Below are 112,537 nucleotides of genomic sequence, written 5' to 3' on the forward strand. Positions count from 1 at the left end.
CACCGCTCGTTTTTCGGACCGTGAATCACGCCGTCCCAAGGAAATCAATGGGTCCTCACCCTAATCTAGCCAAATTCGACGTTTTCAGTGCGGGTCATTGTTTCCAACGCTGGTGGGAATGCATTTGTCGTACAACCTTATCTTGTAGTGGATATTTTGAATTCTGATTTAGATGGTTCCGGAATATTGCTCGAGCCGCGAGTCTTTGCAGCAGATGAGAATCCATTTCGTTTGACGGAAGGCGGCTTCAGCATTGACATTGATCCAAGCACTCAGGGCGGTGCAGAAGTGATGGTTGATGCTTTCCTTCCAGATGGTCAAGCTTCCGCCTACACTATTGTTGCGCTGGGTTCTTCTGAAGTGATTGATTTAGTAAGGTTGCGCGTTCTCGCCTCCGACGCAGAAAAGTCTATGGGCTTGATGGAAGGAGAAACGTTGCCGGTAGTGTTAACGGCAATGAGTGTTGAAGGAAAGAGAATAACCAGTGCGAAATTTGTCTTAGAACCACGCTTCGAAATAGTTTGATCCAGCAGTTGATTGCCGAGTATGTAGATTGACTGAATTATTTGCCGGATCGTGACTCCTGGAAGTCCTCGACGCCCCAGAGATTGCGGTTCTGGCAGACGGCGCGCAGGTAGAAGCTGGCGATACCAAGCGTCTTTGGTCCCACCTCGGAATTCCAGCAAAACCCCCCCAGAAATAGAGGTCGGGCGGGCCGTCGGGCAGCAGCCCCGCCTCGATCAGGTTGAAGTCGTCGACGAGGAACAGGAACACGTCGCGGTCCGAGGCGTAGAGCGTCGTCGTCTCCTTCGTGACGTCCACGCGCGGGTTGTAGATGCCGGTCAACCAATCGAGCACACCCGGCACTTTCCAGCGCGTGTCGCTGGTGCCGTTGCCCGCGATGCGCTGCACGGCGGAGACCAGTTCGTGGTCGTAGATGCGGCCGTAGTCGGGGCCCGTTACGGCACGCAGCTCCGCGCGGCCATCCGCGACCTCCATGGTTTTGATCTGCTCGGCTCGATGGTTGGTAAGCCCGTATTGGAGGTTGATCCCGGCCAGCGGCGCGGGCAGTTGCCGCAAGTATGCTGCGGGCGCGCCCACGAGGCTCGAGAGCTGGCCGAAGGACCAATGCGTCGGCGCAACTGGCTCATCCGCGCCAGGCAGCACAAGGCCCAGCTTCTCCGGGTCGTCGCGATGCGCCTCGACCCGGATCGCCGCACTCTCCACCGTGCGCGTCCGGCTCCGCTCCGCCCGACCCTTGACCGAGGCGAAAAGGTCGTCGAGCGACAGATATCGCTCGTCATCCGGCCGCGAGAACCACTCGGACGACACGCGGTCCACGTTCGTGCCGCGCGACACATCCACCTTGTAGCCGCCGCTGATGTCGCGCCCGGCATCAATGATTTCGGTATTCATGGTTTTTCTCCTGCGACGGGCGGTCGAAAGCCTCTCTCTCGACCTCCAAACCCGTCACGGGCCGGAACGGCACCTCTCTGACTCTCGGATGACTCGGCTGCGAGATCCCCCAGCGGGGAGGGGCCGCGCGATGCGGCCAGCCGGTGCAGGGCCTCCGGGCGGATATGGGTGTAGCGGTGCAGCATCTTCCAGTCCTTGTGGCCGGTAACCAGCGAGACTTGCTCGATGGCAAAGCCGGCCTCAAACAGGCGGCTAGTACCTTCGTGGCGCAGATCGTGAAAATGCAGGTCCTTCACACCGACATCCTTGCAGGCCCGCCGGAAGGCGGTTCCGACCGATCTTGAGTAGTAGGGAAATATGCGGCCCTTTGCGTGCCCCATTTCCTTGGCCTGGGCCTTGACCAGCGTCCAGGCGTCGAAGCCAGTGGCCGCGAAGAGCGGGATCCGCTGGTCGTTGCCGGTCTTGTTGCGTGGGTCCTTGCGGTCGCGGATCAGGAGCATGCGGCGATCAAGGTCGAGATCGGCCCATTCGACGCGGCATATCTCGTCGAGCCGCATGGCCGTGGCCACCGCGAACTTAACGACCCGTGTCACCGGCAGGGTCAGGCGTTCGTTGCCATCGAAGCAACGGAAGAGGCGGTTCAGTTCGTCCGTGGTGGGGCGACGATCCCGCTCTGTGCCCTTGCCGATCAGACCGAGACGCTTGAGCGCGACTAGCGCCAGATCAACGGGTTCTGGAGAGATGTCGAGGCCGTGCACAGCCGCCGCAAGTGTGATGATCATCTTGATCACGCCGATGTCGATCCCGAGGGTGACCGGGCCCGTACCTTGCTCCGCGCGCATCTTGCCGTAGTCGATCAACTTCTGCCGGTCGAGGTGGCCGATCTTTTCCTTCCCGAGATCGCGCTTGAGCGCCGTGAGCGTGGCGGCCTTGCTGCGACGCGGCGGTTTCCCTACCTCGCACATATCGGCTATATGAAGGTCGATGAGGTCGCCAAAGGTCCGGAGGCGGGAAACGGACGACTTGTTCGGCGCCAGCCCCTGATCGACCCGGGTCTCCGCCTGGTGGGCCCAACGATGGGCGTCATCGCGGCGGAGGAACGTCTTGCTCGCGTAGCGGCCCTTTCGTCTGATCTGGACCCGGTATGCACCGGAGGGGAGCTTGGTGATGGAGGCGATTTTCGTGTGCGCTGTGTGTGCAATGAGTCGTCGTAGAGGGGCAAGTTCGGGGATATTGGGGCGTATTCCAGCGTTGCAACATCTGCCGCTAACAGTTTGAAGATATACAAAAAATGAAAATAAATCAACACGCTAGATTGTCCACGGCCCCGATGATGGATTGGACAGATCGCCATTGCCGGTATCTGCACCGGCAGATGTCGCGGCATGCCTTGCTCTATACCGAGATGGTGACGGCACCCGCGATTATTCATGGTGATCGGGACAGGCTGCTGGGCTTTGACGAGGCTGAACATCCGGTCGCTTTGCAATTGGGCGGCTCGGACCCGGCTGAGCTGGCCGCGGCGGCGCGTATTGCAGCCGCTTTTGGCTTTGATGAAATCAACCTTAACTGCGGTTGCCCCTCCGACCGTGTCCAATCCGGTCGCTTTGGCGCTGTATTGATGGAAGAGCCACAACTGGTGGCCAAATGCGTTGCCGCGATGCGCGAAGCAGTTGATGTACCGGTCACGGTCAAATGCCGGATCGGTGTCGACGATCAGGAGCCCACTGAAGTCTTGCCTGAGTTTCTGGAGCGCGTTTCTGCCGCCGGAATAGAGCGCTTTGCGATCCATGCGCGCAAAGCGTGGTTGCAGGGGCTCAGTCCAAAAGAGAACCGCGATGTACCCCCGCTTGACTACGATCTGGTTCTGAAGATGAAAGCGAAATTTCCGCACTTGCACATATCAATCAATGGAGGAATTGAAAGCCTGGACCAGGCTGCGCACTTCCTTGAGCAAGGCTTGGATGGCGTCATGATCGGGCGTGCGGCTTACCATAATCCGAGCGACATTCTGTTGGACGCGGATGCGCGCATCTTTGGCGATGGGCATACACGCAGCGCGGAAGATATTGTGATGGCGATGCTACCTTACATCGAATCGCATGTCCGAGCTGGGGGCAAGCTGGGGCAGGTGACACGTCACATGTTGGGCCTTTTTCAGGGACGGCCCGGCGCGCGGGGCTGGCGGCGACATTTGTCGGAAAATGCGCATAGAGAAGGTGCCGGTCCGGAGATTGTGTTGGCTGCACTTGACCATGTCGTCGCGCGTGTTGCGTAAGTCGCGTCCGGGATGATCGCCTCAGAAGCGCGCTCGCTGGCGCTGGCCCGAGATGGCTATGTGATTGTACCAAACGATCCGTCGGTTCTTGCTTGGGCCAATGCGGCGAACATCATTGCGGCCAACATTGTTGCACAAGACCCTGAACGACGTTATGGCAATACATGGTTTGTTGGCGTCGATGCTTTGCCCAACGACCATGACGGAAGTATCGCTGGCGTGCCTTTGGACGGCGCTTGGCGCGACCTTGTTCCAGTATCGACGCGTTGGCATCGTGCGCAGCTTTCCATCATTTATCCGGGCTATCCGCGCAAGGATTCTGATGAAAGCGCGTCATCGCATCGGTTTCGGCGCGACCGGGATGCTGCTCATGTGGACGGATTGCTGCCCGAAGGCCGGCGCAGACGTCGCCATCTGCGCGAGCCACACGGGTTTGTCGCGGGGATCCCATTGGATGATGTTGACGCTAGCCCCCTGGTGGTTTGGCCGGGCAGCCATCTCATGATCGGGGCGACATTTGCTAAGGCGTTTGCAGGTCTTCCTGTGGACAGATGGGCCGATGAGGATGTCACGTCAATCTATCAGGCAGCTCGCCGCGGCATCTTCGAAAAGTGTCCTCGCATACCAATCCGCGCGCAGCCGGGTGAGGTGATCCTGCTGCATCGCCATTTGCTGCACGGGGTCGCGCCCTGGGATGAGAGCGCAGAAACCCGTCCGCGTAAGATTGCTTACTTCCGACCGCTTGTCGCATTTTCTGACTGGCTGTGACGCCGCGCATTGAAAGCGCTGAGCGATTTGTCGGCTTCATCAACAAAAAGGCTCGGCAGCACGCGCAGATCGGTAATCTGATCCACGCGTAGCGCATCGAAGTCTTTGCGCGTCTCACACCAGACAACGCAAGTCCAAAGTCGCCCCCAATAGTCCAGTTGCAATGGCCGCACGATCCGCTCTTCATCATCCAGAACTAGTGCAAGCTTTTGGCGCGTGCGGATCGCTTGGCGCATTTGTGGCAAATACTGAAAGCCGCGCGCAGCATCCGCAAATGGGTAAACGGCAAGGCTGTATCCCGGAGGTGCGCGGCTGCGATCTTCGGGCATGACCGCATCAAGCTTGTTTGACAAAGCTTCAGCCGCTGCGGACAACTCGGTATCTTGGCCCTGACCGACGGCGAGCAATCCAAGATGCAGCGCCTCAAGCTCGGTCATGGTCAGGTTTAACGGGGGCAGGGTGATCGCCGCCGTCACGCGGTAACCTATCCCGCGCTCACCTTCGATGGGTACGCCAGAGGCGGCCAGCGTCTCCATATCGCGATAAATGGTTCGCAGTGACACATTGGTCGCTGCCGCAAGGTCACCCGCACGGTGCAGGGTGCCGTCTCGCAGAATCTGAACGAGTTGCATCAATCTGTCGGCGCGGCGCATTTGTTTCCTCATTTGGACTGCCTCATTTTGCCAATATTCTGACAACTGACAACTTTTTGTCACAAATTTGAAAAAACCTTTGAAAAATAGGCATTCATGGGCATGAAAAGCTGCCCTAGACGCTTCCCTTGTTCGCGAACGCAGCCTATTTGTCCTGAGCAAGTTCATGACGTATCGGGCAGATGATGCCTGGCAGAGGAGACTATCATGCTCAACAATATCGGCCTTCCCGGCCTTCTTTTGATCGCAGTCGTCGTGCTTGTCCTGTTCGGGCGCGGCAAGATTTCCGGCCTCATGGGCGAGGTGGGCAAAGGCATCACCGCGTTCAAGAAGGGCGTGGATGACGGCAAGAAAGAGATCGAAGACAGCATGGCTGAGGCGCGCGATGTGACGCCCGAAGAAGACAAAGACAAAGTCTGATCAGGGCGGACGCGCGCGATGTTTGGCCTTGGCTGGAGCGAAATGTTGGTGATCGGCATCGTGGCCCTGATCGTGATCGGGCCAAAGGATCTGCCGGGCCTTTTTCGTTCCATCGGTCAGTTCACAGGCAAGGCGCGGATGATGGCGCGCGAGTTTTCCCGCGCGATGGAGCAGGCGGCCAATGAATCTGGGGTCAAGGATGTCTCCAACACGCTGAAGGCCGCAGCCAACCCGCAGCAATTCGGCGTCGACAAGATCAAGGAAGCGGCGGGTGTAACCAAGGGCCCCGCGACGCAGGCGCTATCGGCAGAACGCCAGGCACAAAAGGAAAAGCTGAGCGAGGCGATGGCTAAAGCCGCCATTGAGCGCAAGGCGCGCGAGGCGGAAGACGAGGCGATTGCCGCAGGCGCCCCACCGCCACCGCCGCCACCCAAAATACCAAAGGCTGAAGAATGAGCGCCGCAGACGAGATTGACGATAGCTCTGCCCCACTGATGGAACACCTGATCGAGCTGCGCCAGCGGCTGATTTATTCGGTGTCGGCCTTTCTGGTCGCGATGGTGTTCTGCTTTTCTTTTGGAGGCATCCTGCTGGATTTCCTGCTGGGCCCGATTGAACGCACGATGCGCGATCTGGGCGACCCCAACCCGGTCATGCAGTACACTGCGCCGCAGGAATACTTTTTCACGCTGATCCGCATCTCGGTCGTGGGCGGTCTGACGCTGGCGTTTCCTATCATCGCTTACCAGCTTTGGCGTTTTGTGGCGCCTGGCCTTTATCGCAATGAAAAGAACGCGTTTCTGCCCTTTATCATCGCGTCGCCGTTTCTCTTTATCTTGGGCGCATCTTTCGCCCACTACATCGTCGTGCCTTTGGCGATGGCGTTCTTCCTGGGCTTCGCCGATCTGCCCTCATATGTCTCTGCGCTGATGGCGGATCTTGCCCCTGATGATGTGGGGGCATCGCTTTTGCCGGGGGCGGCTGGTGGGGTCGCTCTGCCGGATACCGGCGTCGATATCGTCTTTAACGGGAAAGTGAACGAAACACTTGATATCACGCTCAAGATGATCGTTGCCTTTGGCTTGTGTTTCCAACTTCCTGTTTTGCTAACCTTGCTTGGTACTGCGGGCCTTGCCAGTTCGCGCGGTCTGCGGGGGACACGCAAATACGCGATTGTAGGCATTCTGATCGTTGCGGCCCTTGTGACCCCACCTGATGTCACCACGCAGCTGATCCTGTTTGTTGTCGTCTATGGCCTTTATGAAGTGTCGATCCACCTTGTCGCCGCAGTCGAACGCAAAAAGGATCGAGTGGCCCGCGCCGAAGGTGTGATTGGCGAGGATGAGAGCCTGTTTGACGTCGATGCAGATGATGAAGTCGCCGCAGATGTGGCTGACGAGGCGGACACCAGGACGTGAAAAAGAAGACCGCCGAACGGATCGCAGAGGCGCTGGAGCGGCTCAGCCCGCCTCCCGCGCCTGCGCCTGATTTTGGATCGGCCGAGGCCTTTGTCTGGCATCCAGATCCTGACCGCCTGCTGCCAGTGGCGCAGGTGAACCGCGTCGTCATTGATCTGCTCGTCGGGATTGACCGATCACGCGATACGCTGTTGGCCAATACCACCCAGTTTGCTGCAGGTTTGCCTGCCAACAACGCGCTGCTTTGGGGCGCGCGTGGTATGGGAAAATCAAGTCTTGTCAAAGCGATCCACGGCGCTTTGCAACCTGATTACCCGCAGTTAAAGATCGTTGAAGTCCAGCGCGAGGACCTGCCCAGCATCGGGCGCTGTCTGAACCTACTGCGCGGCGCGGCGGAGCGCTTTATCCTGTTTTGCGATGATCTGTCCTTTGGCCATGATGATGCGCATTACAAATCACTCAAGGCCGTACTGGATGGCGGGATTGAAGGGCGGCCCGACAATGTGGTGCTTTACGCGACGTCGAACCGTCGCCACCTGATGCCACGGGATATGATCGAGAACGAGCGCTCTACGGCGATTTCCCCGTCAGAGGCGGTTGAGGAAAAGGTCTCGTTGTCAGACCGTTTCGGGCTGTGGCTGGGTTTTCACCCCTGCGATCAGGACGAATATCTCGCGATGATCCGGGGCTATTGTGACGCCTACGGGATCAGCATGGATGAGGCTACTCTGCGGGCGGAGGCCATCGAATGGCAAGCCACGCGCGGCAGCCGTTCGGGGCGCGTTGCCTGGCAATACTTCACTGATCTTGCAGGCCGCAAAGGCATCAGAATTGCATCAGACGGGCCGCAGCCCGCCTGACGCCTGATCACTTAAGGCAGATACTCGGTCGGGTCGACGCTTTGCAGTCCGCGTCGTACCTCAAAATGTAGGAAGGGTGTGTCCGCCGCCCGCACCTCGCCGATTTTCTGACCGCTGCTGACCGTGTCGTTCTTTGACACCGTCAATGCGTCCATCTGCGTGTAAACCGTCAGCAGGCCATCATCGTGCTTGATGACGACAATGGAACCACCCGTCGTATCCGTCGTGACAGCCGCCACGGTGCCGCTGCCTGCGGCCTGTACGGAAGTCCCTGCAGGTACGCCGAAATCGATCCCCTCATTGCTGCCCGGCGCATAGCCTCGGATGATGCTGCCCTGAACGGGTGCCACGAAGCGCGCAGAAGACGCTGTGGCTGAGGTCGGCGTACCGAGATCTGGGGCAGGGGGCGCCTCTGGTGCGGCAACAGGGGCTGCCGCGACGGGCAGCGGCTCTGTCGCGCTCGGCGGCACCGGCGTCTCAGTCCCTTCGCCGGGTGCTGTGACCGGTGCGCTGACCGTCGTTGGCGCCGTGGCTGGTGCCGCGCCGTCCTGCGGTATCAACAGGAACTGCCCCTCGCGGATGGTGAACTGGCTGTCGAGCCCGTTCCACTCCGCTATGCGGGAGACCGATACGTTGTAAAGGCGCGAGATGGAAAAGGCCGTCTCGCCCCGCACGACCTGATGACGGATCGGCTCGGCCGCAGCTTGTACGGGCGCCGGTGCCGCAGCCGGGGTCGGTGCCAGCGGTGCCGTGGTCACCGTGCCAGCCGCATCCGCGCGGTCGAGCGCCGATGTCGCAACTGCCGCCACATCCAGTGTCTGGATCGGGCCATTGCTGTCAGCACCCGTTGCCAGAGACGGTTCAGCGACGCGGGTCGGCAGCGCGATGATCTCGTCGCGCCGCAAGATCACATCCGGCTCAATCCCGTTATACTCAGCCAGTTCATTGGCATCGAGGCCCAGACGGATCGCGATCCCCCGGATCGTGTCGTCGCGCCTTGCCACCACAACCTGATAGTTCGGATAGGAGATCACACCGCGATCATCGGGTCGGGGCCGGTTCGGCAATTCCTGCACCGCGCGGGTCGTATCAAAGCCACCCCCGCGATCCCGCAAGTCAAAATCGAAATCCTCGCAAGCCGCCAACACGCTGAGTGCGACACCTGCCATCAATATCCGTCTGCCCGAGAACTGCCCTCTGGTCATACCTACCGCTCCTTGTGCCAAGTCGCCCCTTGTTCGCCGGGGTCGTACTAGATTTTGTGTTAGTTTACTCTTGTCCGAGCCCTTCTAGCAAGGGGACAAAGCGCACAGACCGCAATTCGTCATAATCATAGCCGTTTTCAAGCCGCGTTACCCGGATCAGGCTTTGCACTGCATCGGATTGACCGACGGGCAGTACCATGATCCCGCCGACCCGCAATTGGGCCAAGAGCGGCCCCGGCGGGTCCTCCGCTGCGGCGGTGACGAGGATCTTGTCGAACGGTGCCTGTTCGGTAAAGCCATGGCTGCCATCGGCGGTGAAGGTGGTGATGTTGGTGATGTCATGCGCCTCAAACACGGCGCGAGCGGCATGGACAAGCCGACGGTAGCGATCGACCGTATAGACCCGGCGCGCGAGCTTGCTCAGGATCGCGGCCTGATAGCCAGAGCCGGTCCCGATTTCGAGCACCTTATCCCGCGGCTCCACCTTCAGCGCCTGCGTCATCAGCCCCACGACAGAGGGTTGGCTAATCGTCTGCCCGCAGGCGATGGGCAGCGGCATGTCTTCATAAGCGCGGTCTGCGAACGTGCCTTTGACGTAATCGGCGCGGTCGACCTGCTCCATCGCTGTCAGCACGCGCGTATCGGTCACACCTTTGCTGCGCAACTGATAGAGGAATTGCATTTTTGTCGCGGCGTCGAATGTCACTTCAGCGCCTCGTCGAGCCGCGCGATCATGTCGTAATCAGTGAGATCGGCGCGCATGGGCGTGATCGAGATATAGCCGTCCAGATTGGCCGCCGCATCGGTGCCGGGCGCAGTAGGCTCATGCTGCGGGCCGCCGCGCACCCACAGGAATTTGCGCCCCGTGGGCGATGTCTGCGCCTCGGCCCGAAACCGTGTGTTCAGGCGGAACCCTTGGGTCGTGGGGGCGAGGCCCTTGACCTCGGTCGCTGGCACGGGTGGGAAGTTTACGTTGTAAAACAGTTTGTAATCGGCGTCGTCCCACAGGCTGTCATGCATCAAGGCGATCACCGTGTCCGCCCCGTGATACGCCGCCGCCTCAAACGGATTGTCGAGATTGGCGTTATCGGGCCCATAAAACTGCGAAAGCGCAATGGAGCGCACGCCCTGCAGCGCCCCTTCGATACAGGCGCCAACGGTGCCGGAGTAAAGCGTGTTTTCCGCCGCATTGTTGCCCCGGTTCACGCCTGACAGGATCAGATCGGGCGGCGTCTCCTTCAATACGTGATAAAGCCCCGCAATCACGCAATCGGCCGGTGATCCTTCCGCCGCAAAGCGCCGTGGCTCCAGCTCGGCAATCATGGTCGGGTGCGTATAGCTGATGCAATGGCCGACGCCTGATTGCTCAAACGCGGGCGCCACGGTCCAAACTTCCCCATCAGGTCCGGCGACGTCGCGGGCAATGGCGGTCAGCACCTGCAGACCCGGTGCGTTGATCCCGTCATCATTGGTAATCAGAATGCGCATTTTCTGCCCCTTCGCCCCTTGGTTTCTTACCTATGCGAGCACTCGGGGCGCGGCAAGCACCCGCGTTCGGCCCAAGGGAGGTTGTGACGAAGCGTCGACTATGAGCAACGGTCCGGCGACGGTGTTAACCGAGGATGTCAGGCAGCAGCCGCGCCGCTTCGGCGGATGGATCGGTCAGCGCGTCGCGGTCTTCGCCGGGATAAAACCGGGCGCGGGTCGCTGTCGGCATGGGCGCGGGATCAAGGATTGTCACCTTTGGCCCGGTTTTGACCGTCTCTGCCTGCCAGGATCGCGCGAGCGCCATTTGCGCGGCTTTCGTCGCACCATAGGCGCCAAAGAACTGTTGCCCGCCGCGCGGGTCATCGAAAAAGACGGCGCGTCCTTCGGCTCCCAAAAGCGGGCTGACATAGGTGATCAGACGTGAGGTCGCCGCAGTATTCACCGCAATGGACTTTTCCATGTCTTTGGGTGCTAGATGGCCCACAGGGGCGAGCGGTGCCGCATGGATTGCTGTATGCACCCATAGATCAAGACTGCCCCACCGGTCAAAAATGCCGCGACAAAGCTGCTGCATGGCGGCATCAATGGTGATGTCCATGGGGGCAAGGGTCGCTTGGCCGCCTGCAGCTTGGATGGCATCGTCAAGCTCTTCGAGCGCTCCAACAGTCTTCGCGACCGCGATGATGTGGTGGGTAGGGGCCAGCGCTTTGGCGAGGGCCGCGCCCAACCCGCGCGAGGCGCCTGTGATCAGTGCAGTTTTTGTCATGTTGCGCGTCATGTGCCGAACGCGCCGCGCCGTCAAGCCTTAGCCGCCCGCAACCGTAACGGCCTGTGCCTGACCCGACCGATTTGTCAGCACCACCTGATCATTGGCAATCGCCGTAACCGTCACGCCAAAAACTTGTGTGCCGACCTGCACCCGTGCAATCCGACCGCGTCCGGAGCGCAGCAGGGCCGCTGGGCCGTCAAAGGCGCGCATGATCCCGATCACCGTCAGGTCCCGCAGATCGATCGCATCAGGGCGTGTGGCATTGGCGGCCACGCGGGCCGGGGTTTGTTCTGTCATTGGAAACACCGCTTCGAATTTGCTTTTATTGTCACGGGTGTTTGTCAGATCACTGTGGCAAGGAACAGGCCAATCCGTGGCCTTGACGCGAGGTTCGCGGTCACATTCCCGCGACAATTGGCGTGAGGTATCAGGGCGCGCAGATCAGCGTGCCGTCTTCCTTGTAGACCGGCGCAGTCAGCGGCTTTTCAAGCAGCGGCAGCACCGCCTCTGACGGGCGGCAAAGGGCGACGCCCTTGGGTGTGCAGACGATAGGGCGATTGACCAGGATCGGGTGTTCGATCATGGCGTCCAGCAGCGTGTCGTCACTGACAGACGGGTCGGTGAGGCCCAGCTCCTCGGCGGGCGACTTCGATGTTCGCAGTGCAGCGCGCGGCGTCAGGTCAGCCGCCGCAAAAAGCGCTTGCAGCTGTGGTCGGGTCCAGCCCGTTTTGAGATATTCGATAACGATGGGTTCCGTGCCGGACGCCCGGATCACTGCCAGCACGTTTCGCGACGTGCCGCAATCGGGGTTGTGGTGGATGACGGTGGTCATGTGAGCTTATGTCAATTTAGCCTGTTCTTTGCACGCAAATCATGGCCATAGCCCTGCAATAGATCAGCGAGTTCATCATAGGAAAGTCCGTTCTGCTGCAGCGGATACATCAGATCAGCTTCATCGGAAAAGTAAAGTTGCGGGCGTTGTCGCCCGTCTCGGGGTACCATCACCATCTTTACTGGCTGCCTTCGGTCGCGGGGCACTGCATTCATCAACCAACTGAACATATCGCCCAGTTCTGCCTGGTCTCCCGAGTCAAATCGATCAACATATTTCCCGAAATTGCCTACACTCAGGGACCCCCAAACGCCCAGGACCAGATCGTCGTCCAAGCCTCTTAGCGGAAACTCCAGAACGCATCGGACAAAGCGGTATTCACCCATTCTACAGAAATCTTCGGTCAGGATGTCTCCGTCCGTCGCATTTAGCATCGCATTCTGGTGGCCGGGCGCATCACTGGGGAAGGGATCAGGCCGATCATAAGCCAAGCTCAGAAGGGTCGCGCTGTCTTCTCCGCAGCACGGACACTTGGATTGCTGACCGGAAATAAGGCTCCAGCGTGGGTCGTCATCAATTGGTCCTGTCATTCAGCCGCCGTCTTCGCCTGAAACCCCTGTTCGATCATATCCGATGGGGCCACAGGATACTCGCCAGAGAAGCAGGCGTCGCAGTAGGCGGGGGCGCTGCTGTCGCGACCACCTGCCTCGCCCACTGCGCGGTAGAGGCCGTCAAGAGTGATGAATTTCAGGCTGTCCACACCCAGGTGGTCGCGCATCTCATCCTCGGACATTGTCGCAGCGAGCAGTTTCTCGCGCTGTGGCGTATCCACACCATAGAAGCAAGGCCAGGCGGTCGGGGGGGAGGCGATGCGGAAATGCACCTCTTTTGCGCCAGCGTCCAGAATCATCTCTTTGATCTTTTGGCTTGTCGTCCCGCGCACGACGCTGTCATCGACAAGGATCACCCGTTTGCCTTTGATCAGTGCGCGGTTGACGTTGAGCTTGAGTCTGACACCCATGTTCCGGATCTGCTCGGTCGGCTCAATAAAGGTGCGGCCCATATATTGGTTGCGGATAATGCCCATCGCGTAGGGGATACCGGATTGTAGCGCGTAACCAATGGCAGCAGGCGTTCCGCTATCGGGGACCGGGCAGACGAGGTCTGCATCCACCGGCGCCTCTTTCGCCAGTTCTCGTCCGATGTTTTCACGAGTCTCATAGACGGAGCGTCCGCCGAGGATCGAATCCGGGCGGCTGAAATAGACATGTTCAAAGATGCAGAACCGGGCGCGATTGGGGCGGAAGGGGAAGTGGCTTTCGACGCCCCTTTCCGCGGTAATCACCACCATTTCACCCGGCTCAATCTCACGCACGAAATCCGCGCCGATGATGTCAAACGCGCAGGTTTCCGAGGCGAGCGCCCAGCCATCACCGATCTTGCCCAGCACCAGGGGACGCACACCCAGCGGGTCACGACAGCCCAGCAGCTTGGTCCGTGTCATCGCCACAATCGAAAACGCGCCTTCGACTTTGCGCAACGCCTCTTCCATGCGGTCGGGGATGTTGCGGCCCATGGAGCGGGCCATCAGGTGGATAATGCACTCAGAGTCAGACGAGCTTTGAAAGATCGACCCCCGCTCAATCAACTCACGCCGCAACTGCATTGCATTCGTGATGTTGCCGTTATGCGCAATGGCAGCGCCGCCCATTGAAAACTCACCAAAAAAGGGTTGCACGTCGCGGATCGCCGTTTGTCCCTTCACACCGGCGGTGGAGTAGCGGACATGGCCAATGCCAATAGATCCCGGCAGAATCTGCATCGTATCAGCGCTTGTGAAGTTGTCCCGGACCAGACCCATGCGGCGGGCCTGGTTGAAACCGGTTTTCGCGTCATGGGTGACGATGCCACCTGCCTCTTGACCGCGGTGTTGCAGGGCATGCAGGCCAAGGGCCACAAAATTGGCGGCATCCGCGACCCCGACAACGCCGAAAACACCGCATTCCTCCCGCAATTTGTCATCGTCAAAGGGATGGGCGGGGGGCAGTTGGGTGGGCAAGAGGGCAGCTCCCGAATCCGTACAGAACACGTAGCACTCTCTTAGTGCTTCGGATCGTCTCTGTCACGAAACGATCACAATTGCGGAGACAGACTTTTCGTCACGAAAAGTCTGGTGCCAAATCCTCATCCGAGGATTTGGGGGCAATTTCTGTGACAGAAATTGCTTTACTGTGTCGGCGCGCCGCAATTGCCGACCAGCTGCTGATACTGCTCGGTGATCCAACCCAGCGCTTGTTCGGGGTCCTGTTCTTCGATCTGGCCGGTGATCTGGGCGAAAACCTGGGCCGAGCGGCTGTCATCAATCTCGGCAAAAGCCTGCGTCGCAAACACCGTCTCGTAGACGAAAAACGCCACAGCAATCAGGAGGATGCCCCGGAGAACACCAAAGAAGAACCCAAGCGCCTGATCGACGCCGCCAAGCGCCGAACGTTGCACGACACTTGAAAAGAGCGGCGTGAAGATTGACACGACAACCAGAGCGACCGCAAAGACCGCCGCGAAGGCCGCGATAATCGCAAGCTCACAACTGTCGCCGATGAAATCACCCACTACGGGGATTTGCCGCACCAGCGGTTCGACCTGATCGGCAAAGATAAATGCGACAATCGTAGCCCCGATCCAGCCGACAATCGCCATCGCTTCGCGCACGAAACCGCGGCTATAGGCCAGCACCCCCGACAGCAATATGATGATGGCGACGCCTGCGTCGACAAGTGTGAAGCCTTCCATAATGCGTCTCCTGCCCTCGGGCGCTTATCTCGCGCCGAATACCTCTTCGACAAACCCGGCAAGGTCAACCGCAACACGCAGCCCCAAGCCAGTCACCGCCGGCTGTTTGGCCTGTTGCGGCATGATCGCATTGGTAAAACCAAGTTTCTGGGCTTCTTTCAATCTATTTTCGGTCTGAACAACAGGACGCAACGCACCGGAAAGGCTGATTTCCCCGAAAACAACGGCATCGGCAGGCAGCGCGGCATCCTCGCGGGCAGAGACGAGTGCGGCCGCCACAGCAAGGTCTGCGGCCGGTTCAGAGATGCGCAAACCCCCTGCTACGTTGAGATATACGTCCAATCCGACAAATGGCACGCCGCAACGGGATTCGAGCACCGCGAGGATCATCGCAAGCCGCCCGCCATCCCATCCGACGACGGATCGGCGCGGTTGGCTGTGTGGCGAAGGTGCCACAAGTGCCTGGATCTCGCACAGCATGGTGCGGGTGCCTTCGAGGCCCGCGAACACGACTGAACCGGGGGCAGGGGTGCCGCGTTCGGAGAGGAACAGGGCGGAGGGGTTTTTGACTTCGGCCAGTCCTTTGCCGGTCATTTCGAACACGCCGATCTCATCTGCAGGGCCGAAACGGTTTTTGACAGAGCGGAGGATACGGAACTGGTGCCCGCGCTCTCCTTCGAAATAAAGCACCGTGTCGACCATGTGTTCGACAACGCGCGGACCGGCGATAGCGCCTTCCTTGGTCACGTGCCCCACCATGACCACGGCCATTCCGTTACGCTTGGCAAAAGTCGTCAATTCATGGGCAGAAGACCGCACCTGGCTGACGCTGCCCGGTGCGCTGTCCACGTTGTCCGCCCACATGGTCTGGATCGAGTCGATGATGGCCAAGTCAGGCTTTTCGGCCTCTAGCGTTGTCAGGATATCGCGTAAGTTCGTCTCGGAGGCGAGCATCACCGGGCTTTTTTCCAGCCCTAGACGTCGGGCACGCATTTGAACCTGTGCGTTTGACTCTTCGCCTGAAATATAAATGACTTTCAGTCCGTTACGGGCAAATCTTGCGGCCGCCTGCAAAAGTAGGGTGGATTTGCCGATCCCTGGATCGCCGCCCACCAGGAGGGCCGAGGCTTTGACCAAACCGCCGCCCAGCACCCGATCCAACTCGCCCACGCCCGCCTCCGTCCGGGGTGGCTCCTGTTCCTGTGTTTCCAGATCAGTCAATGCGATGGTCTTGCCGCGGGTCGCACCCAAGGTCTTGCCCTTGGGGCCAGAGGCGAGCGCCTTGTCCTCACTGATGGTGTTCCAGGCCCCGCAGCTATCACACCGACCGGACCACTTGCCGAAACTCGCGCCGCAGGCGCTGCAGGAATAGGAAAGGTCTTTGGCCATGTTCACCTTTTGGACCGGTTCGGCGCGCGCCGCAATGGTCAGGTTTTTTGTTTTGCCGTCAGCGTTGAGATCACGATGGACGCCAAAATGCAGGCCGTAAACAGGTACAGGCCCCATGCGGTCTCGACCTTGCCAAAGCCGATACCTTTGACAACGACGATGTAAAGCGCAATGAGAAAGACATCCGCCATGGCGAGCTTTCCAAGCCAGGAGAGCGCCGGTAAAGCCTTTCTTCTCAATAAGTTAAAGTGGATCAGCGCAATACCAATTGTCTTCAGATAGGGCGCAAAAAGCGCGAAAGCGGTGACCAGCAAAGCCAGTGCCACATCACTTTCCCAAAGCGCCTGCATGCCGGTTATAACGCTAATTTCATTCAGCCCGAAAAGCGGCAAGAGCCCTGCGCGCATGAGTGGGGCGAACCAGGCGATGGGGAAAAGTATTAACAGAGAGAGGTTCGCGATGCGCAGGACGTTTAACATAAGAAACCTTAAACAAGTCTGAGTGTTACGTGGCAATTCTTAACTGCCATTGCAAGTCTCACTTGCCAAAGGTCTTGCGATTGTAGCGACCGCCAAGCTGCGTGAGGACCTCGTAGCCGATGGTTTGGGCCTGACCGGCCAGGTCGTCGACCGTTTGCTGACGCCCGATCAGGGTCAGCTTTGTGGGGGCCTCGGTCAGGTCGGTGACATCGACGGTCAGAAGGTCCATGGAGACGCGTCCGATCACCTTGCAAGGCTGGTCGCCGTGATAAAGCGTCGCTTTGTCCGACAAGATGCGGAAGATGCCATCGGCATAACCACCCGAAACGGTGGCCACCCGGCTGGGGCGTTCCGCCTGCCAGCTATTACCGTAGCCCACAACCTCACCTTCGGCCAGGTCACGGATCTGGATGACGGGCAGATCAAGTTCGACCGTGGCGGCGGCCTTCTCGAACGGCAAGCCGCCGTAAAGACCGATGCCGGGACGCGTCAAATCAAAGTGGTAATCGGGGCCAAGAAGGATGCCGCCCGTTGCCGCCAATGACCGGGTCACATGGATGCCGTCGGTCATTTGTCGAAAGTTTTCAAGCTGATGCGGGTTCATCGGGTGGTCAGGTTCATCCGCGCAGGCCAGATGCGACATGACCAGTGTGGGGTTTTGCGATAAGGCTAGCTCGGCCACGGCAGCCCATTCCTGTGCCTCCATGCCGAGGCGATTCATGCCGGTATCAAGCTGGATGCCAAAAGGGTGGCCGGGCAGGGTTTCGAAATGGTGGGTCAACTGTTCGACTGAGTTGAGCATGGGTGTCAGTCGCAGATCGCGGATGAGGTCAGTATCGCCCTTCATATGCCCCGAAAAGACGCTGATATCCGGCTTTGCCCCGAGCTCTTCGCGGATGGCAATCGCCTCTTCCGCCACGGCCACGAAAAACTGGCGCACGCCGGCCTTGAATAGGGCCTTGGCGACATTCGCGGCCCCAAGTCCGTATCCGTCAGCCTTCACAACGGCCGCCGTTTTGCAGCCTGTCATGTCGTCCAATGCGCGCCAATTGGCGACAACTGCGTCAAGGTCGATGGTCAGGCGTCCGGTGCTCATGGCCACCTTTTGGCAGGGTGTCGCGGGGGCGGCAAGAGGTTAACGCGCCAGTGGAAACGGTTAAGAGAGGGGTGTTGCTTCGCCAGCGTATTTGCCCTGTGGCGCAGTATTTTGCCACGCGCAATTAGACCACGAACACTTAGAAATTGTTGGCAGTTTACGCATCCATGCCTCACAGGGAGACTAAGGATCGGCGAGACAAATCAGATTTCTAATGCAGCAGTGGCCGCCATATCCGTCAGGCCTGGCTGACCGCCGGGGCCGATAACCACATAATCGGCGCCATTGGCTGTCCAGGATACGAAATCGAAGCCATTGATCGTCTGCTCGCGGAATTCCAGTGTGTCCGGGTTTGGCCGGCTGCTTTGCTGCAAGCAGAGCGCCACAACAGTGCCGTCCTCAAGACGGTACATCAATTGCGCCACAGGCTTAGCGTTTGCGACGAGCAGGCGCCCGCCTTCGAAGGTTAGGCCATATGCGCTGAGATCCGGAATGCTGAACGGTGTGCCAATCGTGTTGCCCAGCCACGTTTCGATGTGATCGGACTCCTCGGCGCCAACCTCAACCAGATGGCGGCCCTGGCTGGCATAAACCTCGTGATAATCAGCGATATCCGCCAGCCACCCTGCAGTCTGGACAGGTGCCGGTTCGCCACGCAGCAAGAACCCGCTCGCCCCGCCGAGGACGAACACAACAAGGCTTGCCGCCAATGTGCCCCAGATCGGGCGGGCGGGGGCGACTTTAGGTTCAAGCGGCGTATTCTTGATCTGCTGGGCCAATGCAAACGGCACCGGCTCATCCAGCATCTTCTCAAACTCTTCTTGCGCGAACGCATCGGCCTGGATGAGGTCGTCAAGCTCAACGCGGGCCTGCGGGTCAGATTCGAGGCGCGCTTCCACCTCGGCCGTTTCAGCCGCGTCCAACTCGCCATCCAGATAGGCACTCAATTTGATCGAAAAGTCTGTCATTGCTGCAAACTCTCCTCAACTGATAAACGTGACACAAGTAATTTGCGCGCGCGATGGATGCGGCTCATCACCGTGCCTATCGGTATACTTAGGAGCTCTGACACTTCTTTGTAGCTGTAACCTTCTGCGCAGACGAGCATGAGCGGTTGTGCGAGGTCCTCATCAAGGTCAGCGACCTTCTTGCGGACCTGCTGTGCAGTCAGTGTTTCCTCTGCGGAGCCGGGCGTCTGCAATTCATGTGCCTCTTCGGCGTCGATCTGGCCCTCGCCCTGACGTACCTTGCGCTTGCGTACTTCGCTGATCCACAGATTGCGCACGACCCGGAACATCCACCGATCAAAGGGTTGTGATGGGTCGTATTGCTGCCATTTCTGCAGCGCGGTTGTGCAGGCCTCTTGCAAGAGGTCATCTGCGTCAGGCCCCGATCGTGTCAGCGACACCGCGAACCGGCGCAGCCGCGGGAGAAGACCGATCATTTCTGTCTTGAACTGGTCGGGGGTCATCGTATCGCAGGGCTGTGGGACAGGGACGGACGTCAAATTCGATCCACCATCGGCGATTTTGCCGCGGCTTTCAATGGGTTGATTTCGCACTTCGCGGTATCGTGCCGCGTCCTGTGTGCCCATGACCGATGCAATAGCCATGGTCGCCTAACCAATGCGCTCGCGAGGTGGTGCCGGGGTTGCACAGGCGACAGCCGCCGTATTCGCAGAGCCAAAGGCGTAGCGACAACAGGCGCTGGCGATGCTGGGGATAGAAATATGGATCATTGCAGGCTCCTGACGGGTTGTAGGCGCGCGCAATGCACAACGCCTGTATCCCTCTTACGCATAAGCCTGCTGGTTTATTCGCAGATTTTTTGAACTTTATGAGCGGGGCGCGCTCATCTTTCCAGAACGGCATCAATCTCAGCCATTTCGGCGGCGCCAAGCGGCCCTTTTTCGAGAGCGCCACAGAGATCGATCACCTGTTCAGGTGTGCGGAACCCGGGGATCGGTATTGCATTCGGCGTCCGCGCCCAGAGCCAGGCAAGCGCGCCTTGTGCTAGGCTGCGCCCATTCTGGGTCAGGATTTCGCGTGCTGTGTCGAGTTGTGCAAGATAATGATCAGTGATTTTCCCGTCCTTGAAGTAATCCTGCCAGCCGGGATTGCTGCCCCGGATCTCGTCTTTGCTGAATTGCGTCTTCGCGTCGTATTTGCCGCCCAGCACACCCATGGCAAGTGGGGACCGGATCAGCGACAGCAGGTTAAGTTCTTCGATAACCGGGACAATCTGATCGGCCGGGCGAAAGACGTTCATGGCGTGCTCGATAGTCGTGAAGCCGGGGTGATCGGCAAAGGCGCGAGCGCTTTCCGGCACATCGGTAGACCAGCCATAGGCTCCGATAACGCCCTGATCATAAAGTGTGGCGAGCATATCAAAAGTCGGCTCGGCATCGGCGATGGGCAATTCATTGTTGTGGTGCAGAACCAGATCAATCCGGTCGCGTTTCAGTCTTTTCCGCGATACATCAATGCTCTGCCGAATGAACTCCGGGTCATTGATTGGGCCGATCAATTCCTTGGTCTCGGTGTTGATCTCCAACCCGATCTTGGTGGCAACGGCGATATCGGGATGGTCCCCCAGTGCCTCACCCAATACGATTTCGGAATGCCCGCATCCATAGGCCTGTGCTGTGTCGAAATGCATAATGCCATGCTCCAGGGCTGTGGCGATGGCCGCTTTTGAGACCGCATCGTCAACCTCGCCCCAGCCCACGGCCAGTCCGTTGGAAAAGAACGGACCACCGATGGCCCAGCAGCCAAGGCCCAAGGTCGGTTTGGCAGAGACGTTTTTAAAGTCAGCCATGTGTCACCTCCAGTGATGTCCGGTAGATGTTGATCTTGTGATCGAGAAAATGCTTGCAGGCCTCAAGTTCGGCCTGCCTGTGGGCGAGGGTGATCGCATGTTTTTCAAGAAGTGCGAGACGTTTGGCGCGTTCTTCGGGCGCTTCGCGGTTGGAGGCATGCGCTGAGAGCGCAAACCGTTTGACGTCATCCAGCGGCATGCCCGTCGCGCGCAAACGTTCAAGCGTCGTCAACCAGTTCACATCATCGGCGTTGAACACGCGCCAACCGCGAGCATCGCGCCGGATCGGTGCCAGCATGCCGGACTTCTCATAAAAGCGGATCGTGTCTTGTGTCAGTCCCGACCGGGCAGAGGCTTCATTGATTCGCATGGGCTTTCCTCCAACGGCACCTTGCGTAGCCTATTGGAGTTACTCTAGGTCAAGCATTTAAGGCAGATGGCATGGAAGGCGAACGGACTTGCTTTATCAGAGGCGCACCTCGCTACCTTTGCGTCTAGGCAGCTTTCTCAGCGTCTTCGGGCGTTTGAATTCAAGCAATTGGAATTCGTTGACTGCCGGCAGCTTAAAGCTTTCATGTGTAAGAGGATGTGGCAACAGCCGCCAAGGCCAGGAGTGAACGGACTCCCTCTTTCACACCGCCGGACCGATTGCCGGCAGCGCCTACGCCTTGTCCGACCAACGCGAGCAAGGCTTCAGTTCGGGCGCATCCTGCTTTTGATGCCATTGCAGCGCAACTGGTCGGGCCGACGTGGGGTCACCTTGGCTTGCGGGATCACATGGGCATCATTCATGTCCCCGTCAGCGTCCGCCGCGACGACCGAAGCGATGAAAGCGACAACGTCAAATTCGCTTTGACGCGCCACGCGGCTAAGCGCCTTTTTCAAGGCACGGTTCGACAGGGTCTGCGTTAGCTGATCGACAAGATCGCGGCGCGTTTCGTCGTCCGTGGCGGGGACATATCCTGACTGCGTTGCCATTGCAGCATTGGAGAAACCGAACCCGGTTTCTTCAAGAAACAACCGCACAATCGGAGGAGAGGCCGTGACCGCGTCGGTGGTTTCCTGATCGCGGAACAGGGCAATAATTGCATCTGATCGACGCTGACCATCCAGGGTCAAACCTTTGGCGGAATGAGAGGCGGCATCAGCCGGATCGGCGTAATAAATATCAAACTCGTAACTCAACATGGCGCCACCATTAACCATAAGTCTTAAGATCAGATTATCGGCAGATGAACGAAATGTGAATAAAAAGTGGCAAAACCTGTACAAAAAGAGGCGAGAATGAGGCTATATTTAGGCCGTTTTTTGCCTAATCAGGCTATATCCTGTGGTTTCAGAACTGCTGATCATCCGCGCTCTGCCAGGGCTTCACCAGGTTGCCGAATCTCGTGAACCGGCCCTCGAAGCTGAGTTCGACGGTACCAATCGGCCCGTGGCGCTGTTTGCCGATGATGACCTCGGCTTTGCCGTGCAGGCGCTCCATCTCTTCCTGCCACTGGGCCATCTTTTCCATCTCGTGATCGCCCGGCTTTTCGCGCTCTTTGTAGTATTCTTCGCGGAAGACGAACATGACAACATCGGCATCCTGCTCAATCGAGCCGGATTCGCGCAGGTCGGAGAGCTGCGGGCGCTTATCATCACGCGCCTCGACCTGACGTGACAGCTGCGAGAGCGCGATGACGGGAATGTCGAGTTCCTTGGCGATGGCCTTGAGGCCCATTGTGATTTCACTGATCTCGTTGACGCGGTTTTCGGAGCGACCCGTGCCGCGCACAAGCTGCAGGTAATCGACCATCAAAACATCCAGCCCGTGGGTGCGTTTCAAACGACGTGCGCGTGCCGCAAGCTGCGCAATGGGCAGTGCAGGAGTGTCGTCGATGAAAAGCGGGCAGGCCTCAAGACTTTTTGCGGCTTCGACAAAGCGGCGGAACTCAGCCTCGGTCATGTCGCCGCGCCGGATCTGTTCCGATGGCACCTCGGATGCCTCTGACAGAATCCGTGCGGCAAGCTGCTCGGCGCTCATCTCAAGGCTGTAGAACCCGACGACACCACCATTCACCGCGCCCTCACTGCCATCGGGCAAAATGCCTTTCTGGTAGGCTTTGGCGATGTTGAACGCGATGTTTGTTGCCAGAGAGGTTTTGCCCATCGATGGACGCCCGGCCAGGATCAAAAGGTCGGATTTGTGCAGACCGCCCAGCTTTTTGTCCATATCAACTAGCCCGGTTGAGACACCGGCAAGCCCCCCGTCACGTTGATAGGCGGCATTTGCGACATTCACCGCGTCGGTGACGGCGCGCAGGAAAGACTGGAAGCCTTGATCAGAGGTGCCTTCCTCAGCCAAAGCATATAGCGCCTGCTCTGCCTCGACGATCTGCTCCTTTGGTTCGCTTTCGACATCCACTTTCGCAGCCTTGTCGGCGATGTTGCGTCCGACCTGGATAAGTTCGCGACGGACCGACAGATCATAAATCATCTGCGCATAATCGCGGGCGGCAAATGCCGAAATGGCCGCACCGGCCAGCCGCGCAAGGTAAGGCGGGCCACCAAGTTCAGCGAGACCGGCATCATCCTCGAGAAAGGTCTTAAGCGTCACAGGACTGGCGAGCGCATTCTTGGCAATCCGGCTGGCGGCGGTCTCAAAAATCCGGGCATGGACGGGGTCGTAAAAGTGCTGCGGCCCGACGATGGAGGCGACGCGGTCAAACACATCGTTGTTTGTCAGAATCGCACCGAGAAGCTGCTGTTCAGCCTCAATGGAATGCGGCATCAGATCCGTCGCGGCTTCTTCCACGCCGGTTGCGTTGAATGCTGTTACTTCGTTCATTTTTGTCTCACCCATCCTGGCGGTCCTGTTAACAGGTCGTTTGCGTGCCGCACCATCAGGATATGATTGGGGATGGCCTGCGGGATAAGTCTGTGGATTTTTCTGCTCTGACCCGACGCCTACCACAATTTGCGAGGGAAGGGGAAAGAATCACAAGATCGGCCCGCACACGCCGATTCTGAGGGACAGGTTGTTCACAGGGCGGTGGAAAAGTTTTTTGACCGATTGGTTAAGCAGGCTGCCAATCGGCGGGATTGTTCAGATAGGCCTCAACCGCTGACAGCGTCGTTGCATCGTAGGCGCCTTGGGCCTTGGCAGCGGCGATCACATCCCACCAGGTGCAAAGCGAAATCAGTTGCACCCCATGATCTGACAGCGTTTTCTCCACACCTTCGAAAATGCCGTAATAGAAGATCACCGCGGTCGCGCTGCAGGTCGCCCCTGTCTCGCGGATCGCATCCACGAAGGAGAGTTTTGAGCCGCCATCGGTCGTCAGATCCTCCACCAAGATCACACGCTCTCCCTCGCGCATCACACCTTCGATCCGTGCATTGCGCCCATACCCTTTGGGTTTCTTGCGCACATAGGTCATCGGCAGCGCCAGACGCTCGGCCACCATTGCCGCAAAAGGGATACCCGCCGTCTCTCCTCCAGCGACGTTGTCGAAGGCCTCAAACCCTGCTTCACGCATGATCGTGACGGCCATGAAATCCATCAGGGTCGCGCGGACGCGGGGAAAGCTGATGATCTTGCGGCAATCGACGTAAGTGGGCGCCTGCTTGCCCGAGGCCAGCGTGAACGGTTCATTGGCGTTAAAGTCAACTGCCCCAATTTCAATCAGCATGCTGGCCGTGAGGCGGGCAATTTCCTCTTTGGTGGGAAAGGAGGTCGGGATCATATCGGGCCTTTCTTATCCTTCGACGCGCCAATGCAGGTCAAAGCCAGGATCAAAAACGGTTACGGGCCCGTCTTCTGTCGGGATCTGGTCGGGGTAGCGAACAGGATCACCCTTGATCAGCGTGATTGTGTCTTCATTGGGTGGCAGCCTGTAGAAATTCGGGCCGTTCAGGGACGTGAAGGCTTCGAGCTTCTTCAGTTTTCCGGCTACGTCAAACACCTCCGCCAAGCAGGACATGGTGTTGGGGGCGGTAAAGATGCCAGCGCAGCCGCAGGCCTGTAGCTTGTTTGGGTCGGTATGCGGTGCGCTGTCGGTGCCCAGGAAGAAGCGCTTGTCGCCAGAGATCGCGGCCTGCACCAAAGCGACCCGATGCGCCTCGCGCTTCGCCACGGGCAAGCAGTAGAAATGTGGCTTGATGCCGCCTGCAAGGATATGATTGCGGTTGATGATCAGGTGATGGGTTGTGATGGTCGCCGCCATGTTTTTGTGGCTGTCGCGCACGTAATCGACGGCGTCTGACGTGGTCACATGCTCCATCACAACGCGCAGGTCGGGCACCTTTTTGCGCAAGGGTCTCAAGATCTTGTCGATGAAAACGGCCTCGCGGTCAAAGATATCGATATCCGAATCCGTCACCTCGCCATGGACACAAAGTGGCATGCCGATCTCGGCCATGGTCTCAAGCACCGGGCGCACCTTGTCGAAATCCCGCACGCCAGAGGCGGAATTGGTTGTGGCCCCGGCGGGGTAGAGCTTAACGGCCGTCGCAATCCCCGCCTCAAAAGCGGTGCGCACATCCGCAGGCTCTGTCTCTTCCGTCAGGTAGAGCGTCATGAGCGGGGTGAACTTGGCACCTTCGGGCAAAGCCGCAAGGATCCGTGCGCGGTACTCCATCGCATGGGTGCTTGTGACAACGGGCGGCACAAGGTTGGGCATGACGATGGCGCGGGCAAAGTGGCGGGTCGTTTCCGGCAGAACAGCGCGCAACATCGCGCCGTCTCGTAAGTGCAAGTGCCAGTCATCCGGGCGGCGGATCGTGAGTTCGGTAATGGTGCGATCGGGCATGTGGCCCGATTACACGCTTGAGCGGGCAGACGCCATAGCCCTTGTGAAGGCCCTTGCAGATGGCCTGCACTCCACCGATATTTAGAGGCATCACCATGCCACGACCGGAGAGATCATATGTTGGGCTTTCTCATCGCAATTGCTGCCGGGTTCTTTACACCTTTGATCGGCGGCCCTTTGGTGGACCCGATTGTTAAAGCGCTTGGCAATCACATCACAATCGAAGCTGACGAGCGCCCGCTTGTCGCGTTCATGATTGCCTTGCTGGCGGCTGGCGTCGCCTCCGCCATTTTGGTGAGCGGCACGCCATTCTGGATTATCGCAGGTGGTATTCTGGGCTATTTCGGCAGCCGGATCGTTGAGGCCGTCAAGAAAGTGATGGCCGAGCGCAACGCCGCAGAATAGGTCCCCGATCAGGCCATGCAAACCGCGCAATGCGGCAATGCAGCATTGTGCGTGTTAGCGCTAAAATTCCAGCTTATTTTAAAGGGTGGAAACAATCACTCCCCCAATGGAACAGTATCATGGCCTTTTTCTCTGACACACCTGCGGCACAGGACCGCCCCGCCTTCTTTGCTGCGTTCTCTGCAGCCGTCCTCGCGTTTTTCGCCCGGCTTTCGGAAGCGCAGAACCGCAGCGCAGCCGTTTATGAACTGCAGAAACGCTCGGACCGTGAGCTTGCTGATATCGGTATTGCCCGTGAAGACATCGTGCGGCACGTCTACCGCGACATCTACTATCTCTAAGGATTTTCTGGCCGCCTGTACGCCTCATCACTGGTGAGCAAGGCGGCGCGTGTTTCGGCAAAGAACTTATCCTGCCCGCGTTGCAGCATGTAGTCGCACAAGATCACCGCCAGTTTGCGGTGTTCATTCATCATCAGCCAGTTGACCAGGGTGCGGACATAAGTCTGGTCATAGCGCCGCGCGCGCAGAAGTTGCGTGAAGCGCTTGCCGTCAAGCGCGCCTTCCATGGCGAGTTTCAGCATCACGTCATGAATGCCCATCCGGTCAAAGGCGCGGTCGATTTCCTTTCCCAGAAGCGGGCAGGGCAGTGGCGTTACGTGAGGCTTATGGAACAACGCCGCATGGGCCGCGTCGAGCCGCTGCACCGGGTCGTAGACGATGAAGACGCTTTGCGCGCCATCAATCATCTCGGGGGCGTAACCATAGCGCCCTCTAAAACTTTGCTTGCGCGCTGCCTTAAAACGTGGGTCCCACCCGGTCAAACGTGCATCAAGTGTTGCTTGCGGACGTAACGCAATGACGGTCGCACCAGGCGCGGCGACGGAAAAGGCAGCTGCTGCATAACCCGCGCCGTTCGCGCCGTAAAAGATGATCCGCTCAAAATCTTCGAAAAACCCGTCATCTACCAAACGGTCGAAAAAGTCGCAAACGGCCTTGTCGCGGAACCAGCTTTCGCCCATCGACAAAAGGCAGAGATGCGACCAGCCGTCATGGCGCGCATAGGCAAAGCCGCGCGGCTCGGAATCGACGTTGTGCAGGCGCGCCTGATCAACGGTCTCGAATGTCACCAGAAGATCGTTACCGGCCTCAAGAAAGCCCGCGAAATGGCTGCTACCCAATTGTTCAAAGAAACCCAGATCGTCACACAACCCGTCCAACTCGGCCAGCCACGCATTGGTGTCCAGACCGACCATGTCGGTTTCAAAGGAAAGTTGTCTGTCGTCCATCGAGCCATTACCCAGCGCGACACTGTTCGCGATGGTTCAAAAAATAGCTGGCCAATACGGCAGAACTGAGAGGGGGACGCAACGTTACTGTTGCGCCTTTAGGCTAAAAGAAGGCCTGCAGCCCGGTTTGTGCGCGACCCAGAATTAATGCGTGAATGTCGTGGGTGCCTTCATAGGTGTTCACGGTTTCGAGGTTCACCATATGCCGCATGATGTGGAAATCATCGCTGATCCCGTTGCCGCCATGCATGTCCCGTGAAAGGCGTGCGATATCAAGGGCTTTCCCGCAGTTGTTGCGCTTCATCAGGCTGATCATTTCCGGTGCGGCTTTGCCCGCTTCCATCAGCCGCCCAAGTTGCAGCGCGCTTTGCGTACCGAGGACAATTTCGGTTTGCATGTCGGCAAGCTTCTTCTGGAAGAGTTGGGTCTGCGCCAGCGGTCTGCCAAACTGCTTGCGGTCGAGCCCGTATTGCCTTGCTGCGTGCCAGCACGCCTCCGCCGCACCCATCACGCCCCAGGCAATGCCGTAACGGGCACGGTTCAGGCAGCCGAAAGGCCCTTTGAGGCCCTGCACGCCGGGCAAAAGCGCCTCTTCGCCGACCTCTACATTGTCCATGACAATCTCACCAGTGACCGATGCACGCAAGGATAGCTTGCCGCCGATCTTTGGGGCGGTAAGGCCGGGTGTATCCTTGTCGAGCACGAAGCCCTTAATCTTGCCGCCATGCGCCTCCGACTTGGCCCAGACAACAAAGACGTCGGCGATGGGTGCATTGCTGATCCACATCTTCGACCCGGTCAGGACATAGCCACCATCCGTCTTTTTGGCTGTGGTCTTCATGCCCGCCGGATCGCTGCCCGCGTCAGGTTCGGTCAGCCCGAAACAGCCGATCAGATCACCTGCCGCCAGACCTGGCAGATACTTCGCCCGCTGCGCATCGCTGCCATAAGCATGGATCGGATACATCACGAGCGACGATTGCACTGACATCATCGAACGATAGCCACTATCGACCCGCTCAATCTCGCGCGCGACCAGCCCGTGGGTTACGTAACCCGCGCCAAGCCCACCATACTCCTCCGGGATTGTAACGCCCAAAAGACCCGCATCACCCATCTCCTTAAAGATGCCGGGGTCCACGGTTTCGTCGCGATAGCTCTGTGTCACTTTCGGCTGCAACGTGGCTTGCGCGAAGGTCTGTGCCGCGTCGCGCAGCATCCGCTCGTCTTCGGTCAACTGATCCTCCAGCCGCAGCGGATCGGACCATTCAAAAGGGCCGAGGTCGGGGCCAAAACCGGTTGCTGTGATTGGGGTTGCTTCGTTCATGGCTTGGATCCTCCGCTGTTACCCCAAGGGTATGACTTTGGTCACGCGGGGGCAATGGATGGGTTGACGCCGGATGGATGGGATGCAGCTATAGCCGACGGGAGGCAACGCGATGAAATCAATCGATGCGGTGCAATCGGCGCTGGCCGGACAGAGTTACGTTTGCGGGCGCGCGCTGGCAACAGTCGTCTTCCTGAGCCTGAAGCTGGGCCGCCCCCTGTTTCTGGAAGGCGAGGCCGGGACGGGTAAGACCGAGATTGCCAAAGCCATTGCCGCCGCCTTGGGGCGGCGCCTGATCCGGTTGCAATGCTACGAGGGGCTGGACGCCGCCTCTGCTGTTTACGAATGGAACTTTGCAGAGCAAATGATCGCCATCAGGGCAGCGGAGGCTGCCGGTGGAGCAGACCGCGATGCGCTGAAGACAGAGCTTTTCACCGAAGACTACTTGATCGAACGCCCATTGCTGCAAGCCATGCGTCCGCAAGTTGGCGGTGCGCCAGTTTTGTTGATTGACGAACTGGACCGGACAGATGCCCCGTTTGAGGCATTCCTCTTAGAGGCCTTGTCCGACTTCCAAGTGACAATCCCTGAACTCGGCACGGTCAAGGCGCCGGAGCCGCCTATTGTCATCATCACCTCGAACCGCACGCGCGAGGTGCATGACGCCTTGAAGCGTCGCTGTCTTTATCACTGGGTTGACTACCCCAATTTCGCCCGCGAGATTGAGATATTGCAAGCCCGCGCGCCGAAGGCAGCGTCGGCCCTATCGCGCGAGATCGTCGCTTTCGTTCAGAAGTTGCGCGGAGAGGATTTGTTCAAGAAACCGGGCGTGGCCGAAACGATTGACTGGGCCAAATGCCTGCTGGCGCTCGATGTGATTAACCTTTCGCCAGAAGTCATTGCCGACACGCTGGGTGCAATCCTAAAGTACCAGGACGACATCCAGAAACTGGAAGGGTCTGAGGCCAAGCGCATTCTGGACGAAGCAAAGGCGGACCTCGTGAACGCTTGATGCTTCTTTTGGCCAAAAATATCCCACAGGGGTCCGGGGATGTGAAATCCCCGGTCCGACGGCGCGGCCATGGCTGAACTGGCAGATCTGGAACTTCCTGAAAACCCGAAGCTGGCGCAGAATATCACTCATTTCGCTCGGGCCTTGCGTAAGGCAGGGCTGGCTTTGGGGCCGGGACGGGTGATTGATGCGATCCGGGCCGTGGAGGCCGCCGGGTTTACAGAGCGGGCTGATTTCTACTGGACCCTGCATGCGTGTTTTGTCTCCAAACCCGAAGAGCGCCAGGTCTTTGCACAGCTCTTCCGTCTCTATTGGCGCGATCCGCGTTACATGGAACAGATGATGTCCTTTCTGACCCCCATGGTGCGCGGGGTGCAGGAGGAACGTGCGGCGCAGGCGGCAGAGAAACGCGCAGCGGAGGCTTTGCTGGACGGGCATGATCGTGATCTGCCCGCGCCAGACGATGCAGGCGAGGAGGTGGAGATTGCGATTGACGCCTCACGCACAATCTCGACCGAGGAACGGTTGCGCACGCTGGACTTTGAACAGATGAGCGGGGCGGAGATGGCGGCTGCCAAGCGGATACTGGCAAAGCTGCGCCTACCGGTCCCACCAATACTCAGCCGTCGGACGCAGGTGCTACCGGGCCCTTTGCCCGATTGGCGCGGGACGATGCGGCAGGCGATGCGCCGGGGTGGCGAGGTGACGGATTTCGCAACGAAACGGCGGCGCATTCGTTACCCCAATCTTGTGGTGCTGTGTGATATTTCGGGGTCGATGTCGCAATACTCCCGTGCAGTTTTGCATTTTCTGCACAGCGTTGCGAACCGCGAAGGGCAGGGCTGGGCGCAGGTCCATGCTTTCACCTTTGGTACGCGGCTGACGAATATCACCCGGCATTTGCGGACGCGCGATGTGGATGCGGCCCTTGCCGCCGCCGGGGCGGAGGCGCAGGATTGGGAGGGGGGCACACGGATCGCCGCCTGCTTGCATGCCTTCAACCGCGACTGGTCGCGGCGGGTCATGGGGCAGGGGGCTGTGGTCCTGCTGATCACCGATGGTTTGGATCGCGACAAGGACGCCGATCTGGGGCGCGAGATGGAACGGCTGAACCTGACCGCCCGGCAGCTGATCTGGCTGAACCCGCTCTTACGCTGGGACGGGTTTGCCCCTAAGGCCAAGGGGATTACGCAGATGCTGCCCCATTGTTCGAGCTTCCGCGCCGGTCATAACATCGCATCACTGGAAGGGCTGGCACAGGCCTTGTCGCGGCCGGATGACGTGGGTCAGAAGGCGCGACTGATGCGGATGATGGGACAATGACGGATGCGCATGGTTCGGGTCGTCCGGTCCCGGGGCAAGTCTCTATGGAGGGGTCATCAACTAAGGAGATGATGATGACTTTGACCTACTTGCCCTACGACGATGATGAAGTGGCTCGCCTGCGCGCGGGTGAACCGGACGCCTATGGAAATCCCGCGGAGCGCGCGATTTCATCCGGTGTCGGAACACCCTGCCGGTCGTGTCTGCGGAACGTCCCTGAAGGGGCGGAGATGCTCGTTTGCGCCGCACGCCCGTTTTCGGACTTGCAGCCCTATGCCGAGACAGGGCCGGTCTTCTTTTGTGCCGATGAATGCATGCCCCATGCGGGCGATGCGGTGCCTGCGATCCTGGAAACCTCACCCGATTATCTTGTAAAGGCCTATGACCGCACCGACCGCATTATTTATGGCACCGGGCAGATCACACCAAAGGCGGAGATTGCCGAATACGCCGCCCGGCTTTTCGAAAAGGATGAGGTGGCGTATGTTGATGTGCGTTCGGCCCGGAACAACTGTTTTCTGACAAGGATCGTGCAGACCCCATGACTGATGTTACCGACCTGCCCAAACTGGCGCTGGACTGGCACAAGGCCGGGCGCGGCGTTGCCGTGGCGACCGTGGTGGAAACCTGGGGTTCAGCCCCGCGCGCGGTGGGCAGCCAGTTGGTGATTGACGCTGATGGCGCGATGGAAGGGTCGGTATCGGGCGGCTGCGTGGAAGGAGCAGTAATTGTCGAGGCGCTCGAAGCACTGGAAGACGGCAAGCCACGACTTCTTGACTACGGTGTCAGCGATGATGAGGCCTTTGCGGTGGGCCTTGCCTGCGGCGGACGTATCCGTGTTCTCGTGGAGCCTGTCGGATCGGCCATGCCGGTCCCCGTGCTGGAAGAGCTCGTGACACGGCGCGCGGCGGCGGAGCCGGTTGCCTATGTTACGGATCTGCAAGCGGGTGCGCCAAAGCTGCAATCGCACGCAGATTTCCCCGACCGGTTCCGGCTGGACCGTTCCGGCGTCGAGGAAGATGAGCGGACCTTTGTCGCGATCCACAACCCACCTTTGCGGATGATTATTGTCGGCGCTGTGCATATCGCGCAGGCGCTTGTACCGATGGCGCGGGCCTGCGGCTACGCGCCGGTGCTGATCGATCCGCGGGCGGCGTTCGGGTCAGAGGCGCGGTTTCCCGGTGAGATCATTCTGGATGATTGGCCGGATGAGGCGATGGCCGCTTTAAAACCCGATGCCCGCACAGCCGTTGTGACCCTGACGCATGATCCAAAGCTTGATGATCCGGCTATCATGGCGGCCCTGCGGTCGGACGTCTTTTACCTTGGCTGCCTCGGTTCGAAACGAACGCATGCCAAACGAGTCGATCGATTGCTTGAGGCAGGGTTCTCCGGAAGTGAGATCTCGCGCATTCACGCGCCCGTGGGCCTCGACCTGGGCGGACGTCAACCGGCAGAGATTGCCGTGAGTGTCATGGCCGAGGTGACCGCCAGTCTGAGGAAGGCGGAGTGAAGTTTGGCGAGTTGCCGACAAGGGATGCGGCGGGTGCCATTCTGGCCCATTCGATCGCTTTGCCCGGTGGTCGGCTGCGCAAGGGGCATGTGCTGAAGCCCGCCGATATCGCGGCCCTGGTTTCGGTTGGCCATGAGAGTGTGATCGCCGCCCGTCTTGAGGCCGCTGACCTGGGTGAAGATGTCGCCGCTGCCCGCCTAGCAAGCGCGCTGGCCGGTGAAGGTCTGCGGCTGACCAAGGCCGCAACCGGGCGGGTCAATCTGCTGGCAGAAGCGCCTGGAATTGCGCGGATTGATGCTGCGAAGGTCAATGCCTTCAACGCGGTCAACCCGATGATCACGGTTGCGACGTTACCCCCATCTCATCGCGTCGACGCGGGCACCATGGTTGCGACTGTCAAGATCATCTCTTACGGCGTGCCCGGCAGTGATGTGGAAAAGGCCGCGGCTGCAGGGCAGGATGCGCTGCAGGCAATTGCGCCAACCATCCGCACCGCCACGCTCATCGAGACGCGGACCGGGGAAGACCCCTCGGCCAAGGGTCGCGCGGCCTTGCGTGGCAGGCTGGATCGGCTGGATGTGACGCTGGATGGGCGCGTGATCGTGGACCATCGGGCCGTGCCATTGGCCGAAGCGATCAAAACGGCAAAGGGTCAGGTCGTCTTTGTCCTGACGGCCTCCGCCACGTCTGACCCCGATGATGTCGGCCCTGCTGCAGTGAGGGCGGCGGGCGGCGTTGTGACCCAATTCGGCATGCCGGTCGATCCGGGCAACCTTTTGTTTCTGGGCCAAATTGGTGGCAAGCCCGTGATCGGATTGCCTGGATGCGCGCGATCACCCGCTCTCAACGGGGCGGATTGGGTGATGGAGCGTGTGCTTTGCGGTATCGACCTGACACCGGACGATTTTGCACAGATGGGCGTCGGCGGTTTGCTCAAGGAAATCCCCACACGGCCGAAACCGCGCGGGGATATCGAGGACTAAAGGTTGTCGCAATCTAGGCCGCCACTGGCTCCAACGACGCCAATATGCTGGTCCAGCCAATCTTGTGATTGTCGCGGCTTTCTTCGCTGACAAAGCGATCATGCCGAAGCGTGATCAGCGTGCCGGTCGCCACAGGTTTGAAGGTCAGCGTCACAGTGCTGTCCTCTGCCGGTGAGGGGCCATACCAGGTAAAGACCAAGCGGTCATGTGGCGTGATCTCTTTGTATTCGCTGTGATGTGGGATTTCGGTGTCGCCCGATTTCATTGTGATGGCAAAGCTGCCGCCGACTTTCGGGTTCGTTTCCGCATGGGGGACCGTCATGTTCGGTCCTGGTGTCATAAAACGCTTCAACATCTTTGGGTCCAGCCATGCATCGAACACGGCCTTCTGTGGCGCATTGATTGTGTGTTCGACGGTCATTGTCAGGTCAGTCATCTTCGGCAGCTCCTTTGGTCATGATGGTGTCGAGCGCTTCCAGACGCAGCGCCCAGATTGAACGAAGCGAGGCAAACCACTCATCCACAGCACTCAGCGGGGTCATCTGGACCTCTATCAGGTGCTCGCGCCATTCCGTTCGACGCTTCACCAGCCCGGCGCTTTCCAGCACTTTGATATGCTTTGAAACCGAGTTCAGGCTCATGTCGAACCGCGCGTGGATATCCGTCACGCGCAGCGGGCCTTCCTGCGCAAGCAGAGTCAGGATGGCCCTGCGGGTCGGATCACTGGCGGCCTTGAGAATGGCATCGAGTGCAGTTGTTTCTTTTCGTTCACCCATATGGATGAATTAAAGCCAGCGAGAGTTTCAGTCAACCAAAAAGGTGAATGACGCTGCAGGTGCAGCGGAAGATGGGTGTTCTCATGAGGGGGAAGCCGTGCTTAACTTCATGCAAAGCAAAGATGAAATCGGGAGGATGTGATGGCATCGGTAGCAATGACCGTAAACGGGAAATCCGTGTCGGGTGAGGTTGAGGGCCGCACCTTGCTGGTCGATTTCCTGCGCAATGACTTGCGCCTGACGGGGACCCATGTGGGGTGTGATACGTCGCAATGTGGGGCCTGTGTCGTGCACGTGGACGGCAAAGCGGTAAAAGCCTGCGCGATTTTCGCGGTTGAGGCTGATGGATCAGAAGTCGCCACGATCGAGGGGCAGGCGAACGCGGACGGATCGCTGAATGTGATCCAGCAGGCGTTTCAGGATTATCACGGGCTGCAATGCGGCTTTTGCACGCCCGGCATGGTGATGTCGGCGGCGGCACTTCTCAAGGAGAACCCCAAGCCGACTGAGACGGAAATTCGCGAATATCTCGAAGGCAATATCTGCCGCTGCACGGGCTACCACAATATCGTCAAGGCGATCATGGCCGCGTCCGGTCAGGATGTCACAGCCATCGCAGCGGAATAATCAGTTACAATGTGGCGTCCGTGCGGGGAGGTACGCGGCGCTGACAGGGAGGAGCAAACATGCCCAAAGATAGCGGAATTGGCGCCAGCACGAAGCGCCGCGAAGATGTGCGGTTTTTGACCGGTGCGGGCAACTACACCGACGATATCAACATTCACGGCCAGGCTTACGTGCATTTCCTGCGCGCTGACGTGGCCCATGCAACGATCAACAGTGTCGATACAAGCGCCGCTGCGGCAATGCCCGGAGTGCTACACGTATTCACCGGGGCCGATTTCGAGGCCGTGGGCGGTCTGCCCTGCGGTTGGCAGGTGACCGACAAATATGGTCAACCGATGCAGGAACCCAAACACCCCGTACTGGCCCACGGCAAGATTCGCCATGTGGGTGAGCCAGTTTGCGCAGTCGTTGCTGAAACCTATGCCCAGGCGCGCGATGCGGCCGAGGCAATTGTGCTCGACCTGACCGAACTGCCCGCAGTGATGGACATGAAGGCGGCGGCCGCGGACGGCGCCACCAAGGTGCATGACGATCTGACCAGCAACCTTTGCTATGACTGGGGCTTTGTGGAAGAGAACAAGGCCGCCACGGATGAGGCATTTTCCAATGCGGCCCATGTCACGACGCTGGAGCTGGTCAACAACCGTCTGGTCGCCAACCCGATGGAGCCGCGCGTGGCGGTGGGCGATTACAGCCCGTCCGACGACATGCACACGCTGCACACGACCAGCCAGAACCCGCATGTGATCCGCCTTTTGATGGGCGCTTTCGTACTGGGCATTCCTGAGCACAAGCTGCGGGTTGTGGCCCCGGATGTAGGCGGCGGTTTTGGGACCAAGATTTTCCACTATGCCGAGGAAGCCTTCTGCACCTTCGCGGCCAAACAGCTGCGGCGTCCGGTGAAATGGACCTCGTCCCGGTCTGAGGCGTTCATGTCCGACGCTCATGGGCGCGATCACGTGACCAAGATCGAACTGGCGCTGGATACGGAGAATAACTTTACCGCCATCCGGACCGAAACCTTCGCAAATATGGGTGCGTATCTCTCAACCTTTGCGCCATCAGTGCCTACATGGCTGCATGGCACACTGATGGCGGGGAACTACAAGACGCCGCTGATTTATGTGAATGTGAAAGCCGTGTTCACCAACACGGTGCCGGTTGACGCCTATCGCGGCGCGGGGCGGCCCGAAGCCACATTCCAGTTGGAGAGGGTCATCGACAAGGCCGCCCGTGAGCTGGGGGTCGATCCGATTGCCCTGCGGCGACAGAACTTTGTCACACAGTTCCCTTATGCCACTCCGGTGGCGGTGGAATATGACACGGGCGATTATGTGGCCACGATGGATAAGCTCGAAGAGATCGCCGACATCGGCGGTTTCGCCGCACGCAGGGCCGCAAGCGAGGCCAAGGGCAAGCTGCGTGGCCTTGGCGTCAATTGCTATATTGAGGCTTGCGGTATCGCACCCTCGAACCTCGTGGGACAACTCGGTGCGCGGGCCGGGCTCTATGACGCGGCGACCGTGCGGGTGAACGCGACTGGCTCGATTTCCGTGATGGTTGGCGCGCATAGCCACGGGCAGGGACATGAGACATCCTTCCCGCAGGTGATTTCCGAGATGATCGGGATTCCCGAGGACCAGATTGATATCGTGCATGGAGATACCTCCAAGATCCCCTTTGGGATGGGGACCTACGGGTCCCGATCGCTTGCGGTCTGTGGCTCAGCCATGGTGCGGGCAGCAGAGAAGGTGATCAACAAGGCCAAGAAGATCGCGGCACATCTGCTTGAGGCCTCGGACGCCGATATCGAACTGAAAAATGGCCAGTTCACCGTCGCGGGCACTGACAAGTCGGTTGCCTGGGGCGATGTGACCTTGGCGGCTTACGTACCGCATAACTACCCGCTGGAGGATATTGAGCCGGGGCTGGAAGAGACGGCGTTTTACGACCCGGCGAACTTCACCTATCCGGCGGGTGCTTACGCCTGCGAAGTCGAAGTTGATCCCGACACAGGCAAGGTCACCATCGAACGCTTCAGCGCTGCCGATGATTTTGGCAATGTCATCAACCCGATGATCGTTTCTGGCCAAGTCCATGGCGGGATCGCGCAAGGCATCGGGCAGGCTTTGCTGGAGAATTGCGCCTATGACGATGATGGGCAGCTCATCAGCGCATCCTATATGGACTACGCCATGCCGCGCGCGGACGATCTGCCGTTCTACGCGGTTGATCATTCCTGCCAGACGCCCTGTACGCATAACCCGCTGGGCGTGAAAGGCTGCGGAGAGGCGGGGGCCATTGGATCGCCACCTTCTGTCGTGAACGCCGTCATTGATGCGCTACAATCGGGCGGTAAAAACGTCACCCATATCGATATGCCCCTGACGCCTGCGCGTGTCTGGGACGCGATGAACAACGCGTAAGGGAGAACGCTCATGTATGCTTTTGAAATTGAACGGCCTTCCACGATTGCGGATGCGGTCAATGCGCTGAAAGGTGAAGATGCACAGGCGCTGGGCGGAGGTCAAACACTGATCCCGACCCTGAAACAGCGGCTCGCCATGCCATCAACGCTGGTCAGCCTCTCCGGCATTGGCGAGATGCAGGGCGTCTGCATTGGCGATGATGGAGCCGTCTGCATTGGCGGCGCCACAACCCACGCCACGGTCGCAAAAGAGGCGGCAGCGCATTACCCGGCACTGGCTGATATGGCGAGCCATATTGGTGACCCGGCGGTGCGCAACCGTGGCACGATTGGCGGGTCGCTTGCGAACAACGACCCATCGGCCTGTTATCCTGCAGGGGTGCTGGGGTCTGGTGCGACGATCATCACCAATGCGCGCGAGATCGCGGCGGATGACTTCTTTGAGGGCCTGTTCAGCACCGCGCTTGACGAAGGTGAGGTCATTACCGAGGTTCGCTTCCCCGTGCCGGAAAAAGCGAACTACCAGAAATTCGTGCAACCAGCATCACGGTTCGCTTTGGTCGGCGTCTTTGTCGCCAAATACACCGATGGCGTGCGCGTCGCGGTAACCGGCGCATCAGAAGAAGGTGTGCATCGTTGGAGTGCCGCCGAAGCGGCATTGTCGGCAGATTTCTCGTCTGCCGCGCTGGAGGGCCTATCCATTTCCGCCGACGGTATGATCGCGGATTTGCACGGGTCTGCCGAATATCGCGCCCACTTGGTCAAGGTGATGACGGGCAGGGCTGTTGCAGCCTGCTAAGATGAAACGGCCCTCGCATACGTGAGGGCCGCTTTCTCGAAGTGTTCTGAGTTCAGCATTCCGCTGATAATGCCGCCTGATAGATATCAGGTTATTTGGGAAGCGGCCCGATCAGCATGACCATTTGCCGACCTTCCATCTTTGGAAAGTTCTCAACGCGGCCAGCGTCTTTGGTATCTTCCGCCACACGCTCCAAAAGCTGACGACCAAGTTCCTGGTGGGCCATCTCACGACCACGGAAGCGAAGCGTGATTTTTACTTTATCTCCATTGTCCAAAAACTTGAAAACATTACGCATTTTCACATCGTAATCATGGTTATCCGTGTTCGGGCGGAACTTGACCTCTTTGATTTCGATGGTCTTTTGTTTCTTGCGGGCCTCAGCCTCTTTCTTTTGCGTCTCGTATTTGAACTTGCCATAGTCCATGATCTTGCAGACGGGCGGTTTCGCATTGGGCGAGATTTCGACCAGGTCCAGCCCGGCATCATCTGCCATGGCCAATGCGCGATCCGGTGAAACAACACCGACATTTTCGCCATCCGCCCCGATCAGGCGGATTTCAGGGGCCCGGATACGGTCGTTGATCCGTGGGCCGGTATCGCGCTGGGGTGGCGCGTTATGGGGTCTGCGTCCTATGGTCTTTATCCTTGGTTTGTTCCGTTTAAGTGCTGCGTAAAGTAAACAGGGGGCGGGTGGGCTTCAACCCGCAAAGGAGTGGTTTTCCGCCGATTTTTCCCCCCTTTAGACCCTTTTCCTTTAGGGGGTGATCTGACATATCCGCCGCGAGGCCCCGGGTGGGGGTCTGATTGCAATCCATGGAAGGATGAAAGCAATGAGAGCTATCGCGATTTTGATCATTGTCGCTGTCTTGGGGTTCTTTGGTTATCAATACGCCGTTGAAGGGCGCGGGCCGAATGAGGCGATTGGCGTTCTGACCGGCGCCACAGCCGCCGCCGAGGCTGAAGCCGCCGCTGCTGCCGAGGCTGCCGCTGAAGCTGCCGCCGCTGCAGAAGCCGCCGCCGCCGCTGAGGCCGCTGCAGCAGAAGAGGCTGCCGCCGCTGCGGAAGCTGCCGCTGCTGCAGAGGCTGAAGCCGCCGCACAGGCTGCCGCCGAAGCGGAAGCCGCAGCACAGGAAGCGCTGGAGCAGGCCGCTGCCGAGGCCGAAGCTGCCGCGCAAGCCGCCCTTGATGAGGCTGCTGCCGCCGCAGAGGAAGCCGCGCAAACGGCGGTGGATAACGCCGCCGAAGCTGCAGACAGCGTCGTTGAGGGCGCGGGCGCCCTTGTCGAAGGTGCCGGTGCTGATCTCGTTGCGAATGCGGGCGAGCTCCTGACGGTGGACGGCTTTGACCTCGATCAGGTCATGGCGCTGCTTGATGGCGCCGATATCTCTGCTTTGCAGAAGACGACGTTAGGCAATGCGCTGACCGCCGCTCAGGACAATCCCGAACTCTTGGAGCCTGTCCTGACCAGCATCCGGGCCGCGCTGGGACTAGAGTAACAGAAAGCAACGGCCGCGCGAAACTCCGCGCGGCCATGCGATCTGTAGACTCTGGAAGCTAGTCCAGAAAAGCCTTTTCCACGACATAGTGTTGCGGGTTGGAGTTTGCGCCTTCGACTAACCCGTATTCTTCCAGCATGTCCTTCAGTTCGAGATTGAAGGCCAGATTGCCGCAAATCATCGCCCGGTCGGTTTCGGGCGAAAGAGCTGGCACACCAAGGTCGGTAAACGCCTCGCCAGACCGCATCAGGTCGGTGATCCTGCCCATCTTGGGGCTCTCTTCGCGGGTTGTGGTTGGGTAATACTTGATCTTCTTCCAGAAGCCGTCGCCGATGACTTCATTGAGCAGTTCGTCATCTTTCAAGGCTTCGATCAGGTCACGCCCATAGGTCAGCTCGCCCACTTCGCGGCAGGTATGTGTGATGATGATTTCGTCATAGTCTTCATAGGTTTGCGGCTCGCGCAGCAATGACGCGAAGGGCGCAAAACCGGTTCCGGTCGCAAAGAACCATATCCGCTTGCCGGGCAGCAGTGCGTCATGAACCAGCGTGCCGACGGGTTTGGGCCGCAAGATGATTTCATCGCCCGGTTTGATATGCTGCAGTTTGGACGTCAGCGGACCGTCCTGCACCTTGATGGAGTAGAACTCCAGTTCCTCGTCCCAGCTGGGCGACGCAATGGAATAGGCGCGCAGCAAGGGTTTCTGCTTGCCCGTCTTGGGATCCGGATCGCCCATCAGCCCGATCATGACAAACTCGCCCGACCGGAAGCGCAAGCTTGCAGGCCGAGTGCAGCGGAAGCTGAACAGCCGATCAGTATAGTGTTGCACATCCGTAATGGTCTGCGCATCGGGCAGGGTGGGGACGGCCTTTGCGGTGTCTAAGGTCACAGGTGTCTGCTCGGTCATATGTATCATGGCAGCCCTTATCGGGCCGCCCTCCGTCTTAGTCGTTGATCTGGATCAGGGAAAGGGGGCTTTGGTCCTAGCCGCGCAGGCGGGCCTGATAGTTGTGGTTCTGCCAGTCGGCGCGGAACAGCCATTGGTCTTCGGGCTGGCGGGCCGCAAGGGCATCGTCGATTTCGACCTCGTCAAAGCCGGAGCGCCGCGCCATGGCGTATTGGTCGGCCAGCACGTGGCCCTTCGCCCGGAGCCGCCCCTGATAGCCTGCTCGCCGCAACATTGCGGCTAGCGTGAAACCGCGCCCGTCCGCAGAGGACGGGAAGTCGATGCGGATCATTGGGGCATTGGTCAGGCTCCCAAGTGTCTCGGGCGCCGTGTCTGAGGGCAGGTCGATCCCGTAATCGCAATCATTGGCCGCAGCCTCGCTATGCGCGATGAAGCTGCCGGTCCAATCATCGGTGCTGAACCCGTTATCCGTGACGATCACACTCATGCTGCTTTTCCTGGTCTGACGGCTTTACCGTTGTCAAAATGAATGCCGCATTCGGTCTTGTCGCTGTCGCGCCAGCGGCCTGCGCGGGGATCTTCGTGTGCGCTCACGCGGGTTGTGCAAGGCATGCAGCCGATAGAAGGGTAACCTTGCGCGACCAGCGGATGCCGGGGCAGGGCATGTGCGTTCATGTAATCCTGCACGTCCTTTGTGGTCCAATTGGCGAGCGGGTTGATCTTGATCTTGGCGCCGTCCTTTTCAAAGAGCGGTAGCGTGCTGCGCTGCCCGCCCTGATAGCGCTTGCGCCCGGTGATCCAGCCGCCGAAATCCTGTAGCGCCCGGTTCAGGGGCCGTGTCTTGCGCAGGTCGCAGCAAGCATCGGTGTCGGCCTGATGCAGGATGCCGTCGACATCTTCGACCAACACCTCGTTCCGGTCCGGCCCGATGATGCGCACATCTGTGAGCCCCAGATGCTCCGCGACCTCGCGCTGGTAGGTCAGTGTTTCCGGGAACAGCATTTCGGTGTCGAGGAAGATGATCGGCGTGGCCTTGTCGATCTCGGCGATCATATGCAGTAGCACGACGCTTTCCGCCCCGAAGGAGGAGACGAGGGCCACGGGCCCGATCTGCACATCATCCAGTGCGTGCTTCAGCACGATTTGCGCATCCGATTTCCGGTGCAGGATGTTGCGGCGTTCGGCGAGTTCCTTAAGCGGCATTGGCTTTGTCCTCGGCGGGGTAAAGGATGGCTTTGAACGGCTCCATCCCCAGACGGCGATAGGCCTGGAGGAAGGTTTCGTCTTCGTTTTCACGCAAGTCGAGATAGCCGGTGACGAGTCGCTCGATGGCGGGCACGATCTCGTCCGCGCTGAAACCGGGGCCGGCCCGTTCGCCGATTGTTGTCGTCTCGGTTCCGTCGCCGCCCAGCGTGATCTGGTAGTTCTCGACGCCAGCCCGGTCGAGGCCCAGAATGCCGATATGGCCCACATGATGGTGCCCGCAGGCATTGATGCAGCCGGAGATTTTGATTTTCAACTCGCCAATCTCGTGTTCGATTTTCAGCTCATCGAAGCGTGTTGCGATTTCTTGCGCGATGGGGATCGAGCGGGCCGTGGCCAGCGCGCAGTAATCCATGCCCGGGCAGGCGATGATGTCGGAGGCGAGCCCGATATTCGCCGTGGCCAGATCGGCCTCTCGCAAAGCCTGATAGACGGCGGGTAGGTCGGATTTGTGCACATGTGGCAGGATCACGTTCTGTTCGTGGCTGATGCGAAGTTCATCGTGGCCGTAGCGCTCGGCGAGGTCCGCCATGACCCGCATCTGGTCCGAGGTCGCGTCACCGGGGGTCTGGCCGTGCTTCTTGATGCTGATAGAGACGATGGCGTAACCGTCGGACCTGTGTTCGGCGAGGTTCGTGTCAGTCCACGACCGGAAGGCCGGATTGGCGAGGCGCGCGGCCTCGTAACCATCCGTGGATTTGGTGACAAAGGCGGGCGGGGCGAAGGCCGCCTCGATCTCTTTCAGAAGCGCCTGATCGTGGCCCGAGAAGCCTTCCCGGATCGCTGCGAAGCGTTCCTCGACCAGTTCCTGGATTTTCTCCAGCCCGTTCTCATGCACGGTGATTTTGATCCGCGCCTTGTACTTGTTATCGCGGCGACCCAGCAGGTTGTAGACGCTGACGATGGCCTCGACATAGGGCAAAAGGTCCGCCTTGGGCAGGAAGTCCCGCAGGACCTTTCCGACCATCGGCGTCCGGCCAAGACCACCGCCGACGATAACCTCAAAGCCGGGTTCGCCTTCATCATTGCGGACCATGCGGAGACCGATGTCATGCGCTTTGGTGACGGCGCGATCATGCGTTGCTCCGGTCACGGCGATTTTGAACTTGCGCGGCAGGAACTGGAATTCCGGATGGTCGGTGGACCACTGGCGTAGGAGTTCTGCGATAGGGCGCGGGTCCTCGATTTCATCGGCGGCCGCACCAGCGAAATGGTCGGCGGTCACGTTGCGGATCGTGTTGCCGGAGGTCTGGATGGCGTGCATGCCCACATCGGCCAGCGCCTCCAGCATGTCCGGGACATCCTGCAGTTTCGGCCAGTTATACTGGATGTTCTGGCGGGTGGTGAAATGACCATAACCCTTGTCCCAGCGATCGGCGATGTATGCGAGCTGGCGCATCTGAGAGGGGTTCAGCGTACCGTAAGGGACGGCAACGCGCAGCATGTAGGCGTGTAGCTGCAGATAGAGGCCGTTCATCAGGCGCAGCGGTTTGAACTCGTCCTCGGTCAGCGAGCCGTCGATGCGGCGGTCCACTTGGGCACGGAACTGGGCCACGCGGGAGCGGACGAAAGCCTCATCGAAATCGTTATATATGTACATGTCGTTTCCTTCTGGCGGGCAAATTCTCGCAGAGAATTTGGAGGCAAAGTTTCTGTGAAACTTTGCTACCCGGCCTGCTTTCCGTGGTTGTAGTTCGAGGGACCGCGCGTGCGGAACGCTTCGCGGAAATGAGTGGGTTCGGGGCCGTCTAGCCCTTCTTTTGCGTCGGCCAGATAGGCTCCTGCGATCAGGTCGGCCTGCGCCTGGGCTTCGAGCAGGCGCAGGTCGCCATGGGCTTCGTCGGTAATCAGTTCGGCCTTGTGGATGTCGCGGGTCCATGTGTTGTCTTCGGTCAGCCAGACCGCGTCGCCCTCCAGTAATGCGTTGGCGGTGACGACTTTGGGTGTGAAGCTCCGTGCCATTATGCAAACTCCCTGAGGTTTTGTGATTGCGCGGCGGCATCGCGCGGTGCAAGGCCGTAAAACGTGATGGCGGGGCCGGTCAGATTGGCATTGGTCATGGTTGGTTCCATCTCGGCCAATGTCGTGGCGATGATGCGTTGATTGGCTCGGCTGACGTTTTCGATGATCGTCACCGGGGTCACCGGGTCCGCACCGTGCATCAGCAAACGCCCCTGAATGAAGCGCGCGGATTTCTTGCCCATGTAAATCGCCGCGACCTCGCCCGGTTGTGCGAGCGCGCGCCAGTCATGGTCGGCGTATCCCTTGGTGTCGTGCCCGGTGATCAGGCGGATCGCAGAGTTGCGACCGCGCTTTGTCAGGCTTTGCCCGATATTCGCGACGGCGGCAGAGGCGGCAGTGATACCGGGGATGATCCTGTAAGAGATTTCGGCGCTTTCAAGGGCTTCGATTTCCTCATCAAGCCGACCGAAGACTGTCGGATCGCCTGCTTTCAATCGCACAACATGGTGGCCATCCTGCGCATGTTCGACGATCAGCGTGTCGATGTCCTCCTGCTTCATCGAAGGGCCGAAACCGGTCTTGCCCGCATCGATGATAATCGCCTCGCGCCGGGCGAGTTCGAGGATTTCGCTGGTGACAAGCCGGTCATGGATCACGACATCGGCCTTGTCGAGCGCGTTGCGGGCCTTGAGTGTCAGAAGTTCCGGGTCTCCGGGGCCTGCGCCGACCAGATCGACATGGCCCGCTTTGGTTTCTTTCATGATGTGGTCATCGAGAAGCGTCTCGAGCGCTGGAAGCACACCGTCTTCACCTGCTTCGGCAATAGCCTGTGGACCCTTGCCAAAGTAAAAGGCCGACCAAAAATCGCGGCGTTTGCGGCCCATGGGCAGGACCTCTACTGCGTGGCGGAAGCTCTTGCCGATGCGGGCGAGGATGCCGAGAGAGGTGGGAAGCCGCTCTTCAAGGTCGGCCTTGATAGCCCGGGCGAGGACGGGGGCGGAGCCTTCGGTGCCGATGGCGACCGTCACCGGGTCGCGGTCAACGATGGCGGGGGTGATGAATTGGCTATCGGCGAGATTGTCGACGATGTTCACCAGCGCGCCTTGGGCATTGGCAATGGCCGAGACACGGGCATCTTCGGCATCATCTTCGTTGGCTGCGTAGAACAACGCAGCGCAGAGTGCGTCGCCCGGTTCCATAGCGCGTTCGATGATCGCCAGCTTGCCCTGATCTGCCCATTTTCGGATGTCGGGCGCGATTTCAGCGGCGATCACCGTTAGATGCGCCTCGGTCTTCATCAGCAAACGCAGCTTTGCCATAGCTGCATCGCCACCGCCTGAAACAACAATGCGGCGGCCCTCGACGGCGAGGAAGATGGGAAAGTGCTTCATGACGAACCTCGAATTTCTTGGGTTCAATATAGAACAACGTTCTGCTATTTGCCTCCCTCGGGTGTCAGTTAAGGACATATGTTCCAGGTTGTGCTGAATTCAGACCACCTGTCCTTGGATTTGGGAGAATTGAGAATGACCGTGCGGATTGATGCCACAGACCGGAAAATTTTGGCGGCGCTGCAGGCGGATGCAGCGCAATCGCTGGACGAAATCGCCAAGGAAATCGGGTCGTCCAAGACCCCTGTCTGGAACAGGATTCGCAAGATGCGCGAGGCCGGGATTATCGGGCAGCAGACAGTGCTTTTGGATGCCGAGGCGCTTGGGTTTGAGGCCTGTTTCTTTGTCCTGATCCGCACGTCAGAGCACGATGCAGACTGGCAGGGCCGGTTCCTCAAGGCGTTAAAATCAAGGCCAGAAGTGCAAGAGGCGCACAGGCTGGCGGGGGATATCGATTACATCCTGAAAGTACGGGTGCAGAACGCGCGGGCCTACGACACATTCTATCAGGCGCTGATTTCAGAGGTAAAAGTGCACAACGTCACGGCGCTTTTGTCGATGGAAGAGATCAAATCGACAGTAGCACTGCCGCTCTGAGGCCTAGTTCTTGGCGCGGGGCAGGGTGAGACCGGCTTGTGCCGCATAGACCTTCGCAATCGCGGCGTCATCCTCGGCGCCCAGACCCATCGCTATGGCTTTTTCATATTGTGCGAGGGCCGTGTCAGTTATGGGTGCGTCAAACCCCGCCGATTGAGCGATATCGCGGACAATGCCTAGATCCTTGGGCCAGATTGTCACTGACGAATGCGGCGTGTAGTCGCCATCCACGATATGCGGCGCGCGGTTTTCCAGCATCCATGATGTCCCGGCGCATTTGCTGATCACTCGCAGAAAATCGGCGGGCGCGATGCCCTGGGTCATGCCAAATGTCATCGCTTCGGCCATTGCCGCGATGTGTATGCCGGCGAGCATTTGATTGACCGCTTTCATGGCAGAACCAGCTCCAGCATCATCGCCTAGCTCAAATACCGTATCTGCCATTGCATCCAGGATTGGCCGAGCCGCTTCAAATGCCTCGCCCGTGCCGGAGGCCATGACGGAAAGCTGTCCCGCGGCCGCCTTTGCCGCCCCGCCCGAAATCGGTGCGTCCAGATAGTGGATCTGATTGGCCTTGCATCTTGCGGCCATGTCGCGTGCAAAATCGGGCGGTACTGTCGCGCATCCAAGCACGACAGCCCCGGGTTTCATCAGCAGAGCAATCCCGGTGGCGCCAAACAGCACGTCTTCGGTCTGATCTGCGTTCAATACCACGATGACGGCTGCATCAAGACTGCCCGGCTCCAGATCTGAGGTCACGCCACCCGCGCTTTGAAATCGGTCCACTGCCGATACATCAAGGTCAACGCCCCAAACATGATGCTGTGCACGCAGGATTGATTGCGCGATGCCGTATCCCATCGCACCCAAGCCGAAAACGGCAACATTCGCCATAGCGTTCCCCTCGATCAAACGTGCTGAAGGGATGGAGGATGTGGGCTGCGACAACAACCCTTGATGATGAGGTCAGGAATTCCTTACCAACGTGAACGACGTTCATTTTTTTGTTGATGTAAATTCGCCGCTCTGTTAAGAATTGAACAATGTTCATAGTTGGAGTGAAGCAATGAAACCCCTGAAAGTGATAGCGCTTCCCGCAATCCTAGGCCTTGTGACGGCTTGTGCGGCGCCAAGCGTGCAGCATGCTGCGCAATCGGCTGATCATAGTGCACAGGCGACCAGCCATGGTGTCAGCGCGGCGGCTACAAGTGCTGCGACGGTAACTGCAGTGCCCGTTGTGGCGGCCGGTTCCGTTCTGAGTGTCACCGGTGCCGCCCTAGAAGAGGTTGGGGAAGGCGCTGTGGTGGCTGGGGTAGAGGTTCTGGATGCGACCTTGGGCCATGCACCCACACATACCTGTCCGACTGGCACAGTTGCGCCGCAACGTGCCTGCCCGACGCCTGATGGCCCGCCAAGACTGCGTTAGGGGATCAGGAACAATGAGAAAACTCTTAGCAATCTTGAGTATCGTTGCAGGCTGCGCACTGCCCGCCTCAGCAAATGCGGGCAGTAGCAGTGCCGCAAATCCGGTCTTACCGGCCAACGAGGTAGCCGCATTCTCGAACCGTGTGCAGCAGGACCTGGCCGCACGCGGGGCCAATGTTGCAATCGTGGCGCGCATTGGCCGAGACCCGTCGTTACTGCCCGAAGGGATCCGATATACCCATGTGGCCTTCTGGGTTTACTCCGAGGTCACGCAGTCAAATGGCCAGAAGGGGCGGGGGTATCGCGTCTATAACCTCTACCAGCGCAACGGAGATCTGGCGCGCAGTGACCTGATCCAGGACAGCCCGGCTGATTTTTTTGCGGCGGCACAGCGGCTTGATGCGGGTGTGATCATTCCCGATCCGCGTCTGCAGCAGCAATTGCTGGATGTGATCACCAGCCCGACCTATGCCGCTTTGCACAATCCGACCTATTCGGTTCTTGCCAATCCCGGTTCGGCGCAGTTTCAGAATTGCACCGAACATACGCTCGATGTGCTGATGGCGGCCCTTTATGACACATCCGATCCGCGTCAGATCAAGGCCAACATCGCCGCGCATTTTCAGGGGCAAGAGGTCAGACTAAACGGCCTGCAGCGGCTTTTCGCGCCCGCAGCGTCGCGGGCTTTGACAACGGCTGACCACGGTTCGGTCGTCCGTACGGCCACATTCGGATCCATCGCCCGCTTTATGGACGCTCATGACCTTGCGGACTTGACCTACAGGATCACGCCGGACCGGCTGGTGCGCTACTAGCGGTACATCGCCTCAAACCGATTAAACCCAATGCGTTTGGGACACGGTTTGGGGCAAATGACCCGAAAGTGACACGGAAGCCGTTGTTTCCACGCCGATTCCTGCGTAACCATCTGCGGGTCATATCTGTAGCCAAACGAGATAGGTGAGCCATGTTCAATCGACGTCATTTCATTATGACATCAACGGCGCTGTTTTCCGCCCCGATCGCCCAGCCGGTCTTTGGACAGGAGGTCGACCCCGAGGCGGAACCTGTCGATCCGGCAGCTCTCATCGAGGAAGAGCCGCCACGGCCTCCGGTCTCCCCCCCGTCACGTTGGGCTGGATGGGATGCGCGGGTCACGCCACGCAATTACGACCCGTTCACGTCGAACCCCTGGGGGCTGCATCCGCGCTTTTTGCCAACAATTGTGGAAGCCAATCCAAACCTGACGCCGGGTGACATCCATGTCGATGCGATTGCGCGGTATCTCTACCATATCCGGCCCGATGGAACAGCGATGCGCTATGGCGTGGCCATCGCGCGGGGCAGCCTTTATGAGCCGGGCACTTACACAATCCGGCGCAAGGCAAAGTGGCCGACGTGGCGTCCCACAGACGACATGATCGAACGCGATCCACGCTCGTTCGAGCGTTTCAAAGATGGCGTTGATGGTGGCCCGACCAATCCGCTGGGCTCACGCGCGTTTTATCTTTATGTGGGCCGACGCGACACATATCTGCGTATTCATGGCACACCATCACCGCGCTCCATCGGTGGTCGCGCCAGCTCTGGCTGCGTGCGGATGGTCATGGCCCACATCATTGGCCTCTATGATCAGGTGGGCACCGGATCAACCGCCGTGCTTTATGCGACCGAAGACGGTGTGACGGCCCGCAGCTAGGTCGCCGGAACCTCTTCCGGGCTGGCCGCACAAATCGGCCGGCCTTCTTTTGTGCGCAGTGGCAAGAGTGTGGTCTCAACTGGCCCTGCGTGGCTGTACCAGTAGCAGTTGTCCTCTTCCAGCAGCACGACCCTTTCCAGATCCTGAAATGGCGCCGCGATGGCCAGGACGCCCTCGGGCACATTGCGCAGGTAGCGCTGCCCATCAGGCCCGGGAACGGTTTCGCAGGCAGCCAATGTCAGGACGGCAACGATTGTAAGGTATTTCTGACTGGTCACAGGACATCCCCCTATTGTTGGGGCTGGTGCTAAACACTTCATCTTGCAAGACGCAACAGATGGTATTGTGCTGACGGTCATTTTTTTGCGCCTGTGTCGCAATTCAACCTTTGTTTGCATGCGTCTGGACCATCAGTTTTTCCAAACCGTGGAAATGATAGACGTCGCCATAACTGGGTGTTGCAGTGATCTGGAGGTCCGGACAACGTTCAAAAAGTGCGTTGAGGGCGATCTGTAACTCCAGCCGCGCGAGCGGCGCGCCGACACAGAAATGAATGCCGCCACCGAAGCTGGTGTTCTTGGGTCCCTTACGCTCTGGGTCAAACACGTTGGGCGCGGTGTAGGCTGCCGGGTCGCGGTTAGCGGCGCCCAATATGCAGGCGATCTGGTCACCGCGTCGGAACTGGTGCCCCGCCATCTCAACATCTTCATAGACCCAGCGCGTGAACATATGCAGCGGTGGGTCATAGCGGATGATTTCTTCCACGCAGGTTTCGGTGATCTCACGATGATCGTGCTCAAGCAGCGTCTTGGTTCCATTGCCCAACGTGTGCACCGTTGCCTCGTGGCCCGCATTCAACAAAAGAATGCAGGTTGTGATCAATTCGTCCTCGCTGAGCTTATCTCCCTCATCACGCGCGGCGATGAGGCTTGAGATCAGATCGCGCCCAGGCGAGGCACGCCGCTGGGTGATTGTGTCGCGCATGAAGGCGGTAAATTCGTTTGTGGCCGTTATCGCCGCATCCTCGATCTGGGACGTGCGGCGTGCCTGATACATGGCGACCATGGCATTGGACCAGCGCAGCAGATCGTCAGCATGGGACCCCGGTACTCCAAGCAGGCGGGCGATGATCTGAACCGGGACGGGCTGGGCATAATGGGTTAAAAGATCGAAAGGATGATCAGGGAACTGATCAATCAGATCATGGCAAAGCCGGGTGATTTCAGGCTCCAGCGCTGCGATCGTGCGGCTCGTAAAGGCGCGCAAGACCAACGCGCGCAGCCGCGTATGGCGTGGAGGTTCGAGTTCCAGCATCGAATGCGCTTCGACGTCGTAGAATGGACGCAGTTTGGGAGGAATGTCCGGCGCTTTTTCAGGGGGTGCCTCGCGTCCCATTCTCTTGTGGCGCAAAACCGCATGGACGGCTTCATGGCTGACAGCACACGCCATGTCATAGTCGCTCCACCAGAAAAAATCGCCCGCTGCCCTTGCGCGGTCATAGAATGGGTATGGGTTCTGTACAAAAACCGGGTCGGTCGGGGATTGGTCGAGGCATTCCATAGCCGCAGGTTTGGTCAAGAGCACTGCGCTTTGCAAGCGCGGCTAGCTTCTGGCTTTGCCTTACGCTTCGATGGCCGGTCACCGCGCAACTCGTGCCAGACATAATCAAAAATACATCTTTGAGATGTGCGTCGTGTTGCAAAACATCCTTTAGGTGTTTCACGCGACATTCTGACGCGCCAGGCCTGCCTCTTTTTTGTGCTAGCCTGCATGCAATTGAATGCCGTCCTATCGGGAACAGGGAACGTGTGGCACTCAATTTGCCAGCAAGGGAGGGAGCGTTCATGGCCAGAGTGCCAATGGACGAAGGTGCGTTCGACCGCTCCGAATACGACCGGGCCGATCAGCAATTTCGATTGGCCAAGCAGAAGCTACCGCGCGAGGCAGTCAATGACCTCGCGCGTGAAGTTGTGAGGCGTTTGAGGTTTCGTATGCCCAGGACAATGCGCAAAGAGGATCTGCCAGGTGTCGCAGAGATAGATCTGCTTTGTTCCGCATTGCTATCACCCAACGAAGATGCCGCCGATCAACTGATCATGGCCGCCCGCCGTGATGGCGTGGATGTCGATGCGATCTATCTGGGTTACGTCGCTGGTGCCGCGCGGCGACTTGGCGAGATGTGGGATGCTGATGAAGTGTCGTTCATTGATGTCACATTGGGGTGCGCAAAGCTTTATCGGATTATTCGCGGCCTACGCCACATCGTCGCGCCCGGAATCGTGTTTGGGCGCGATGAAAAGCCGGCGCTCTTTGCGCTGGTCCCCGGAGAGACCCATACGCTTGGTATTGAGATGGCCACCGACCTGTTTCGCCGCGAAGGGTGGGACGTGGATATGATGGTCGGTCTTGATCACGAAGTTCTCGTCGATCAGGCCGAACATCGCAGCTATCAAGCCATTGTTCTTGTGGCAAACAGCGACGGGATGATGCAGCCGCTGATCCGGCTCATCCTCGCTTTGCGGATCACGCAGCCGCTGGCGCATATCGTTGTGGCTGGAAACATCCTCGATCATCACCCGGACATCATTCACATGGTGGGCGCTGATGCAGTCATCAAGGATATTGAGACGGCAATCACAAAGCTACGCTCAGTCATGGATGAGCCGCTTTAGAACGGGTCAACTATTCTCCAGCGCCGTAATGATTGGAGAAAAATCCTCTGCCTTCAGGCTCGCACCGCCAACAAGCGCGCCGTCAACATCTGCCACGCTGAAGATGTCGCTTGCATTGCTGCCTTTGACAGAACCGCCATAGAGGATGCGCATTTCAGCGCCGTCGTTGAACTGATCCGTTAGCTTCTTGCGGATATGGGCATGGACCTCGCCGATTTGCGCCAGCGTCGGTACTTTACCGGTGCCGATGGCCCAGACAGGCTCATAGGCGATCACGGTGTTTTCGGCATCGGCTGTGTCCGGCACGGAGCCTTTGAGCTGGGCGTCGATGACGGCCAGTGTGGTGCCGCCTTCGCGCTCTTCCAGTGTCTCGCCGATGCAGATGATCGCGATCAGCCCGGCATCATAGGCCGCGCGAGCCTTGGCTGCGACATCGGCACTGGTTTCGCCATGATCTGTCCGACGTTCGGAATGCCCCGTGATCACATAGCTTGCCCCGGCATCGGCCAGCATCTCTGCACTGATATCGCCGGTATGGGCGCCGCTTACGGCCACATGGCAATCCTGCCCGCCGATGTCGAAAGGCGTGTCTTCGCAAGCGCTGATCAGCGTTGTGGGCGGGCAGATCAGGATGTCCACATGTGCATCGCCGTGCTTTTCCTCTAGCTTGGCAAGCTCCACCAGATTGGCGCGCAGCCCGTTCATCTTCCAGTTTCCGGCGGCGAGTTTGCGAGGCATGGGTCCGGGTCCTTTCGTCTGGTCCGGTGACTTGCTAGCAAGTCCGCGCCGGAAGCGGAAGGGATGGTGGCTGCCATGGCGGCGATGTCAGGACGTCAGAAACCGCCGGGCCCAATCACATGCCGTCTCAGGATCGTCCAAGGCGCTTTCGGGAAGCGACCAATAGGGCATGTTGTGGAACTGTTCGGCCCCTTCATCGGCGAGCATTGCGGCGGTCTCGGGCGTTGTCTTGACGTAGATGCGCCCCTCGCTGCTGACCAGGGCAAAGATTGCGGCGTCCAGATAAAGCCCAAGCCCGCCGAACATCTTGCGCGACGTGACATGGCCCAGATCAGAGAAAAGGTCGGTGGCGAACGCGATATCTGCGTCGCTGACGGCCATTACTTGGCGGTCAGGTTTTCATCGAACTTGATCGATTCACCGCAGCCGCAGGCGTCGGTCACATTGGGATTGCGGAATTTGAAACCAGCTTCAAGGAGCGAGACTTCGTAGTCGATCTCCGTACCGAATAGGAACATCTGCGCCATGGGTGCGATCATCACGCGGGCGCCATCCTGCTCGACCACTTCATCAAGCGGATCCACCTCGGTGACATAATCCATCGTGTATTCCATGCCCGCACAGCCGCCCTTTTTGACGCCAATGCGCAGGCCCTGATGGCCATCCTTGTCCATCAGCTTGGCGATTTGTGCGGCGGCCTTGTCGGTGATCGTGACGGCCTGTTTACCTGGAATGCCGAACATATTGGTGCTCCTTTGGCAGTATATGTAGGGCAGGGCGACGGCCCGCTCAAGATGGTGTCGGGTCGATCCCGGTGATTGTGATGAGCGACAATGTCGCATAGCTGATCAAAAGCGCCCAGCCGAAGGAGGCGAGCGTACCGATGATCACATATTCGCTCGCGCGCTGATCTTTTGAGGCTGTGTCGAACCGCAGGATGGATTTCGCGGCAATCAGAAAGCCGATCCCGGCGGGTTGGCCGGTGAGTACCATCAAGTAAATCAGTGCACGCTCGAGAAGGCCGATCATGCGACCGGCAGCTGGCAGGCCTGCATGTTCGATGTTCTGGAAATCCGACATCAAGAGGCCGATGGCTGGCCCCCCAGCAAAAACGCACAGGATCAGCCCAGCGCTAACGGCCAAGGCATATTGCGTCCAGATTGATGCGTCGGGCCAGAGAAGCGCGAGTTCTGGCCAGAACCACAGGACACCTATGATGACGGCATAATGTGCCAGTTGATCGGTGATATAGGGCCAGAGCTTGTCGGGGGCGTAGTGTGTCTTGATCAGGTCGATGACCAGATGTGTGCCCGCGATCGTGAGCGTTGGCAGAAGCTCTCCCTTTAGCGCGATGAACGAGAGCACGAACACAATGCCGATATGGGCGGCCATCGCCTCTGGCTTTTTCTTGTTGGCGAGGATCCAGCTGTTCTGGAGCGGGTAATCGGCCAGCAGATGGGCCAGAAAGAGGGCGAGGGCGGTAGTCAGCATTTTGATTTTGCCGTGTTTTCTGAAAAGTCGTGATTGCGGATAGCGTAAAGCGCATTGTCAAAATAGGGGAGGCCCGCGCCCGACAATCGGCTTTGCACTGCCTGTCGCGTGACACCCAGATGGGCGGCGATGTCTTCGTGGCGTTTGAACTCACCTTCCAGCCAGAGCGCAATCGCCTGGGCCTGGGTAGCCGTCCAGCCGCTGGCGACGCATTCGGCCAGATCGACAATCGCGACCTCGGCGTTGTCTATGCCCTGGCCCGCAAGGGCGATCAATCTGTTGCCGCCCATATGATCGAGGAGGTCACCGGATGTGAAGAATGCCGTGCCTGTTGCATCGGCCAGATCGCGCGTCCCAAGGGTTTCGAAGGCGCCAACGCCTATTGAAAAGCGCGTGTCGATTTGGGAGTGATCGGCCTTTAGCCGGGCAATGATGTAAAGCGCGGCGTCCAAGAGCAGGTTGGGGTTCGTCAGCACGATCTGCCAACCATCACCGCGATAGCGCGTAAACCGCAGATCAATGTCCCAAGCCTTGCCAAAGCGCTTTGCAGCATCGCGCAGGATAGTCAGCGTCGCCTCGACGGTTGAGATATCTGCCTTGCGTGATTTGATCAGATCGCCAGTCAGAACAGCGCAGATGGGATACTTTTGCATGAGCAAAAGGTAATATTTGCTCTTCTATAAAGCAAGGAAATTTATTTGCTGTATATCAAAGCAAAGATCCGGGGGCGCTGGGCACCCCCGGATGAGTGTGGCTTAAAGCCCCATGCAATTCGCGTAATAGGTCGTTGTCGCTGGCCAGTCAGAGAAGACGCCAACAACGCCCACATCCTGGGCCAAGGCATCAAGGACCTCGAAATAGACGCCGTCATTGTCGGTCACTTCTGCCACGGACTGGAAATACCAGCCGCCGCCACCACCCAAGGGGCCAGAGCGTTCCAGTGTCCAGGTGATGATGTTCAAATCCGCCGCATTCGCAGCATTCGCAAGGGCTGAAGGAACAATCTCACCATTCTCGACGGTCAGCAGCATCCATGTGGGCGGGGCTACGTACTGGATGCCCATCGCCTTGAGCTCTTCCATCGTGTTGGGCCAGGTGCTGGGGTCCATGGGCGAATAGCCTTCGATATCGTATTCATCCATCAGATACACGGCCTGCGCGCCGAATTCCGGTTCGTTTTCAATCCAGTAGAGTACGTCTTCAAGGTTAAAGGATTGCAGCCAGACGTCGGAGGCAGGCACCCCGGCGGCCTTGTATTCGTCCACCAGCTTCTGCGCGTAGTCTTCCTGGCTAAAGCCGTTGAAAGGCATATCAACCGATGGTGTCTTCAGCTCCGGTGTGAATTTGGCACCCAGATCGCGGAAGATTTCGATGGATTCCGCATGGGTCATCAGCGTGGTGTTGTCGACATAAAGATCGGTGCGCCAGTTCGCGGTGCCCCCGAGATACTCCTCAGGCGTTGTGGCGCTGCTGTCGGACGCATCCATTTTTGGCTCAAGCGTTTGGAACTCGGCCAGTGTGATATCGCTGGTTCGGCATTCCGCAGTCGCCGCTGTGTCACCCGATGCGGGGCTGAACGGTGTGGTGCATTGATCCGCCAGATCGGTGACCAGGATGTTGGTTGTCGTGTGCAGGTCGTTTTGCGCGTGACGGCAAACCAGTTCCAGGTCGGATGTAAAGGTTACATCACATTCGAGGATGCCCGCCCCCATCTGCGCGGCAGCCACGTTTGATTCGACGGTGTGTTCAGGGAACAAGAGTGGCGCCCCCCGGTGGCCGATGGAGAAGTCCGATTTTTGCGGGGTCTGCATTGCGCAGGATTCCAGCTGTGTTTTCAACGGGCTGTCATCCATTTGTGCGATCAGAAAGGCCGGGCGCGGACCATATGTCAGCGCGACTTCGGCAATGGCTGACGTGCCCACAAGGATGGCAATCAGGCTCAGGGAAAGACATTTCATAGCAGACTCCAGTATTGTTCACCGCGTCGGCATGAAGGCCGTTTGTAACGGCAAACTGACAAATTAGTAAAAGTGTAGCGACAAATGCGTTCCGCTGAAAGGGTTGCAGAGTGCCCAGAGTGACCGACGCTGCGAGTTACACGAATGGCTGCTCTTACTGGCCTTTCCGGTCAAGGGACCGATGCTATCGAACGCTATGTGGTCGAAAGGTGACCCACAATCAGGTCGTCTACTTCAGCTTTTATGGCCTCTAAAGACAACGGTTCGACACTTTCACCCATGAGAAGATCAGCGTCGAAGCAAACGGCGCCAAAGTCCTTTACAAGGCAATAACTCAAAATGAAGCCAACCGCGGCATGCTCTGGCTCACCGGCAAGTACAAAGCAGAGGCATCTTGTGCGATCCGCCACGGCATTGCGCAGTAAGCGTTCTGGACCTTTGTCCAGCTCCTCATTTTCGATGAATTCATCAATGTCAAAAAACTCAGATTCAAACCTGTCATAGTCATACTGTGCATCTGCACGCCCGCCCGCCAACTCGAATTTGAAGTCGCCCTCGCGGCTGCTTACGTCCCAGTTGTCGGGTATGATCAGGGGAAATCCGTATCTTTCAATCGCTACCTGCAAAGTTGACGCATTCGGCACCAAGCCTGGTTGAAGGAAGTTCGCAAGCATCATCATGGATCGTGTTGCCTTAGTTACTGATGTAATCTGCGGCACAAGACCACAAATCCAGATAATTGGCATCTCAAATCAGTCTTGTGTCTTACGAAAGCAGCTTTGACGGCACAGGCTTAACGGCGGCTCGGTCCGTCTCACAGGCATCAGCTATCCGGTCCCGGCGGCCCTGCCGGATTACCGATTACCGTTCCTCTGGCCGCCACATTGCGGGTGACCACGCTGTCTGCCCCGATGATTGCATCAGCGCCTGCGCCCGTTTGCGCACCGTCACCAATTCGAAATTGCCGGGTGCACAGGCCTTGCCGGCGATCATGCGGTCTTTCTGGCTGGAGGCCATGCCTGCTTACATAAAGCCCAGTTCAAGCCTGGCTTCGTCAGACATCATGTCCATGCCCCATTGCGGCTCAAACGTCATTTCGACATCAACCTGTTTGACACCGGGCAGTGGTTCGATGGCGTCGGCGACCCAACCCGGCATTTCGCCCGCGACGGGGCAACCCGGTGCTGTTAGTGTCATAATGACACTCACCGCGTTATCTTCTTTGATATCAATCGTATAGATCAGGCCAAGATCGTAGATATTGACTGGGATTTCCGGATCGTAGACCGAACGACACGCTTGCACGATATCGTCGTAAAGTGGATGATCGGTGGTGGATGGCGCGATCATAGGCGCCCCTTCAAGCTGAGTGTTGGTGTCGGTCATCACGATCTATCCCTAATCCTGAGTGAAGATATAGGGTTTAGCCCCTCGCCCGTAAAGGGGCGGCGCCCGCGTGACGCAGGATGAGACTAATCAAGTGATGCCAGCGGTCGGGCAGGGTTGCCCACAACGGTTTGTCCCGCAGCGACATCACGCGTCACGACCGCACCCGCACCAACAACAGCATCATCGCCAATCGTGACCCCCGGCAGCAGGAGTGCACCGCCACCGATCCAGACATTCGCGCCGATGGTGATCGGTTGCCCCATCTCCAACCCTTCGGCCCGCTGCGCCGGATCACGGGGATGGTCGGCCGTGAGGATTTGTGTGCCTGGGCCGATCTGTGTGCCTGCGCCGATATGGATCGGACAGACATCCAGCAAAACGCAGCCATAGTTCAGGAAAACCCCGGAACCGCAATGAATGTTGAAACCGTAATCGACATAGAAGGGCGGCCGAATGACCGCGCCGTTATGGGTACCCAGCAGTGCCCCGAGCAACTGCTTCCGCGCGTCGTCGTCACCATAAACGGTCTGATTGTAAGCCCGCATCAGACCTTGGGCCCTTTTGCGCGCGGCCACCAGTTCCGGATCGCCCGCACGATATAGCTCCCCGGCAATCATACGGTCTTTTTGACTGGTTTGGGTCATAAGGTTTCCCTGGACTTTGTATTTTTAGCCTGAGTTATCCTGCACATGCGTAGCGCAACATCGCAACCGGGCTCATGGCGGTCTTCACCCCTTGGCATTTCGGTGCGGATCGGACATGACGCGCGAATGACCAAGCGCTTTTCATTCTCGCTCAACGCGACCGACGGCAAGGCCCGAACCGGTTTGATCTCCACCCCGCGAGGTGACATTCGGACGCCTGCCTTCATGCCCGTTGGTACGGCTGCCACAGTAAAGGCGATGTTGCCAGAGAGTGTTGCAGCGACGGGGGCCGATATCCTTCTCGGTAATACGTACCACCTGATGCTGCGTCCAACGGCGGAGCGTATTAACCGGCTGGGCGGCCTGCACAAGTTCATGAATTGGGACAAGCCAATCCTTACCGATAGCGGTGGCTTTCAAGTGATGAGCCTGTCGGATTTGCGCAAGCTGACCGAAGAGGGCGTGACTTTTAAGTCTCATATCGACGGCACCAAACATCACTTGACACCCGAACGATCGATGGAGATCCAGCGGCTCTTGGGGTCGGACATTGTGATGTGTTTCGACGAATGTCCGGCATTGCCTGCGGATCGCGACCGGATCAGGACCAGCATGGAATTATCGATGCGATGGGCGCGACGTTCGCGCGATGCTTTCGGCGACCGCCCGGGCCATGCCTTGTTCGGCATTCAGCAGGGCGGGCTTGAAGAGGATTTGCGCGCCCAATCGGCAGAGGCGTTGCGCGCGATTGAGTTTGACGGCTATGCGGTCGGTGGTCTTGCCGTAGGAGAAGGGCAAGAGGCGATGTTCGGCGTTCTCGATTATGCGCCAGATCAGCTGCCCGTGGACAACCCCCGTTATCTGATGGGCGTGGGTAAGCCGGATGACATCGTGGGGGCCGTGAAACGCGGGATCGACATGATGGATTGCGTCCTGCCCAGCCGCTCTGGCAGGACCGGGCAGGCCTTTACCCGGCGCGGCGTCGTTAACATCAAGAATGCCCGTCATGCCGAGGATCCGCGCCCGCTGGACGCAGAATGCACTTGTCCGGCCTGCGCCAACTATTCCCGCGCCTATCTGCACCACGTCTTCCGCGCGCAAGAGATGATTTCTGGCATGCTGCTGACCTGGCACAACCTGCATTACTTTCAGGAGCTCATGCAGGGCATGCGCGATGCGATTGCGGCAGGCGGTTTTGATGCCTGGGAAGCGGCTTTTCACGCCGGGCGCGCGCAGGGCGACATTGCGCCGCTATGACCGAAACCGAGGTCAGGGTCGAAAGTCTGGGCGTCACACTTGTCGGGACGCGCCTTGTCCCGGATGATCCAAAGGGCGTTGTTCTGCTTGTCCACGGCTCTGGCCCGTTAGACCGCGACCAGAACAGCAAAGCCGCTAAGTTACAGACATTCGCTTACCTCGCGGCGGCGCTGGCCAAGGCGGGATATGCCAGCATCCGATGGGACAAACGCGGGATCGGGGCCTCTGGCGGCGATTATCAGGCGCTGCGTCAGTCCCTGCTTGTGGCGGATGTGCGCGCGTGGATCGGGGCGGCGCAGGGTCTGGGTCCGATCTACCTTTTGGGGCATTCGGAAGGCACGGCGATAGCGACCGAGGCAGCGCAGGGACAGGACGTGGCGGGATTGATCCTGATCTGTCCCTATATCACGCCGGGTGGCGAAATTCTGATCCGTCAGGCCGCACGAGCGGATGAGGCGGTTGATCAATGGACCGGCATTCAGGGATGGTTGGCGCGGACCGCCACCCGGATCATGGGCAGGCCCAGTCAGGTTCAGGCCCGCATTGTGCGCAAGCTTGAAGAGACCGACAACCCGCATATCCGGGTTGGGTTGCGCAAAGTGCCCGCGCATTGGTTGCGGGACTTCGTGGAGGCTGATCTTGACGCGACGCATCGCAGCAATCGGCACCCCACATTACTTATCGTCGCAGAGCATGATGCGCAATGCCCGCCCGAAGATGGCGCGGCGATTGCCGCGCTGAACCCGCATGCCGAACTGATCCGGATTTCCGGCCTGTCCCACATCCTGCGGGCGACCGACACCGACAGCTTTGCTGACTACCCGCGCCAGTTGAAACAGCCTAATGACCCCCGCGTTGCCGAAACCGTGATTGGCTGGCTGGAACAGGGTCAAATACCACCCACTGCGGTCGGGAAACCCTGACCTGACGACATGCCACGTCCATGCCAAACTGCCCGCATTTCAATACCAAGTTGTTTGAGGGTGTTATGCGTATCGTGGTTTTGGTTTGCTTTGTTGCTTGTGGCATTGTGTTTGCATCTGGCGCGAAAGCAGATGATGCGGGTCTGACGCGAGGTTATTCGTCTTGCATTGGTCACTTTGTCGGCAAAGATTAATCATTTTCGCTTTGTATGCTTGCAGAGCGGTGCGGTGAGGGGCAGTCTGCGCGCGACGATTGACATGTCTGGTTGAAACGCCTGCGACATCACCCCACATGTTGATGCCAAGGAGACGCTCCAGGTTGCCGCATAGCGGGACGGGCGCGTCTTGCCAAAAAAGGAAAAGAGCATGCAAGAACCATTGAGTTCATCTTACCCCGTTCTCCCTTTGCGTGACATTGTGGTGTTCCCGCATATGATCGTGCCGCTTTTTGTGGGCCGGGACAAATCCGTGCGCGCCCTGGAAGAGGTGATGCAGGACGACAAGCAGATCTTGCTGTCCAGTCAGGTTGACCCCGGTCAGGACGACCCCGATCAGGACGGAATTTACAAGGCCGGTGTGTTGGCCAATGTGCTGCAACTCCTCAAGCTGCCCGATGGCACCGTGAAGGTGTTGGTCGAAGGCCGCAGCCGCGTCCGCATCACAGACTTCGTGCCAAACGAGAATTTCTTCGAGGCGAGCTGCGAATATCTGGAAGAAATTCCCGGTGAACCGACCGAGCTAGAGGCGCTTGTGCGCAATGTCTCGGCCGAGTTTGAGCGTTATGCCAAGATCAAGAAAAACATCCCCGAAGAGGCGATGGCGGCTGTCGGCGACGCGACAGAGCCCGCAAAGCTTGCCGACCTTGTGGCCGGCCATCTGGGCATTGAAGTTGACCAGAAACAGGGCCTCTTGGAAACGTTGTCTGTGACTGAGCGGCTGGAAAAGGTCTTTGGCCTGATGCAGGGTGAGATGTCCGTTCTGCAGGTCGAGAAAAAGATCAAGACACGCGTCAAATCCCAGATGGAGCGCACGCAGCGCGAGTATTATCTGAATGAGCAGATGAAGGCCATTCAGAAGGAATTGGGCGACGGCGAGGAAGGCCAGAACGAGGTTGATGAGCTTGAGGCAAAGATCGCCGAAACCAAGCTGTCGAAAGAGGCCAAGGAAAAGGTCGATGCGGAACTGAAGAAGCTCAAGAACATGTCGCCGATGTCTGCTGAGGCCACAGTTGTGCGCAACTACCTTGACTGGATTTTGGGTGTGCCATGGGGCACGAAATCCCGCGTCAAGAAAGACCTGAACCGCGCGCAGGACATCCTGGATGCGGATCATTTCGGTCTTGAGAAGGTCAAGGAACGGATCGTTGAGTATCTAGCCGTTCAGCAACGCTCCAAAAAGCTGAAAGGCCCCATCATGTGCCTTGTCGGCCCTCCGGGTGTGGGTAAAACCTCGCTTGGTAAATCTGTTGCCAAGGCCACGGGGCGTGAGTTTATCCGCATCTCTTTGGGTGGTGTGCGTGATGAAAGCGAGATTCGCGGCCACCGCCGGACCTATATCGGGTCCATGCCTGGCAAGATCATCCAGGCGCTGAAAAAGGCGAAAACGACGAACCCGCTGATCCTACTAGATGAGATCGACAAGATGGGGCAGGATTTCCGGGGTGATCCGGCGTCGGCCATGCTGGAAGTGCTTGATCCGGAGCAGAACTCGACTTTTGTCGATCACTATCTGGAGGTGGAATATGATCTGTCGAACGTGATGTTCCTGACTACGGCGAACTCGTACAACATGCCGGGGCCGCTTCTGGATCGGATGGAGATCATTTCGCTGGCTGGCTACACCGAGGATGAAAAGCGCGAGATTGCGCGGCAGCATCTGTTGCCGAAGGTGATGAAAAACCACGGGCTGAAGGAGAAGGAATTCTCCGTCTCTGATGACGCGCTGACGGCGATGATCCGGGTCTACACCCGCGAAGCCGGTGTGCGGAATATGGAGCGGGAACTGGCCAAGGTCGCGCGTAAGGCTGTTACGCAGATCGTGCGTAAGCAGGCTGAGACTATTGAGGTCACGGCTGACAATTTGTCTGATTTCCTGGGGGTGGAAAAACACCGCTTTGGCCTGGCCGAGGAAGAGGATCAGATCGGTGTGGTCACGGGCCTTGCCTGGACCAGCGTGGGTGGTGACCTTCTGAATATCGAGGCGTTGCGCCTGCCCGGTAAGGGCCGGATGAAGACGACCGGTAAGCTTGGTGACGTGATGAAGGAGTCGATTGATGCGGCCTCGTCCTACGTGCGGTCCATCGCGCCAGAGATCGGTGTGAAACCGACGAAGTTCGACACGCTGGACATACACGTTCACGTGCCGGACGGTGCCACGCCGAAAGATGGTCCATCGGCCGGTCTGGCCATGGTGACGTCGATTGTCTCGGTCCTGACCGGCATTCCGGTGCGCAAGGACATCGCCATGACTGGCGAAGTGTCGCTCCGCGGGAACGCGATGCCAATCGGCGGGCTGAAGGAAAAGCTGCTAGCGGCCTTGCGTGGTGGGATCACAACCGTGCTGATCCCGCAAGACAACGCCAAGGACCTGCCAGAGATTCCCGACAACGTGAAAGACGGGCTGACCATCATCCCGGTGAAGCATGTCTCTGAGGTGTTGGAACACGCTCTCGTACGCAAGCCAGAGGCGATTGAATGGGACGAGGCGGCTGAGGAAGCTGCCGCCGCCGCGCTCAAGTCATCAGGCGATGGAGAAGGTGCGCGGGCGCACTAGGCCGAATTATTGAGAATAGAAAGCGCGCCCAGCGGGGTGCGCTTTTTTTTGTGCCGGCATTGCACCCGAAGGTGTTTCGTTAGAGTTTGAACATTGCGGTGGCCACGAGTCTTGCTTCTCGGTGCAACGAGATATGTGGCAGATCATCCCTTCCGCGCTTGAGAGTTGGCGACCGCATGCCGGTTGAGATCAGAGTTTTGACCGCAGACGAAGCGAGTCTGCTCGACAACCTTGCAGTTGGTGTTTTCGACGATCCACTTGATCAGGAAGCGACCGCCGCGTTCTTGTCGGATGAACGACACCATTTGGTTGCCGCGATAGATGACGGGCTGGTGGTTGGGTTCATTTCTGCGATCGACTACGCCCATCCCGACAAACCCCGTCCGGAACTGTGGATTAACGAGGTCGGGGTTGTCCATCGCATCAAAAACGCAGGAGTGCCAACGCGATGATGTCGGTGCTGCTTGAACGCGGCGCGCAGTTGGGGTGCAAAGAAGCCTGGGTTCTAACAAACAAGAGTAACCTTGCTGCCCTGCAACTTATCACGCGTCCGGCGGGGTTGCCGATCAGACGGATCGTGTGATGTTTTCGTTCGTGTTGAACGACAAACACAAGTGATCTCAGCGATTTGCGTTTGTCTGTTGATCGGTCGATGTCCGCTTGTATTTGAAGATGGTCCGCGCCGATTTCTCGCGATGTGAGGCAATCGCCTTGACCTGCACCGTTCTTGCGGATGACAAGGGCTGAAAAGGATGCCGCATGACCGATGAAACCTCACCTTTGAAAAAACCAGACCTACTCGATCAGGTCGTGGCTCGAACAAATCTCAAAAAGCGGGACGTCAAGCCGGCGGTGGAGGCGGCCTTGTCCGTCATCGCCGACGCATTGGCACATGGCGGTGAGGTTGCTTTGCCGCCTCTGGGCAAGCTGCGCATCGTCAAGTCAAAGGAACTGTCCGAGGGCGCACGGGTGCTGACGCTGAAATTGCGGATGCCAAAGGATGCGTCACGTCACGCCACAACAGACCTTGCAGAGGACAGCGAGGACGGCTAAAGCCCCATCCGTTGGGTGATTAGCTCAGTGGTAGAGCGCTTCGTTCACATCGAAGATGCTTTGGGTGAAGCCTATCCAATGCATACATTGCTTTATTGGGGCTAACCGAATAAATGCGAAGTGCTTGCAGGTTCTGCGAACCGAAACGGGCTGTTAACTCAGTGGTAGAGTGCTGTCCTCACACGACAGAAGTCGCTGGTTCGAACCCAGCACAGCCCACCATTACCAAGCACGGTTCGGCCGAACTGCCGAGATCACTGTGTCTGCAACCGGGTAGTCGCGCTATTTCTATGTTACTTTCGCCATCCGCCATCGCCCAATAGGGATTCATGGGATTCCGCCACGGATGACTGGGAAGGTGAAATTCGGTCGGTCATGGTGCACGCAAACGAGCCTACTGCAAAGTAATGGTCCAACTGCGCAGAGATCAAAATGTCCTCAAGGCTAGCGCCTTAGTAACCGCCTTTTCAGCACCGTTCTCTTTGTTCTCTAAGCAGTTGAGGAGTTCGGTGGCCTCTGCTTGCAGCAACTCCGCTACGGATGGCATTGGCTCTATTGAAGTCGCGCCCAAAGTCATGTCGATCTGCCTGTGCTTCTCAAGGAATCGGCTTCGTTCTGGCCCCAAAAGATGATGCACAGTCAGATGATCGACACCGGTCTTGGCCAGGTGATCCCGCATTCGCATGAAGTGCAATACGCGAGGCGCAGCGAAGCGATCAGACACCACATCCAACATTGTAAGCTCGTTGAAGTTGTACTCGTACGGCAATGACACAACACGAATATCACTTTCAAAAAGCATCTCTCGCATCATTGATTGGTCATGGTCCAATTGTTCGGAGATTAGAGTATCCTCGGCCTGCTTGAGAAACGCCAGCACACGAGGATTGTTTTGGATGCCTATTACACCACAATTGTAGCGCGGCACGGACAAAGGGAGCTCTTTGCGCCAACTCCGCCTGTTCAGCTTGTGATTGTAACGTATGACTGGTGCCGCCGCAAATTCGTGGTGTTCCAACACGTCGAAAATGTCGCTTATGTCCGCGACGATGTATGTGTCGGCATCGAGGTAAACCGTACGTTCGAACGGTGACCTTATCATCGCTTCAAACTTTGGCCTGAACCACGGGCGATGCAAGGTTTCAATGTGGTCGAAGGGATGGTCGCAGTCGATCGACGTGTCTGTAAAGAGGTGGATTCGTGCCTCTGGCGCAACCTCGCGCAGGCTCCAGGCTGAAACTACAGCCAAGTCAGCGTAGCCTCGCCCGCTTGTGGCATAGACAAATCCAAAATTTGAAGATGAGCTATTCATCAAAGCGCCTCAAAGTGATTGCGAAAGTGTGAAGCTGCATCATGTCACTCCAGGATGTTTCAGCAGTAGTATGGTAACGCGAAGCAGTATGTCATCAGCTTAATGGCGTCGTCTTCACCCGACCGCAAGGTGCAAAGATCTGAGCCAGCACGATCTGCGGATTTTGTCACTCTGAGTGACTGTTGCTACCGCCAGTTTCTCTGTCGTTGAATGCTCGCCACCTTGTGTCATCCGGCAGTGCAAGAAACCAAGATTCTGTATTTGACTAATCTTATGTCTTCCCGCGATCTTGCGACGTACCTGCCGGTCAGTTGAATTGGAGCAAACTGACATTGCTTGCGATAAAGGCCATTGAGGGCCGATTAAGAAGCACTTTCGGCCAAAGAGAGCAGTGGTCTATGGCGCAAGTTCTTCCTTCACATCCAGCATGTTAGGAGTTCAATCTCTTATCACCACGATTTTGACACAGGGAGGGTCGGACGCCAGTACGATCTGTTGTCTGAATCCAAGTTGCTGAATTTAATGCAATAAATTACTTCTCTGAGACCTCAAAAAAGACGTGGTTTCCAGGTTTCAAGCGCGGTGTTCCGGTATCTGATAGATATGCTTTGAACACTGATATAAGAGGGGCGTGAAATGTCATACGTTCGATCTGCTGCTTTGTCAGGTTTGGTCGTTTTAACAGCAGCATGCATTTTCACTGACTATCAAGCAGCGATCCAAATCCCGATCTGGCTTCCGCGATAATTACCTTGAATGACAGTCGTACCATTCCGGATCGGAACTACAGCGGAGTGGGCGTCAATAAAACACATCGGACCTTCAGCAATGGATTTGGTTTCGGCCATGCCTACGGAAGTGTCCGAGGTACCGATGGTTCCTTGGGTGTGCAGGAATCCGCGCGGGCACGGCCGTTGGTGATGCCGTCACCACAGGGTCAGTCAGCTACAATGAGGCGGATGGCTTTACACGGGCGCATTCCAACACCGAAATTGAGCGTGCAGGAAACTTGACATTTACGGCGGATTTCGTGCCTGGCGGTGGCGTCATTTCAGGTGCGGACAACGGACGTGTTGTCGGTAGCACCCTTGACAACACTGACTTGAATGGTTCGATCATGTTCGATTGCGTGACAGCCGAGTTGGATGGGGCGATTGGCAAAGACCGTGTTGCCGGTGCCTTTGTTGGGCACGATCAAAACCGTGTCCTAGTTTGTGGCCTTGCAGGTAAAGCCAAATAGATTAGCGGCCTTTTCCCGCATGACTTTTTTCCGTAGTTCGTGCGGGAAGTCTGAGAAGGTTGTTGTTTCATGTCGTTCCCCGAACTTTACATCCTGCGTCACGGCGAGACGGAGTGGAACGCCGAAGGCCGGATGCAGGGTGCCCTGAACTCTCCATTGACGCCCAAGGGTGAGATGGATGCCGCGCGGCAAGGGGAAATTTTGCGCAGCCGGGATCTGGATGGCTTTGCCTTCATTGCCAGCCCTCAGGGGCGTGCCTTTCAGACGGCAGGCATTGCCCTGGCGCGGATCGCTTTTCACATCCGCACGGATGATCGTCTGCGTGAAATCGGTGTCGGTGAATGGTCGGGGTTGTTACGCAGAGAATTGAAGGTTTCCGTGCCAATGCAAGATGGTCCCGACGGTCCATTGGCCCTTTACGAGCATGCGCCGAGTGGTGAGGGATTTGCAGCCCTAGAGCAGCGCTGCCGGTCATTTCTCGCCGATCTGGAGGGGCCGTCGGTTCTGGTGACACATGGGATCACGTCGCGTATGATCCGTAGCCTCATCCTGACAGGTGGTCCTGATGCCCTCGGCACTTTGCCCGGCGGGCAAGGCAATGTCTTTCACCTGCACGACGGTCAGCAAAACCTTTTGGAATGAGGCTTGCGCTACCCGCAACGCTGGTCTAAACGGGCGGGCGTTGGGTGATTAGCTCAGTTGGTAGAGCGCTTCGTTTACACCGAAGATGTCGGGAGTTCGAGTCTCTCATCACCCACCAGAATCCCTCTCATGTTCGAAAAACCTTCGCATCAAACAAGATCGACGTTCTTTGTGCATTTGCGAACATAATCTATGATTTTGTCGGCCTATCATTGATCTTCGCACATCATACATTTGAGGCAGCTACAAAATAGGAGTGATTCAAATGAGCTGGAATCCTGCACTTGATCCTGATTGCCCAACCGGTGATGCCGTCGACGCGATTGAGACCGTCATCGTTCCACGCGCCCGTGACCTTGGCGGTTTCGAAGTGCGGCGCGCCTTGCCGGCGCCGCGCCGTCAGATGGTGGGTCCATTTATCTTCTTTGACCAGATGGGTCCTGCCGAGTTTGTGACGGGGCAGGGCATCGACGTGCGCCCGCATCCTCATATCGGGTTGGCAACAGTGACGTACCTGCATCGGGGTGCAATCCATCACCGCGACAGTCTGGGTACGGATCAATGGATCGAACCGGGAGCCATGAACCTGATGGTCGCCGGCCACGGCATCACCCATTCGGAACGTATGGATGGTGAGGCCAGAAAGAAGCCGCAAAGCCTGTTTGGCATTCAGACGTGGATCGCGCTGCCGAAAGGGGCCGAGGATCGCGAGGCGGCGTTCATCCACGCGCCCAAAGCTGACCTGCCGTTGATGGAAGGAGAGGGCAAGCAAGTGCGTCTGATCATGGGCGACGCCTACGGCGAACGCGCCCCGGTCGAGACGCCGTCAGAGATGTTTTATCTCGACGCGGTGCTGGAACCGGGTGCAAAGTTGCCAATGCCCGATAACCACGAAGATCGCGGTGCCTATGTCCTTGAAGGGTCCGTGGACATCGCGGGCCAGACATATGAGGCGGGCCAGATGATGGTGTTCCGGCCGGGTGATCAGGTCAGCATGACGGCTGGTGCGCAAGGTGCGCGTGTCATGCTGCTAGGCGGCGCAACGCTGGAAGGGAACCGCTATATTTGGTGGAACTTCGTTGCCTCCAGCAAGGAACGGATTGAGGAGGCGAAAGAAGCCTGGCGCGCAGGCGACTGGCAAAATGGGCGCTTTCAACTCCCGCCCGGCGATGATGCCGAGTTCATTCCGTTGCCGGACCGCTAGGCCACTCGCCGTGACGGGACGATTCGTGTTTGTGCAGAGCCTGATCGCTTTGCGCTGGCGCGTTGTCCTCAAGGTGCGTTGTCCCGTTCAGAGGGCGACGCACCGTCAGTTTGCGGAGATGGCGAGAAATTCACCCAATTTCTGCACGCCAAGTCTGTTTTACCGTTGACGGCCCCGATGTCCCGCTTTATCCCGCCCTTCACGCGCGGTTGTAGCTCAGTTGGTTAGAGTACCGGCCTGTCACGCCGGGGGTCGCGGGTTCGAGCCCCGTCAACCGCGCCACTTTCCAAACTCATGTTACTCGAAGTAATCTCCGTGCCCTCGGATGTTCCGGTTTGTTGCGCTTTGAAGGCGCGCGGAATAGGCCTAAGCTGCGTCATCGGTGCAAGTGAAGGGCAGAGTAATGGCAGGTAGATCGTCAGCTGGACGATTTCTCAGTTTCGGGCTTGTTGGGCTGATCGCAACGCTCTCTCATTACGCAGTGATGTTTCTGGGGCTGCTATTCTTGCAGATGCCGGTCCTGTGGTCGTTCATCGGTGCTGCGGTGGGTTCGGTCGTCGGATACATCCTGAACTATGTGTATACGTTTCAGAGCGCGCAGCCCCATCGTGAGACATTCGTGCGGTACGTGATCATCACGATTTTTTCGATACTGCTGAATACGGCGCTCTTCTTTGTTCTATTCGCGGTATTCGACTTGCCGGTAGCAGCCGCCCAGTTGACCAGTACGGCGTTGGTTTTTATTGCCAATTACGCGGCTCACAAGACTATCACCTTCGACATCGGAACGACGAAATCTCTATGACAGATCCAGAAATCTCGGTTGTCGCACCTGCTTACAACGAAGAAGCATCTGTTAATGCGTTTTATGAAAGGGTCGTTGCGGTTTTTGATGAACATGACATTCGGGGCGAGATCATCTTTGTCAACGATGGCAGCACTGATGGAACACTGGACGCATTGGTCGCGCTACATGCTCAGGACAGCCGGGTCGTCATCGTTGATCTTAGCCGGAATTTTGGCAAAGAAATCGCTCTGACTGCGGGCCTTGATCATGTCCGCGGACAGGCGGCGGTACCGATTGATGTGGATCTGCAGGACCCGCCTGAACTGATCCCCAAACTGATGGCGGCCTGGCGCGAAGGTTACATCGTGGTCAATGCGCGCAGGCGCAGCAGGCAGGGTGAAACATACCTGAAGAAAGCTACGGCATCAGCATTCTACAAGCTCATGCAGAAGTTTGATCGCCATGCGGCCATTCCCGAGAATGTCGGAGATTATCGTTTGATCGACCGCAAGGCGCTGGATGCCGTCACCAGCATGCGTGAACGCCACCGGTTTATGAAGGGCATCTTTCATCTGGTTGGCTTCAAACAGACCTTTGTGGATTATGACCGCGATCCGCGGTTTGGCGGCACGTCCAGTTTCAACTATTGGAAGCTCTGGAATTTCTCGCTGGAGGGTATCACATCCTTTACCACGCTGCCGTTGCGCCTCTTTGGCTATGTGGGATTTGTTGTGGCACTGATGTCATTTGCCTATGGGATGTTCATCCTCACAAAAGCGCTCTTCTTTGATGATCCGGTTGCAGGCTTTCCGACGCTCTTTGTGTCGATCGCATTCCTTGGTGGGATCCAGTTGATTGGCCTGGGTGTGATTGGTGAATATCTTGGTCGCATCTTTAATGAGACCAAGAATCGCCCGCTTTATTTCGTCAACACCGTCTATGAGGCGTCGAGCACGCAGACGCTTGTGTCGGTTCCTCAAAGTGAGAATTCGGCGTCATAGGCGCCTAGCTCAGCAAGTTTTCGAGCGGTTGCCATGAGCCCGCTGGTTTGCGGGTGATCGTGTCGAACGCGTAGTAATTGCCACCGCCATCGGGCTGATCGTATTGCCTGTCGATTGGGAGGTCCATCAGCGCACAGTAAAGCAAAGTGCCGACGGCACCGTGCCCGACGAAGAGAGTGTTCTGATTGGGGTGCCTGCACAGCACCGCATCAACCGCCTGCACGATACGCGTTTGTGCCGCGCGAGCGGTCTCCCAGCCCCGATAGCTTTGGTCTGGATGTGCAAAGAAGGCATCCGCAGCGGCTTCAAAGGCGGGGCCGGGCAGGTAGCCCGTGCTGCTGCGATCATTCTCGCCCATCTCTGCGATCATATGGTGCGGGCGGTCGAGTGCAGCCGCCAACAGGGCTGCAGCCTCGACTGCTTTCACTTCAGTGCTCGAATAGATGACGTTTGTATCAGCCAATGCACCCGAAGCCGCCAAGGCCTCAATGCGGGCTGCACCGGTCACGCTCAGTTTCCACTGCGGCACCGGCACATCGGGATCCTGAACCACCTGCGGGTGGCTCAGATACCGCGCGAGTGCCACTACTTCGTCATTTCATGCAGAATCCGTGCCCATGACCGGATGCCCTTGTGGAAGGACGAGAGGTCGTACTTTTCATTAGGTGAGTGGATCTGATCGTCATCCTTGCCAAAGCCGATCAGCATGGCGTCCATGTCGAGGATTTCTTTGAAATACCCGGCAATCGGGATCGAACCGCCGCAGCCCACATAGGCCGCCGCATTGGGCCATTCGTCGGACAGCGCCTTGCGGGCCTGATCAAAGGCGGGATGGGTCGTGGTCATTTGCCCGGCGGGACCGGCGCCGTGATCCGTAAACTCAACGCTGCAATCTGGGGGCAGCATGTCCTGCACCATCTTGCGGAAGTTTTCGCGGATTTTCAGCGGGTTCTGCGTGCCGACAAGACGGAAGCTGATTTTTGCACTCGCCTTGCTGGGCAGAACCGTCTTAAAGCCCTCGCCGGTATAACCCGACCAGATGCCGTTGACCTCGCAAGTGGGGCGCGACCAGATCATCTCAAGCGGGCGGCGGCCCTTTTCACCGGCGGGTTCTGACAGGCCCACCTCACCCAGGAAGTGCTTGTCATCGAATTTCAGGTCATCCCACGCGGCGGCGAGTTCGTTGGAAAGCTCTGGCACGCCGTCGTAGAAATCGGGGATCGTGATGCGCCCGTTTTCGTCGTGCAGGCTCGCGACGATGCGGGCCAGCACGCGGGCAGGGTTCATCGCGATCCCGCCATACATGCCTGAATGCAGGTCTTTGTTGGGGCCGGTGATTGTGAGTTCTTCGCCCAAAAGCCCGCGCAATTGCGTGATAATCGCGGGCGTGCTGTCTCCGTAAAGCCCTGTGTCACAGATCAGTGCGATATCGGCGGTCAGCTCTTCGGCGTTTTCTTCCATAAAGGGAGTCAGCGAGGGGGAGCCCGATTCCTCTTCCCCTTCAAAGAAAATGCTGATGTTGGCAGGCAGTGTCCCGTGTTCGGCCTTCCAGGCGCGGCAGGCTTCGACAAATGTCATCAGCTGCCCCTTGTCGTCGGATGACCCACGCCCACGGATGACTTTGCCGTTCGGTGTGTCTTCTACCTGGGGATCAAACGGGTCGCGATCCCAAAGCTCCAATGGGTCAACCGGCTGAACATCATAATGTCCGTAAAAGAGGACATGCGGACCCTCGCCGCCGCTATGCGCCACGACCATGGGGTGGCCGGGCGTCGGGCGCTTGGATGCCTCAAATCCTATTGATTGCAAGTCCGCCACGAGCCAGTCGGCGGCAGTGTCGCATTCCTTCTTGTAGGCCGGATCGGTTGAGATCGATGGGATCCGCAGAAGCTCCAAAAGCCGGTCGGTGGCTTGCGGCAGGTCGGCGTCAATACGGGTGAGGACGGGGTCGAGTGACATGGTCAATCCTTTGTGCTGTCTTCCGGGGCAACGTGCCATGCTCAGCCTGCGCGTCAATCGGATTTCGCTAAGCCGCTCAATTCACACGCAAAGCGAATTTGGGGTAGGGCAAGCCTGACTTTGATCTGCATCAACGAAGCTTTAGCCTGAAACCGTCATGACGGGGTGACAGAATGTAGCGTGTTGCCCATAGGGGCCGCGCTCTATATGACGCTTAGAACGATTCAAAGACCGCCTGAAATGTGGGCTTTGTGACGAGGATAAGGACGTATCAGTGGATTACGACGCCCAACTGGACACCGCGATCAACCGGCTTCACGACGAAGGCCGCTATCGGACTTTCATCGATATCGAACGCAAGCGCGGTCAGTTTCCGCATGCGACATGGCGTAAGCCTGACGGGTCCGAACAACCAGTGACGGTCTGGTGCGGCAACGACTATCTGGGCATGGGCCAGCATCCCGTTGTTCTGGCGGCCATGCATGAGGCGATTGATGCGACTGGTGCCGGGTCAGGCGGCACGCGCAACATCTCCGGGACAACAGTTTATCACAAACGGCTTGAGGCTGAACTCGCCGATCTGCATCGCAAAGAGGCGGCGCTCCTATTCACCAGCGCCTATATCGCGAATGACGCAACGTTAAGTACGCTGCCTAAACTCTTTCCGGGGCTGATCATTTATTCGGACGCGCTGAACCACGCATCGATGATCGAAGGTGTGCGACGCAACGGCGGAGCCAAAAGGATTTTCCGCCACAATGACCTTGATCACCTGCGCGAATTGCTGGCAGCGGACGACCCCGCCGCGCCAAAAGTCATCGCGTTTGAGTCCATTTATTCGATGGATGGTGACTTTGGACCGATTGAAGCAATCTGCGATCTGGCGGATGAATTCGGCGCGCTAACTTACATCGATGAGGTGCATGCGGTCGGCATGTACGGCCCACGCGGGGCTGGCGTGGCAGAGCGTGACGGCCTGATGGGCCGCATCGACATCATCAACGGCACCTTGGCCAAGGCCTATGGCGTCATGGGTGGCTATATCGCTGCATCTGCGAAAATGTGTGACGCGATAAGGTCTTATGCGCCGGGCTTCATCTTCACAACGTCCTTGCCACCTGCTGTTGCGGCAGGTGCTGCGGCCTCGGTCGCACATCTCAAGACCGATCAGGCTTTGCGTGAACAGCATCAGACCCAGGCCAAAATTCTCAAGCTGCGTCTGAAGGGCATGGGTTTGCCGATCATCGATCACGGCAGTCACATTGTGCCGCTGATCGTAGGCGATCCTGTGCACACCAAACAGCTCTCTGACATGTTGCTCGCGGATTTCGGCATCTATGTGCAGCCGATCAATTTCCCGACCGTTCCACGCGGGACAGAGCGACTGCGCTTCACCCCATCCCCGGTACATGGGCCGCGAGAAATGGATGCACTTGTGAGCGCTTTGGACAGTCTTTGGTCACATTGTGCGCTGAATCGCGCCGAACTCGCCGGTTAACACTTTTTCAATAAGTGCATGTGCCCTGTGGATATGTTATCCGTTTCAAAGGCGTATGCGGCTTTTTGATTCGAAAAGACGCGCGCTTAGGGGCAGTAAGCGACGGGACAGTCGATGATCGGGAAGACCTTCAAGCGTGATGACGCGTCGGAGGACGTTGGGGCAAAAGGCTTTGACGACTTTGAATTGCGGTTGGGCGATTTGATGCGCGGTGAGCGCGCGACGATGGGTAAAAGCCTGTTGGACGTGCAGCGCGAGTTGAAGATCAAAGCCGCCTATATTGCTGCGATTGAAAATGCTGATCCCTCCGCCTTTGATACCCCTGGCTTTATTGCAGGCTATGTCCGGTCATATGCCCGCTATCTGAATATGGACCCAGATGAGGCTTTTGATGCGTTCTGCGCCGAAAGCGGATTCGAGACCGCCCATGGTATGTCGGCGGCTGCATCATCGATCAAACCAAAATCCGGCGAGCCCGTGATGAGCCCCTTGGGCAAGGATATTTTCACCGCCTCTGAGACACCATTCATCCCCGTTGGCGACGCGGTATTGTCTGCCGTTGAACCGCGCGCGATTGGATCAATTGCCGTTTTGATCGCCCTCATCGGCGGGCTTGGCTACGGGGGTTGGACGGTCCTGCAGGAGGTGCAGAAAGTCCAATTCGCGCCTGTTGAGCAAGCGCCCGTCGTCGTTGCAGACATTGATCCCTTGGCAGGTGCGTCAACTGCACTGCGCACCAGCGATCCATTGGCGATTGTGGATCGTCCAACAAGTGATGCGCTGGATCGGCTTTATCGTCCGCAAGCCTTGGACGTCCCGCTTCTGGTGGCGCGTGATGCACCAATTTCTACTCTGCGTCCCGACACAATCGGTGCATTGGTGCCAGATCAGTCATTTGAACCACCTGTGGCGGTCGCCGAGGCAGATGTATCAACCGATCTCACTTCACCACCACCCATCCAGGTTGTCGAAGCGCCCGTGCCGGAAGTGCAATTGGTGGCGGTACGTCCTGCCTGGGTTCGTATCCAGTCGGCAGATGGCACCGTCATTTTCGAAGGTGTGATGGAGCCGGGTCAGAACTTCGTTGTTCCTTCGACGGAAGAGCCTGCGACACTCCGCGTTGGCGAAAGTGGCGCGATGTATTTTGCGGTGAATGGCACGCATTATGGGCCGGTTGGGCCGCGTGGCGTGGTCACCTCAAATGTAGAACTGACATCTGAAAGCCTGACAGCGTCTTATGCGGTTGCTGATCTGACGCAGGATGATGATCTGGCCGAGATCGTCAATTTTGCCGAGGTGCAGGCGGACGAGTAATCGCAGCGCTGATTGCTTGCCGCGGGTGGTGTTGGTGCTTAGGTTATGCGCAAAACTGGCACCATTCGGAAAGCTGCTGACATGTCGCTGAACCACGTCCGCCCTTGGCGCAATATCTATCGTCGGAAATGTCGTCAGATCATGGTGGGGTCAGTGCCTGTCGGGGGCGATGCCCCGATCAGCGTGCAGACCATGACGAACACGCTCACCACAGATGTGAAAGCGACGATTGAACAGGTCAATGCCGCCGCCGATGCTGGAGCGGACATTGTGCGGATTTCGGTCCCGGATGAGGCATCGAGTGCGGCGCTGAACAAGATCATTCCTGAAGTGTCCGTGCCAATCGTGGCGGACATTCATTTTCACTATAAGCGCGGGATCGAGGCGGCGGAGGCGGGGGCGGCCTGTCTGCGGATCAATCCGGGCAATATCGGCGACGAGGCCCGCGTGCGCGAAGTGATCAAAGCTGCACGCGATCACAATTGTTCGATACGCATCGGGGTGAATGCCGGCTCGCTGGAAAAACACCTCCTCGACAAATACGGAGAGCCATGCCCGGACGCGATGGTCGAAAGCGGGCTTGATCATATCAAGATCCTGCAGGACAACGACTTTCACGAATTCAAGATCTCGTGCAAAGCCTCTGACGTCTTCATGGCAGCAGCCGCTTATCAGCAGCTGGCTGAGGCAACGGACGCGCCCATCCACCTTGGGATTACTGAGGCTGGCGGTCTTGTATCCGGCACGATCAAATCAGCCATTGGTTTAGGCAACCTTTTGTGGATGGGTATCGGTGACACGATCCGTGTGAGCCTCTCGGCTGATCCTGTGGAAGAGGTGAAGGTGGGATATGAAATCCTCAAATCGCTGGGCCTGCGCCATCGCGGCGTGAACATCATCTCTTGCCCCTCCTGCGCGCGGCAGGGCTTTGATGTGATCAAGACGGTCGAAGAGCTTGAAAAGCGGCTGGAACACATCAAAACGCCCATGTCCCTGTCGATTATCGGCTGTGTGGTGAACGGGCCGGGCGAGGCGCTGATGACCGATGTCGGGTTCACCGGCGGCGGTGCCGGGTCCGGCATGGTCTATCTGGCGGGCAAGCAGAGCCATAAGCAATCGAACGATGACATGATTGAACATATCGTCGAACAGGTGGAAAAGAAGGCTGCTGAGATCGAGGCGGAGCAGGCGGTGCAAGCCGCCGAATAACGCTATTCCGTCCTGAGTTCCGCCACCACGGCCAGCATCTCGTCCGCAGGCAAGAAGCCACGGAGCATCTGGTCCTGGACCACAAAAGTCGGTGTTCCGCTGATCTGGAGTTGCTGAGCGAGGGCGCGGTTTTGGGTGATCACGTCCGCCACTTTTTCATCGTCCATCATCGCCGTGATCGCATCATGGTCGAGGTCAAAGCTTTCGCTCAGCCGTGCAAGTGACTGACCGGTGATCTCACCCTGAAATTCCATAAGCGTACCGTGGACACCCTTATAGACGTCATCCCCCGCAACAAGCTGCGTGGCAATGGCATAGCGCGCGGCCAGCACTGAAGGTTCACCCAGAATAGGGAATTCCTTGATGATGTAGCGGATGTTGCCATCGGCGCTCAGCACGTTCTGCACCTCAGGGAAGGCGCGTTTGCAAAAGCCGCAGCGGTAATCCATGAATTCGACAATCGTGATGTCACCATCAGGATTGCCGCCGACGAAGGAATGCCCGTCATTGAACAACGCGTCGGCGTTCGCGCGTGCAAGTGCGATATCGTTCAGCCGCTCTGCCTCAGCCTCGCGGGCCTGCAAGACGCCAATGGCCTCGCGAATGATTTCGGGGTTTTCAAGGATATAGGCGCGTACTTCGGCGCGGAATGCGTCACGTTCGGCGCTGCTCATTGCGTCGAGGTCCAGCGCCGACGCGCCACTTGCCAATCCGAGAGAAAGGGGAAGAGCGAGGCGCCACATCATTGAACAACTCCGGATAAAGATCGCACCATGTGTCAGACCATATCCGCCCTCGTTTGCCAAGGTGCATTGACGTCACATGCCGGTGAGAGGCAAACAGACGGCAAAACAATAGAGGCCGAGTGAATGCGACATTCCCACCGGGGTGAGGTTGATCCGTTTATCGTGATGGATGTCATGGAAGCTGCCCGTCGGGCCGAGGCGGCAGGCCGTGATATCATCCATATGGAGGTCGGGCAGCCGAGCACGGGCGCACCCGCTGCCGCGAGGGCCAAGCTTGTTGAGGAGATGGAGACGCCACTTGGCTACACGGTTGGGCTGGGCTTGCCTGACCTGCGCGCACGGATCGCGCGGCATTATGCAGAATGGTATGGCGTCGACCTTGACCCGGGCCGCGTTGTGATCACGAGCGGCGCGTCGGGAGCGTTCCTGCTCGCCTTTTCGGCGCTTTTCGACAACGACGAGCGGGTGGGTCTGGGCACGCCGTGCTATCCATCTTATCGCCAAATCCTGAAAGCCGTTGGTTTGCAGCCCGTCGATATTCCCACGACCCTTGCGCAACGGTTTCAGCCGCGACCAGAGGATGTCGCAGCCCATGATCTGGCAGGCCTTATCGTTGCTTCGCCGGCGAATCCGACGGGCACGATGCTCGACGAAGCAGCGTTGCGTGCCGTGGCCGAGGCTTGCGTGGCACAAGATGCGGCACTGATCTCGGACGAAATTTATCACGGCATCGACTACGACACTTTACCCGTCAGCGCCCTGCAAGTCACCGACGACGTCTATGTCGTCAATTCGTTCTCGAAGTACTTCTCGATGACAGGTTGGCGGGTCGGTTGGATGGTTGTGCCTGAGGATCATGTGCGCAGGGTCGAGCGTCTGGCCCAGAACATGTTCATCTGCGCACCCCATGCAGCCCAAGTGCTCGCGCTGCATGCGATGGATTGCACCGAAGAGCTGTTGGCGAACAAGGCCGTCTACGGCGCCAACCGCGCGCTGATGATTGACGGTTTGAAAGCTGCGGGTTTCAACCGCTTCGCGCCGCCGGATGGCGCGTTTTACGTCTATGTGGATGTGTCACGATACACCGACGATGCCGTCGCCTTTGCTGCCGAGATTCTGGATACGGCCGGTGTCGCTGTAACGCCGGGTGTCGATTTTGACGCCAAACGCGGGCGGCATTGGTTGCGGTTTTCCTATGCACGTAGCACGGATGATGTTCGCGAGGGTCTGGCGCGATTGGCCGCCTTCATGAATGGGCGCGGGGCGTGATCAGGTGGCTTATCCTTTGGATTTGCCTTGCCACCGGTGCAAAGGCGCAAGTGACCATCGACCCGGATCGCAGCGTTGTCCGCGACGGATGGTGGAGCTTGCGTGTGGAACTCGCGCTAAGCGATGTGACCCCGTACCGCGTTTTCACCCTCGACAATCCCCGGCGGCTCATCATTGATTTTGAAGATGTGATTTGGGAGGGCATTGACGGCCAGAAGCTGCGCAGCGGTGACCGGGCAATGGCATTGCGGATCGATCCGCTGCATTCGGGTTGGTCACGGATGGTTGTCGATCTGGCCGAGCCGCTGAACATTGTTGAAGCAGGCTTGCGCGGAACGGGGGCTGGGGCGGACTTGACGGTGGTCCTTGAGCAGGTATCCGGCGAGGAATTCGCTGCGGCGGCGGGGGCACCGCCTGATCTCGGGCGGGTCGCACTTGCGGCAATTGATCGGAAGCCCTTCCCGCCTGTGACAGATACGGATGATTTCGTTGTGGTGCTCGATCCTGGGCATGGCGGCATCGATCCCGGGGCGGAACGCGGCGGTTTGAACGAAGCGGAATTGATGCTGACCTTTGCCGAGGAAGTTGCGGCTGAGCTTAACGCACTCCCCGGCATCTCTGTCGTGATGACGCGCGACGCCAACACGTTCGTGCCACTCTTTACCCGGATGAGCGTTGCGCGGGCCGCCGGGGCGGACCTGTTCATTTCCCTGCACGCCGACGCGCTTGTTGAAGACGAAGCGCGAGGCGCGTCCGTATACACGCTGTCCCGGACTGGCGAAGAACGCGCCGGGCAGCAGGTGGTCGAACGTCATGAGCGTGATGACTTGCTGGAAGGCCTTGATTTGCGGGCACAGGGGGATCAGGTCGCCGCAGTGTTGATGGATTTGGCGCGGGCAGAAACCGGGCCACAAGGTTCACGCTTTGCAGAAACGCTGGTTAGCGCGATGCGCGCAGAAGGCGTTTATCTCAATTCCCGGCCGCGTCGCGAAGGGCGGTTTGCGGTTCTCTCGGCTGCTGACTTTCCGGGTGTGCTGCTTGAGGCTGGTTTTCTGTCAAATGCCGAAGACCGGGCTGTGTTGCAAAGCGCCGAGGGCCGCGCCCGCATTGCGCGCGCCGTGGCTGCTGCTGTTGATGCGTTTCGGGATCAGGCAGACTGATACTGGGCAAGCCAGATTGTATGTCCGCCGCAGTCGGGGTCTTCGGCTTTATGGTGGAGGACACGAAAACCGTGGCTGTACAGCAGGTCGCGATATTCGTCGGCTGAAAGCGACGCATGATATATGGGCGCGCCTGCCACCTGTCCAATCGCTTCGCCCGCAACGTGACCAGATGTAAACATCAATGCTGCACGGGGTGCTGCATGCGCCTTGAACACCGCGAACATGGCACGTTGGTCATGCGCTGACAGATGGAAGAAACTGTCCCAGGCGAGGATCGCATCGAATGCCCGATCCAAAGCCAGTTGCCGCATATCCGCCCTCACGACCATTGCATCAGGCAGGTTCTGCGCGAAAAGCCCGGTCAGCGTCTTGCTGGCATCGATTCCAGTGATCTGCGCGCCACGCTCTGCAAGGTATGTGGCTATGGGATCACCTGCACCACAACCAAGATCCAGAATGCGAACAGCGCCCTCGGCACGTGGTGCCGCATTCAGCATGCGGTCAAGCCACGGCTTCTCAAACAGGTTGCGGGTGCGGTCGCGCGCCCATGCCGCGCCATGTTCCTCATATGTTGGGATGACATCTTCGGGCTTCATGGGCCGGGAATGCCCTGATTGTTTCTGTGCTGCAATGCTTGACAATGGCGGCAAAGATGCGGCGGCATCGCACCGCCGAACGCGACGTTTGGCCTTTTGACCATTCGCGCTGTCGGGCGTATAAGCAGCCCAACGTTTAGAACTGGATACCGGCACGTGCTGCGCTTTTTTTTCTCATTCCTTGGCGGTTTGTTCACGCTGGTGACCCTTGGCCTGGTCATGGGCGCCTTCGTGGCGGGCGGCGTGCTTTATATGTATGGGCGCGACCTGCCAAGTTACGAGACGCTGTCGCAATACACGCCGAAAACCATCAGCCGGATCTATTCCAGCGAAGGCGAGATCATCGATGAATTTGCGCTGGAACGGCGCCTTTTCACACCTGCTGAAGAGATCCCCGATATCGTCAAACAGGCCTTTATCTCGGCGGAAGACAAGAACTTCTATGAACATGCGGGCTATGACCCGATGGGGATGGTTGCGGCGTTCATCGATGCCGTTGAGTCGCGTGGAGAGAATTTGCGCGGTGCGTCAACAATCACGCAACAGGTCATGAAGAACTTCCTGCTTGATGGCTCGCGCACCGCGGAACGGAAGATCAAGGAGATCATTCTGGCCGCGCGGATTGAAGGCGCGATGCCCAAGGAACGTATCCTTGAGCTCTATCTCAATGAGATTTTCCTGGGCCAGAACAGCTATGGTGTGACGGCTGCGGCGCTGACCTATTTCAACAAACCGCTGACTGCGTTGTCTCCGGGTGAAGCGGCTTATCTGGCGTCGCTGCCGAAAGCACCGAGCGACCGGCATCCGGTACGTGACCGCGAGGCGGCGATTTTCTGGCGCAACAACACCCTGCGTGAGATGTACGAAAACGGCTATATTGATCAAGCGACCTATACGGCGGAACGTGAAGCGGATCTGCTGACCGTGCAGGGCGGTGATTATGAAAGCTTCCGCACCAGCCTGCCGGATCGCGACTACTTCACAGACGAGATTCGCCGTCAGCTCAGCCAGAATTTCGGTGAGGAGGAGTTCTTTTCAGGCGGCCTCTCGATCCGCGCGACGGTTGATCCCGAATTGCAGGTGGTCGCACGGCATTCTCTGCAGCGCGCGCTTGAGGATTATGACCGCGAATTGCAAGAATGGCGTGGTACAGGCGAGACGATCCCGGAAGAGGCGCTGCAAAGCGAAGAGGCGTGGCGCGCGGCCCTCGCAGCCGTTGACGTTGCCCGTGATATCGACCTTGACGGGCGCTGGTATCCCGCCGTCATTCTCGACGTCGCAGAAAACACGCTGACTATCGGTATCGAAGATGTCGTGGCGACGGACGCCGAACCTTCCGTTGTGCCGCGTGAAGACATTCGCTGGATGGTGGGCAATTTCTTTGACAACTACACGCCCGGCGATGTGGTTCACGTCCGGCGCTTTCTGGACAATGACGGCAACTTTGTCCGTTGGTCCTTGCGGCAGGTGCCCGAGGTTCAGGGCGGCTTTATGGCCATGGACGTCAATACGGGCCGCGTGATTGCGATGCAGGGCGGCTTCAGCTACCAGCATTCGGTCTTCAACCGCGCCACACAGGCGCAGCGGCAGCCAGGCTCTTCTTTCAAGCCGTTTGTCTATGCAGCCGCCCTCGACAGTGGCTATTCACCAGCAACGATTGTCGTGGACGCGCCGATCACCATCAACACCCCGCAAGGCACATGGCGTCCGCGCAATTCCTCGAACCGCTTCTACGGTCCAACCCCGCTGCGCACCGGGATTGAGCGGTCGCGGAACCTGATGACCATTCGCCTGGCGCAGGAGATTACGATTGACACGGTTGGTCTCTATGCTGAGCGGTTTGGCGTTTACCAGGACATGAACCGCGTCTTGGCGGCTTCGCTCGGGTCGGATGAAACCACCCTATTCAAGATGGTGGCCGCCTATGCGATGTTCGCCAATGGAGGTGAGCGCGTTGAACCGACGCTGGTCGACCGCGTCCAGGACCGGTTCGGCAACACCGTTTACCGCCACGACCAGCGTAATTGCGTCAATTGCGAAGGCTATGTGCTGGCCGAAGGGGAGGCGCCGCGTGTTGTCTCAAACCGCGTACGCGTTATGAACGAGATTACGGCCTATCAGCTCACATCCATGATGCAGGGTGTGGTGGACCGCGGGACGGCCGCGAGCACGGTGAACCTGCCCGTGCCGATAGCTGGCAAGACCGGCACAACTAACGACGCCAAGGATGTTTGGTTCGTCGGCTTTTCATCGAACATCGTGGCGGGCTGTTATATCGGTTACGACACCCCGCGCACTTTGGGGCGCGGCGCGTCCGGTGGAGGCACATGTGGCCCGGTCTTCAATCGTTTCATGTCTGAGGCCATCGATAAATACGGCGCTGGCGCGTTTGAAGTGCCAGCGGACTGCCAATTCATCAACATTGACCGCTATAGCGGGGCGCGGTTACCCGATGGCGCGCGTGGCGAAAACGTGATTGGCGAATGCTTCCGTCCGGGGGAAGAGCCGATCTTTGGCATCATGTTCGACGGCGGTTTTGCGATGGCGCAGGATTTGCCGCTGTTTGACGAGGTGCCGCGTGCTGCGCGTGAGGTGACGACATCAACGGGCGATACTGCCACGGTTGGACCCAAGGCCACCTTTGGCACGCTTTCGACAGGCGGTCTTTACTGACACCGCTTGTCGCCCCGCGTGCCCCACGCTAAGACCGTCAAACACCAGAGCTTCGATCAGAGTACCGGCCCCATGCGTGCAGAGACCCAGAATATCGTGGATGCGATTGAGAAGTCGCTCAACCTGCTGGCGCAGCGGATGGATCATGAGACCGCGCCACACAGGTTGGAAGAGTTCAATGCGCGGGTCGAGGACCCCACCCTGTGGGATGATCCGGAGGCCGCGCAAAAGTTGATGCGCGACCGGCAGATGCTCGTCGATGCGATGACGAATTACGACAGTATCCGTCAGGAGCTTTCCGACAATGTCGAATTGATCGCCCTAGGCGAGATGGAAGACGACGCCGATGTGGTGACAGAGGCGGAAGAGGCCATCGCCGCCCTGGAAAAGAAGGCCGCGCAGAAGGAACTTGAGGCGCTCCTCGATGGTGAGGCGGATGCCAATGACACGTTCCTTGATATCAATGCGGGCGCCGGTGGCACGGAGTCTTGCGACTGGGCCAATATGCTCGCCCGGATGTATGTTCGCTGGGCCGAGAAAAAGGGCTACAAGGTCGAGCTGCAGTCCGAGCAGCCGGGCGATGAGGCAGGGATCAAGTCAGCCTCGTACAAGATCAGCGGTCATAACGCCTATGGCTGGTTGAAATCCGAAAGCGGGGTGCACCGCCTTGTGCGCATTTCGCCCTTCGATAGCGCGGCCAAGCGCCATACCTCCTTCACCTCCGTGAAGGTCTATCCGGTTGTGGACGACAATATCGAGATTGAGGTGAACCCTGCGGATATCCGCATCGACACTTACCGGTCCTCCGGCGCAGGCGGCCAGCACGTGAACACGACCGACTCCGCCGTGCGGATCACCCACCATCCGACAGGTATCGTGGTGACCAGTTCCGAAAAGTCCCAGCACCAGAACCGTGATATCGCGATGAAGGCGCTGAAATCACAGCTTTATCAGATCGAGCTGGATAAACGCTCGGCCTTGGTCAATGAGGTTCATGAAAGCGCTGGGGATGCGGGTTGGGGCAACCAGATTCGGTCTTATGTTCTGCAGCCCTATCAGCAGGTCAAGGATCTGCGCACGAACTTCACCACCTCAGATACGAAGGGTGTACTGGATGGTGATCTGGATGGGCTGATGGCCGCGACGCTGGCCATGGATGTCTCTGGCAAAAGCCGGGCCGAAGCCAACGCGGAGTGACCTTGCCATTCCCGCATGGGCGGGTTTGGATGGGTCATGGCTGACTTTCTGGAATGGGAGGCGCATCGCCTGTCAGCGGCAATCGCGGCGGGTATTGTCGGTGCCGCTGACCTGATGCAAGCAACGCTGGACCGGATTGCGGAACGCAACCCGGCTTTCAACGCCATCGTGGCGCTGCGCGACCCTGCGACGCTGATGGAAGAGTCGCGACAGGCGGATATGGTGCCCGCAAAGGGGCCGCTCCATGGCATCCCGATGGCGGTCAAGGACCTGGCGAATGTTGGGGGGCTGCCGACATCGATGGGCTCACCTGTCTTTGCGGGTCAGATTGCTGCCACGTCGGACCCAATGGTCCAGCGTATGCAGGATGCAGGGGCGATCATCATCGGTAAGACGAACACGCCCGAATTTGGCCTGGGCAGCCACACCTATAATCCGGTCTTTGGTGCGACACAGAATGCGATGATGCCGGGCTGTTCTGCGGGCGGCTCGTCTGGTGGCGCTGCGGTTGCTCTGGCAACCGGCATGCTGTGTCTGGCGGACGGGTCAGACATGATGGGCAGCTTGCGTAATCCAGCGGGTTGGAACGGTGTCTACGGCATGCGGCCAAGCTGGGGCAGGGTGCCTGCCGCCCCAGTCGGAGATATGTTTCTGCATCCGCTCTCCACCAATGGCCCCATGGCGCGCTGTCCCCGCGACATCGCCTTGCTGCTTGAGGTGCAGGCGGGGCCTGAGCCAGACCAGCCCTTTGGCCTTGCCGCTGAAACGTTTCAGGACGATTTGACCAGCGACGTAACAGGCCGTCGCATCGCCTGGCTTCGCGATTGGGGCGGGGCTTATCCGATGGAAGACGGCGTGCTGGAGGCGTGCGAGCCCGGCATCGCGCGTCTCGCCCGGATGGGCTGTATCGTCGAAGAGGTCGCCCCGCCCTTTGACGCGGCGGCCCTTTGGGAGGCATGGATCACCTTGCGCGCTTGGGCAGTAGCCGCAAAACTCGGCCCGCTCTATGCTCAGCAAAAGATGCGGCCGCAACTCAAGCCCGCCGCCATCTGGGAGGTAGAGCGTGGCCTCGCCCTGACGGGCGCGCAGATCCAAAAGGCGAGCGCGATCCGGTCGGATTGGTTCCGGGCGGCATCCGGATTGTTCGCGAATTACGATGCCTTTGTCCTGCCGACCGCACAGTGTTTTCCATTTCCCATCGACTGGGAATGGCCAAAGGAGATCGGGGGCGTGCCGATGAACACCTATCATCAATGGATGGCGATCACGATTCCGGTCAGCCTGATCGGTCTGCCATGCCTTGCCGTGCCGGTGCCCGGGGAGCGCCCAATAGGGTTGCAAATCGCGGGGCGCCCGCGCGATGATAAAGGCGTCTTGCAGTTGGGGGAGGCATGGCATGGCATCGACTGACACACTCAGCGGGGGCGCCGCACGTCCCGCAGTGCAGCGCTTGTCGCTCGGCGATCTGGGAGAGGTCATGCGCGCAGGCTTTGCCGATTTTCGCCGCGCCCCGCAATTTGGCCTCTTCTTCAGCGCGGTCTATGTGTTCGGAGGCTTCCTGATGCTGTGGGTTGGGGCGGGGCATGTGACCTGGACGCTTGCAACATCACTGGGTTTTCCATTGATCGCCCCCTTTGCCGCAGCGGGGCTTTATGAGGTCAGCCGCCGGATGGAGAAGGGGCAGGCGCTTGAATGGGGCGGTATCCTTGGCATCGTCTGGCAAGAACGCTCGCGTCAGCTCCCGTGGCTCGGCGCGATCATCGTCATCTACTTTCTGTTCTGGACCTTTCTGGCCCACATGATCTTTGCCCTCTTCATGGGGCTTTCGACCATGACGAATGTGACCGAAAGCTACGATGTCTTTCTGACCCTCAATGGCCTGATGATGATCGCTGCAGAGCTGGTCGTCGGTGCCATTCTGGCGTTTCTGCTTTTTGCGCTAACTGTTGTCAGCCTGCCGCTTGTCCTGGATCGCGAAATTGACTTCGTGACAGCCATGCTCGTGAGCCTGCAGACAGTGCGCGAGAATCTGGCGGTCATGCTGGTTTGGGCAGGGATCATTGCGGTGCTGACCCTTCTGGCGCTCCTGCCATGGTTTCTTGGCCTGATGATTGTTCTGCCTGTTCTTGGCCATGCCACATGGCATCTCTATCGCAAGGCGCTGGCATAGGCTGGTTGACACCGCCCGAGGTCCGGTCATGGTGACCTCAAAGACGGAGCCTAACATGGAAATCACACATCTGATTGCGTTCAACCTTGCGCTATTTGCAGCCATTGCTAGCCCGGGTCCGGCGCTGGTGGTCGCAATACGCACGACGCTCAGTGCCGGTCGTCGGGCGGGAATAGCAGTTGGTCTGGGGCTAGGGCTTGTGGCGAGCCTATGGACACTCGCGGCGCTTTTGGGGCTGGAAGCGGTGTTCAGCCTCTTTCCCTGGGCCTATGCCTTGGTCAAGACGATCGGGGCACTTTATCTGATCTATGTAGCTTACAACATGTGGGTGCACGCCCGTGCCCGGATTGGCGCAGCCCACACGCCCGCCCGCCATGCATTCCGGCAAGGGGCGATGATTAACATCCTCAACCCCAAGGCGGTACTTTTTGCGGCAGCCGTCCTGATCGTCATCTTCCCGGCAGAGATGACAGTGGCGCAAAGCGCGCTTGTCGTGTTGAACCATCTTGTGGTCGAGGTTCTGTTTTACACCTGCCTTGCCTTTGCGATGAGCAGTGCGGCGGTCAGCCGAGGGTATCAGCGGGCAAAGGTCTATATCGACCGGGCTGCAGCGGCTGTGTTGGGTGCTTTGGGTCTGCGGCTATTGGTCAGCCGGACATAAGAAAGGGCGCCCGTGGGCGCCCTCAAAATCGTCTGAACCGGGTGTCAGGTCTTGGCTTTCTCTGCCGGAGCCGCTGCAGGTGCAGTTGTCGGCATTTTCTTGGCGCCTGTCGCCAGCGGATCGTCCTGACGCTGCACGCTGCCTTCGAAATGCGCACCGCTTTCGATAGCGATAGTCTTGTGGATAATGTCACCCTCGACACGTGCGGTTGAGGTCAGGCGGACCTTCAGGCCGCGCACGCGACCAATGATGCGGCCATTGACCACGACATCGTCAGCCATGACTTCGCCTTTCACCGTCGCGCCTTCGCCAACGGTCAGCAGATGGGCACGGATGTCACCTTCAACTTGGCCTTCGACCTGGATGTCACCAGATGTCTTGATGTTGCCGGTGATCAGCAGGTCCGAAGACAGCGCAGATGCCGCAGGTTTTGCCTTGGGCGCGCTGGATTTGTAGTCGCCACCGGCTTTTGCAGCATCGGCGCCCTTGGCGTTTTCAGTGTCACCCGATTTCGGGCCTGGTTCGTTGATTTTTGATTTAGAAAACATTCTGTCCAGCTCTTATGTAGATCATGGGGTTTACAGGATTGCCGTTGATGCGGACTTCATAGTGCAGATGGGGGCCCGTCGAGCGACCGGAATTCCCAATAGCACCAATTTTCTCACCGCGCGAGACCCTTTGGCCAACTTGGACATCCATAGAGTTCAAGTGTGCGTATCTTGTCTCAATACCAAAGTCATGGCGGATCTTGATCAGCCGTCCGTAGCCGGAAGACCAGCCTGCATGGGTCACGACACCATCGGCGGTGGCGTAGGTAGGCGTGCCGATCGGGGCGGCAAAGTCGGTGCCGTTATGCATCCGCCCCCAGCGTGGGCCAAAACCGGATGTGTAGCGGAAGTTCGACTTCACGGGGATTGAGAACGGCGCCTTCTCGGCAGCGATCCGGTAAAGGTTGATGCGATCCATCGCACTGAGGATCGCATTGGCACGCAATGCGTCCGGATCCGGTTCGCCGCCGCGAGTTGAGAACTGTAGAGGCGTCAACGGCCCTCCGGTGCCCGAGTAGCCCCGGCGTACCTGATTGATCAAGTTTTCAGGGTTCATGCCAGCTGCACGGAACATCTCATCAAGTGGCTCGACCGAGACCAGCATCGCCTCTTCCAACTGACGAAAGATCTGGTCATTGCGCTCTTGGAGGAGTCTGAGTTCCAGTTCCATTTCTTGCGCGTGTTCGATGGCGAACTCGGCGTCTGCCGCAATCTGATCCCTCTCTGCAGCAGTTTCGGCAAGGGCATCGGCAAGCAAATTCACGGTGCCTGCGGCTTCATCCGTGATTGTTGCACCCTCGGGATCGTCGTTTTCCGCGGTCATTGCGGCCACTTGGGCACGGGCTTCTTCGCGGGCACGCATCGTGTCGCGCAATGTGGCCTGCACCGCTTCCATCCCGGTTTCCAGTTCTCGGCGTTTTTCTTCAGTCGCGAGCAGCTCGGATTGCATGATCGAGATTTGCTGCAATGCGGAGTTAAAGCGCTCTTGCGCGGCCAGCGCTTCCAGCGCCCGCGCATCACGTTCCGATGACAGAGCATTCAGCCGTTGTTCATAGGTCAATTGATCACGCTGCGCCTGGGCGCGAAAGTTCCCGGCGCCAATGCTATCCATGAGCAAAATGGCAGTGGCCACGATCGTCCACGCGACAACGGCAATGCAGCCAGTCCACGCGACAAGCTGCGTTTCAGGCTTCAGCCGAATAAACCGTGTCTCATTATCTGAGCGAAGAAATAGGCGTCTTTCCGGGAAACGCCTTTCAAGAAAGGCGTGGATTCTCTGAGAAAACCGTGATCTCACAATGTGGTTCCGTCCCGTTTGATGTCGTCTACCTGCCCCCCACCGGCATCGCCCACCGTGTTAGTCGGACTCAGCCAGTGCTGCAAGATTTTTGCGCATTGGCGCGGGAATTACGCGTCGTTTCTTTACCCGTGCGCGAGGAACTGCCGATGCCCTGACGGCAAGCGTTTCCGGCCCGAACGCACATACCCCGCACGGGCGAGCATAAGTTGCTCAAGCCACGGCATTGCTTGGGGATCGGCTTTCCGGACCTGATCGATCAACTGCTAACCCGTTTTTAATTGTTCGCACGCTAGACAAACCGGGCTGTAACGAAATGGGTAAGCGAGGGGATCACTTTGGCTGAACATATCTCAGAAAGCATCGTGCTTGATGTAGAAGGCTGGTTGGACGCCCCACAGCCGATCATTGAGGCTTTGCAGGCGCGTAAGGCCGGCAAGGTCATCATCGATGCGACCGAGGCACCGGCTATTCCGGCGCAGGTGGCCCAATTGCTGATCGCGGCCCAGCAGACGGCGCTCATGCATGATGGCGCCTTCGAGATCCGAAACCCGTCAGAGGCGGCAAAGCGTAGCCTGACAACGCTCGGCCTGTCTGATCTTTTGCAGGATGAAAACGCATGAGCCAAAAGACTGTTCTTGTCATCGACGACTCACGCACAATCCGTCGGCTTGTATCGCAAACGCTCACCGATGGCGGTTTTGCGTCAGTAACTGCCGAAGACGGTGCCTTGGGTGTTGAGGCTTTCCAAAACGAACGTTTTGATGCCGTTATCACGGATATCAACATGCCAAATCTCGATGGTTTTGGTGTTTTGGAGGCGATCCGCACCGGACCATCCAACCGCAAGGTGCCGATCCTCGTGCTGACGACTGAAAGTTCGCAGGAGTTCAAGGATAAGGCGCGCGGGCTTGGAGCCACAGGCTGGATCGTCAAACCATTTGACGACAAGCAGTTGATCGAAATTCTGAACCTCGTCACAGGGGCGGATGCTGCATGAGCATGGATAGCCTTAGAGAGACCTTCTTCGCGGAATGCGAAGACTTGATTGAGTCCTTGACAGAGAACCTCGAACTTGTGGCCAGTCATGAGTGGGACACTGAAACGATCAATGCAATCTTTCGGGCAGTCCATTCTATCAAGGGCGCCGCTGGCGCATTTGGTTTCAATGATCTCGTCGATTTCGCACATCACTACGAAACGACGCTTGACCTGATCCGTTCTGATAAACTCGACATCAGCAGCGATGTGTTGCGCGTTATTGTTCGGTCAGCCGATAACCTCGCCGAACTGGTGGACGGATCGCGTGTAGAGGGTACGCCGGTGCCCGACGCGACACATGCGCTCATTGATGAGCTGATCCAGTTATCTGGCGGTTCCCCCGAAGAAGAGGCGCCCGAAGAAGACTTTGTCTTCACGCCTGTCGCTGCAATGGCGATCGAAATCGCCGCGGATCCTGTTGAACGCTTTGAGATTACGCTTACCCCGCATGCCTCACTTTACATGAGCGGCAATGATCCACTGCGCCTGATTAGTGGGCTGGAAAAGCTCGGAAACCTTCATGTCGAATGCATCACCGAAGACGTTCCCGATCTTGACGGGTTCAATTTCGACGAAAGCTACCTTTCTTGGCGCCTCACTCTGCAAGGTACAGACGATGAAGACGCGGTACGCGATGTCTTTCAGTTCGTCGAAGGACACTGCGATATCCAAATCGACACCATCGTTGCCGAAGTACCAACAGATTTGCCTGATGACCCACCGCAGCCCAGCCAACCGGAAGCCACACCGGACCAGCCGAAAGAAAAGGCGGTTGAGGTCTCTTCGCCCACACAAAAACCCGCAAAGCCGTCGGGTTCGACACAAGCCGTCCAATCAACACTTCGCGTGGATCCGGAGCGTGTTGACAGGCTGATCAACAGCGTTGGGGAGTTGATCATCAATCACGCTGTGATTGACCGTAACCTTAAGGAAAGCGGGCTCGTGTCAAACTCTGAAATCACAACTGCTCTCGATGATTATGGGACGCTTGCGCGGGAGATTCAGGAAGGCGTCATGGCCATTCGCGCCCAACCCGTTAAGTCGTTGTTCCAGCGCATGGGCCGAGTTGTACGCGAAGCAGGAGAGGCCACCGGCAAAAGTGTGGCCTTCATTACGGAGGGCGAAACCACAGAGATCGACAAAACCATGCTTGAGCGCCTCGCCGATCCGTTGACACACATGCTACGCAACGCTGTCGATCATGGGATCGAAGAGCCAGAGCAGCGTCGAGATTCCGGTAAGGCGGAGGAAGGCATCGTCCGTCTATCAGCTGCGCATCGCTCCGGACACGTTCTCATCGAGATTACGGATGACGGGGCAGGACTTAATCGCGAAAAGCTCTTTGAAAAGGCAGTCGAAAAGGGGATTGTCGCGCCCGACGCAAAACTATCTGAACCGGAAATCTACAACCTTCTCTTCGCGCCAGGATTCTCAACCGCGGAAAGTGTAACAAACCTTTCCGGGCGTGGTGTCGGAATGGACGTGGTTAAGACCGCAATTACCTCCCTTGGCGGCAAGGTGGCGATCACCAGCAGCCCAGGGGAGGGCTCGACCTTCACAATTTCATTGCCGCTGACGCTTGCAGTCCTCGATGGAATGATTGTCGAAGTTGGCGCCGAAACTATGGTGCTTCCGCTGTCCAGCATTGTCGAAACAATCCGACCAGCTGCCAGCGAAATTCAAGAGGTGACACCTGGTGAGTGGGTCCTGTCTGTACGTGGCACATTTGTGCCGGTTGTGAACCTAAATGCGCTGATGGGCCTCGACCAAGCGGATGACCCTGACAGCAATCGTGTGTTTGTTCTGATAGATGCCAATGACGCAACAATTGCTGTGTCAGTTGATGCGATTCAAGACCAACGGCAAGTCGTCATAAAAAGCCTTAAGGGGAATTATGGCGCAATCACTGGGATTGCTGCTGCAACAATTCTTGGTGACGGCAACATCGCTTTGATTGTCGATACAGAGGCTCTGGGTGGCCTTGCCGCCTCTCAACGCGCCTCGCAATCCCACGAACAATTGGAGGCGCAGTTTTGACCGATACTGACACTATGGAAAAAGCAAAGATAACGGAGTTCGTCTCGCTGCGTGCAGGCGGGCAAGGATATTGTGTCGAGATTACATCAATCCGAGAAATCAGGCGTTGGCGTACGGTGACCTCTCTGCCGAACTCAGACAAATCCATTCTGGGTGTCATGAACCTCCGCGGTTCAGTTATCCCTATCATCGATCTTGCTGCTCGCCTTGGCTTGCCGATGACGGAAGTCGGCCCCCGCAGTGTTGTCGTTGTAGTTGCTGTGGGTAACCGCGTGATTGGCCTTCTCGTCGAAGCCGTGTCCGAGATTCTCTCCATCGCCGCTGACGAGATCCAACCTAACCCGACGCAGGGACATGATGGCAATGACGGCCAAGTCGTGGGGCTGGTGTCTGTCGATGATGAGATGCTCAAGATCCTCGCGCTAGAGACAATTGTTGATCGCGACGCGGAGGAAGTGGCATGAACATGCATTCGCCTTCGAACAATATGAAGGGCGATTTTGACCTGTCGCAATCTGACTTTGAGCGCATCGCGCAGGTTGCAAAAGTCGGTTGGGGTCTCAATCTCGATAAGGCAAAGAGACCACTTATCAAATCACGGCTCATGAAAAGGTTGCGTGCATTGGAGCTGCCTGACTTTGCGACATATTGCGAGTTGATAGAGGCAAAGGACCAAAACGAAATTGGCCATTTCATTACTGCGCTGACAACGAACGTTACCAGTTTCTATCGCGAAGCTCATCATTTTGAATACCTTGAGAACGGCGTTATCCCCGATTTGATAGAGCGCGCAAAACAGGGTGAGCGTGTGCGCCTTTGGTCGGCAGGGTGTTCGTCAGGCCAAGAACCATATTCTTTGGCCGGTTCACTTTTGAGTTTTGATAAACAAGCAAGCAGCTATGACCTGAAGATATTGGCCACCGATATTGATGCCTTGGTCCTAGAAAAGGCAAAGAGGGGGGCGTATCCGCAAGATGACTGCACTTTCCCGTCGCCATCCCATGAATCCAGAATACTGAAGCCCGACGCAGACGGAAGTCAGCGCGAGGTCCACGAAGCTCTGAAGAGCCTCATCTCCTTTCGCCACCTCAATCTCGTCGATCAATGGCCAATCTCCGGAAAATTCGACGTCATTATGTGCCGCAATGTCGCGATCTACTTCGACAAACCAACGCAAGCGCGGCTTTGGTCACGCTTTCGCCAGTGCCTCCAGCCAAATGCGCATCTGTTCATCGGCCATTCGGAGCGGATCGCCGATCCTGACGCAATCGGTCTAAAGGTCGCCGGCACCACAACCTACCGTCCGCATCCGATGACGATATCAGCATAAAGCATTCGAGGAGAGACGACGTATGTCGCTAAAAAGTAAGCTAAGAGTAATGGTGGTTGACGACATGACCGTAAGCCGCGGTTTGCTCGTTCAGTCATTGGAAGATATGGGTTTGGTGCATGTGGATCATCATAAATCTGGTGACGCCGCGATGCCGTTGCTTGCAGCCAACCCTGTTCATTTGGTTATCAGCGACTTCAACATGCCCGGTATGAATGGGCTGGATCTCCTTGAAAATCTACGCGTGAACCAAACCACCAAGGGTATTGGATTTATTCTGGTCACAGGCTCTCCGACACCAGAGATTATTGCACGCGGGCGCAAACTGGGCCTGAACAATATCGTCAAGAAGCCTTTCACGACCGCCACACTCAAATCAGCAGTTGAGACCGTCGTGGGTCGCCTATGAGTGAGGTAGAAGCGAACCGTGTCCAACCGGTACTTGAAGCGCTGGCAGATGAGTTGGCTTGTGCAGGCGCCATGCTCTTGCGATATGAGCATGCCGTAACGCCTCTCGTATCGCGATCGAACGTCGCACATCAAGAAGTGCAGGGATTTGATCTGGCGCTGCAGATGCTCAAAGACCTCGAGTATCTGTCAAGGGCTCTGGCCGCCCATTTGCCCGCCGACGCCGTCACAACAACGCCGTTGAAGGCACCCGGACTTACGCTTGAGCGAAGCAGGCACAGACTGGATGTATCTGCCGGGCTTGCCGGCAAGAAGAAATCTTCAGTGCAGAACGCTTCTGTTGATCTTTTCTAACTAAGCCACCTTCGCTGGCTTTCGAGGACTTAACAATGATCAATCGTCTGACACAGGTTCCTATTCGCCTCAGGCTTCCATTACTTGTGGTGGGCGCACTGCTGACAAGTATCGCCCTATCGAGTTATGTTTATTATGTCGAATTCAAAAGGATTCAGACCCAACGGGCCGAGGATCTCAGCGCTACAATTGCCGAGAATGCGGCTGATCGCCTAGAGATTTGGCTCGCAAGTGCGGCGCGCAGCATGGACAGCTACGCCAAGGACCGTACAACCGGCCAAACGCTTGCCCGTCTGGCTGATGCTTTTCAGGCTGGACAAAAGGATTTGGTCATCACTGATATCCGACGTTCCTACATCAGTGAAAATCCGTTTCCATCAGATCGACGCGACGAACTTGATGTTGTGAATGAGGGGCGTCCGTTTGATCGGGCTCATGAGCAGCTTCATTTTCAGTTTCGCAACATTGTCAATCGCGCCGACTATGATGACCTTATGCTGATCTTGCCTGACGGGTTGGTCGCGTATTCGGTTAAGAAACAAGATGACTTTGCGACAAGCGTCGAGGATGGCCCTTACGCAACTTCTGGTCTGGGTGAGGCTTTTCGACGCGCGATGCAGGCAGACGCGGACACCAAAGTATTTGTTGATTTTGAAAGATACGCTCCCAGCGGACAGGAACCGGTGTCTTTCATGGCCCAAAAAGTGGTTGATCAGGAAGGAAGGACCATTGGAGTGGTCGCAATCCGCCTGTCTGCTCAGACGACACAGCGGCATTTGGGTCAGTCGTCAAAACTCGGTGTTGATGATGAAGTATACCTAATGGGCGCGGATGGTCGCGCCCGCAGTCTGGCGCGCGCTCCCGGAATTTTGTCTGTGCTAGAGCCTGTCGCAAGGCCTGAACAATTGGCGGCAGTGCGCCGTGGCGCAGATACCTTCTTGGACAATGTAGAAGGCATCAGAGGTGCGGCTGTTAGCGCCCAGATCAAGCCTTTTGACATGCTTGGTCTAGACTGGTCGATCATTGTGGAATTGAACAGGGCAAATGCCTATTCAGGAATGACCGAATTTCTCTGGCGGATGTTTGCAGTGATAGCGCTCGGCGCAGTGGCATCCACGGTTGCCGGCTATTTTGTTGCCGTGTCGATCACGCGGCCACTGGGTGTGTTTGCAGACGCAATGCAAGGGCTGAGCGATGAAGACTATTCTACCCCAATACCGGGCCTGGCACGGGCAGATGAGATTGGAGCGCTCTCGCGGTCATTGCAGGGATTCAAGGATAAGCTGATTGTCTCGCGTGACGCGTCTGAGATAGTCGCTGAGAAACGCAAGGAACAGGCTGAAGTTGTCGAAGCACTTGGCCAAGGTTTGAGGGGCCTCGCAAGCGGCGACCTGTCGGTGCAGTTGGATACTGAATTCCCCGAAGAATATGAACGACTGCGCGGCGATTTCAACGCGACGATCACGACTATGAATGATCTGACGAAGATGATCGTCGAGAATGCGACAGAAATCCATGCTCGCGCCGAAGAAATCAGTGCGTCTTCAGATGATCTTTCGCAACGGACCGAAAGCCAAGCCGCCACCTTGGAACAGACGGCTGCCGCTCTTGACGAGTTAACGGCCAGTGTTCGTGAAGCTGCCGACAGCGCTTCCGAAGTCGAAAAGGTTGTAAACGGTGCCCGGAAGGACGCGGAGGAAAGTGGCCAGATTGTCTCGGAGGCGGTTGAGGCGATGTCAATGATACGCAAATCCTCCAACGAGATATCGCAGATCATTGGCGTCATTGATGACATTGCCTTTCAGACCAATCTGCTGTCCCTGAATGCAGGTGTTGAAGCTGCAAGGGCGGGTGATGCCGGGCGGGGATTCGCGGTTGTCGCTTCCGAGGTGCGTGCACTGGCTCAGAGATCGTCTGAAGCCGCAAAGCAGATCAAGGCCTTGATCACCAGCAGCTCTGAACAAGTAGAAACTGGTGTCGGCCTGGTCGGTCGAACAGGTGATGCATTAGGTTCCATCATTACTCGCGTTGGTGACATCGATAGCCTCGTCAGCGGCATCGCGACCGGATCACGAGAGCAATCGATTGGGCTTGGTGAGATTAACGTAGGTATGTCGCAACTTGATCAGGTCACGCAGCAAAATGCAGCTATGGTCGAGGAAGCAACCGCGGCGGCGACAACGCTCAGAAACGAAGCCGCATCGCTCAGCCAAACAGTTGCACGCTTCAAACTCGAAGATAGTCAGGAAGAGGCGCTGCCGGAAACGGAAGTAATCCAGTTCAGGTCTGCGAGTGCAAAATCGATTCCACCAAGAAACGTTGAAAAAAACGATAACTCATTGTTGGCGGAACCCGAGACCATTGCTGTCGGTGGTAGTTGGAAGGACTTTTGATCGTGACCTGCCGAAAAGTTTTCGAGGTGCTGTAAAGTGCGCGTTCTGGTTGCAGAGCCAAATGAGATGAGGCGTTCACAAGCTGCCGAACGGCTCAAGAAGGTCGCGGGCGTGAACGTGATGGCCACTTGCGCCGATTTATCCAATGCATTCAATACGATTGAGCATCGACCGCCTCATCTTGTTCTCTACGCGAATGAATTCACCAGGATGCAAGAGTTTGAAGCGATGGAGACTCTGTGTCGTTGTCTGTCGGTACGATGGACCACCTTTGGACTTGGAACCTCAACTCTTGACCGGCGGGACGGTGGTGTGGACCTGTCGGCTGATCCACAATCTGTACATTCTGCGCTAAGAGCAATCATGCAGGGCAAGGCGGCTGCGTCGCGTGAAGCTAAGGCAGGACTGTTTCAATCCCCCTTTCATGCGCGATCGGATCGAATAGTCCTCATTGGTTCTTCTACGGGAGGTATCGACGCACTGCTTGAGGTTTTGGGCAGTTTTCCTGTTGATTGTCCGCCGACTCTCATCGTTCAACACACTGGGGCCGCGTTTAGTGCCGGACTTGCACGTTTACTCGACGGGCGGGTCGAGCCCAAAGTTGTCGAGGCACGCGATGGTGAACCACTACAGCCAGGTGTTGTGATGATTGCGCCGGGTGCGGATCGCCATTTGGTGTTGGATAGTCAACGCGGTTTACGATGCCGATTGACCAACGGCGAAAAAGTGAGTGGCCACAGACCCTCGGTCGATGCCCTTTTTCAATCGGCCAAGCCCATTGCGGGCCGCACCACCGCCGTGATTCTGACAGGGATGGGCAAAGACGGCGCCCACGGGCTGCACACATTGAAACGAGCAGGTGCTGCAACCATCGGACAAGACAAGGCAACGTCTCTTGTTTACGGAATGCCAGGTGCCGCCGCCGAATTGAATGCGCTTCAGCAGGTCTTGCCACTGCCTGCCATTGGGCCAGCCATTTTAAAGTCATCGCAAAGGGATATTCGTCAATGACAGTGATGCAAAACTGGCCATCGGGCTATGCGACACGCACTGTTTCTGTCATTCAAGGCGAGTATAAGGTTTCAGCTGATGCGGAGGTTGTGCTGTCAACCGTACTAGGATCCTGCATTTCAGTGTGCCTTTTTGACCGCGTGGCCGGAATTGGCGGCATGAACCACTATTTGCTCGCAGATGGCGGCAAAGCGGAAGGAAACAGTCTCAAATACGGTGCGCATGCGATGGAGTTGCTCGTTAACGGTTTGCTGAAGGCAGGCGCATCGCGCGCCAATCTGGAGGCAAAGGTTTTTGGCGGCAGTTTGATGAGTGGACGGTTCGATTACATTGGCCCACGCAACGCCCAATTCGCGATTGATTATCTAAAAGACGAAAACATGCCACTTCTCGCCCAGGATACGGGCGGGGCGGCAGCCAGAAGGGTCAATTTTCACCCTGTGACCGGGCATGCGCGGGTCATACAGACACGGTCGCACGTGGAGATTGCGCAGCCAAAACCGATCGAAAGTCCAAACAAAAGCAGTCGAGCGACCAATGCCATCTTATTCTGAATTGAGGAGCGGTGGCTTAAGCGGCGCGATTTTCGACAGCCGCGTCAGACTGCGCGGTGCTACAGGCGAAAATGATGTTGGCTGGTAAGCCTTTCATTCCCGAACAGAAATCGCGACCCAACTGGCGGTGAAGGCTGCCCTTTCAAGAGTGGTTGAGGTGCACGGGCTTTGCTGTTTGGCCCCATCTGGTGACCGATGGATTTGGACGCGTCCGTATTCAAGGTGCCAGTGTCGACGGAGCTCACATACAAAGGTGAAGGACATCTCGCTCTTTGTAAGGCGGTTAACTAAAGGAGAAGCTAAGTTTGGTTTTCACAAGCAGTAAATGACGGTTTCTGCGAGAGCGATGGCTGAGAGGAAGACCATTGGGCGTCTGTCGTATCGGGCTGCCACCCGCCGCCAGTCTTTCATTCTGCCAAACAATATCTCGATCCGGTTGCCGCGATTGTGTCGTCGCCTATCGTATGTCAAGGTCCTTTTGCGTTGCTTTCGACCTGGGGATGCAGGGGCGTGTTCCCTGTCTTTCAACGCTTTTCTGAACCAATCGGCATCGTCGCCACGGTCGCCGAACAACTAATCGACGTCTGGCAGGCTACTCTGCAACGCTTGCGCGCCGATGTATTCGCTGACCTGCCCAGCGGTCAAAATACGTTCAGCGGAGGGCACTTGCTGTCGCAGAGGATGGGCAGCTTCGTATTCACGCCGTCTTTCGTGCCCCGATCAGACGTTGACGTCTCTCATTTTCACCGCGACGCTGGATGCGGTGCGATGGGCTTTGAGGTACGTTGGATCGATCATGACGGTCTTCGTCTCGCCGTGCTCGACTGCCAGACCAACCATCATCCGAGCGAAGACGCGCACCTATCACTCCATCGCTTCCAGCCATTGTAGAGTGTTTGTGCGGGCCATTGGCACTCGGCGCGTCACGCCAACGTAAGCCATTGCGATTGATGAAGATAACCTCACGCATCACACGCCGGTCACCGGCACGAGGTTTGCCGTGGGACTTTGGGAATAAGGCTCAAGACGCGCCATCTGCGCATATGTCAGCCAGAAGAGCTCAGACATGGTCACGACTTTTGCAGCCGTGAGTCACGCCGCGCGGTGGCAATTAATGGGTCCTGAGCCCAGGCGGTCGCACGTTGGGAAGGGTTGCAAATGGAATCCATCTTTAACGAAGAGGCGACCCATCGCTACCGCAGCTTAGGCTCCCTGCACGCAACCTGCTGCTGTACCGATTACCATCCAAGAAAGGAATCTAAGACGCCTCGCGCTTGATGCCCGAAGTGTGGGGATCCGAGTTAGCTTCGCGCAGCGCCGATAGATATTGCCCAGATCAAAGAGCTCTACGCAAAGCACTCAATGCGCCTCCCGCTGCTTGAACTCCTATTTGCTGAAGGGTAGGCGACAACACCGTCATTCGCATCTCAGTCTGCCATAATGCGATCATTGATTTGCATGTCGCTGGATCAAGCCATGACGGGCGGCGGGGAGCGCTAGGCAATTGGCGCTGTCCCGCAAGACATAGCTTCTATGTTGTACGCACGGCCTCAAGCACCGCATCGACGTGACCCGGTACCTTCACCTTGCGCCAGACCTGGGCAATCTTTCCGTCTTCTCCGATCAGAAATGTCGCGCGCTCAATGCCCATATAGGTTTTGCCGTACATCTTCTTCTCAACCCAGGTGCCGTAGCGTTCGCAGACATCACCCTCTTCATCCGAGAGAAGCGCGATTTTCAATTCATGCTTGGCGACGAACTTGTCGTGCTTTTTCACGCTGTCTTTGGACACGCCAAGGATAACAGTTCCTTCTGCTGCAAATGCATCGACCGCCTCGGTAAATCCGATCGCCTCTTTCGTGCAGCCGGGCGTGTCGTCTTTCGGGTAGAAGTAAAGCACGACCTTCTTGCCCGCAAAATCGGACAAATTCACCATTTCGCCGCCATCACGCGGTAAATTGATCTCGGGGGCGGTGTCACCGACATTGGGATGTGTCATCTTGGCTCCTTGAAAGGTGTGGTGCATTGTCATCAAGGTTCTAGTCCGACCCGGAGAGAGTTAAAGGCCAATCGCGGAGTGTCTGTGGCCCAAGTGCAAGAGAGTGAGGATGAAGCGACTGCGCCAGTTGTGGCACAGCCTGAGAAGCGTCGTTTCCGTCGCTGGGTGATCGCATTGCGGGCGATCTATCTGATCTGCCTCGCTCCTCTCATCTTCGTGCTTGCCGCGGCAGTGATGATCGTAGAGCGTGACATTTCCGTGCCCTCCTGGATCATGGATCGGATCGAGGCGCGCGCGACGGATTTCCTGGACGGTGGTGCGTTACAGTTTGGCGCGGTTTCTTTGCGGATCGGCCACGATCTGCATCCTACGATCCGACTGCAGAACATCGTGCTGACCGACCCATCCGGTCTTGTGATCACCCGTGTTCCGGTGGTTGAGGGTCTGATTTCGCCGCGTGGACTGCTATTTCAGCAGGATGTTCTAGCACAGGAAATCCGGCTGATTGGCGCGCAGATTAATCTGCGGCGAGCCGCTGACGGCTCATTTGCCGTGGCGTTTGCCGCAGGGGCAGGTGAAATTGGCCAGGCCCCCTCCGCGCCGGAATTGTTGGACCAATTGGATCGGGTGTTTGAGCGCCCGGAACTGGAAGCGCTGGAGACAGTGCGTGCGGAAGGGTTGATCGTCAATTTTGACGATGCGCGGGCCGGTCGTTCCTGGGTCGTGGACAACGGCACAGTCGCGCTGGATCTGCGCGATAACCAGACAAACCTGCGCGGCGATTTTGCGCTTTTGTCCGGACGCGCTGGTGTGACGGGCGTGCGGGTATCGTACCAAAGCCCGCGCGGCAGCCGGGTTGCCGAATTTGGCCTGAATATCACCGATGCGGTCGCAAGCGATATCGCGTCGCAATCGCCGGCGTTGACCTGGATGCGCGACCTGGAAGCCCCGATTTCGGCGTCGTTGCGGACAAGCCTCGACTCGGATGGTCAGTTAGGGCTCTTGAATGCAGCACTGCAAATCGGTGCGGGCGCCTTGCAGCCCAACGCGGCCACCGCCCCGCTCACATTTGACGCGGCGAGCGCCTATCTGACCTATGATCCGGTGCGCGACAGTATCGATTTCAGCGATATCGGTGTCAAAACTGCGTGGGGTGGGTTTCAGGCTAACGGCACCGCATATCTGCGCGAGTTCCAGGGCGGTTTGCCGCGGGCATTGCTTGCCCAGTTTGCGTTTGCGGATGTGGTCATTGACCCCCCGGGTCTGTTCGACGCGCCCCCTCAAATGCCCGAAATACTGGCCGATTTGCGCGTCCGGTTTGACCCCTTTTCCGTCGAAATCGGTCAAATGGTGATGAACGATGGGCCGACGCAAGTTGCAGCGGATGGCAAAGTGGTTGCCACGGATCAGGGCTGGCATGTTGCGCTGGATACATCCGTGTCCGAAGTCACGCCAGAGCATGTACTGGCATTCTGGCCGCTTTCCCTGCGGCCCGGAACGCGGGATTGGGTGGCCCGCAACGTCATTGATGCCCATCTTTTCGACGGATATGCCGCGATGCGCCGGTCGCCCGGTCAGCCCTTTGAGATGGCGGCGAACTTTGAGTTTCGGGATGCCGAGGTGCGTTTTTTGCGGCATATGCCAACTATCCGCGGCGGGCGCGGCGCGGTCAGCCTTGGCAATCACGCCTTCGTCGTGGCCCTCGATGAAGGCGTTGTGAACGCGCCGCAAGGAGGGCCAGTCGAACTGGCCGGATCCGTTTTTGAACTAACTGACTTACGTGTGAAGCCCGCGATTCCGGCGCGCTTGAGCCTTGTTACCGACAGTTCGGTCACGGCGATTTTGTCGGTTTTGAACCAGCGTCCCTTCACGTTCATGGATCGCGCCAATTTGCCAGTCACTGTTGCCGATGGCCGCGCAAGGGTGAATGGGACGCTCGACTGGCCGCTCAAGCGTCGTACCCAACCTGATGAGGTCACGTTTGAAATGGTAGCCGATGTGGCGCGTGTGCGCAGCGATCTGATCCCCAATCGTCCGCTTGCCGCACCACGCTTAAGGGTTGTCGCCAATCGCGCGGGGATGGAATTGGCCGGCCCGGTCAGCTTGAACGGCGCTGTGGCCAATGCGGTGTGGGAGCGTCCCTTTGGCGGCCCTGCAAATGGGACAAGTCAGGTGCGTGCTGAGGTGCAGCTGTCGCCGGATTTCCTGCGGGCATTGCAGATCGGTCTACCTGATGGGACGGTCACGGGCAGCAGCCCCGGCCAGCTCACGATTGATCTGGCCGAAGGTGCGCCCCCACGCTTTACCTTGCAATCCGACCTGCAGGGCCTCGGCGTTTCAATCCCTGCTGTCGGTTGGTCAAAATCGCCGGGTACAAGCGGTGCCTTGCTTGTCGAGGGGACATTGGGCGACACGCCCGATATCACAAATCTTGAGATCAGCGGAGGTGGCTTAACTGCGCAAGGGCGTATCACGCTCAACCCTGCTGGCGGGCTGGATGCGGCGGTTTTCGAACGTGTCCGCATTGCCGATTGGTTGGATGCGCCGGTCACTTTGCGAGGCCGCGGAGAAGGTCGCCCGGTGGCTGTCGAGATGAGCGGCGGTACGCTCGATCTTCGACGCGCCACTTTGGGCGATGGCGATGGTGAAAGCGGTCCGCTTGATCTTGCGCTCGACCGTTTGCAGATCACGGAAGGCATCGCCTTGACGACATTTCGTGGCAACTTCCGCAACACGGATGGCTTTACTGGCCAGTTCCAGGCACGCGTGAATGGCCAGACGGCGGTGCAGGGCACTGTCGCGCCCCGGAATGGACGTGTGGCGGTGCGCCTGCTGAGTGACAATGCAGGTGGAGCATTACGTGACGCCGGATTTATGCGCAATGCGAGCGGCGGATCGCTGGATCTGACGCTGTTGCCGACCGGTGCGGCGGGGCAGTTTGACGGCACGTTGCGCGTGCGCAACGTGCGCGTGCAGGACGCACCGACAATGGCCGCACTTCTGGATGCGATCAGCGTGGTGGGCCTTCTACAACAGCTCGATGGTCAGGGGTTGTCCTTTGACGAGGTTGACGCGACATTCCGGCTGACACCTGCGCAAGTGATCGTGTCGCAGGCCAGCGCGGTTGGGCCGGGGCTTGGCATTTCCGTTGATGGCACATACACGCTCGCCACCGGTGCGCTTGATCTGCAGGGCGTGGTGTCACCCTTTTTTCTGGTCAACAGCATCGGTAGTTTTCTGACGCGAAAGGGCGAGGGCTTGATCGGCTTCAACTTCAATATCGGTGGGAACGCGACCGCACCCGAAGTTCTGGTCAACCCGCTATCGGCACTCACGCCAGGTATGTTTCGCGAGATCTTTCGCAGGCCTGCGCCGGAGCTTTCGCAGTGAAGCTCAGCGAATTCGATTTCGAATTGCCGGAACATCTGATCGCAACCCGCCCGGCGCGGCCGCGCTCTTCGGCGCGGCTTTTGGTTGCCGAAGGCGCGCAGATCGTAGATCGCATCGTCAATCAATTACCTGACATTCTCCGGCCCGGCGACCGTTTGATCCTCAACGACACAAAGGTGATCCCGGCGCGGCTTACGGGCGAGCGGTATCGGTCCGGCGAAGCGGGAGAAACTGTTGCGCGGATCGAGGTCACTTTGCTGGAGCCCCAGCCAGATGGAGATTGGGCGGCGCTTGTCAAACCATTGAAAAAGGTGCGCGACGGCGAGACCATCACTTTCTCAGATGAATTGTCCGCACAGGTGCTAGGACGCGAGGACGGTAAGGCCAGGTTACGCTTTAATCTGACAGGTGACGATTTTGATGCGGCCCTGAATGCGGTGGGTGCAATGCCTCTGCCGCCATATATCGCCGCCAAGCGTCCTGCTGACGAGGCTGACAAGTCGGACTATCAAACGCAATGGGCGCGCCGTTCCGGCGCAGTGGCTGCCCCCACCGCGTCGCTACATTTCGACGCGCCATTGCTGGATGCGCTGCGAACACGCGGCGTTCAGTTTACCCATGTCACGCTACATGTGGGAGCTGGGACGTTCCTGCCCGTCAAGGTCGACGATATCGCCGATCACAAGATGCATGCCGAATGGGGTGAGGTCACGCAGGCAGCGGCAGATGAGATCAACGCGACAAAGGCGGCGGGCCACCGTGTTATACCCGTGGGCACAACCGCGCTCCGCCTGATCGAGAGTGCCGCACAAGATGGCGTCATGCGGCCATGGCAAGGCCCAACCGATATCTTCATCACACCCGGTTTCCAGTTTCAGATCGCTGACGGTTTGATGACCAATTTCCACCTGCCCAAATCCACGTTGATGATGCTTGTTTCGGCTCTGATGGGCATCGCGCCGATCCGCGAGATCTATGCCCATGCCATTGCCGAAGAATACCGTTTTTTCAGCTATGGTGACAGCTCGCTCTTGCTACCAGAGCGAGGATAGGACGCGAACAGGCGCGACCGGGTCGTTTTCCTATGGTGAAATCGGACCAGAATCATGGGATAGGCCGGTTCTGATCGCAGAAAGGGCGCGCGATGTTTCAGGTGCTGACCGGGTCATGGGCCCTTTTCCTTGGCATGTTTTTGTTGATGGTTGGCAATGGGTTGCAGGGCACATTGCTCGGCCTGCGTGGTGATCAGGAAGGGTTCAGCACGCTATCCCTGTCGATCATCATGTCGGCTTACTTTCTGGGTTTCCTATTCAGTTCCCGTTTCACGCCCAAACTGATCCAGCGCGTTGGACATGTTCGCGTCTTTGCGGCACTGGGATCAACGATTTCAGCGGTCCTTATTATCTATCCGGTCCTTGTCGATCCAATCTCTTGGACCATCGGGCGGGTGATCATCGGGTTCTGCTTTTGCGGCGTCTATATCACCGCTGAAAGCTGGCTGAACGACGCGTCAAGCAACGAAACCCGCGGCAAGGCCTTGTCGATTTACCTGATGGTGCAGATGGCGGGTGTCGTCTTTGCGCAGTGGATCGTCAGTCAGGGGGATGTGTCGGGATATGTCCTGTTCATCATCCCTTCTGTCCTCGTCTCGCTCGCCTTTGCGCCGGTGCTATTGTCGGCGCGGCCCATGCCCGCTTTCGAGACGACGAAGCCGATGAAGATCAAGGATTTGATCAACGCATCGCCGCTGGCCTGTTTTTCGATGTTCATGCTGGGCGGCATATTCTCGGCGCAGTTCGGGATGTCGGCTGTTTACGGCAACAGGGTCGGGTTGAGCGTTGGTGAGATCTCGTTCTTTATCTCGGCGATCTATGTGTCCGCACTCGTGCTGCAATATCCGATTGGCTGGTTGTCTGACCGGATGGACCGCCGTCGCTTGATCATCTGGGTGTCACTCATCGGCGGGGCCGGGTCGTTGATCGCGTTCCTCGTGCCCGGATACTTTGCGCTGATCGTGATCAGCGGGGCCATCGTCGGCGGCATGTCGAACCCGCTTTACGCGCTCGTGATCGCCTATGCCAACGACTATCTGGATAAAGAGGATATGGCGGCCGCGTCAGGGGGCCTTCTGTTCATCAATGGCGTTGGCGCCATCGCGGGGCCGCTCATTGTCGGTGTGATGATGGATGTGATCGGCAATAACGGCTACTGGCTGTTTACCGCCAGCTTGATGTTGGCCATCGGCTTGTACGGGATGTATCGAACCACGCAGCGGAGCCGCACCGAAATCGTCGAGGCCGAAAGCGTTCCTTATACGCCCGTGTCCGCTGCATCGACGCCCGTCGTCGCTGAGGTTGCGCAAGAGGCTTACATCGACGCCGAGGCCGATATCCTTGAGACAAGCGAAGACCTGCCGAAGGTGGCGCCATAATTCTCACCCACTGTGTCATCTCGAAAGATCATTTGAGCGAAGGCGTGCTGTAAACCCTTGCCAGGGCGAGGTTTGTTTGCTTCCGTGAAAATGTGTCGATGAGGTCACTGAAGGAATGGTGTGGTGGTAAGCCCCGATGAAGTACTGGCATTCTGGTTGGATGAATGTGCGCCAGAAGAATGGTACAAATCCGATCCCGCCTTTGATGAGAAGGTCAGAGAGCGCTTTCTCGCGACTTGGGAGGCGGCAAGCGAAGGCAGCCTGAGCCTGTGGCTTACCTATCCGTCCGGCACCTTGGCCTATATCATTCTGACGGACCAGTTTCCGCGAAACATGTTCCGTGACACGGCACAAGCTTTCGCGACTGATGATATCGCACGCGCTGCGGCGAAAATGGCGATTGACCGTGATTGGGACATGAAGATCGATGAACCGGCGCGGCAGTTCTTTTATCTGCCGCTGATGCATGCAGAAAGCTTGTGCGATCAGGATCGCGCGGTGCGGTTGATCCACACACGGATGCCAGAGACAGGTCATCACAACCGCGACCATGCTTGCGCCCATCGCGCGGTGATCCGCGATTACGGGCGTTTTCCCTATCGCAACGCTGCGTTAGGGCGCAAAACAACCCCAGCAGAGCAGGCCTTTCTTGATGCGGGCGGATATGCGAGCGCAATTCAGGCCCAACTCGCCCAAGCGAGTTGAGGCTCGGTTGATCCGCCGCTTTGCGTCACTGCGATGGCAGTTATGACGCCAGGTCACTAGAGGTCGCCCCAAAAATAGTTTAGCGTTCAACTAAATCTGATTTTGGAGGGGCACCACATGGCTGCGCAGACTTTTGACATCATCGTAATCGGCGCCGGGCCAGGCGGTTATGTGGCCGCTATTCGCGCCGCACAACTCGGCATGAAGGTGGCAATCGTCGAACGTGAGCATATGGGTGGCATCTGCCTGAACTGGGGCTGCATTCCGACCAAGGCGATGTTGCGCTCTTCCGAAGTTTTCCACCTGATGCATCGCGCCAAGGAATTTGGCCTGAAGGCGACGGGTGTCGATTACGATCTGGATGCGGTTGTGAAGCGCAGCCGTGACGTGGCCGGCCAGCTATCGGGCGGCGTCAGCCATCTGATGAAAAAGAACAAAATCACGGTTTTCATGGGTGAGGCGACCATCCCTGCAAAAGGCAAAGTCTCTGTGAAGGGCGAGAAGGGGACTGATGAGCTGGCCTCGAAGAACATCATCCTGGCGACTGGTGCCCGCGCTCGCGAATTGCCGGGGCTTGAAGCGGATGGCGATCTGGTCTGGACCTATAAACACGCGCTGCAGCCCAAACGCATGCCAAAAAAGCTGCTGGTGATTGGTTCCGGGGCAATCGGGATTGAGTTCGCGAGCTTTTACAACACGCTTGGCGCTGACACGACCGTCGTTGAGGTGATGGACCGCGTGTTGCCGGTTGAAGATGCTGAAATCTCGGCATTTGCGAAGAAGCAATTCGTCAAGCAGGGCATGAAGATCATGGAGAAATCCATGGTCAAACAGCTTGACCGCGCCAAAGGCAAGGTTACGGCCCATATCGAAACCGGCGGTAAAGTTGAAAAGATGGACTTTGACACGGTGATCAGCGCGGTGGGCATCGTCGGCAATGTCGAGGGGCTGGGGCTAGAGGCGCTTGGCGTCAAAGTGGACCGTACGCATGTCGTGACGGACGAATACTGCCGCACGGGCGTTGACGGCCTTTACGCCATTGGCGACATCGCTGGTGCGCCTTGGCTTGCCCACAAGGCCAGCCATGAAGGCGTGATGGTTGCGGACCTGATCGCGGGCAAGCACGCCCATCCCGTAAAACCCGAAAGCATTGCCGGCTGCACCTATTGCCATCCACAGGTCGCTTCGGTTGGCTATACCGAGGCCAAGGCCAAGGAACTGGGTTATGACATCAAGGTAGGCCGTTTCCCCTTTATCGGGAATGGCAAGGCAATTGCCCTGGGCGAGCAAGAGGGGATGATCAAGACCATCTTCGATGCCAAGACGGGTGAGCTTCTAGGCGCGCATATGGTTGGTGCCGAAGTGACTGAACTGATCCAGGGCTATGTCGTTGGGCGTCAGCTTGAAACGACAGAGGAAGACCTGATGAGCGCTGTCTTCCCACACCCAACGCTGTCCGAAATGATGCATGAAAGCGTGCTCGACGCATATGACCGCGTGATCCACATGTGACCGGACCAAGGCGCCGCAAAAGCGGCGGATTGATCTATACTGCTGAGGCGACGTTAAAATCGGCGAATACGTTCCGCGAATTTGCCACCGCGCCTCATGGTTGTGTCTCAATCTTTTAACTCTTCCGCGGTAAGGTGCAGTTACGTCAAGTCATGTGAAATTCGCCATGAGTTGGTCGTTTTTTGACCCAAATGCGAACCGTGTTCGTGCTTAGCCCACCGATAACGATGATAGGTTGGCCAAGCTGATACCGGCCAAACCCTTCATCAAAACTGCAAGGCGCGTGTGTTGCGCTTTGTTATCGCCTTGTTCGCTTACAATTATGGAGACGGCTTAGCCTAGTGAATGAAATGAAGGAAAAAGACATGACAAAAAGAGTCGTGCTGGCAGCAATCGTTGCTGCGGCGGGCGCCACAGCGACACACGCACAGGAGGCCTGCAGTGTCTATACTGTGCAGCCCGGTGACACGCTGAGCGTCATTGCCCGCGAAGCCTATGGAAGCATCAGCTTTCAAGAGATTTGGGATGCGAACCGCAATGTGATTGGCGCAAACCCGAATATCATTTCGGTTGGCATGGAGTTGTCTTTGCCATGTGCGGACGGCTCTTTGCCCGGGTCCGGTACGGTTCAGGTAAGTGTTGCAACACCTGTTCCAGAGGTTACGGCCGCCGAGACAAAGACAATCCGTCTGGTCACCGGGACCGGCTATCCGCCTTACACGGATGAAGGGCTCGAAGGTGGTGGCGTCTACACACAGCTTGTGCGTGCTGCAATGGACACGATGGAACCACGCTATGAGACCGAGATCATTTTTGTGAATGATTGGGGTTCGCATCTTGAAACGCTTCTGCCTGCGCGTGCTTTTGATGGCGCCTTCCCATGGCTGCGCCCAAATTGCGAGGCGCCAGAAACCTTGACCGAAAACTCAAAGTTTCGGTGTGACGGTTTCCTGCATTCGGACCCATTCTATGAGATCATCACAGGTCTTGCGACCCGCAGCGACGATGCGCTCGCAACCACGACCGACGCGGCTGACTTTGCTGGCAAGTCGTTGTGCCTGCCATCGGATTACTCGGATGTCGGCCCAACCAGCCTTGGCCTTGGGCGCGACGTAATGAACTACGTGCAGCCTGCAAATCCTGACGATTGCTTTACCGCGCTTATGGCCGGTGAGGTTGATGCCGTGGCACTTGTGACTGCACAGTCTGAAGATATCGCCCAGCGTATGGGGATTGCAGAGCAGGTTGCGATCAACCCGCATCTGACAAGTGCTGACGTGCTTGCTGTGTTTGTTGACAAAGACAATCCTGACGCCGCCGAGATCATCAGCGCGCTCAACGAAGGTCTGGAGAACATCCGCGAATCCGGCGAATGGTTCCAAACCGTCCGCGCAGGCTTCTCGGCTTACTACAACCAGTAATCCTGCTTAAACGGCACTGAAACGACCCGGTTGCGGCAACGCGGCCGGGTTTTCTTTGTTGTGATTATTTTGCTTTTGTTCATATAATGTTCTTGCTCCGGGGTGGCGGATAATTCTCGCGCTGCTATCTGAAGACGGAGTTGTCCCTGGGGGTTGGAATGGCAGAGCTCAAAAACATTGAGGTACGCGGCGCGCGTGAACATAACCTCAAGGATATCGACGTCGATATTCCGCGTGATCAGCTTGTAGTGATCACCGGCTTGTCGGGGTCGGGCAAGTCCTCGCTCGCCTTTGACACGATCTATGCCGAAGGGCAGCGGCGTTACGTTGAGTCGCTCAGCGCTTATGCGCGGCAGTTCCTTGATATGATGGAAAAGCCGGATGTGGACCATATTAGCGGTCTGAGCCCGGCGATTTCGATTGAGCAGAAGACGACGTCGAAGAACCCGCGTTCGACGGTTGGCACGATCACCGAGATTTACGACTATCTGCGTTTGCTCTTTGCCCGTGCAGGCACGCCTTACAGCCCGGCCACCGGCCTGCCGATTGAGGCGCAGCAGGTGCAGGACATGGTCGACCGGGTGATGGCGATGGAGGAGGGGACACGCGGCTATCTGCTTGCGCCCATCATCCGCGACCGCAAGGGCGAGTATCGCAAGGAATTTCTGGAACTGCGCAAGCAGGGCTTTCAGCGGGTCAAGGTGGATGGGCAGTTCTACGAGTTGGACGAGCCGCCGACGCTGGACAAGAAGTTCCGCCATGACATTGATGTCGTTGTTGACCGGATCGTTGTGAAGGAGGGGCTGGAGACCCGCTTGGCTGACAGTTTCCGCACAGCACTTGATCTGGCTGATGGGATTGCGGTTTTGGAGACTGCCCCGAAAGAGGGTGATCCGGAGCGGATCACATTTTCCGAGAATTTCGCCTGTCCTGAATCCGGTTTCACGATCCCCGAGATCGAGCCGCGCCTGTTTTCCTTCAATGCGCCATTCGGGGCCTGCCCGTCCTGCGACGGCTTGGGTGTTGAGCTGTTTTTTGATGAACAACTCGTGGTGCCGGATGTGACGCTCAAGATCGCCGATGGCGCGCTGGCCCCATGGCGGAAGGGCAAATCGCCCTATTTCCTGCAGACGATTGAGGCGATTGCGAAGCATTACGGATTCAACAAGAACGCCCGCTGGAAGGATCTGGATCCGAAAATTCAGCAGGTGTTCCTCTACGGCTCTGGCGAGGAAGAGATCAAGTTCCGCTATGATGAGGGCGGGCGCGTCTATCAGGTCGAGCGTGCCTTCGAAGGCGTGATTCCAAATATGGAGCGGCGCTATCGCGAGACCGATAGCAACTGGATCCGCGAAGAGTTCGAGAATTATCAGAACAACCGCAATTGCGGCACTTGTGATGGCTACCGGCTGCGGCAAGAGGCGTTGGCGGTCAAGATCGGGCCGTCTGATGATCTGCTCCATATCGGACAGGTGGTGCAGATGTCGATCAAGGAGGCCTATGATTGGTGCCTGTCGGTGCCCGACAACTTGACCAAGCAGAAGAATGAGATTGCCCATGCGATCCTGAAGGAAATTCGCGAGCGGTTGGGCTTTCTGAATAATGTTGGCCTCGAATATCTGACGCTGTCCCGCAATTCGGGCACGTTGTCGGGCGGTGAAAGCCAGCGGATCAGGCTGGCCTCGCAGATCGGCTCTGGCCTTCAGGGAGTCCTCTATGTGCTCGATGAGCCATCAATCGGGCTGCATCAGCGCGACAATGATCGGTTGCTGACAACGCTGAAGAACCTGCGCGATCAGGGAAATACTGTCATCGTCGTCGAGCATGATGAAGAGGCGATCCGCGAGGCGGATTACGTGTTCGACATCGGCCCCGGCGCGGGTGTGCATGGCGGGCAGGTTGTGGCCAAAGGCACCCCGCAAGAGATCATGACAGCCGAGGGATCAATCACTGGTGAGTACCTTGTCGGTACGCGCGAGATTGCCGTACCCGCCAAACGGCGCAAGGGGAAGGGCAAGAAGCTGACAGTGGTCAAGGCTACTGGGAACAATCTGCAGAATGTCACAGCGGATTTTCCTTTGGGCAAATTCGTCTGTGTGACAGGCGTCTCGGGCGGGGGCAAATCGACCCTGACGATTGAGACCTTGTTCAAGAACGCCTCGGTCAAGCTGAATGGCGCTCGGCAAACGCCTGCACCATGTGAGACGATCAAGGGGTTCGAGCATCTCGACAAGGTGATCGACATCGACCAGCGGCCTATCGGGCGGACCCCCCGGTCGAACCCGGCGACCTATACCGGGGCATTCACGCCGATCCGCGACTGGTTTGCGGGCATGCCTGAGGCGAAGGCGCGGGGGTATAAACCGGGCCGGTTCAGCTTCAACGTGAAGGGCGGGCGCTGCGAGGCCTGTCAGGGTGACGGCGTCATCAAGATCGAGATGCACTTTCTGCCCGACGTCTATGTCACTTGCGAGACCTGCAAGGGCGCGCGTTACAACCGCGAAACCCTGGAGATTAAGTTCAAGGGCAAGTCTATCGCCGATGTCCTTGATATGACGGTGGAAGACGCGCAGGAATTCTTTTCCGCCGTCCCCTCAATCCGCGAAAAGATGGATGCGCTGATGCGCGTGGGCCTCGGCTATATCAAGGTCGGCCAGCAGGCGACGACCTTGTCGGGTGGTGAGGCGCAGCGGGTGAAGCTGTCCAAGGAACTCTCAAAACGTTCCACGGGTCGGACGCTTTATATTCTCGATGAGCCAACGACGGGGCTGCATTTTGAGGACGTCCGTAAGCTATTGGAAGTGCTGCATGAATTGGTCGACCAGGGCAATTCGGTGATTGTCATCGAACACAACCTCGACGTGGTGAAGACCGCCGACCATATCATCGATATCGGCCCAGAGGGCGGGGACGGCGGTGGCCGGATCGTTGCAACCGGCACGCCGGAAGAGGTTGCTGAAGTCACCGAGAGCCATACCGGCCGCTATCTGAAAGAGATGCTGGCGCCAAAATCCGTCGCTGCCGAATAAATTCCTGAGCTACCCTCAATTCGCTTTGTGCTTTCTCGCCGCATGTGATTTGTAATCCATCAAGCACAGCGGGGAAGATATTCATGTCTGCGCAGGACGAAGACCTCAAGAAAATGAAAGATGCAAGTGATGCCAACCTGTTAGGACAGTTGGCAGCGGCGGCCCGGTCTGTTGGGGCCAGCCCGATTACGTTGGGGCTGGACTTCCGAAAGCTGAGCAAGGGGCGTGGCAAGCTCAAAATGAACGAGTACCTGCGCTATGGCCTCTACGATCGCGACAAGTGGACAGAGGATGAGCGGAGCCGCTTTGTGTCTTCTTCGCAGCACTGGCCGATTGTTGAACATTGCATCGATCATCAATGGTGGGCGGTCACGGAAGATAAGTGGATTTCCGCGCTCGTGCTTGAACAGGCAAAGATGCCGACGCCGAAGCTGCTGGCAGTGTTTGACAAGGGGCCAAGAGTCTATCCTGCAGTCCGTCGTCTCGCGAATGCGGCGGATTTGGAGGCATTTCTCAAAGATTGCGACAGCTTCCCAATCTTTGCGAAATCCACATCGGGTGTGGCAAGCGCGGGTGCTCTCAAGATCAGTGGTGTGACTGATACGCATGTGGAAATCGTCGGACGAGAGCCGGCCACCTTCGCTGAAGTGACCGATAGCCTCTTTGGCGATCACCACTACATCATTCAGGAATTCCTGAAACCGCATGCGTTCTTCGACGGCCTGACAGAGGCGATGGCGACCGTCCGCTGTCTCAATCTGATTGATGAAAATGGCGTGACGGTTCCCTATACCGCGCTGAAGCTGCCCGGGGCGGATAGCTTTGCCGACAACTTTTGGCGCGA

115 protein-coding genes, 3 tRNA genes and 3 pseudogenes (1 of these 121 cut by a window edge) are annotated in these 112,537 nt (G+C 58.0%); 64 read left to right on the top strand and 57 right to left on the bottom strand.

Annotated features, from left to right (window positions below; genetic code table 11):
• Positions 1 to 87: 87 nt before the first annotated feature.
• Positions 88 to 525 carry a hypothetical protein gene (locus tag SLH47_RS12795; RefSeq protein ID WP_320239947.1) on the top strand — a complete coding sequence of 146 codons (438 nt, stop codon included), beginning with the start codon at positions 88 to 90 and terminating at the stop codon, positions 523 to 525.
• 55 nt (positions 526 to 580) lie between these two features.
• Here SLH47_RS12795 and SLH47_RS12800 read toward each other — a convergent pair.
• Positions 581 to 1,416 (bottom strand): annotated as a pseudogene (locus SLH47_RS12800) (DUF932 domain-containing protein); the annotation flags it as partial.
• Positions 1,413 to 2,276, bottom strand: coding sequence for a site-specific integrase (locus tag SLH47_RS12805; RefSeq protein ID WP_320239948.1), 864 nt, complete (start codon positions 2,274 to 2,276; stop codon positions 1,413 to 1,415). The pseudogene SLH47_RS12800 and the gene SLH47_RS12805, both read right to left, overlap by 4 nt.
• Before the next feature lie 15 nt (positions 2,277 to 2,291).
• On the opposite strand from SLH47_RS12805, the gene SLH47_RS12810 reads away from it, so the two are divergent.
• From SLH47_RS12810 to SLH47_RS12820, 3 genes are all read left to right on the top strand, one after another.
• On the top strand, positions 2,292 to 2,630 hold the full coding sequence (locus SLH47_RS12810) for a hypothetical protein (protein ID WP_320239949.1): 339 nt from the start codon (positions 2,292 to 2,294) through the stop codon (positions 2,628 to 2,630).
• 77 nt (positions 2,631 to 2,707) lie between these two features.
• Positions 2,708 to 3,694: a tRNA dihydrouridine(20/20a) synthase DusA gene (dusA, locus tag SLH47_RS12815; RefSeq protein WP_320239950.1), complete on the top strand. Its 987-nt coding sequence runs from the start codon at positions 2,708 to 2,710 to the stop codon at positions 3,692 to 3,694.
• Between the two features lie 12 nt (positions 3,695 to 3,706).
• On the top strand, positions 3,707 to 4,462 hold the full coding sequence (locus tag SLH47_RS12820) for a hypothetical protein (protein ID WP_320239951.1): 756 nt from the start codon (positions 3,707 to 3,709) through the stop codon (positions 4,460 to 4,462).
• Here the strand turns inward: SLH47_RS12820 and SLH47_RS12825 are convergent.
• Positions 4,423 to 5,115, bottom strand: a complete 693-nt coding sequence (locus tag SLH47_RS12825; protein WP_320240370.1) for a YafY family protein — start codon at positions 5,113 to 5,115, stop codon at positions 4,423 to 4,425. The two genes, SLH47_RS12820 and SLH47_RS12825, sit on opposite strands and share 40 nt — an antisense overlap.
• Before the next feature lie 207 nt (positions 5,116 to 5,322).
• Between SLH47_RS12825 and SLH47_RS12830 the strand changes: the two genes are divergently transcribed.
• Genes SLH47_RS12830 through SLH47_RS12845 form a run of 4 tightly spaced genes read left to right on the top strand, consistent with a single transcriptional unit; the run spans position 5,323 to position 7,813 of the window.
• Positions 5,323 to 5,535, top strand: coding sequence for a twin-arginine translocase TatA/TatE family subunit (locus tag SLH47_RS12830; protein ID WP_320239952.1), 213 nt, complete (start codon positions 5,323 to 5,325; stop codon positions 5,533 to 5,535).
• 18 nt (positions 5,536 to 5,553) lie between these two features.
• Positions 5,554 to 5,991: a Sec-independent protein translocase protein TatB gene (gene tatB, locus SLH47_RS12835; RefSeq protein ID WP_320239953.1), complete on the top strand. Its 438-nt coding sequence runs from the start codon at positions 5,554 to 5,556 to the stop codon at positions 5,989 to 5,991.
• On the top strand, positions 5,988 to 6,953 hold the full coding sequence (tatC, locus tag SLH47_RS12840) for a twin-arginine translocase subunit TatC (protein ID WP_320239954.1): 966 nt from the start codon (positions 5,988 to 5,990) through the stop codon (positions 6,951 to 6,953). The genes tatB and tatC overlap by 4 nt, the downstream gene beginning before the upstream one ends.
• Complete coding sequence (locus SLH47_RS12845; protein WP_320239955.1) at positions 6,950 to 7,813, top strand: ATP-binding protein; 864 nt, start codon at positions 6,950 to 6,952, stop codon at positions 7,811 to 7,813. Before tatC ends, SLH47_RS12845 begins: the two co-directional genes overlap by 4 nt.
• Positions 7,814 to 7,824: 11 nt before the next feature.
• Here the strand turns inward: SLH47_RS12845 and SLH47_RS12850 are convergent, their stop codons facing one another.
• The 20 genes from SLH47_RS12850 to pyrC form a co-directional block, all read right to left on the bottom strand.
• Entirely contained in the window at positions 7,825 to 9,018 is a 1,194-nt protein-coding gene (locus SLH47_RS12850; protein WP_320239956.1) for a LysM peptidoglycan-binding domain-containing M23 family metallopeptidase, read from the bottom strand.
• 64 nt (positions 9,019 to 9,082) lie between these two features.
• Positions 9,083 to 9,724 carry a protein-L-isoaspartate(D-aspartate) O-methyltransferase gene (locus tag SLH47_RS12855; protein WP_320239957.1) on the bottom strand — a complete coding sequence of 214 codons (642 nt, stop codon included), beginning with the start codon at positions 9,722 to 9,724 and terminating at the stop codon, positions 9,083 to 9,085.
• Positions 9,721 to 10,506, bottom strand: coding sequence for a 5'/3'-nucleotidase SurE (gene surE / locus SLH47_RS12860; RefSeq protein ID WP_320239958.1), 786 nt, complete (start codon positions 10,504 to 10,506; stop codon positions 9,721 to 9,723). Before surE ends, SLH47_RS12855 begins: the two co-directional genes overlap by 4 nt.
• A 124-nt stretch (positions 10,507 to 10,630) precedes the next feature.
• Positions 10,631 to 11,272 carry an SDR family NAD(P)-dependent oxidoreductase gene (locus SLH47_RS12865; RefSeq protein WP_320239959.1) on the bottom strand — a complete coding sequence of 214 codons (642 nt, stop codon included), beginning with the start codon at positions 11,270 to 11,272 and terminating at the stop codon, positions 10,631 to 10,633.
• A gap of 39 nt (positions 11,273 to 11,311) precedes the next feature.
• Positions 11,312 to 11,572 (bottom strand): pilus assembly protein PilZ, encoded by a 261-nt coding sequence (locus SLH47_RS12870; RefSeq protein ID WP_320239960.1) that lies wholly within the window; start codon positions 11,570 to 11,572, stop codon positions 11,312 to 11,314.
• Between the two features lie 130 nt (positions 11,573 to 11,702).
• Positions 11,703 to 12,107, bottom strand: a complete 405-nt coding sequence (arsC, locus tag SLH47_RS12875; protein WP_320239961.1) for an arsenate reductase (glutaredoxin) — start codon at positions 12,105 to 12,107, stop codon at positions 11,703 to 11,705.
• Between the two features lie 11 nt (positions 12,108 to 12,118).
• The gene (locus SLH47_RS12880; protein ID WP_320239962.1) at positions 12,119 to 12,697 is read right to left on the bottom strand and encodes a DUF2199 domain-containing protein; all 579 of its coding nucleotides are present in this window, start codon (positions 12,695 to 12,697) and stop codon (positions 12,119 to 12,121) included.
• Positions 12,694 to 14,166: an amidophosphoribosyltransferase gene (gene purF / locus SLH47_RS12885; protein WP_320239963.1), complete on the bottom strand. Its 1,473-nt coding sequence runs from the start codon at positions 14,164 to 14,166 to the stop codon at positions 12,694 to 12,696. The genes SLH47_RS12880 and purF overlap by 4 nt, the downstream gene beginning before the upstream one ends.
• 167 nt (positions 14,167 to 14,333) lie before the next feature.
• The gene (locus SLH47_RS12890; RefSeq protein WP_320239964.1) at positions 14,334 to 14,897 is read right to left on the bottom strand and encodes a CvpA family protein; all 564 of its coding nucleotides are present in this window, start codon (positions 14,895 to 14,897) and stop codon (positions 14,334 to 14,336) included.
• Between the two features lie 24 nt (positions 14,898 to 14,921).
• Positions 14,922 to 16,286 (bottom strand): DNA repair protein RadA, encoded by a 1,365-nt coding sequence (gene radA / locus SLH47_RS12895; protein ID WP_320240371.1) that lies wholly within the window; start codon positions 16,284 to 16,286, stop codon positions 14,922 to 14,924.
• A gap of 38 nt (positions 16,287 to 16,324) precedes the next feature.
• A complete protein-coding gene (locus SLH47_RS12900; protein ID WP_320239965.1) occupies positions 16,325 to 16,765 on the bottom strand; it encodes a paraquat-inducible protein A in 441 nt (146 codons plus the stop codon).
• 58 nt (positions 16,766 to 16,823) lie between these two features.
• Positions 16,824 to 17,861, bottom strand: a complete 1,038-nt coding sequence (gene alr, locus SLH47_RS12905; RefSeq protein WP_320239966.1) for an alanine racemase — start codon at positions 17,859 to 17,861, stop codon at positions 16,824 to 16,826.
• Between the two features lie 203 nt (positions 17,862 to 18,064).
• Positions 18,065 to 18,829, bottom strand: coding sequence for an anti-sigma factor (locus SLH47_RS12910; RefSeq protein ID WP_320239967.1), 765 nt, complete (start codon positions 18,827 to 18,829; stop codon positions 18,065 to 18,067).
• A complete protein-coding gene (locus tag SLH47_RS12915; RefSeq protein ID WP_320239968.1) occupies positions 18,826 to 19,473 on the bottom strand; it encodes an RNA polymerase sigma factor in 648 nt (215 codons plus the stop codon). Before SLH47_RS12915 ends, SLH47_RS12910 begins: the two co-directional genes overlap by 4 nt.
• 239 nt (positions 19,474 to 19,712) lie before the next feature.
• On the bottom strand, positions 19,713 to 20,678 hold the full coding sequence (locus tag SLH47_RS12920; RefSeq protein ID WP_320239969.1) for an aldo/keto reductase: 966 nt from the start codon (positions 20,676 to 20,678) through the stop codon (positions 19,713 to 19,715).
• Positions 20,671 to 21,048: a MerR family transcriptional regulator gene (locus SLH47_RS12925; protein ID WP_320239970.1), complete on the bottom strand. Its 378-nt coding sequence runs from the start codon at positions 21,046 to 21,048 to the stop codon at positions 20,671 to 20,673. Before SLH47_RS12925 ends, SLH47_RS12920 begins: the two co-directional genes overlap by 8 nt.
• A 323-nt stretch (positions 21,049 to 21,371) precedes the next feature.
• Entirely contained in the window at positions 21,372 to 21,866 is a 495-nt protein-coding gene (locus tag SLH47_RS12930) for a hypothetical protein (RefSeq protein ID WP_320239971.1), read from the bottom strand.
• Between the two features lie 148 nt (positions 21,867 to 22,014).
• Positions 22,015 to 23,508 (bottom strand): replicative DNA helicase, encoded by a 1,494-nt coding sequence (locus tag SLH47_RS12935; RefSeq protein WP_320240372.1) that lies wholly within the window; start codon positions 23,506 to 23,508, stop codon positions 22,015 to 22,017.
• Positions 23,509 to 23,737: 229 nt separating this feature from the next.
• Positions 23,738 to 24,406, bottom strand: coding sequence for an orotate phosphoribosyltransferase (locus SLH47_RS12940; RefSeq protein WP_320239972.1), 669 nt, complete (start codon positions 24,404 to 24,406; stop codon positions 23,738 to 23,740).
• 12 nt (positions 24,407 to 24,418) lie between these two features.
• Positions 24,419 to 25,471, bottom strand: a complete 1,053-nt coding sequence (pyrC, locus tag SLH47_RS12945; protein ID WP_320239973.1) for a dihydroorotase — start codon at positions 25,469 to 25,471, stop codon at positions 24,419 to 24,421.
• 117 nt (positions 25,472 to 25,588) lie between these two features.
• Here pyrC and SLH47_RS12950 point away from each other — a divergent pair, with 117 nt between their 5' ends.
• The gene (locus SLH47_RS12950) at positions 25,589 to 25,876 is read left to right on the top strand and encodes a hypothetical protein (protein WP_320239974.1); all 288 of its coding nucleotides are present in this window, start codon (positions 25,589 to 25,591) and stop codon (positions 25,874 to 25,876) included.
• A gap of 119 nt (positions 25,877 to 25,995) precedes the next feature.
• A complete protein-coding gene (locus SLH47_RS12955) occupies positions 25,996 to 26,217 on the top strand; it encodes a DUF1127 domain-containing protein (RefSeq protein WP_320239975.1) in 222 nt (73 codons plus the stop codon).
• Here the strand turns inward: SLH47_RS12955 and SLH47_RS12960 are convergent.
• Together SLH47_RS12960 and SLH47_RS12965 are read right to left on the bottom strand one after the other, a co-directional pair.
• Complete coding sequence (locus SLH47_RS12960; RefSeq protein WP_320239976.1) at positions 26,214 to 27,164, bottom strand: phosphoadenosine phosphosulfate reductase; 951 nt, start codon at positions 27,162 to 27,164, stop codon at positions 26,214 to 26,216. The two genes, SLH47_RS12955 and SLH47_RS12960, sit on opposite strands and share 4 nt — an antisense overlap.
• 103 nt (positions 27,165 to 27,267) lie before the next feature.
• Positions 27,268 to 28,491, bottom strand: coding sequence for an acyl-CoA dehydrogenase (locus tag SLH47_RS12965; protein ID WP_320239977.1), 1,224 nt, complete (start codon positions 28,489 to 28,491; stop codon positions 27,268 to 27,270).
• A 112-nt stretch (positions 28,492 to 28,603) separates the two neighbouring features.
• Between SLH47_RS12965 and SLH47_RS12970 the strand changes: the two genes are divergently transcribed.
• The 5 genes from SLH47_RS12970 to SLH47_RS12990 all read left to right on the top strand — a co-directional run bounded on the left by SLH47_RS12970 (position 28,604) and on the right by SLH47_RS12990 (position 33,322).
• Positions 28,604 to 29,503, top strand: coding sequence for a MoxR family ATPase (locus SLH47_RS12970; RefSeq protein ID WP_320239978.1), 900 nt, complete (start codon positions 28,604 to 28,606; stop codon positions 29,501 to 29,503).
• A 69-nt stretch (positions 29,504 to 29,572) separates the two neighbouring features.
• Positions 29,573 to 30,826: a VWA domain-containing protein gene (locus SLH47_RS12975; RefSeq protein ID WP_320239979.1), complete on the top strand. Its 1,254-nt coding sequence runs from the start codon at positions 29,573 to 29,575 to the stop codon at positions 30,824 to 30,826.
• Positions 30,827 to 30,900: 74 nt separating this feature from the next.
• Entirely contained in the window at positions 30,901 to 31,371 is a 471-nt protein-coding gene (locus tag SLH47_RS12980) for a DUF1203 domain-containing protein (RefSeq protein ID WP_320239980.1), read from the top strand.
• Positions 31,368 to 32,339, top strand: a complete 972-nt coding sequence (locus SLH47_RS12985) for an XdhC family protein (protein WP_320239981.1) — start codon at positions 31,368 to 31,370, stop codon at positions 32,337 to 32,339. Before SLH47_RS12980 ends, SLH47_RS12985 begins: the two co-directional genes overlap by 4 nt.
• Positions 32,336 to 33,322: a molybdopterin-binding protein gene (locus SLH47_RS12990; RefSeq protein WP_320239982.1), complete on the top strand. Its 987-nt coding sequence runs from the start codon at positions 32,336 to 32,338 to the stop codon at positions 33,320 to 33,322. The genes SLH47_RS12985 and SLH47_RS12990 overlap by 4 nt, the downstream gene beginning before the upstream one ends.
• A gap of 13 nt (positions 33,323 to 33,335) precedes the next feature.
• Here SLH47_RS12990 and SLH47_RS12995 read toward each other — a convergent pair whose 3' ends face one another.
• Positions 33,336 to 33,758, bottom strand: coding sequence for an SRPBCC domain-containing protein (locus SLH47_RS12995; RefSeq protein ID WP_320239983.1), 423 nt, complete (start codon positions 33,756 to 33,758; stop codon positions 33,336 to 33,338).
• Complete coding sequence (locus tag SLH47_RS13000) at positions 33,751 to 34,098, bottom strand: metalloregulator ArsR/SmtB family transcription factor (RefSeq protein WP_320239984.1); 348 nt, start codon at positions 34,096 to 34,098, stop codon at positions 33,751 to 33,753. The genes SLH47_RS12995 and SLH47_RS13000 overlap by 8 nt, the downstream gene beginning before the upstream one ends.
• Before the next feature lie 141 nt (positions 34,099 to 34,239).
• Here SLH47_RS13000 and SLH47_RS13005 point away from each other — a divergent pair, with 141 nt between their 5' ends.
• The 3 genes from SLH47_RS13005 to SLH47_RS13015 are packed head-to-tail and all read left to right on the top strand — an operon-like array spanning position 34,240 to position 37,952.
• Complete coding sequence (locus tag SLH47_RS13005) at positions 34,240 to 34,725, top strand: (2Fe-2S)-binding protein (protein WP_320239985.1); 486 nt, start codon at positions 34,240 to 34,242, stop codon at positions 34,723 to 34,725.
• Between the two features lie 59 nt (positions 34,726 to 34,784).
• Positions 34,785 to 37,151, top strand: a complete 2,367-nt coding sequence (locus SLH47_RS13010) for a xanthine dehydrogenase family protein molybdopterin-binding subunit (RefSeq protein WP_320239986.1) — start codon at positions 34,785 to 34,787, stop codon at positions 37,149 to 37,151.
• Between the two features lie 12 nt (positions 37,152 to 37,163).
• The gene (locus tag SLH47_RS13015; RefSeq protein ID WP_320239987.1) at positions 37,164 to 37,952 is read left to right on the top strand and encodes a xanthine dehydrogenase family protein subunit M; all 789 of its coding nucleotides are present in this window, start codon (positions 37,164 to 37,166) and stop codon (positions 37,950 to 37,952) included.
• A gap of 91 nt (positions 37,953 to 38,043) precedes the next feature.
• Here the strand turns inward: SLH47_RS13015 and infC are convergent, their stop codons facing one another.
• Positions 38,044 to 38,502 carry a translation initiation factor IF-3 gene (gene infC / locus SLH47_RS13020; protein WP_320240373.1) on the bottom strand — a complete coding sequence of 153 codons (459 nt, stop codon included), beginning with the start codon at positions 38,500 to 38,502 and terminating at the stop codon, positions 38,044 to 38,046.
• A gap of 283 nt (positions 38,503 to 38,785) precedes the next feature.
• Between infC and SLH47_RS13025 the strand changes: the two genes are divergently transcribed.
• Positions 38,786 to 39,451 carry a hypothetical protein gene (locus SLH47_RS13025; protein WP_320239988.1) on the top strand — a complete coding sequence of 222 codons (666 nt, stop codon included), beginning with the start codon at positions 38,786 to 38,788 and terminating at the stop codon, positions 39,449 to 39,451.
• 58 nt (positions 39,452 to 39,509) lie between these two features.
• Here SLH47_RS13025 and SLH47_RS13030 read toward each other — a convergent pair whose 3' ends face one another.
• From SLH47_RS13030 to cysG, 6 genes are all read right to left on the bottom strand, one after another.
• The gene (locus tag SLH47_RS13030) at positions 39,510 to 40,358 is read right to left on the bottom strand and encodes a ferredoxin--NADP reductase (protein WP_320240374.1); all 849 of its coding nucleotides are present in this window, start codon (positions 40,356 to 40,358) and stop codon (positions 39,510 to 39,512) included.
• A gap of 76 nt (positions 40,359 to 40,434) precedes the next feature.
• Positions 40,435 to 40,845, bottom strand: coding sequence for a DUF934 domain-containing protein (locus SLH47_RS13035; protein ID WP_320239989.1), 411 nt, complete (start codon positions 40,843 to 40,845; stop codon positions 40,435 to 40,437).
• Positions 40,842 to 41,561: a phosphoadenylyl-sulfate reductase gene (locus tag SLH47_RS13040; protein WP_320239990.1), complete on the bottom strand. Its 720-nt coding sequence runs from the start codon at positions 41,559 to 41,561 to the stop codon at positions 40,842 to 40,844. The genes SLH47_RS13035 and SLH47_RS13040 overlap by 4 nt, the downstream gene beginning before the upstream one ends.
• A complete protein-coding gene (locus SLH47_RS13045) occupies positions 41,551 to 43,221 on the bottom strand; it encodes a nitrite/sulfite reductase (RefSeq protein WP_320239991.1) in 1,671 nt (556 codons plus the stop codon). Before SLH47_RS13045 ends, SLH47_RS13040 begins: the two co-directional genes overlap by 11 nt.
• Before the next feature lie 65 nt (positions 43,222 to 43,286).
• Positions 43,287 to 43,583: a DUF2849 domain-containing protein gene (locus SLH47_RS13050; RefSeq protein ID WP_320239992.1), complete on the bottom strand. Its 297-nt coding sequence runs from the start codon at positions 43,581 to 43,583 to the stop codon at positions 43,287 to 43,289.
• Complete coding sequence (gene cysG, locus SLH47_RS13055; protein ID WP_320239993.1) at positions 43,583 to 44,974, bottom strand: siroheme synthase CysG; 1,392 nt, start codon at positions 44,972 to 44,974, stop codon at positions 43,583 to 43,585. The genes SLH47_RS13050 and cysG overlap by 1 nt, the downstream gene beginning before the upstream one ends.
• 135 nt (positions 44,975 to 45,109) lie before the next feature.
• Here cysG and SLH47_RS13060 point away from each other — a divergent pair, with 135 nt between their 5' ends.
• Complete coding sequence (locus SLH47_RS13060; RefSeq protein ID WP_320239994.1) at positions 45,110 to 45,571, top strand: Lrp/AsnC family transcriptional regulator; 462 nt, start codon at positions 45,110 to 45,112, stop codon at positions 45,569 to 45,571.
• Positions 45,572 to 45,574: 3 nt separating this feature from the next.
• Here the strand turns inward: SLH47_RS13060 and ltnD are convergent, their stop codons facing one another.
• On the bottom strand, positions 45,575 to 46,465 hold the full coding sequence (ltnD, locus tag SLH47_RS13065) for an L-threonate dehydrogenase (RefSeq protein WP_320239995.1): 891 nt from the start codon (positions 46,463 to 46,465) through the stop codon (positions 45,575 to 45,577).
• Between the two features lie 172 nt (positions 46,466 to 46,637).
• On the opposite strand from ltnD, the gene SLH47_RS13070 reads away from it, so the two are divergent.
• The 3 genes from SLH47_RS13070 to SLH47_RS13080 all read left to right on the top strand — a co-directional run bounded on the left by SLH47_RS13070 (position 46,638) and on the right by SLH47_RS13080 (position 48,695).
• Positions 46,638 to 46,997 carry a hypothetical protein gene (locus SLH47_RS13070; protein WP_320239996.1) on the top strand — a complete coding sequence of 120 codons (360 nt, stop codon included), beginning with the start codon at positions 46,638 to 46,640 and terminating at the stop codon, positions 46,995 to 46,997.
• Positions 46,998 to 47,010: 13 nt separating this feature from the next.
• Complete coding sequence (locus SLH47_RS13075) at positions 47,011 to 47,811, top strand: DUF2145 domain-containing protein (protein ID WP_320239997.1); 801 nt, start codon at positions 47,011 to 47,013, stop codon at positions 47,809 to 47,811.
• A gap of 152 nt (positions 47,812 to 47,963) precedes the next feature.
• Entirely contained in the window at positions 47,964 to 48,695 is a 732-nt protein-coding gene (locus tag SLH47_RS13080) for a L,D-transpeptidase (protein ID WP_320239998.1), read from the top strand.
• On the opposite strand, the gene SLH47_RS13085 is transcribed toward SLH47_RS13080, so the two are convergent.
• Both SLH47_RS13085 and SLH47_RS13090 read right to left on the bottom strand, forming a co-directional pair.
• A complete protein-coding gene (locus tag SLH47_RS13085; protein WP_320239999.1) occupies positions 48,692 to 48,973 on the bottom strand; it encodes a hypothetical protein in 282 nt (93 codons plus the stop codon). The two genes, SLH47_RS13080 and SLH47_RS13085, sit on opposite strands and share 4 nt — an antisense overlap.
• A gap of 103 nt (positions 48,974 to 49,076) precedes the next feature.
• Positions 49,077 to 50,255 (bottom strand): cytochrome P450, encoded by a 1,179-nt coding sequence (locus SLH47_RS13090; RefSeq protein ID WP_320240000.1) that lies wholly within the window; start codon positions 50,253 to 50,255, stop codon positions 49,077 to 49,079.
• Positions 50,256 to 50,539: 284 nt separating this feature from the next.
• Between SLH47_RS13090 and SLH47_RS13095 the strand changes: the two genes are divergently transcribed.
• A complete protein-coding gene (locus SLH47_RS13095; protein WP_320240001.1) occupies positions 50,540 to 51,367 on the top strand; it encodes a cobalamin-binding protein in 828 nt (275 codons plus the stop codon).
• Positions 51,368 to 51,373: 6 nt separating this feature from the next.
• On the opposite strand, the gene tpiA is transcribed toward SLH47_RS13095, so the two are convergent.
• From tpiA to SLH47_RS13145, 10 genes and pseudogenes are all read right to left on the bottom strand, one after another.
• Positions 51,374 to 52,105: a triose-phosphate isomerase gene (gene tpiA, locus SLH47_RS13100; RefSeq protein ID WP_320240002.1), complete on the bottom strand. Its 732-nt coding sequence runs from the start codon at positions 52,103 to 52,105 to the stop codon at positions 51,374 to 51,376.
• Positions 52,106 to 52,192: 87 nt separating this feature from the next.
• Complete coding sequence (locus SLH47_RS13105; protein WP_320240003.1) at positions 52,193 to 52,486, bottom strand: TfoX/Sxy family protein; 294 nt, start codon at positions 52,484 to 52,486, stop codon at positions 52,193 to 52,195.
• Complete coding sequence (locus SLH47_RS13110; protein ID WP_320240004.1) at positions 52,486 to 52,848, bottom strand: iron-sulfur cluster assembly accessory protein; 363 nt, start codon at positions 52,846 to 52,848, stop codon at positions 52,486 to 52,488. Before SLH47_RS13110 ends, SLH47_RS13105 begins: the two co-directional genes overlap by 1 nt.
• A gap of 46 nt (positions 52,849 to 52,894) precedes the next feature.
• Positions 52,895 to 53,596 carry a DUF3307 domain-containing protein gene (locus SLH47_RS13115; protein ID WP_320240005.1) on the bottom strand — a complete coding sequence of 234 codons (702 nt, stop codon included), beginning with the start codon at positions 53,594 to 53,596 and terminating at the stop codon, positions 52,895 to 52,897.
• Entirely contained in the window at positions 53,590 to 54,249 is a 660-nt protein-coding gene (locus SLH47_RS13120; RefSeq protein ID WP_320240006.1) for a hypothetical protein, read from the bottom strand. The genes SLH47_RS13115 and SLH47_RS13120 overlap by 7 nt, the downstream gene beginning before the upstream one ends.
• Positions 54,250 to 54,351: 102 nt before the next feature.
• On the bottom strand, positions 54,352 to 55,554 hold the full coding sequence (locus SLH47_RS13125) for a glycerophosphodiester phosphodiesterase family protein (RefSeq protein WP_320240007.1): 1,203 nt from the start codon (positions 55,552 to 55,554) through the stop codon (positions 54,352 to 54,354).
• A 194-nt stretch (positions 55,555 to 55,748) separates the two neighbouring features.
• Positions 55,749 to 56,300 (bottom strand): hypothetical protein, encoded by a 552-nt coding sequence (locus SLH47_RS13130; protein ID WP_320240008.1) that lies wholly within the window; start codon positions 56,298 to 56,300, stop codon positions 55,749 to 55,751.
• A 77-nt stretch (positions 56,301 to 56,377) separates the two neighbouring features.
• A pseudogene (locus SLH47_RS26380) lies at positions 56,378 to 56,512 on the bottom strand (sugar O-acetyltransferase); the annotation flags it as partial.
• A gap of 65 nt (positions 56,513 to 56,577) precedes the next feature.
• Complete coding sequence (locus SLH47_RS13140) at positions 56,578 to 56,940, bottom strand: SUF system Fe-S cluster assembly protein (protein WP_320240010.1); 363 nt, start codon at positions 56,938 to 56,940, stop codon at positions 56,578 to 56,580.
• Positions 56,941 to 57,026: 86 nt separating this feature from the next.
• On the bottom strand, positions 57,027 to 57,587 hold the full coding sequence (locus tag SLH47_RS13145) for a sugar O-acetyltransferase (RefSeq protein WP_320240011.1): 561 nt from the start codon (positions 57,585 to 57,587) through the stop codon (positions 57,027 to 57,029).
• A gap of 126 nt (positions 57,588 to 57,713) precedes the next feature.
• On the opposite strand from SLH47_RS13145, the gene tgt reads away from it, so the two are divergent.
• From tgt to lon, 3 genes are all read left to right on the top strand, one after another.
• Entirely contained in the window at positions 57,714 to 58,844 is a 1,131-nt protein-coding gene (gene tgt / locus SLH47_RS13150; RefSeq protein ID WP_320240012.1) for a tRNA guanosine(34) transglycosylase Tgt, read from the top strand.
• Positions 58,841 to 59,767: an alpha/beta hydrolase gene (locus SLH47_RS13155; protein ID WP_320240013.1), complete on the top strand. Its 927-nt coding sequence runs from the start codon at positions 58,841 to 58,843 to the stop codon at positions 59,765 to 59,767. The genes tgt and SLH47_RS13155 overlap by 4 nt, the downstream gene beginning before the upstream one ends.
• A gap of 366 nt (positions 59,768 to 60,133) precedes the next feature.
• Positions 60,134 to 62,539 (top strand): endopeptidase La, encoded by a 2,406-nt coding sequence (lon, locus tag SLH47_RS13160; RefSeq protein WP_320240014.1) that lies wholly within the window; start codon positions 60,134 to 60,136, stop codon positions 62,537 to 62,539.
• Positions 62,540 to 62,682: 143 nt separating this feature from the next.
• Here lon and SLH47_RS13165 read toward each other — a convergent pair whose 3' ends face one another.
• Entirely contained in the window at positions 62,683 to 62,958 is a 276-nt protein-coding gene (locus SLH47_RS13165; protein ID WP_320240015.1) for a hypothetical protein, read from the bottom strand.
• A 340-nt stretch (positions 62,959 to 63,298) separates the two neighbouring features.
• Between SLH47_RS13165 and SLH47_RS13170 the strand changes: the two genes are divergently transcribed.
• Both SLH47_RS13170 and SLH47_RS13175 read left to right on the top strand, forming a co-directional pair.
• Positions 63,299 to 63,592, top strand: coding sequence for an HU family DNA-binding protein (locus SLH47_RS13170; RefSeq protein ID WP_320240016.1), 294 nt, complete (start codon positions 63,299 to 63,301; stop codon positions 63,590 to 63,592).
• Between the two features lie 147 nt (positions 63,593 to 63,739).
• Positions 63,740 to 63,814 (top strand) — tRNA-Val (locus tag SLH47_RS13175).
• A gap of 205 nt (positions 63,815 to 64,019) precedes the next feature.
• Here the strand turns inward: SLH47_RS13175 and SLH47_RS13180 are convergent.
• The gene (locus SLH47_RS13180) at positions 64,020 to 64,904 is read right to left on the bottom strand and encodes a putative nucleotide-diphospho-sugar transferase (RefSeq protein WP_320240017.1); all 885 of its coding nucleotides are present in this window, start codon (positions 64,902 to 64,904) and stop codon (positions 64,020 to 64,022) included.
• 1,009 nt (positions 64,905 to 65,913) lie between these two features.
• Between SLH47_RS13180 and SLH47_RS13185 the strand changes: the two genes are divergently transcribed.
• The 7 genes from SLH47_RS13185 to SLH47_RS13215 all read left to right on the top strand — a co-directional run bounded on the left by SLH47_RS13185 (position 65,914) and on the right by SLH47_RS13215 (position 69,778).
• Positions 65,914 to 66,144 (top strand): hypothetical protein, encoded by a 231-nt coding sequence (locus SLH47_RS13185; RefSeq protein ID WP_320240018.1) that lies wholly within the window; start codon positions 65,914 to 65,916, stop codon positions 66,142 to 66,144.
• A 69-nt stretch (positions 66,145 to 66,213) separates the two neighbouring features.
• Positions 66,214 to 66,786: a histidine phosphatase family protein gene (locus SLH47_RS13190; RefSeq protein ID WP_320240019.1), complete on the top strand. Its 573-nt coding sequence runs from the start codon at positions 66,214 to 66,216 to the stop codon at positions 66,784 to 66,786.
• Positions 66,787 to 66,828: 42 nt separating this feature from the next.
• Positions 66,829 to 66,904: transfer RNA gene (locus tag SLH47_RS13195), tRNA-Val, on the top strand.
• Positions 66,905 to 67,051: 147 nt separating this feature from the next.
• Positions 67,052 to 67,990, top strand: coding sequence for a pirin family protein (locus SLH47_RS13200; protein WP_320240020.1), 939 nt, complete (start codon positions 67,052 to 67,054; stop codon positions 67,988 to 67,990).
• 205 nt (positions 67,991 to 68,195) lie between these two features.
• Positions 68,196 to 68,272, top strand: a tRNA-Asp gene (locus tag SLH47_RS13205).
• Between the two features lie 121 nt (positions 68,273 to 68,393).
• Positions 68,394 to 68,795, top strand: a complete 402-nt coding sequence (locus SLH47_RS13210; RefSeq protein ID WP_320240021.1) for a GtrA family protein — start codon at positions 68,394 to 68,396, stop codon at positions 68,793 to 68,795.
• On the top strand, positions 68,792 to 69,778 hold the full coding sequence (locus SLH47_RS13215) for a glycosyltransferase family 2 protein (protein ID WP_320240022.1): 987 nt from the start codon (positions 68,792 to 68,794) through the stop codon (positions 69,776 to 69,778). Before SLH47_RS13210 ends, SLH47_RS13215 begins: the two co-directional genes overlap by 4 nt.
• A gap of 4 nt (positions 69,779 to 69,782) precedes the next feature.
• Here the strand turns inward: SLH47_RS13215 and SLH47_RS13220 are convergent, their stop codons facing one another.
• Both SLH47_RS13220 and SLH47_RS13225 read right to left on the bottom strand, forming a co-directional pair.
• Positions 69,783 to 70,364, bottom strand: a complete 582-nt coding sequence (locus tag SLH47_RS13220) for a histidine phosphatase family protein (protein WP_320240023.1) — start codon at positions 70,362 to 70,364, stop codon at positions 69,783 to 69,785.
• Positions 70,364 to 71,737, bottom strand: coding sequence for a M20/M25/M40 family metallo-hydrolase (locus SLH47_RS13225; protein ID WP_320240024.1), 1,374 nt, complete (start codon positions 71,735 to 71,737; stop codon positions 70,364 to 70,366). Before SLH47_RS13225 ends, SLH47_RS13220 begins: the two co-directional genes overlap by 1 nt.
• A 274-nt stretch (positions 71,738 to 72,011) precedes the next feature.
• On the opposite strand from SLH47_RS13225, the gene hemA reads away from it, so the two are divergent.
• The 3 genes from hemA to ispG all read left to right on the top strand — a co-directional run bounded on the left by hemA (position 72,012) and on the right by ispG (position 75,758).
• A complete protein-coding gene (gene hemA / locus SLH47_RS13230; RefSeq protein WP_320240025.1) occupies positions 72,012 to 73,235 on the top strand; it encodes a 5-aminolevulinate synthase in 1,224 nt (407 codons plus the stop codon).
• Positions 73,236 to 73,349: 114 nt separating this feature from the next.
• On the top strand, positions 73,350 to 74,549 hold the full coding sequence (locus SLH47_RS13235) for a helix-turn-helix domain-containing protein (RefSeq protein WP_320240026.1): 1,200 nt from the start codon (positions 73,350 to 73,352) through the stop codon (positions 74,547 to 74,549).
• A gap of 81 nt (positions 74,550 to 74,630) precedes the next feature.
• Positions 74,631 to 75,758 (top strand): flavodoxin-dependent (E)-4-hydroxy-3-methylbut-2-enyl-diphosphate synthase, encoded by a 1,128-nt coding sequence (gene ispG, locus SLH47_RS13240; protein WP_320240027.1) that lies wholly within the window; start codon positions 74,631 to 74,633, stop codon positions 75,756 to 75,758.
• Between the two features lie 2 nt (positions 75,759 to 75,760).
• On the opposite strand, the gene SLH47_RS13245 is transcribed toward ispG, so the two are convergent.
• Positions 75,761 to 76,432 carry a DsbA family protein gene (locus SLH47_RS13245; protein WP_320240028.1) on the bottom strand — a complete coding sequence of 224 codons (672 nt, stop codon included), beginning with the start codon at positions 76,430 to 76,432 and terminating at the stop codon, positions 75,761 to 75,763.
• Positions 76,433 to 76,627: 195 nt separating this feature from the next.
• Between SLH47_RS13245 and SLH47_RS13250 the strand changes: the two genes are divergently transcribed.
• Together SLH47_RS13250 and SLH47_RS13255 are read left to right on the top strand one after the other, a co-directional pair.
• Positions 76,628 to 77,773 (top strand): pyridoxal phosphate-dependent aminotransferase, encoded by a 1,146-nt coding sequence (locus tag SLH47_RS13250; RefSeq protein WP_320240029.1) that lies wholly within the window; start codon positions 76,628 to 76,630, stop codon positions 77,771 to 77,773.
• Complete coding sequence (locus SLH47_RS13255) at positions 77,770 to 78,933, top strand: N-acetylmuramoyl-L-alanine amidase (RefSeq protein WP_320240030.1); 1,164 nt, start codon at positions 77,770 to 77,772, stop codon at positions 78,931 to 78,933. The genes SLH47_RS13250 and SLH47_RS13255 overlap by 4 nt, the downstream gene beginning before the upstream one ends.
• Here SLH47_RS13255 and SLH47_RS13260 read toward each other — a convergent pair.
• Positions 78,921 to 79,532 (bottom strand): class I SAM-dependent methyltransferase, encoded by a 612-nt coding sequence (locus SLH47_RS13260; protein WP_320240031.1) that lies wholly within the window; start codon positions 79,530 to 79,532, stop codon positions 78,921 to 78,923. The genes SLH47_RS13255 and SLH47_RS13260 overlap by 13 nt on opposite strands.
• A 156-nt stretch (positions 79,533 to 79,688) precedes the next feature.
• Here SLH47_RS13260 and SLH47_RS13265 point away from each other — a divergent pair, with 156 nt between their 5' ends.
• The 5 genes from SLH47_RS13265 to SLH47_RS13285 all read left to right on the top strand — a co-directional run bounded on the left by SLH47_RS13265 (position 79,689) and on the right by SLH47_RS13285 (position 86,233).
• Complete coding sequence (locus SLH47_RS13265; protein WP_320240032.1) at positions 79,689 to 82,205, top strand: PBP1A family penicillin-binding protein; 2,517 nt, start codon at positions 79,689 to 79,691, stop codon at positions 82,203 to 82,205.
• A gap of 72 nt (positions 82,206 to 82,277) precedes the next feature.
• Complete coding sequence (gene prfB, locus SLH47_RS13270) at positions 82,278 to 83,402, top strand: peptide chain release factor 2 (RefSeq protein WP_320240375.1); 1,125 nt, start codon at positions 82,278 to 82,280, stop codon at positions 83,400 to 83,402.
• A 36-nt stretch (positions 83,403 to 83,438) separates the two neighbouring features.
• A complete protein-coding gene (locus SLH47_RS13275; protein WP_320240033.1) occupies positions 83,439 to 84,812 on the top strand; it encodes an amidase in 1,374 nt (457 codons plus the stop codon).
• Positions 84,799 to 85,572 carry a DUF2189 domain-containing protein gene (locus SLH47_RS13280; protein ID WP_320240034.1) on the top strand — a complete coding sequence of 258 codons (774 nt, stop codon included), beginning with the start codon at positions 84,799 to 84,801 and terminating at the stop codon, positions 85,570 to 85,572. Before SLH47_RS13275 ends, SLH47_RS13280 begins: the two co-directional genes overlap by 14 nt.
• A 55-nt stretch (positions 85,573 to 85,627) precedes the next feature.
• The gene (locus tag SLH47_RS13285) at positions 85,628 to 86,233 is read left to right on the top strand and encodes a LysE family translocator (protein ID WP_320240035.1); all 606 of its coding nucleotides are present in this window, start codon (positions 85,628 to 85,630) and stop codon (positions 86,231 to 86,233) included.
• Positions 86,234 to 86,277: 44 nt separating this feature from the next.
• Here the strand turns inward: SLH47_RS13285 and SLH47_RS13290 are convergent, their stop codons facing one another.
• Both SLH47_RS13290 and SLH47_RS13295 read right to left on the bottom strand, forming a co-directional pair.
• Positions 86,278 to 86,781 (bottom strand): polymer-forming cytoskeletal protein, encoded by a 504-nt coding sequence (locus SLH47_RS13290; RefSeq protein ID WP_320240036.1) that lies wholly within the window; start codon positions 86,779 to 86,781, stop codon positions 86,278 to 86,280.
• Positions 86,771 to 88,078, bottom strand: coding sequence for a M23 family metallopeptidase (locus SLH47_RS13295; protein ID WP_320240037.1), 1,308 nt, complete (start codon positions 88,076 to 88,078; stop codon positions 86,771 to 86,773). The genes SLH47_RS13290 and SLH47_RS13295 overlap by 11 nt, the downstream gene beginning before the upstream one ends.
• Positions 88,079 to 88,416: 338 nt before the next feature.
• On the opposite strand from SLH47_RS13295, the gene SLH47_RS13300 reads away from it, so the two are divergent.
• From SLH47_RS13300 to SLH47_RS13345, 10 genes are read left to right on the top strand one after another with little or no spacing between them, the layout of a single operon-like run.
• Entirely contained in the window at positions 88,417 to 88,701 is a 285-nt protein-coding gene (locus tag SLH47_RS13300; protein WP_320240038.1) for a hypothetical protein, read from the top strand.
• Complete coding sequence (locus tag SLH47_RS13305) at positions 88,698 to 89,078, top strand: response regulator (protein WP_320240039.1); 381 nt, start codon at positions 88,698 to 88,700, stop codon at positions 89,076 to 89,078. Before SLH47_RS13300 ends, SLH47_RS13305 begins: the two co-directional genes overlap by 4 nt.
• Before the next feature lie 2 nt (positions 89,079 to 89,080).
• Entirely contained in the window at positions 89,081 to 91,156 is a 2,076-nt protein-coding gene (locus SLH47_RS13310; RefSeq protein WP_320240040.1) for a chemotaxis protein CheA, read from the top strand.
• 14 nt (positions 91,157 to 91,170) lie between these two features.
• Positions 91,171 to 91,620 (top strand): chemotaxis protein CheW, encoded by a 450-nt coding sequence (locus SLH47_RS13315; protein WP_320240041.1) that lies wholly within the window; start codon positions 91,171 to 91,173, stop codon positions 91,618 to 91,620.
• Entirely contained in the window at positions 91,617 to 92,486 is an 870-nt protein-coding gene (locus SLH47_RS13320; RefSeq protein WP_320240042.1) for a protein-glutamate O-methyltransferase, read from the top strand. The genes SLH47_RS13315 and SLH47_RS13320 overlap by 4 nt, the downstream gene beginning before the upstream one ends.
• A gap of 22 nt (positions 92,487 to 92,508) precedes the next feature.
• Complete coding sequence (locus SLH47_RS13325) at positions 92,509 to 92,895, top strand: response regulator (RefSeq protein WP_320240043.1); 387 nt, start codon at positions 92,509 to 92,511, stop codon at positions 92,893 to 92,895.
• Positions 92,892 to 93,248, top strand: coding sequence for a hypothetical protein (locus SLH47_RS13330; RefSeq protein WP_320240044.1), 357 nt, complete (start codon positions 92,892 to 92,894; stop codon positions 93,246 to 93,248). Before SLH47_RS13325 ends, SLH47_RS13330 begins: the two co-directional genes overlap by 4 nt.
• A gap of 35 nt (positions 93,249 to 93,283) precedes the next feature.
• Positions 93,284 to 95,641, top strand: a complete 2,358-nt coding sequence (locus SLH47_RS13335) for a methyl-accepting chemotaxis protein (RefSeq protein WP_320240045.1) — start codon at positions 93,284 to 93,286, stop codon at positions 95,639 to 95,641.
• A gap of 36 nt (positions 95,642 to 95,677) precedes the next feature.
• Positions 95,678 to 96,652: a CheB methylesterase domain-containing protein gene (locus SLH47_RS13340; RefSeq protein ID WP_320240046.1), complete on the top strand. Its 975-nt coding sequence runs from the start codon at positions 95,678 to 95,680 to the stop codon at positions 96,650 to 96,652.
• Positions 96,649 to 97,206, top strand: a complete 558-nt coding sequence (locus SLH47_RS13345; protein WP_320240047.1) for a chemotaxis protein CheD — start codon at positions 96,649 to 96,651, stop codon at positions 97,204 to 97,206. The genes SLH47_RS13340 and SLH47_RS13345 overlap by 4 nt, the downstream gene beginning before the upstream one ends.
• Before the next feature lie 312 nt (positions 97,207 to 97,518).
• On the opposite strand, the pseudogene SLH47_RS13350 reads toward SLH47_RS13345, so the two are convergent.
• Both SLH47_RS13350 and bcp read right to left on the bottom strand, forming a co-directional pair.
• Positions 97,519 to 98,274: pseudogene (locus tag SLH47_RS13350) on the bottom strand (IS5 family transposase).
• A 463-nt stretch (positions 98,275 to 98,737) separates the two neighbouring features.
• Positions 98,738 to 99,205: a thioredoxin-dependent thiol peroxidase gene (gene bcp, locus SLH47_RS13355; protein ID WP_320240048.1), complete on the bottom strand. Its 468-nt coding sequence runs from the start codon at positions 99,203 to 99,205 to the stop codon at positions 98,738 to 98,740.
• A gap of 84 nt (positions 99,206 to 99,289) precedes the next feature.
• On the opposite strand from bcp, the gene SLH47_RS13360 reads away from it, so the two are divergent.
• The 8 genes from SLH47_RS13360 to SLH47_RS13395 form a co-directional block, all read left to right on the top strand.
• Positions 99,290 to 102,595 carry an AsmA-like C-terminal region-containing protein gene (locus tag SLH47_RS13360; protein WP_320240049.1) on the top strand — a complete coding sequence of 1,102 codons (3,306 nt, stop codon included), beginning with the start codon at positions 99,290 to 99,292 and terminating at the stop codon, positions 102,593 to 102,595.
• The gene (gene queA / locus SLH47_RS13365) at positions 102,592 to 103,647 is read left to right on the top strand and encodes a tRNA preQ1(34) S-adenosylmethionine ribosyltransferase-isomerase QueA (protein ID WP_320240050.1); all 1,056 of its coding nucleotides are present in this window, start codon (positions 102,592 to 102,594) and stop codon (positions 103,645 to 103,647) included. Before SLH47_RS13360 ends, queA begins: the two co-directional genes overlap by 4 nt.
• Before the next feature lie 92 nt (positions 103,648 to 103,739).
• Complete coding sequence (locus SLH47_RS13370; protein ID WP_320240051.1) at positions 103,740 to 105,026, top strand: MFS transporter; 1,287 nt, start codon at positions 103,740 to 103,742, stop codon at positions 105,024 to 105,026.
• A 123-nt stretch (positions 105,027 to 105,149) separates the two neighbouring features.
• The gene (locus tag SLH47_RS13375) at positions 105,150 to 105,731 is read left to right on the top strand and encodes a DUF924 family protein (RefSeq protein ID WP_320240052.1); all 582 of its coding nucleotides are present in this window, start codon (positions 105,150 to 105,152) and stop codon (positions 105,729 to 105,731) included.
• 117 nt (positions 105,732 to 105,848) lie between these two features.
• The gene (lpdA, locus tag SLH47_RS13380) at positions 105,849 to 107,243 is read left to right on the top strand and encodes a dihydrolipoyl dehydrogenase (RefSeq protein WP_320240053.1); all 1,395 of its coding nucleotides are present in this window, start codon (positions 105,849 to 105,851) and stop codon (positions 107,241 to 107,243) included.
• A 365-nt stretch (positions 107,244 to 107,608) separates the two neighbouring features.
• Entirely contained in the window at positions 107,609 to 108,664 is a 1,056-nt protein-coding gene (locus SLH47_RS13385) for a LysM peptidoglycan-binding domain-containing protein (protein ID WP_320240054.1), read from the top strand.
• Positions 108,665 to 108,822: 158 nt separating this feature from the next.
• Entirely contained in the window at positions 108,823 to 111,693 is a 2,871-nt protein-coding gene (gene uvrA / locus SLH47_RS13390) for an excinuclease ABC subunit UvrA (protein ID WP_320240055.1), read from the top strand.
• A gap of 83 nt (positions 111,694 to 111,776) precedes the next feature.
• Positions 111,777 to 112,537, top strand: partial view of a sugar-transfer associated ATP-grasp domain-containing protein gene (locus tag SLH47_RS13395; protein WP_320240056.1) — the 5' portion only. 349 nt of this gene lie beyond the right edge of the window; only the first 761 of its 1,110 coding nucleotides appear in the window; it begins with the start codon at positions 111,777 to 111,779; its stop codon lies off the right edge, out of view.

It is taken from the genome of Cognatiyoonia sp. IB215182, from assembly GCF_033963905.1.
Lineage (GTDB): Bacteria > Pseudomonadota > Alphaproteobacteria > Rhodobacterales > Rhodobacteraceae > Yoonia.

Bases quoted from the DNA above. Each gene is read 5' to 3' on its own strand.
- dusA (WP_320239950.1), top strand. From the start codon at position 2,708: ATGAAAATAAATCAACACGCTAGATTGTCCACGGCCCCGATGATGGAT.
- SLH47_RS12820 (WP_320239951.1), top strand. From the start codon at position 3,707: ATGATCGCCTCAGAAGCGCGCTCGCTGGCGCTGGCCCGAGATGGCTAT.
- SLH47_RS12825 (WP_320240370.1), bottom strand. From the start codon at position 5,115: ATGCGCCGCGCCGACAGATTGATGCAACTCGTTCAGATTCTGCGAGAC.
- SLH47_RS12830 (WP_320239952.1), top strand. From the start codon at position 5,323: ATGCTCAACAATATCGGCCTTCCCGGCCTTCTTTTGATCGCAGTCGTC.
- tatB (WP_320239953.1), top strand. From the start codon at position 5,554: ATGTTTGGCCTTGGCTGGAGCGAAATGTTGGTGATCGGCATCGTGGCC.
- tatC (WP_320239954.1), top strand. From the start codon at position 5,988: ATGAGCGCCGCAGACGAGATTGACGATAGCTCTGCCCCACTGATGGAA.
- SLH47_RS12850 (WP_320239956.1), bottom strand. From the start codon at position 9,018: ATGACCAGAGGGCAGTTCTCGGGCAGACGGATATTGATGGCAGGTGTC.
- surE (WP_320239958.1), bottom strand. From the start codon at position 10,506: ATGCGCATTCTGATTACCAATGATGACGGGATCAACGCACCGGGTCTG.
- SLH47_RS12865 (WP_320239959.1), bottom strand. From the start codon at position 11,272: ATGACAAAAACTGCACTGATCACAGGCGCCTCGCGCGGGTTGGGCGCG.
- SLH47_RS12870 (WP_320239960.1), bottom strand. From the start codon at position 11,572: ATGACAGAACAAACCCCGGCCCGCGTGGCCGCCAATGCCACACGCCCT.
- arsC (WP_320239961.1), bottom strand. From the start codon at position 12,107: ATGACCACCGTCATCCACCACAACCCCGATTGCGGCACGTCGCGAAAC.
- SLH47_RS12880 (WP_320239962.1), bottom strand. From the start codon at position 12,697: ATGACAGGACCAATTGATGACGACCCACGCTGGAGCCTTATTTCCGGT.
- SLH47_RS12890 (WP_320239964.1), bottom strand. From the start codon at position 14,897: ATGGAAGGCTTCACACTTGTCGACGCAGGCGTCGCCATCATCATATTG.
- radA (WP_320240371.1), bottom strand. From the start codon at position 16,286: ATGGCCAAAGACCTTTCCTATTCCTGCAGCGCCTGCGGCGCGAGTTTC.
- SLH47_RS12900 (WP_320239965.1), bottom strand. From the start codon at position 16,765: ATGTTAAACGTCCTGCGCATCGCGAACCTCTCTCTGTTAATACTTTTC.
- alr (WP_320239966.1), bottom strand. From the start codon at position 17,861: ATGAGCACCGGACGCCTGACCATCGACCTTGACGCAGTTGTCGCCAAT.
- SLH47_RS12910 (WP_320239967.1), bottom strand. From the start codon at position 18,829: ATGACAGACTTTTCGATCAAATTGAGTGCCTATCTGGATGGCGAGTTG.
- SLH47_RS12915 (WP_320239968.1), bottom strand. From the start codon at position 19,473: ATGGCTATTGCATCGGTCATGGGCACACAGGACGCGGCACGATACCGC.
- SLH47_RS12920 (WP_320239969.1), bottom strand. From the start codon at position 20,678: ATGGCTGACTTTAAAAACGTCTCTGCCAAACCGACCTTGGGCCTTGGC.
- SLH47_RS12925 (WP_320239970.1), bottom strand. From the start codon at position 21,048: ATGCGAATCAATGAAGCCTCTGCCCGGTCGGGACTGACACAAGACACG.
- SLH47_RS12930 (WP_320239971.1), bottom strand. From the start codon at position 21,866: ATGTTGAGTTACGAGTTTGATATTTATTACGCCGATCCGGCTGATGCC.
- SLH47_RS12935 (WP_320240372.1), bottom strand. From the start codon at position 23,508: ATGAACGAAGTAACAGCATTCAACGCAACCGGCGTGGAAGAAGCCGCG.
- SLH47_RS12940 (WP_320239972.1), bottom strand. From the start codon at position 24,406: ATGATCCCGACCTCCTTTCCCACCAAAGAGGAAATTGCCCGCCTCACG.
- pyrC (WP_320239973.1), bottom strand. From the start codon at position 25,471: ATGCCCGATCGCACCATTACCGAACTCACGATCCGCCGCCCGGATGAC.
- SLH47_RS12950 (WP_320239974.1), top strand. From the start codon at position 25,589: ATGTTGGGCTTTCTCATCGCAATTGCTGCCGGGTTCTTTACACCTTTG.
- SLH47_RS12955 (WP_320239975.1), top strand. From the start codon at position 25,996: ATGGCCTTTTTCTCTGACACACCTGCGGCACAGGACCGCCCCGCCTTC.
- SLH47_RS12960 (WP_320239976.1), bottom strand. From the start codon at position 27,164: ATGGACGACAGACAACTTTCCTTTGAAACCGACATGGTCGGTCTGGAC.
- SLH47_RS12965 (WP_320239977.1), bottom strand. From the start codon at position 28,491: ATGAACGAAGCAACCCCAATCACAGCAACCGGTTTTGGCCCCGACCTC.
- SLH47_RS12970 (WP_320239978.1), top strand. From the start codon at position 28,604: ATGAAATCAATCGATGCGGTGCAATCGGCGCTGGCCGGACAGAGTTAC.
- SLH47_RS12975 (WP_320239979.1), top strand. From the start codon at position 29,573: ATGGCTGAACTGGCAGATCTGGAACTTCCTGAAAACCCGAAGCTGGCG.
- SLH47_RS12980 (WP_320239980.1), top strand. From the start codon at position 30,901: ATGACTTTGACCTACTTGCCCTACGACGATGATGAAGTGGCTCGCCTG.
- SLH47_RS12985 (WP_320239981.1), top strand. From the start codon at position 31,368: ATGACTGATGTTACCGACCTGCCCAAACTGGCGCTGGACTGGCACAAG.
- SLH47_RS12995 (WP_320239983.1), bottom strand. From the start codon at position 33,758: ATGACTGACCTGACAATGACCGTCGAACACACAATCAATGCGCCACAG.
- SLH47_RS13000 (WP_320239984.1), bottom strand. From the start codon at position 34,098: ATGGGTGAACGAAAAGAAACAACTGCACTCGATGCCATTCTCAAGGCC.
- SLH47_RS13005 (WP_320239985.1), top strand. From the start codon at position 34,240: ATGGCATCGGTAGCAATGACCGTAAACGGGAAATCCGTGTCGGGTGAG.
- SLH47_RS13010 (WP_320239986.1), top strand. From the start codon at position 34,785: ATGCCCAAAGATAGCGGAATTGGCGCCAGCACGAAGCGCCGCGAAGAT.
- SLH47_RS13015 (WP_320239987.1), top strand. From the start codon at position 37,164: ATGTATGCTTTTGAAATTGAACGGCCTTCCACGATTGCGGATGCGGTC.
- SLH47_RS13025 (WP_320239988.1), top strand. From the start codon at position 38,786: ATGAGAGCTATCGCGATTTTGATCATTGTCGCTGTCTTGGGGTTCTTT.
- SLH47_RS13030 (WP_320240374.1), bottom strand. From the start codon at position 40,358: ATGACCGAGCAGACACCTGTGACCTTAGACACCGCAAAGGCCGTCCCC.
- SLH47_RS13035 (WP_320239989.1), bottom strand. From the start codon at position 40,845: ATGAGTGTGATCGTCACGGATAACGGGTTCAGCACCGATGATTGGACC.
- SLH47_RS13040 (WP_320239990.1), bottom strand. From the start codon at position 41,561: ATGCCGCTTAAGGAACTCGCCGAACGCCGCAACATCCTGCACCGGAAA.
- SLH47_RS13045 (WP_320239991.1), bottom strand. From the start codon at position 43,221: ATGTACATATATAACGATTTCGATGAGGCTTTCGTCCGCTCCCGCGTG.
- SLH47_RS13050 (WP_320239992.1), bottom strand. From the start codon at position 43,583: ATGGCACGGAGCTTCACACCCAAAGTCGTCACCGCCAACGCATTACTG.
- cysG (WP_320239993.1), bottom strand. From the start codon at position 44,974: ATGAAGCACTTTCCCATCTTCCTCGCCGTCGAGGGCCGCCGCATTGTT.
- SLH47_RS13060 (WP_320239994.1), top strand. From the start codon at position 45,110: ATGACCGTGCGGATTGATGCCACAGACCGGAAAATTTTGGCGGCGCTG.
- ltnD (WP_320239995.1), bottom strand. From the start codon at position 46,465: ATGGCGAATGTTGCCGTTTTCGGCTTGGGTGCGATGGGATACGGCATC.
- SLH47_RS13070 (WP_320239996.1), top strand. From the start codon at position 46,638: ATGAAACCCCTGAAAGTGATAGCGCTTCCCGCAATCCTAGGCCTTGTG.
- SLH47_RS13075 (WP_320239997.1), top strand. From the start codon at position 47,011: ATGAGAAAACTCTTAGCAATCTTGAGTATCGTTGCAGGCTGCGCACTG.
- SLH47_RS13080 (WP_320239998.1), top strand. From the start codon at position 47,964: ATGTTCAATCGACGTCATTTCATTATGACATCAACGGCGCTGTTTTCC.
- SLH47_RS13090 (WP_320240000.1), bottom strand. From the start codon at position 50,255: ATGGAATGCCTCGACCAATCCCCGACCGACCCGGTTTTTGTACAGAAC.
- SLH47_RS13095 (WP_320240001.1), top strand. From the start codon at position 50,540: ATGGCCAGAGTGCCAATGGACGAAGGTGCGTTCGACCGCTCCGAATAC.
- tpiA (WP_320240002.1), bottom strand. From the start codon at position 52,105: ATGCCTCGCAAACTCGCCGCCGGAAACTGGAAGATGAACGGGCTGCGC.
- SLH47_RS13105 (WP_320240003.1), bottom strand. From the start codon at position 52,486: ATGGCCGTCAGCGACGCAGATATCGCGTTCGCCACCGACCTTTTCTCT.
- SLH47_RS13110 (WP_320240004.1), bottom strand. From the start codon at position 52,848: ATGTTCGGCATTCCAGGTAAACAGGCCGTCACGATCACCGACAAGGCC.
- SLH47_RS13115 (WP_320240005.1), bottom strand. From the start codon at position 53,596: ATGCTGACTACCGCCCTCGCCCTCTTTCTGGCCCATCTGCTGGCCGAT.
- SLH47_RS13120 (WP_320240006.1), bottom strand. From the start codon at position 54,249: ATGCAAAAGTATCCCATCTGCGCTGTTCTGACTGGCGATCTGATCAAA.
- SLH47_RS13125 (WP_320240007.1), bottom strand. From the start codon at position 55,554: ATGAAATGTCTTTCCCTGAGCCTGATTGCCATCCTTGTGGGCACGTCA.
- SLH47_RS13130 (WP_320240008.1), bottom strand. From the start codon at position 56,300: ATGCCAATTATCTGGATTTGTGGTCTTGTGCCGCAGATTACATCAGTA.
- SLH47_RS13140 (WP_320240010.1), bottom strand. From the start codon at position 56,940: ATGACCGACACCAACACTCAGCTTGAAGGGGCGCCTATGATCGCGCCA.
- SLH47_RS13145 (WP_320240011.1), bottom strand. From the start codon at position 57,587: ATGACCCAAACCAGTCAAAAAGACCGTATGATTGCCGGGGAGCTATAT.
- tgt (WP_320240012.1), top strand. From the start codon at position 57,714: ATGACCAAGCGCTTTTCATTCTCGCTCAACGCGACCGACGGCAAGGCC.
- SLH47_RS13155 (WP_320240013.1), top strand. From the start codon at position 58,841: ATGACCGAAACCGAGGTCAGGGTCGAAAGTCTGGGCGTCACACTTGTC.
- lon (WP_320240014.1), top strand. From the start codon at position 60,134: ATGCAAGAACCATTGAGTTCATCTTACCCCGTTCTCCCTTTGCGTGAC.
- SLH47_RS13165 (WP_320240015.1), bottom strand. From the start codon at position 62,958: ATGGACAACCCCGACCTCGTTAATCCACAGTTCCGGACGGGGTTTGTC.
- SLH47_RS13170 (WP_320240016.1), top strand. From the start codon at position 63,299: ATGACCGATGAAACCTCACCTTTGAAAAAACCAGACCTACTCGATCAG.
- SLH47_RS13180 (WP_320240017.1), bottom strand. From the start codon at position 64,904: ATGAATAGCTCATCTTCAAATTTTGGATTTGTCTATGCCACAAGCGGG.
- SLH47_RS13190 (WP_320240019.1), top strand. From the start codon at position 66,214: ATGTCGTTCCCCGAACTTTACATCCTGCGTCACGGCGAGACGGAGTGG.
- SLH47_RS13200 (WP_320240020.1), top strand. From the start codon at position 67,052: ATGAGCTGGAATCCTGCACTTGATCCTGATTGCCCAACCGGTGATGCC.
- SLH47_RS13210 (WP_320240021.1), top strand. From the start codon at position 68,394: ATGGCAGGTAGATCGTCAGCTGGACGATTTCTCAGTTTCGGGCTTGTT.
- SLH47_RS13215 (WP_320240022.1), top strand. From the start codon at position 68,792: ATGACAGATCCAGAAATCTCGGTTGTCGCACCTGCTTACAACGAAGAA.
- SLH47_RS13225 (WP_320240024.1), bottom strand. From the start codon at position 71,737: ATGTCACTCGACCCCGTCCTCACCCGTATTGACGCCGACCTGCCGCAA.
- SLH47_RS13235 (WP_320240026.1), top strand. From the start codon at position 73,350: ATGATCGGGAAGACCTTCAAGCGTGATGACGCGTCGGAGGACGTTGGG.
- ispG (WP_320240027.1), top strand. From the start codon at position 74,631: ATGTCGCTGAACCACGTCCGCCCTTGGCGCAATATCTATCGTCGGAAA.
- SLH47_RS13245 (WP_320240028.1), bottom strand. From the start codon at position 76,432: ATGAGCAGCGCCGAACGTGACGCATTCCGCGCCGAAGTACGCGCCTAT.
- SLH47_RS13250 (WP_320240029.1), top strand. From the start codon at position 76,628: ATGCGACATTCCCACCGGGGTGAGGTTGATCCGTTTATCGTGATGGAT.
- SLH47_RS13260 (WP_320240031.1), bottom strand. From the start codon at position 79,532: ATGAAGCCCGAAGATGTCATCCCAACATATGAGGAACATGGCGCGGCA.
- prfB (WP_320240375.1), top strand. From the start codon at position 82,278: ATGCGTGCAGAGACCCAGAATATCGTGGATGCGATTGAGAAGTCGCTC.
- SLH47_RS13275 (WP_320240033.1), top strand. From the start codon at position 83,439: ATGGCTGACTTTCTGGAATGGGAGGCGCATCGCCTGTCAGCGGCAATC.
- SLH47_RS13280 (WP_320240034.1), top strand. From the start codon at position 84,799: ATGGCATCGACTGACACACTCAGCGGGGGCGCCGCACGTCCCGCAGTG.
- SLH47_RS13285 (WP_320240035.1), top strand. From the start codon at position 85,628: ATGGAAATCACACATCTGATTGCGTTCAACCTTGCGCTATTTGCAGCC.
- SLH47_RS13290 (WP_320240036.1), bottom strand. From the start codon at position 86,781: ATGTTTTCTAAATCAAAAATCAACGAACCAGGCCCGAAATCGGGTGAC.
- SLH47_RS13305 (WP_320240039.1), top strand. From the start codon at position 88,698: ATGAGCCAAAAGACTGTTCTTGTCATCGACGACTCACGCACAATCCGT.
- SLH47_RS13310 (WP_320240040.1), top strand. From the start codon at position 89,081: ATGGATAGCCTTAGAGAGACCTTCTTCGCGGAATGCGAAGACTTGATT.
- SLH47_RS13315 (WP_320240041.1), top strand. From the start codon at position 91,171: ATGGAAAAAGCAAAGATAACGGAGTTCGTCTCGCTGCGTGCAGGCGGG.
- SLH47_RS13320 (WP_320240042.1), top strand. From the start codon at position 91,617: ATGAACATGCATTCGCCTTCGAACAATATGAAGGGCGATTTTGACCTG.
- SLH47_RS13325 (WP_320240043.1), top strand. From the start codon at position 92,509: ATGTCGCTAAAAAGTAAGCTAAGAGTAATGGTGGTTGACGACATGACC.
- SLH47_RS13330 (WP_320240044.1), top strand. From the start codon at position 92,892: ATGAGTGAGGTAGAAGCGAACCGTGTCCAACCGGTACTTGAAGCGCTG.
- SLH47_RS13335 (WP_320240045.1), top strand. From the start codon at position 93,284: ATGATCAATCGTCTGACACAGGTTCCTATTCGCCTCAGGCTTCCATTA.
- SLH47_RS13345 (WP_320240047.1), top strand. From the start codon at position 96,649: ATGACAGTGATGCAAAACTGGCCATCGGGCTATGCGACACGCACTGTT.
- bcp (WP_320240048.1), bottom strand. From the start codon at position 99,205: ATGACACATCCCAATGTCGGTGACACCGCCCCCGAGATCAATTTACCG.
- SLH47_RS13370 (WP_320240051.1), top strand. From the start codon at position 103,740: ATGTTTCAGGTGCTGACCGGGTCATGGGCCCTTTTCCTTGGCATGTTT.
- lpdA (WP_320240053.1), top strand. From the start codon at position 105,849: ATGGCTGCGCAGACTTTTGACATCATCGTAATCGGCGCCGGGCCAGGC.
- SLH47_RS13385 (WP_320240054.1), top strand. From the start codon at position 107,609: ATGACAAAAAGAGTCGTGCTGGCAGCAATCGTTGCTGCGGCGGGCGCC.
- uvrA (WP_320240055.1), top strand. From the start codon at position 108,823: ATGGCAGAGCTCAAAAACATTGAGGTACGCGGCGCGCGTGAACATAAC.